Raw genomic sequence first — 115,343 nt, forward strand, 5'->3', positions numbered from 1 at the left:
GCCACTTGTTAATAGATGTTAATGATAATTTCATAAAGCACTATTAAACAGGTAAATATAATTTTCTGTCATTGGTATGCACGAAGAAATCTCAAGCTGAGATGTAAACTCACTCGCAACTATAACCAACCCAATACATCGTGCGCAATGCACCAACGTTTTTCTTTAATTTCGGCACCCTGACCTTCAACCCAATGTTTGAAAAGTTTATCAATGGTACCATCTTTCGATTTTAGCTCAATCCATGTATCCACATATTCTTTCCAGCTTGAATCGTTTTGAGGTATGGGATATGCGTTGGGAATTGTTACAATATTGGGCTGAGGCACCACTACCTGATAATACGGATAAATTAAAGTCCATGCAGCTCCAGCTTCAGCTGAAAATAATAGGGCATCCGCATCGGGGTGGTTGCCTTTAAAAAACTGACGTGGACTGGCAACGTTGAGTACCTCGCCATTAGGCATTGCCGTACTAAGTTTTGCTGTTAAATATGGATTGGCGCTCACTATTTTTAATGAGTCTTTCTTGTTTAAAGATTCACTGTTGCCAAATAACTTTCTGTTGTAATCGGGTACTATAAATGCTAAGGTTTGGTTGAGGTAAGTTATGCTAAAGTCGTTCGTCTCAAGCATATCAATGGTTTTTGAAACGCCCGACATAATAATATTGATGTTTCCTTTAGCCAAATGCAAGGGCATGTTTTCATAGCTAACTCTATAAAACTCGGGTTTAACCCCTAATTCTTCAGCCAATAAATGCGCCATTTCCACATCAAAACCAACCAACTCCCCTTCGTTGTTTCGATATGCATAGGGCAAATGATCCGATATGTATCCTACGCGTAGTACACCTCTTTCTCTAATATCGCGTAAGTTATTTCGTCTAAACTTAATAATGCTATCATTGGCGTAGTTGCCATCGGTAATAACCTTGGCCTTTTGGTGGGGAGTTCTGAATTCCATTTGAACGAATTCTTCGTACTGATTGGATTCTAACAAGGTTTCCTTTAAGTAATAACGAGCGCCAATAAATAACCCTACAGTTAATACAGAGCCAATGATTACTCCTTTAATCAATTTGCCAAAGTCTATTCCGGCTTTGCCAATGGTCCATTTTACAGTTATTATGGTTAGGGCTATTAAATGAATGGTACCTAACACCACACGTATTCTATCGGTATAAACACTGGATATCACAAATAATTGAAACATATCCTGCGGTAATTTAAATAGGTCGAGTAAAAAAGGAATACCGGTAACCGGAGCCACAAAACTACTAAGGGTAGTAGCAAATACAAAGGCAATGTTTTCAAATAATCCGAATGAACTTCCCATGTACCAGGCCACAAACGGAACAAATACAAAAACCACAAAGGTTCCAATGTTTGGGAAAGGATAGGACAGGGGTACTAATAACTCAATTTTAGATTCCTCGTCCTCTGTTAAGCCATGCTTACTCTCTTTAATCAATTGTTTAATATCATCAATTAACTGCGGAAGTACTATTATTATTTTACTTGTTGCAAAAATGGTAAGCATGGTGGTTTTTGTTACAGCAAACAAGCGCGAGGGTTTAATGCCGGTGGTTACATTAATAAGCATTGGTAGCCAGTAACCTCCTAGCAGTATTACTGCAAGGCTATACATAATAATGTAGGAGTGCAAACGCTGCATTTCTTCAACAGTCATTGTGCCGGCGTTGTATGCTCCAATGGCAAATACTCCAATAGGAGTAATTCTTACCACCATTTTATTAATCTCGTTAAGGGCATCACCCAATATATCAAGATTGTCTAATAACTTTTCCTTATTCTTAATGCCGGTAAGGCCTATACCTAAAAATATACTAAACAGAACAACCGCAGGCACCACATTATTGGCCATCGAACTAAAGGGGTTAGATGGAATGTACAGATCAATAAAGTTCAAGGGTTCTTCAATGGCAATTACCGCAGGGTTGAAAAAAGAGCCTGAAGTCCACTCGGGTAATATAAGCGGCAAGAATAGTAAGGTTACCACCCCAATGCCAAGAATTGAAGCCAAAACAATAACGCCTTTTAGTAGCATGTCTTTACCGTCAACTAACGACATTCGACCTAAGTTAGCAATGATGCCTACCATAATATAAGGTAAAACCGTCATCTGCATTAGGCCAATAAAACCATCGCCAATGTAATGTAAAGGTTCACAGAGTTCTCCAAAAAACAGACCTACTCCAATACCTAATAATAACCCTAATAATATCTTTGTTGATAACTTCATGTGCAAACAATTATAACTCATATGCAGGGTATTAAACCCTATATGAATTGAAAGGCAAAAAATAAGGAATTTTTTGCAATACTACAGCTTCAAAAAAGTACAATAAGTATTAAACTTCATTTATTTATTGGCTTCGCGGAGTGCTTTAGCATACAGAATGTTTGCAATTAAGGCACAAGCAAACATTGCGCTCCCGATAGGAATCAGATTTTCGGCCTTAAATAAGGAGATTACACTACCTATTATAAAGCTCAGTAAAAAACGGCTAATGCCGATGGTTGCATTGGCAGAGCTACTTACTTTGGGGTTGATGTTTAATATAACTGCTGTCCCATTTCCGAATACCAAACCCAAACTACCTATGAATAATACAATGCCTGAAAATACCCACCAAAGTTCTGGTTCTGCTTGCGATACGGATACTAGAATAATGATTCCTGCAATAAGCTCAAGCAATAAACCTGCTCGTAAAATATAGCGTGGGCGATAACGCTTCAGTAGAAAAGTATTTAAGAATGATAATAAAATATTGAGTAAAATATTGGCTCCAAATAAGTATGGAAATAGACTTCTGTCGATACCGAAATATTCAATGTAGATAAAAGATGAACTGGTAAGGAAAATGTATAAGCCCGACATTGAAAAACTTATGGCAAATAGCAGAATAACCGATAGTCTATCAGAGAAAAACTCTCGGTATTTATCTAATATCTGGTTTCGAGTAACTTTTTTTGTAATCAATTCTTTACTTCTCGATTCGGGTACAATAATAAAGAAGGCAGAAAATAACACTACCGCGAATATAAATAGGAAGTGAAATACGGCTTGCCACCCTTTAAAGTCGATTAATAAAGACCCGATAACCGGAGCAAATAACGGAGCAAGCATCATCATTAAACTAACAATGGTTACCATCTTAGCTACCTGTTTCCCTTCGTACCAGTCTCTAATAAAAACGTTGGCTGTAACTGTGGCAAATCCTCCTCCAAAGGCTTGGAATACGCGAAGTACAAGTATATATTCTATTTCTTTACAAAAGGATATGCCTAGTGCGGATAATCCATATAAGGCAATACCGAACAGTGCAATTCTGCGTCGGCCAAATGAATCGGATAAAGGGCCTCCGAAAAAATTACCGAGGGCGAACCCTAGAAAATATAAAGTTATGGTAAGTTCAACAACGCTAATGTGTACCCCAAAAACATCCGACATTATTGGCATAGCTGCCAAATAGGTGTCAATGGCTAAGGGTGAAAGGGTTGCTAAGGCTGCTAACATTACAGTTAACAAGGGTATGGCTTTGTGTTGAATATTTTTAATGGGCATAAAATAATTTTGATGCAAATATAGCCTATAACGGCTTGTCAACAACTAACGTTACCGAAAAATGTTAAATCAGCCCTTAAAGAATTGTTTGAATCAATCGACTTTGTATATTCACACTACAAACACTAATAGTTGGCACGGGTATGAATTGTAATCTCTTTAAATATATCATAGTACTAATAGTAATGCATATAGGTGTGGCATCATATGCACAAATTAAAAAGATAGGCTTGGCTGAGGTGGAAGTTTTTAATAGGCGTCAGTATAATGGAGCTACTCAAAACTGGAAGATTACCCAATCAGAATATAATTATATATATGCTGCTAATAACGATGGTTTACTTGAATTTGATGGGGAGACTTGGCGAAGATACATAAATACTGGTAACACTATTGTTAGAAGTACTTATGCAACTCAAAATCGAATTTACGTTGGGGCTATTAGCGAGTTGGGTTACTACTCATATAATGAGAACGAGAGCTTAGTATATCATTCATACAGTAACTTAGGGAACTTAAATACATTAGGCGATTATTGGACTATACTTGAGATTAACGATCAGATAATATTTCATTCACAACAGGGGCTCGCTATTATTAAAGATGATAAGTTGCTTAAAACTATTGCGGCCCCAAGTATATTAATATCCTGTTTTAAGGTGAACAATACCATACTTGTTCAAGATGAGGAAGAAGGTCTCATGGAGCTACGTGGTTTTGAATTATATCCCATACCAGGTGGGCATAGGTTTAAGGGGCAAGTAATAGGTTCCATGATGTCGCTCTCCAATAGTGAAGTGCTTATAGGTACCATGAAAGAAGGACTTTTTGTTTGGGATATGACTACAATAAAACCATGGGACAGTCCTACAAACAAGATGTTAGATAAAGCCAATGTATTTTGTGGTACGGTTCATTCCAATGAGCTTTTAGTTTTTGGAACCATACAGAGTGGAATTATAATTACCGATAAAAAAGGTAAGCTAGTAATGCATATTGATAAGGATAAGGGGCTTAAGAATAATACTGTTCTGGGCGTTTTTGTTGATATTGAAGGAAATATTTGGTGCGGACTTGATAATGGTATTGCCCGAATAGCTTTAAATGCACCTGTCACTTTTATTAGTTCGTATTTTGATTTAGGTACAGGATATACTTCTAGCAAAATTGGTGATGATTGGTATTTTGGTACCAACCAAGGCTTATTTACCATTAACAATAAGAGCCTGGTTAATCCGGAAAAAACACATTCTGATTTTAAAAAGATTGAGGGTACCGATGGCCAGGTGTGGTCAATATATAATAATGGCACAAATCCGCTTTGTGGCCATAACTTAGGTGTTTTCGAAATAGATGGGAATCGATCTAAACTAATTACCCCTTCATCCATCAGAGGGGTTTGGAATTTTAAACCCGTCCCTAATAATCCCAATCTATTAATGTGTGGTACATATAGCGGGTTAATTCTATTGAGATGGAATGGTACTAATTGGGTTTTTCATAAGAAACTAAATGATTTTGATGTTTCATCACGATTTATCGAATGGGATGCCTTAAGTAATTTATGGGTATCACATGGTTCAATTGGAGTATATAAAATAAGTTTCAATAGTGCTCTAGATGAGATTGACAAGGTTGAGTTATTTAGTACAGATTATTTTTCTGAGAATAGCAGCGTAGTCGTTTCTTCTGTGGCTGGGGAAACCATCTTATCATGTTCTGATAAGGTGTTTTATATCAATCAATACGGGAAAATTGCTGATTATACACAATTAAATAAATACTTCGCTTCAAAAGAATTTCCTTTAAGTTATCAACAAGATAAATATGGTAATATTTGGTACTTCTTCGAAAATCATACGGGTGTATTAAGACTTTTAGAAGATGGCAATTATATAAGGATAGAAAACCCTTTTACAAACCTTAAACAGAAATTAGTTTCAAGCTTTGAAAACGTATTTGTTGCCGATCAGGCAAATGCAGTTTTTGGAATTGAAGATGGCTTTGCCCATTACTCAACTCAGGATAACAACAACTTTAGGTTACCACTATACGTGCACATGCGCTATTTTAAAAGTGAAAATGATACCATGATGGTTGCACTAAACCAAAAGAAAGGGCAATCACAGCAAGCTATACCTCAAATTGATTTTGCTGATAATACTATTGAAATCGCTTATGCGAGCCCGTATTTCGATGATCAGGAGGTTTTGTATCAATCAAAATTGCACGGCGTTGATGCTCACAAAACGGAATGGACCCGCAATACAACACGTATATTTACGCAGTTGCACGAAGGGAAATATCAATTTGATGTTAAAGCAAAAAATAGTTACGGCACGGTATCAGAAACCCTTAGTTATAAGTTTGTTATTAAACCGCCTTGGCATAGAAGCAACACAGCCAAAATCATTTACCTTATATTGATATTATTAACGGCATCTCTGCTCGGATTTATTTTTAACAAAAGGGTAGAAGTAAGTAGAGCCCGCGAAAAACTGAAACAACAAGAGCGCTTTAAACGAAGAGAAGAGAATTTAAAGAATGAAGCTTTGCGCAACGAAAAGGAACTAATTAAAATGCGTAATGATAAATTACGAACCGATGTACTGCATAAGGAAAAAGAGTTAGCCAACTCAACAATGAACATTATTCATAAAAATGATTTTTTAGTATCTATAAAGGAGAGCTTGAAACAAATTAAGAAAGTAACAGATGTAAGCCAATTGCAACAAAAGGTAAATAAGTTGATTAAAAACATTGATAAGGATATTGATAGCGAAAGTTACTGGGAAATATTTGAAGTGCACCTTGAGCATATTCACGAAGACTTTCTGAAGCGTTTATTAGAACGCCATCCGGACCTTAATTCTAAAGAGAAAAAGCTGTGTGCCTATATTAGGATGGGGATGAGTTCAAAAGATATCGCATCGCTTATGAATATTTCTGCTCCAACAGTTGATAACAATAGATACAAATTGCGTCAGAAATTAAATATTGAGCAGGGTACAAACCTTAATAAGTATATTACAGATATGTAATTTAGTTCCTTAATTTAGGATAAGTTGAAATAATTCATTTCGGATAATATTACAACTAATCCTATTTTTGTTAACGAATGCAAATTTGTAATTGTGAGGTGAGTGAATATTAGACATTAATACATTGACGAATATTAAATAGCTTGATATTAGGTATTTAATAATTTTTAAATGAGAAAAAAGTGAGAAGTAATATGTAGTATAATGAGATTTAAGTGACTTGGTAAATTACCATTTATTAACAATTGAGAGCAATATTTGCATAAAATCAATTGTCACTTAAAATCCAATTATTATGAAACATGTCTTAGGGATTTTTCTCTTTTTATTGGCTATAACAAGTCAAGCACAAAATTTAACAGTAACAGGAACAGTTACTGGTGAATCAGATGGACTTCCCATACCAGGTGTAAGTGTACTTATCAAAGGTACAACTAATGGTACTATTACCAACATTGATGGTAAATATTCAATTCAAGCCGTAACAGGTGAAACGCTTCAGGTTTCTTTCATCGGAATGCAAACACAAGAAATAATCGTCAACTCATCTACAATAAATGTAACATTAGGTGCTGATGTAACAGATATAGATGAGGTTGTGGTTGTTGGTTATGGTGTACAGAAAAAGAGTGCCGTAACAGGTGCTATTTCTTCTCTTAAAGCTGAAGATATTCAAAAGATGCCAATTCAAAGGGCAGAGCAAGCTATTCAAGGGCAAGTTGCTGGTGTTCAGGTAGCAATGAGTTCAGGACAGCCAGGGTCTGCTTTATCAGTTAACATTCGTGGTGTTGGAACCACAGGTAATTCACAACCCTTATATATTGTTGATGGAAACCCAGTTGGAGATATCTCTTACTTGGCTTCAACAGATATAGGTAGCATGGAAGTACTTAAAGATGCTTCGGCATCAGCAATTTATGGTGCAAGGGGAGCTAATGGTGTTGTAATTATAACTACAAAAAAAGGTTCTGAAGGAACAGCTAAGCTTTCGTACGATGGTTATTACGGTGTTCAGAACGCATGGCGCCAAATGGATGTATTAAATGCACCAGAATATCAAATGATAATCAACGAGTCTCTATTAAACTCAGGTTATGATAGTTCTTCGCCAGATTGGATCAGTGATGATCAACTGGTAGGTATAGGTAACGGAACCGATTGGCAAAAGGAAATATTTAGAACAAACGCTCCAATCCAAAGTCATACGGTAAGTATGAGTGGAGGTACACAAAGTATCGTTTATTCTACAGCATTATCCTATTTTGCACAGGAAGGTATCGTATCAGAAAACAAATCGAGTTACGATAGAATTAACTTTAGAGCTAATGCAGACTACACTTCGTATGATGATAAGCTTAAAGTAGGTTCTTCATTCCTTTTCTCTCATTCAGAGTCGCAGGGGATTGATCCCAATAACGTATACAACTCACCTTTGGCTCGTGCTATAAATATTGATCCGCTTACGCAGGTTTATAACGAGGATGGTACATACATGAAACCACCTAGCAATATGCAAGAAATTGTAAACCCAGTTGCTGCTATGTCATACTTATATGATTCATATAGAACTGACAAGGTAGTGGGTAATGTGTATGCAGATTACAAGTTTCTACCAGACTTTAAGATACGTTCTTCTATGGGTATAGATATGGCTTACCAATGGCACGATAACTATCAACCTATTTATGAGCTTAGCGATATCACTAAAAATGAAAATACTCGCGTAAGTAAGGATATGAATAACTGGTTTACTTATAACTGGGAAACAACCATTAATTACAACAGGCAATTTGGAAATCATAGCGTTGACGCTCTAGTTGGTACTACATTGATGACTAGTTACTATGAAAATTTAACTGGTTCAGGTAGTAATTTATTAATATCAGGTCCTGATTATGCGTACATCGATAATGCAGAATCAACTCCGGAAAGTAGAAATTCGGGCGGTGGTTATGCTGAGAACTCATTAGCTTCATTCTTCGGACGTGTTAACTATGCGTATGGAGATAGATATATGGCTTCTTTAACAGTTCGTCAAGATGGATCATCACGTTTTGGATCAAATAACCGATTCGCTACATTCCCATCCGTTTCTGCGGGTTGGATTATCTCAGAAGAATCGTGGTTGAAAGATAAAATGGGACCAGTAAGTTTTCTTAAATTAAGAGCTAGTTGGGGACAGAATGGTAATGAGAACATTGGTAACTTTAGCTACTTATCTTCTATCACAAACAATAACAATTACAATTTTAATTCTGGTGTGTTGATTAATGGTTCGGCTCCTTCTAGTGTGGCTAACCCAGATCTAAAATGGGAGACCTCGGAACAAACTGATATAGGTTTAGACATGCGTCTTGGATCTAACCTCTCATTAACGTTTGATTATTACGACAAGCGCACTAAAGATTTATTAATTGCAGCACCAATACCTGGATATATTGGAAATGGAGCTCCGGTTGTTAATGGTGGTACTGTTCAGAACAGAGGGGTTGAGTTATTGCTTAGTTATCAAAACAGAGTAAACGATTTTACTTATGGAGCTAGTGTAAATTTCTCGCACAATAAGAACGAAATGTTAAGTATTAATAATGATGAAGGAATTATTTATGGCGACGTAAATGTAGGGCCTTCGGGAATGAAAAACTTAACTATTGCTAAAGTAGGTGAACCTATTGGATATTTTTGGGGATGGAAAACAGATGGTGTATTCCAAAATCAAGCTCAAATTGATGCTCATAATGTTGATGGTACACCAATTCAGCCAAATGCAGTTCCTGGTGACTTAATTTATGTGGACCAAAATGGAGATGGAATTCTTGATGATTCTGATCGCGTTAATTTAGGTAGTCCTCATCCTGACTTTACAGCAGGTATTAATATTAACTTAGGTTATAAAGGATTTGATTTTAGTATGTTTTGGTATGGAGTTGTAGGAAATCAAATTATTGATGCAACACGTCGTTACGATTTACCAAATGCGAATTATCAAACTTCTGTACTCGAAAGATGGACAGGTGAAGGGTCATCAAACTCAGAGCCTCGTGTTGCCTGGAGTGATAACAATGGAAATAGAAGTAATTTCTCTGATTACATGGTTCATGATGCAGATTATTTACGTCTAAAGAATCTACAAATCGGATATACTCTACCAAAGTCAGTTCTTGAGAAAATCAAAATCGAAAGAGTAAGAGTATATGTCTCGGGTGATAACTTATTAACTTTTACTAAGTACGGCGGATTTGAGCCTGAAATTGGTAATAGCGATAATGTTTTCTATACAGGTGTTGATCAAGGGGTTTATCCACAAGCTCGTGTAATGTCTGTAGGTGCTAATATTACTTTCTAAGGTTGATTAATATTAAAAGAATAAAAAGATGAAGAAAATAATTTATATACTTTTTGTAGCTGTTGGCTTTATGAGCTGCTCAGACTACTTGGATAAAAGCCCTGTTACGGAATCAACAGAAGAAAACTTTTACCGTACAGAGGAGGATATGTATATGGCACTTGTTGCTGCCTACGAACCATTACAACGAAACTGGGGAACCAGCAGTGTAAATTTCGTTTGCGATATTGCTTCTGATGATGCTTATGGTGGTGGCGGTAGTGCTACCGATGGTATTGATGCCAAGCGTGTAGACAGAGGACTTACTACTGCTTCAGAATCTATGTGGGGCGATATTTGGGATAATCATTATGCTGGTATTTACAGAACCAATATTTTCCTTGAAAAAGTAGAGGCCTCAGATATTACTGATGAAAACAAGAAAATTTATACCGGAGAAGTATCTTTCTTAAGAGCTTACTATTATTCAAATTTAGTTCGCCTTTACGAGAATATTCCATTGATACTTACTCTACTGCAACCAAATGAATATTCGCAAGAGCAAGCTGAGGTTTCTGATGTATATGCTCAAATTGCTGCAGACCTTAAAGTAGCTATCACAAACCTAGCGGATGTTAGCTATAGTAATGACGAAAAAGGAAGAGTAACAGAGTGGGCTGCAAGAGCGATGATGGCTAGAATGTATCTTTTCTATGATGGTGTATATGGCAACAATGATGGTACATCAACAATGCCTGGTGATGTATCTGGAGAACAAGCTTTAGCTTATTTAACTGAGGTTATTACTAAGAGTGGTGCCGACTTAGTTCCTAGTTTTGCAAATCTATGGGGACATGCTGATGTGGATGGAACATGGGATCAAAACTCGATAGAAGGTATTTTTGAAATACAACACTCTAACCAAGGTCAGGGATGGCAATGGTGGGGAGCTCCTTATGATATTGGTAACAAAATGGTTGTTTTTGTAGGACCACGTGGTGTGCCAGATGATTCTGAATATTTTTCTTCATGGAGTTTCACTCCGGGAGCCCAACAACTTTATGATGCTTATGATCCTAATGATATGCGCCGTGATTTAACATTAATTGATTGCGATGCTGAAATAGGAGAGGGTAATTATACTATTGGTGACCAGCACACTGGGTTTTTCAATAAAAAGTATGCTGGTTTAAAAACGCAAGTACCAGAAGTTGGACAGCCCGAATTGAATTTTCCACAAAACTACGTAAGCATCCGATATGCGGATATATTACTTATGGCAGCAGAGCTAGAAGTAAAAGTGGGTGCCAACGGAAAAGCAGCAGGTTATTACAATCAAGTGCGCGGACGTGCTTTTGGTAGTGCTTATTCTCCTGTAGGGTCAATTACTTTAGCAGAGATTATGGAAGAACGAAAATTGGAATTTGCTTATGAAGGAATCAGATATTGGGATTTATTACGTCAAGGTATGGATGTATTAACATCAGCTGTTAATAAAACCAACTTAGGAGGAATTTACGATTCTGGTGTTAATTCTGCAGCAAGAGGCTTCTGGCCTATTCCGCTTAACGAGATAGCTTTATCTAACTATGCACTTGAGCAAAACGAAGGTTATAAATAGTCTGGTTTAATCTTAAAATTTGAAGAAAAATGAAAAATATATTTTATTATATCCTATTATTAGCTTTGGTTGTAGCTTGCTCGCCTGAAGAGTATAGTGCTCCAGCTAATTTAGTTCCCGAAGATGTTGATTGGGGCTATGCAGAAACCGATGTTGTAAATGAATATATTCTATTCAATAATACTCCAGGTACTACTTCACTGTGGGATTTAGGAAATGGTGCTACAGCAGAAGGAGACAGTGCAGTAGCTAGGTATACATTTGCAGGAGAGTACAATGTTAAACTTACAGTGATTTCTCAAGGGGGAACAGTCATTGTTGAAGATATGATCTCAACGGATCAAGATAATCCAGCATTTTTATCGGGGTACCCGTATGATGAATTAACAGGAGGTGGCCAACAAGTTTGGGCAGTAGATGGATATTACAAAGGAGCTTTTGGCTTGGGTCCAACATTGGAAAATCCTACAGAATGGCATGCTGATAATGCTGGTGCAAGAGAAGGAAAAGGTTTATATGACGACCGTTTTACTTTTCAAGTTACTGAAGCAGGTTTAACAGTAACTCAAGAAACTAATGGCGATGTTTATGCTAATGGTGGTTGGGCTGCTGATCTAGGTCCTACAGATGGTCATCAAGAAGAAGATGGTGGAGATTTTATTATGCCACACGAAGGTGGAGATTTCGTAGTTAATTATTCAAGTGCCAAATTAAGTATCACAAATAATGGATTTTTAGGCTATTATGCAGGTGCTTCAGAATACGAAATTATTACATTAACTGATGAGCTACTAGAAGTTGCATTCTGGGATAGTAATGCTAATTTTTATTGGTATACTCGTTTTGTACCTGTTGATAAGTTAACTCCAGTTCCGGAGCCAATAGAGAAAGAGCTTAAAGCGCAGGATTTAATGGACGACTTTGAAGGAAATGGTAATATTTTATGGGGAACTGCAGATATTGAAGGTTTTGAAATTATTCCAAATTTTGCTCCTGTCCCTGTAAACGAATCAGCGAATATTTCTACTTACAAAAAAGGCGCTGGTGAATGGACGAATCTTTCAACTGAATTAGATTTCATAATGGATCTTTCAGAAAGAAATGTATTTACTATGAAAGTTTTCGTTCCTAATTTTAATGATTACGTAACGCAATGTAATCCAGGAACGGATTGGTTGACGGAGCATAACCTAAAGCCTCAGGTTGATGTGAAATTGCATGATACTAAAATGGAAGGTAATGCATGGCAAACTCAAGAAGTTAGAAGTCATGTTCTAACAGACGATCAATTAGGTAAATGGATTGAATTAACTTTTGACTTTAGCGATGTTAGTGATAGAGTTGATTTTGACAAAATTGTTATTCAGTTAGGTGCTGAAGGGCATTGCAATGAAGGCCTATTTTATATAGATGACTTTATGTTATTATAACATGCTTTATAACACCGAGAGCTTTTTAGCTCTCGGTATAATTATTGGAACTATGCTCATTTGTGGTTCCATTATTGAGTTAATAATCAATTAAATAATAGAAAGATGTACAAGGGCACTTTACTTAATTTAATGGCAATTTTTACATTCTGTACATTATCATCATGTTCAGAAAAAAATGAATCACCTTCTTATACTGCCGATTTCGATTGGGCAATTGATTCAGAAAATCCCAATCAGGTTAACTTCACCAATAAAAGCGAAGGTGAATACCTTTACTTTGAATGGGATTACGGAAACGGCGAAGAATCTGGAACACAAACTGACAAAACCTATCAAGGCACATCATTTTACCCAAATAAAGGTCAATATTCTGCCACCATAAAGGTATGGGGACCTACCAATACTAATGAAGATACCAAAACCTACACAGAAACTATCACCATTAGCGAGGATGATGAAGATTACATCTCACCAGAACCAGAAGAAGGACTAATTTGGTCTGATGAGTTTAATGGAACATCAGTTGACTTAGCTAATTGGGAATTCGAAACCGGAGCCGGTGGATGGGGAAACCAAGAACTGCAAAATTATACCGATGGCGATAATGCGCATATTTCAAACGGCAGATTAATAATAACTGCAAAAAAGGTTGATGATAATAAAACAGCCGGATCTTATACCTCATCCCGTATGGTAACTAAAGGTTTACAGGAGTTCACATATGGCCGAATGGAAATTAGAGCCAAGCTTCCTGAAGGCACTGGTATGTGGCCAGCTATTTGGATGTTAGGGGCTAATATAAGTGAAGTTTCTTGGCCTGCTTGTGGGGAGATTGATATTATGGAGTACGTTGGTTATCAGCCTAACATTGTACATTCTACAGTGCATACCCCTTCTGGTTACGCGGGTAATGGTAATGGCAATAAAATCACCCTAGATACTGCTGAAGAAGAATTTCATACCTACGGAGTTATATGGACTGAAGAATCACTTACTTTTTATGTAGATACTCAAGATAACGTGGTACATACCTACGCTCCAGCCGTGAAAAATTCTAATAATTGGCCCTTCAATAAACCGCACTTTTTCATTTTAAATGTTGCCGTTGGCGGCAGTTGGGGAGGTGTAAATGGCGTTGATAACTCTATTTTCCCACAAACTATGGAAGTCGATTACGTAAGGGTATACGAACTCTAACATCCCTAATCTATAACCAAATTGCACAAACTTTAAATTAAATAAGATGAGATTAATTGTTTCCTCCTTTCTGGTATTTATGATGGCCACTAGTTTACTGGCCTCCGATGCATTGCTTCAAAATAATTACCTGCGCAAGGGTTTAACCCTTAACGGTAAATGGAATTATATTGTTGATGTATATGAAACGGGTTACTATAACTATCGTTGGGAACCCCATGATGGTTCTACAAACCCCGGTTCTGGTGCATTCTTTTTAAATGAGAAGCCACAAAATAAGAGAGAAATTATTGAGTACGATTTTGATATGGCTCCTACGCTATTGGTACCTGGCGACTGGAACTCACAAAAGGAAAAGTTATTTTATTACGAAGGAACCTTGTGGTACAAAAAGTCGTTTGATATTGAAAACTTCGAAGCCAATAAAAGATATTACCTACACTTTGGTGCTGTTAACTATAGAGCAGATGTTTATGTAAACGGAAAAAAGTTAGGTATGCACAAAGGAGGTTTTACACCATTCAACTTCGAGATGACTCACCTAGTGAATGCCGAAGATAACTTTGTTGTGGTACGTGTGGATAACAAAAGAGCTGCCGATGAAGTACCAACCTTAAATACTGATTGGTGGAATTATGGCGGTATCACTCGCGATGTGACAGTTTACGAATTGGAACAAACTTTCATCGAAGATTATTCTCTTCAGTTAGATAAAGAAAACAATAAATTATTGAATGGATATATCCAGCTTAATGGCGATACGAAAGCCAATGCAAAAGTAACAGTAAATATTCCTGAGCTTAAGCTGAATAAAGAATTTACTACCGATGCCAACGGGCATGTGAAATTCTCTATCCCAACAAAAAAGTTAAACCTTTGGAGTTGCGATAACCCTAAACTATACGATGTAAGCTTTGCATCAGGCGATGATATCATAAGCGATAAAATTGGCTTTCGCCAGATCAGTACACGTGGTTCTGATATTCTTTTAAATGATGAAGTAGTCTTTTTAAAAGGGATCTGTATTCACGAGGAAAACGCCATGCGTGGTGGAAGAACTTATTCTATGGAGGATGCAGTAACGCATCTAAACTGGGCCAAAGAGTTGGGATGTAACTTTGTGCGCTTGGCACATTATCCGCATAATGAAAATATGGTACGCTTGGCCGATGAAATGGGGATGTTAGTTTGGGAAGAAAGCCCCGTGTATTGGACGATACAATGGGAAAACCCCGAAACTTATAAAAAAGCAGAGCAGCAATTAACCGAGGTGGTGTACCGCGATAAAAATAGAGCATCGGTTATTATATGGTCTATGGCAAATGAAACGCCACAATCAGAACCGCGATTAGAATTCTTATCGAATTTAGCCAAGAAAACACGTTCGCTAGATGACACTCGTTTGGTTAGTGCGGCTTTAGAAGTGCACAGCACTGTACCTGGAGGCAATACCATGGTTATTGACGATCAGTTTGCCGATGTGGTAGATATATTAAGCTTCAATCAATATTACGGTTGGTATTGGGGCGATATCGAGAATATCAAGAACCTTAAATGGGAGATTGATATCGATAAGCCTGTTGTGATTTCAGAATTTGGAGCAGGTGCTTTACAGGGTTATCATGGCGATAGCCTTACGGCTTGGAGCGAAGAATTTCAGGAGCTTTTATACGAAAAAACATTACCGGTATTAAACGCTATTCCTCAAATTAGCGGAATTACACCATGGATTATTTCTGATTTCCGCTCGCCGCGTCGCGTACTTATTCCTTATCAGGATGGATGGAACCGCAAGGGGTTAATATCTGAAACTGGTAATAAAAAGAAAGCGTTTTACACGCTACAAAACTTTTACAAGAACATCAACAAATAACATACATATGAACTTTAAATCGCTAATAAATGTAGGACTGATTGCAACCACTCTTTTAGGAGTTGGGTGTACATCGAGTGCAAATAATCGTGGGTACAGCAAAGATGCTGAGATTAACACTAAAGTAGAGATGCTACTTTCTAAAATGACCTTAGAGGAAAAGGTGGGTCAAATGAATCAGTACAATGGTTTTTACGATGCTACTGGTCCCGCACCTTCTGATGGTGATGCTAAAAATAAATACGAGCATCTGCGCAACGGATGGGTAGGTTCAATGCTTAATGTGCGTGGCGCTAAAGAAGTACGTGCCATGCAAAAAATGGCCGTTGAAGAATCGCGTTTGGGTATTCCTATGATTTTTGGTTTAGATGTAATTCATGGTCATAAAACATTGGCTCCTATTCCATTGGGCGAATCGGCTAGTTGGGATTTAGAGGCCATTAAAAAATCGGCTCAGGTAGCTGCCACTGAAGCTGCCGCTGAGGGTATCAACTGGACTTTTGCTCCTATGGTTGACATCTCGCGCGATGCCCGTTGGGGACGCGTTATGGAAGGTGCAGGTGAGGATACTTACCTAGGCTCTAAAATTGGAGTAGCACGTATTCAAGGTTTTCAGGGCGATGATTTATCAGCAAATAACACCATTGCAGCTTGTGCCAAACACTTTGCAGGATATGGTTTTGCTGAGGCGGGTAGAGATTACAACACTGTTGATGTGGGTACTTCTACCTTATACAATGTAATTTTTCCTCCATTTCAGGCTGCGCTTGATGCGGATGTAAAAACAGTAATGAACTCGTTTAATATTTTAAATGGTGTACCTGCCACAGGAAACAAGTGGTTACAGCGCGACCTTTTAAAAGGGAAATGGGGCTTTAATGGTTTTGTAATTTCCGATTGGGGAAGTTGTATGGAAATGATGGCGCATGGTTTTGCGGCTGATTTAAAAGAAGCTGCCGAATTAGCTGCCAATGCAGGATCGGATATGGATATGGAATCGTATGCTTACGTAAAACATCTATCCACTTTAGTGAAAGAAGGAAAAGTTAACGAAGCAGATATTGATGATGCGGTACGCAGAATATTAACTGTAAAATATGAGTTAGGCTTATTCGATGATCCTTATAAATATTGCGATGAGCAACGCGAACAAGAATTAATTTATCACGAAGATCATAAGGCTGCTGTTTTAGATATGGCACTTAAATCAGTTGTGTTGCTTAAAAACGACAAGCAAGTTTTACCGCTTGATAAATCACAAAAGAAGATTGCTGTAATTGGAGCTTTGGCCGATGATAAAACCAGTCCGCTTGGTAGCTGGCGTGTGGCTTCTGACGATAATACTGCAGTTTCTGTTTTAGAAGGTTTAAAAAATCACAATATAAAATATACTTACGCCAAAGGTGCTGATGTATCCGTAGGTGATGTAGGTTTTCAAATTCCGGTTACCATCAACAATACCGATAAAAGCGAGTTTGCCGAAGCCATTGCTTTAGCTCGTAAATCAGAGGTGGTTGTAATGGTATTGGGTGAGCATGGTTACCAAAGTGGAGAAGGACGTAGTCGTACCAACATTGGTTTACCAGGCGTTCAGCAAGAATTATTAGAGGAAGTTTATAAAGTAAATCAGAATATTGTTTTGGTATTAATGAATGGTCGTCCTTTGGCTTTACCATGGGCCGATGCACACATACCAGCAATACTTGAAACTTGGCAATTGGGTACAGAAAGTGGTAACGCAATTGCGAAAACTTTATTTGGCGATAACAATCCATCGGGTAAATTACCAATGACTTTCCCACGCAACGTAGCACAATGCCCTATCTATTATAACCACTATAATACAGGTCGTCCAACAGGAGGAAACGGAGTATTTTGGTCGCATTATATCGATGAGTCAAACGATCCATTGTATCCATTTGGTTTTGGATTAAGCTATACAAGCTTTGAGTATTCAAACCTAAAGGCGAAAGTTGATGGCGATGTGGTTAAAGTAAGCATCACGGTTAAAAATACAGGTAAAGTGGCCGGACAAGAAGTGGCTCAGTTATATATTCACGATAAAGCTGCGAGCGTAGCACGTCCGATTAAAGAATTAAAAGGATTTGAGAAGTTTGAGTTAGCGCCAAACGATTCAAAGCTTGTGGAATTTGAATTGACTTCGAAAGAATTAGGTTTTTATAATAACGAAGGCGAGTTTGTGGTTGAAGCAGGTGATTTCGACATCATGGTTGGAACTGATTCACAAAATGTTTCTATTACTTCAGTTACACTATAATATCAATCATTTTAATGTAGTATTGGTATAAGGTATAGCTGTTCATTCTAATATCAAAAAACTACCATTAAGGGTGTTCACTTGTTGAGCACCCTTTTTTGCTTTTTACTTATCCTGATAAGTGGAATTTTCAATGCTAATGCCGTCCCCACCAAGTTTGAAATCATCCGTACCAATTGTAGGCCATCCGTACTAATGGTGAACCCAATTGGACCCAAGGTGGAGTTGTCCGTACTAAGGGTTGAGGCATTTGAACCCAAGGTTGGACTATCCGTACCAAAGTGAAGTCGTTTGAACCTAAGGTGGAGTCGTCCGTACCATACTTTACCCGTCCGTACCAATAGTAAGCCGTCCGTACGCGGCTTACAGAAGGTTTTTATAGGAATAGGCGATGAGGTAAAACTAAAAAGAGGCTGCACCATTTAAGGTACAGCCTCTTGTAAATTATTTATAGTTTTGAGTACTAATTACTCAAAAATCTTATCCTCAATTCCTTTGTTTATGATAACCTCAGTAATATTTACATCTATCATTTGAGGTCCCATTGATTGAGTTAGTTTAGTTGGGTACTTGATCCCTTCAAACTCTTTATACTCACCAAATGTTGTTGTTGATGATCCCATTTCGCTTACACTAACTTCTTTAACTTTTAAGCCTGTTTTAGCATCAAAGTACATTGTAGTTGCATTTTCAATTGGGTTTGTAACAATTACCTTGTAGGCATCATTACCATCTACTTTATCAACACCAGTAATTTCTAAAGTATATCCTTGCTCATCATAGCTTAATTCAGGAAATAAAATAGCTTGATATTTCATGGTTTCAAGCATCTTACCTTCTAATACTTGCTCCTGACCTTGTGCAGTCATTTTACCAACAGATCCATTATAAACTTGCTTGCTTAATAGGTTCTCGCCCATTTTGGTTTCAACACAAATTTTATTAGGTGCTTTTTGGTAAGTATTCATGCTTAATTCCATTCCTTGAACTGCTAAGGTGGCGTGCACAGCAACATCATTAACTGTGGCTAGAATCTCTTCTCCACCAATACTCTTAATATGGTTAGCCACTACCTTTTCGGCAGTTAATCCTACAGGTACGCCTGAACGAACTACTTTATTTGCGTAATAATCATACTCAGTTACCTCAGCACCATTCGCTAATTTTTCCATTAACGGCTTGGTTACTGAAACATCGCCTACAGCTAAATAAACCGCGTTATCAGGCTTTAAATATTTGGCAGCCATTGCTTGAATATCATCAACCGTAATTGCCTCAAGACGCTCCATGTATGTTTCGTAGTAATCAGCAGGTAAGTTGTATTTATCGATATTTACTGCAAAGCTGGCAATGGTAGAGGCGCTTTCTAAAGCACGACCAAATGAACCGGCTGTAGAATTCTTCACCAATTGTAAAGTTTCTTCGCTTACTTGTTCATCAATCATACGATTCATTTCATAAGCAATCTCTACAAAAGCACTATCAGTAATGGTTCCTCTAACATTAGAACTTGCCTTGAAAGTACCTAAATGCTCATCACTACTAACTGAAGAATAGGCACCGTAAGTCCAGGCTTTATCTTCACGTAAGTTTTGAAATAAACGCGCGCTAAAACTTCCTCCTCCTAAAATAGAGTTCATAACACTTACCTTTAAAGCATCCGGAGTACCCGGTTTTAAATCGATAGGGTAGGATACTGAAATAGTGGATTGTGTTGATGCATCTTTATGGGCAATAGCATAAACGGACTTGTCGATTGATTTTGGCTCAACAAAAGCATGAGTAGGAACTTCTTTGGCTTCCCATTTAGCAAAGTTCTTTTTGGCAATTTTCTTAGCTTCTTTAACAGTAATATCACCTATAATAACTAGGTAGGCAACATTAGGACGGAAGTAAGTATCGTAATAATTTTTGCAATCCTCTATTGTGATGTTTTCAATAGTTTCTTCTGAAGTGCCCTCGCCATAAGCAGTCTCCTTGCCAAACATTAAAGCTTGCGACACATTTCTACTAATTGATTTAGGGTTGTCTTTATCACTTTTAATACCTGTTAAAGTTTGCTTCACCATTTTATCAAGCTCTTCCTCAGGAAAAGAAGGATTGTAAAGTATATCCGTCATTAAAGCCAATGTTTCTTCAGAGTGCTTCTTTAACGAGCTTGCATAAATTCCATTTCCACTAGTACTTATTGATGCACCAATGAAATCAATTTTCTCGTCAATCTGATCTTTACTTAAAGTTGTAGTACCTGTACCTAATAAATCACCAGCAAAGCCAATATATCCAGCCTTGTCGCCTTCGTATATCGGATCAATATCTATTGATAAAGAATAAGAAACAACAGGGAGTTTATGGTTTTCAACCACAATTACCTTCAGTCCGTTTTTTAACTCAAACTTGGTGTACTCGCCTAAGTTTAATTTAGTAGCTACTCCTGCTTTGGGAGCACTTGTTCTATCTATTTGTGCTTGAATTGAAATTACTGACAAAAGCGCCAATAATAATATGCTTAATTTTTTCATTATTTATCTTTTCTTTAGTTAAGGATATAATTAATTGACTTCTTTTGCAGAGTTTGGTAGATAGTAAAGTACCACTCTGTTCTCTTTGGTAAAATACTTTTTCGCTACTCGTTGTATATCCTCTCGGCTAACAGCCATATATTTATCTAACTTTTCGTTAACTAGGTTGGTATTGTTGTAATACACATAGTTACGAGCTAGGTTATTGGCAACTGTTTCCATTCTACTGTTGCTACGTACAATTTGGTTTTCAAACTGATTTCTTAGTTTTTGAAATTCTTGTTCCGAGATTAATTCATCTCTTGCTTCAGCAACAATGGCATCCATGGCATCTTCTAAGTCTTTATTCTCGATACCACTATTAGGTAATGCATAAATTAAAGCCAAACCAGGATCTTGTAATCCTAAGTTAAACGATGTCGCTTCTAATGCAATTTGTTGTTTGTCAACCAATGATTTGTATAAACGCGAGCTTTGTCCGCCCGATAATAATTGATTAAGCATGTCTATAGCATAATAATCATCTGTTCCGTCTCCAGGTATATGGTAAGCTTGTAATAATAGTGGTAATTGAACTGCTCCAAATACAGTATCTCTTACTTCAGCTGTTTGTGGCGCATCAAATTCAGTAGGACGATACATTTCTCTAGTGCCTCTCGGGATATCACCAAAATAATCGTTTACCATTTTAGTGGCCTCTTCTTTATTGATATCTCCAGCAATAACTAAACAAGCATTGTTAGGTACATAATAGGTTTTGTAAAAGTCAACGAAATCCTGATCCTTAGCATCCATTAATTTTACTACATCACCAATGGCAGTCCATCTATAAGGATGTTTATCGTATGCTAAATCCATTACATTCATTAATAAATCACCATATGGAGAATTATCGTAGCGTTGCTTTTTTTCCTCGGCAACAACACGTTTTTGAGTAGCAATACCTATTGAATCAACAACTGCGTGTAACAATCTTTCAGACTCAAGCCATAAACCTAACTCTAATTGGTTCGATGGTAATATTTCGTAATAATAAGTTCTATCTTGGTTGGTGTTGGCGTTTAGAGTACCACCTGCTTTTTCAACATACTTAGAATATTCTCCTCTTTCAATATTCTCGGTTCCTTCAAACATCAAGTGTTCGAAAAAGTGCGCAAATCCTGTTAATTCAGGGTCTTCGTTTTTTGAACCAACATCATACATGATTGAAACGGTTACAATAGGCGTAGAGTTATCTTGATGTAAAATAACATGTAATCCATTGTCTAAATCAAATTCTGTAAATTCAATTTTTTGGGCTTTCGATTGAATGCATACACCTAATATAAATAAGGTCAGTATGCTTAAGTACTTACTGTTTAACATTTAAATTGCTTTTGATTGTTGAATTATTAAGTAATAACGGCTTGAATTTATAGTGTGTTGATAGTGTTTTTATGACTGATTTATAATATACTGCAAATATAAGTAAAGTCAAATGTGAATATCCATGATAATTATTACTTAGACACGTAAAACTATAAAAGTGTTACATCGAGATTTCTTTTTTTTTGTAATTCTCTATTAGGGTTAAAATCGCACTTATATATATATTTATAAGGTATACTAAAGATTGGTTCAATAGAGTAGTTAAGGTGCAGTAGGTCAGTAATTATAGTTTGCTTCTGTTAGTTACTTTGCAACCAAGCAAAATAAAACGGTTAATTACTATATTAGGCTCCTAATTGGTAAACAAATAAAATTGTAAAATTATGAAACAGTTATTCCTTGTTTTGGTTCTGATGCTTTCAGCGAATGTAAGCTTTATTTTTGCTCAGGAAGAAGCGGTAGAAAAGCAAATTGATCAGATTATTGATCAATTAAGCCTTGAGGAGAAAGTAAAAATGTGCCATGCACAATCAAAGTTTAGTTCGCCCGGTGTTGAGAGATTAGGAATTCCTGAAATATGGATGTCGGATGGTCCGCATGGAGTAAGAGCAGAAATTGAATGGGATAGCTGGTCATATGCAGGATGGACGAATGATTCGTGTACTGCTTTTCCAGCATTAACGGCTTTGGCATCTACCTTTAATCCTACTTTGGCACATAAGTATGGCGTTGCAGTAGGCGAAGAAGCACGCTATCGTAAAAAGGATATTTTATTGGGGCCTGGGGTTAATATTTATCGTACGCCTTTAAATGGTCGTAACTTCGAGTATATGGGCGAAGATCCATACTTAGCTTCAATAATGTCGGTTCCTTATATCCAAGGTGTTCAAACCAATGGGGTTGCCGCCTGTGTTAAGCATTATGTGCTAAATAATCAAGAAATTTGGCGTTCTCATATCAATGTGCAATTAAGCGATAGAGCCTTACACGAAATTTATTTACCGGCTTTTAAAGCCGATGTTGAACAAGGTGATGTGTGGTCTGTAATGGGCGCATACAATAAATACAATGGTCAGCACACAAGTCATCATGAAGTATTAATAAACCAAATTTTAAAAGGAGATTGGGGATTTGATGGTGTTGTAGTAACCGATTGGGGTAGTGCTCATGATACCAAAGAAGCCGCTTTAAACGGATTGGATATTGAAATGGGTACAGGTACCGACGGACTTACCACCTCAAAAGAAAATGTTTACGATTACTACTATCTGGCAAAACCATTTTTAGAAATGATAAAAAATGGAGAGATAGATGAAAGTGTTGTTGATGATAAAGTACGTCGTATTTTAAGATTGATGTACCGTACCAATATGGATAAAACACGTCCGTTTGGTAAAAAAGCCAATGCAGAGCATTTTCAAGTAGCGCGTGAGGTGGCACAAGAAGGTATCATCCTGTTAAAGAATAGTAAATCATTCTTACCAATTAATCCAGAAACTAAGCAAACCATTGCAGTTATTGGAGAAAATGCCACTCGCATGATGACAGTAGGTGGAGGATCTTCTGAACTAAAAACAGTACATGAAATATCTCCTCTTCAAGGAATTGAGGAACGCTTTATCAATGCCAATGTGGTGCACGCCATGGGTTATGCTTCTGGTCCATCGCAATACGGAAGAGTAATACCGTCAGCCTTAAACACGGATTCGTTAAAAAAAGCAGCTATTGATATTGCTAAGGTTGCGGATATCGTTTTGTTCGTAGGAGGATTAAATAAAAGTCATGAGCAAGATTGTGAAAATGGCGATCGTAAAGGATTAAATCTGCCATTTGGCCAAGATGAATTACTAGCTGATATTATGGCTGTAAATAAAAATGTGGCTGTGGTTTTAGTAAGTGGTAATGCAGTAGCTATGCCTTGGCAATCAAAAGCCAAAGCCATTGTTCAGGCATGGTACTTAGGTAGCGAGGCTGGTTATGCTTTAGCTGATGTACTTTCGGGTGATGTTAATCCATCGGGTAAATTACCTTTTTCATTTCCGGTTAAGTTAGAGGATAATGGAGCGCATGCCTTCGACGAATTATCTTATCCTGGCGATGGTACAGATCAGGTGTATAAAGAAGATATTTTAGTAGGTTACCGTTGGCACGATACCAAAAATATTAAACCTCTATACGCCTTTGGTCATGGTTTATCTTATACGAGTTTTAAGATTAACAATGCGGCTGTAGCAAAAAACAACTATAAAAAAGGAGATAGCATTCAACTATCCGTAGATATTACGAATACGGGAAAAGTTGATGGTGCGGAGGTAATTCAGGTTTACGTGCACGATAAAGAATCATCAGTAATGCGACCAATAAAAGAGTTAAAGTCTTTTGAAAAGGTAAGCTTAAATGCAGGTCAATCTAAAAAAGTAGATTTTAGTATAGATGTAAACGCATTTGCCTTTTATGATGAAACACAAAGTGATTGGAATCTTGAAAGCGGTGCATATCAATTATTGATTGGTACAGCTTCTGATAAAATCATAAAAACTATAAATATTCAGGTTGAGTAACTTTTAAATATCTATCATAGATAAAAGTCAATTATCATAGGTAATTGGCTTTTGTTATATAAATGTCAACTTGTTTTTTATCAATTATATTAAAATAATTAGACTTGAGGCTGTAATTCTAAGTTTAGGGTTTATTTTTGTAGAAATTATTAATAATTAGCCTTCATATTTATGTTATCAGGTTTACTTTGTAAAAGTAATGTGCCGCAGTATATATGGCGAATTAATTAAGTTATTATCATGAAATTCAACGTTATTAGTATTGTTATAGTTGTCTTAGTTTTACTGGGAGTGAGCTGTACTGGGAGTGATGATATTTGCTTATCGGGCCAAATGTCTGCTACAACAGGATTTTATTCTAATCGTAGCTCAACCGAAACAACGGATAAAGATACAACTATAAATATGAGGGTTTTAGGTCTACATCCGCGAATTGATTCTAGTCATCAAGAAGTATCAACTAATGGTATCTTTTTGCCGCTTTCAATGGAATCTGACTCCACTATATTTGAGTTATTTAAGGATGGTATAGGAGAAACAGTTGTCTTTTACCATGAAAAAGAGTTGGCCTATGTTTCAGAAGAATGTGGTTTTATTTTTCACTTTACCATTAATAGTGTAAAGTATACCGATACAAAATATATTGCCAGAATTGAGATAGCAGACAAAGAGGTTAGTTACAATAAAGGAACAGAAAATGTTAAGATATATATTGATTAGTATTTTTTTTATAGCATCCTCTAATCTTCTTTTTGCGCAAGATTACACGGGTGATAGAACTCAGCAAACCACTGAGCGTATGATGCAAAATGAGGAGGAAGGAACTCCTCGTGAACCAAAAGAAAAAAAGATTTATCCGCATAAGCGAAGAGGTACTGCCATTAATATGGATATCTCAAGGTTTCTGATGCCAGCAATTGATCCGGGGACTTTGGGGGCAGAAATAGGAGTGAGAACCAACTTTAAAAAACGAATGTTTATTGTTGGCGAACTTGGATATGAGAACGTGAGTTTTGATAATAATTTAGCGGATATAAATGATCCAAATAAAGGATTTGAGGATAAACCATATTCATATAACTCTAGCGGTTTCTATGCTAGAGTAGGGTTTGATTATGATATTTTTATAGTGGATGAACCCGGAAACAACGACAACATACTATTTGGGTTGAGTTATGGTTATGCTTTTCAGAACCACGAAAGTCCTTCTGTAATTATCAGAGATGATTATTGGGGGCATTATGAAAGGTCCTTTTCAAAATATGGAGTGAGCACGCATTGGTTAGAATTTACCTTTGGTTTACGAACTCAAGTTGTGAATAACTTTTATATGAGTTGGTTTATTCGTGTAAAAGGAAAGGTTTACACTGATAACGAAGAATTACTAGTACCATACAGAGTACCTGGATACGGTAAAGGGTCTAATGCGGTTAATCTAGGATTCTCTTATAAATTAGAATATCTGATTCCGTGGGGCAATAAAGATAAAGGACATTTATAAGCTTTTAAAAATCTAAATTAAGATCCCGGATTATCTTATAATCTTTACCATAAATATCCTTGTAATACTTTAGTTGGTTATCACTTTCATCATACCAGCAAGTAAAATAAACTAGATTAAGCATCAATCTATTTTTAAGATGTACCTTTACAGGGAATCCTTTTTTGTAGTAATAACTATGTGGTACAGTCTGTCCATCAATATCAAATAAAAGCTCTTCTGCCATTTGTTTGGCATTTTGCACTCTTACACATCCATGGCTAAAAGCGCGAATATCTTTGCTAAATAGTCTTTTGCTTGGTGTATCGTGTAAATAAACCGAATAGTTATTGTGAAACATGAATTTAACAGCCCCTAAAGCATTGTTAGCATCTGTTCGTTGAAATATGGTGAATGGGAAGTTTGTGCTATTATACTGATTAAAGTCTACACTATCTGCCACAACTTCTTTACCTCCTTGCGAGATAAACATATTATGCTTTTGCAGATATAAGCTATCCTTTTTTAATCGAGGCAGCATGCTCTTGGATGCAATAGAGTACGGGACGGTCCAACACGGATTAAATACGATATAAGATAATCTGGATCTCAAAATAGGAGTCTGGTTATCGTATTTTCCAACCACAACACGTCTGGTCGAGAATAAACTGTCCGCCCTATAGATATCTAATTGCATTGAGGGGATGTTTACCACAACGCCATCATTTAATTGCTGAGCAGGTATCCACCTGAGCTTTTCCTGATTAGCCAATAATATTTCAATATGTTTTTGTTTATCCCAATTGAGGTAATAGTAGGTGTTTTTACCAATAATGCCATCTGCCGTTAAACCATGTTTTTTCTGAAATAAAACAACAGCATCGTGTAGTTCAGCATCAAAGGCCATAAGGTGCTTACTCGTATCTATATTTAATAAGCGTTGTTTTATGGGTAAAACATAACGGTTAGAATCTCCCTGACGGAGGGTAAATTTAGGATCAATAATTTGGATGGTTTCCCCTTCCGGTTGATTCAATAAATCCTTTAGTTCTGCGTATATGTGATGATACAATTTATGCTTGGGCGAAAAAAATAGATTCAGTTCCGTAGCCTTGTTATTAACAACTAAATCAACCCATGTTGAATCAGAATAACTCTCGGGTTTATTGAAATTCCAGGATTTATAATATGCTTCGGCATTTAGTTTTCCGTAGCGGATATCTCTTCCTAAACTTTGAACGGCTGTGGTTAAGCTATAATCGAAAGAAGCACGATTGGCTATAAAATTGCTATCGCTTAGTTCAAGTTTGTTCCAAATATTGTGTAAGGAATCTAATTGATACTTTTGCACATTAAGCCCATGATAACAAGCTTCTGAAATCCATTTTAAAGCATGCTCAACTGAGGAGTCGTTTTTCCATATGAGTTTATTGTTGCTAAAGTTATACAACTGAGTAAGGCTACTATCTTTGCTTAGCTGAAGCGTTGAATCAATAAAATGGTTGATTCCTTCTTTAGGAAAAGTGGGTGCTTTGATTTGTGGTGTCACCTGTACCATTTCCTTCTTTGATTTACAAGAAAGGACAATCAGTACTAGTGTTATATAGAATAGTGTTTTTTTCATTTAACTGTGATGAATCTATAATACTCAGATTATGTCATAAAGTTCTATGAAAAGACTATTTAATTGATGATTCAAGCAATTTATTTGATTGCAGAAATACAATTATGAAACTGTATTTCTGCAATGTTATTTTTATTTGCGTAGTACAAAGCTATCAAGAGTAGCCAATCCTCCTAACGAAGTTTCTTTATAAGTGTTTGGTAAGGCTTTCCCTGTTTTCATCATGGTTTCGGTAACCTCATCAAAACTAATGCGATGGCGGCCATCACTCATTAAGGCAAAGGCATTATGATTTAAGGCTCGAGCTGCTGCAAAAACATTGCGCTCAATACATGGTATCTGAACCAATCCTAAAATTGGGTCACAGGTTAAGCCCAAGTGGTGTTCTAATCCCATTTCTGCCGAATATTCAACCTGATAAATAGTTCCTCCGTGTAGTTGAGTTGATGCACCTGAAGCCATTGCACAAGCAACACCAACCTCTCCCTGACAACCCACTTCAGCACCTGAGATAGAGGCATTGGTTTTTACCACATTGCCTATTAGACCAGCAGTGGCTAGTGCGTGTAAAATATCTTCTTTACTGTATTTGTATATTTTTTTATGATGGTATAAAATTGCAGGTAAAACACCACATGCTCCGCAAGTTGGGGCTGTAACTACAATGCCACCTCCCGCATTTTCTTCAGAAACAGCTAATGCATAGGCGTATAACATAGCACGTTTTTTAATTGGGCCCGAATATGTCTTCGCCTTTAGCATATACTTTTTGGCCTTACGCTCTAGGTCAAGACCTCCGGGCAAAACACCACCTGTTTTAATGCCTTGTTTGATGGCATTTTTCATTACACTCCAAACTTCAGCTAAGAAATCCCAAATCTCAGGTCCCTCAGAATACTCTACGTATTCCCATAGCTCTTTCTTATTATCTTCGCACCATTGCAAAATATCATCCATGGTACTTAGTTCATAAACTTTTGGAGTTGATGTTTCATTCGAATCATCAATAATAGTCCCCCCGCCTACGCTATAGGCAACCCAATTTTCAAGTACATTCTGTTCATCATCATAGGCTATAATGCGCATAGCATTAGGATGCTTGGGTAAAAACTCTTCAGGTTTCCATATCAATTCCATGTTTTTATCCTTAAAAACACGCTCAATGGTTACACCTGTTAGGTGACCTTTACCTGTGGCTGCCAAACTACCATATAGGGTAATTTCATATTTAGCTGCATTGGGATGACGCTCTAGAAAAGCATTCGAGGCGTTGTGTGGCCCCATTGTGTGACTGCTTGATGGGCCCAAGCCAATTTTATATAATTCCTTTAAGGATTCCATTCTGTGTTCGTATTAATGCGGGGCAAAAATAAGAGCTTCCTTTTGCTTAGATTATGACTTTTATCGCTTTTACTCACGGTTTGAGTGACTTATGTGAGAATTGTGTTAGAATTTTGTAAGAGAATAATCCTTAACGATGCTAAAAATAAAAGTTGCAGGAGATGAAGATGTAGGGGGATGGTGTAAATCAATGTACTTGCCTAAAGATTTAGTCGAGTTATGTTTATGGTTGGCTCGTATTAAACACAAGTTAAACTTAGACCAAACTCAGATCAAACTCACGTTAACGTGAGTTTGATCTGAGTTTAATCTGTAATAGATATGGCTTAAATTCGAGCCAATACCAAAGCCTTTACCTAGAAAAGGTGCAAAGCGTATAAAAATGGACTAAGGTTTAGCCCATTTTAGCCAACTTTTTTGTGACTAGCTTTTTACTTGAGAAAAGGCATAAAACATTTCTGTCGCAATTTGTTGACATCTCTCATCGTAACGAGATTCTTCGGCTGGTGTATTGTCAGCTTCTTTAGGATCAACGTAAGTTACCGCAATTCTGTCGTCGGCGCCAAGTACCACTGGGCAAGATTCATCAGCATGTGAGCAAGTCATAACCGCAATGAAATTAGTACTTGGGTTCATTTTATCGTCGTATTTTTTGCTGAAAGCCTTAATAGGATTTGCAGTTTTAGCATAGCTGGCTAAATACAATGGGTTTGTATTTTCGTCAGTCTGCTCAATATGCATTCCAGCTTTACGCATTGCTTTAATAGCTCTTGGGTTAAATGCTGTTGCCTCTGTACCTCCTGAGTAACAATTCACATTTTCGATTCCATAATAAGCTGCTGCAGTTTGTGCCCATAATTGACTCATATGGCTTCGGCGTGAATTATGTGTGCAAATAAAAGTAAGGTTAGCAGCTTCAGGGTTTTCAGCTATTTTAGCAGCTAACTGCTTTAAAGTTTCTTTTCGCTCTTCGCTAATTTTATCAAAATCAGCTACAATAGTGTTGATATAACTTTCAATTTCAGGGTAAAAGGCCACTTTGTCAGATGAGCAACAAGTATCTTTTTCTTTTTTACAACAAGCGGTTTCTTCCTTTTTACAGCATTTGTCACTCGCTTTTTTATTACTTGATGAGTTGCATGAGGCTAATAAGCTGATGCATATAACTGCATATGCAATAACTAGAGTTTTCATATTATTTATGTTTTTCATTGAAGCAGCGAAAATAGAAAAGTATTTCAACACAGTATATTAATTAAAAGTTAAGCTTTATTAATTCGGTAAGATATTACCGAATTGTACATTGTGTTTTATGTATATCTTTGAGTGCTTGAAATAAAGAAACTTAAGATGAAGAACAATAAATCTACCTTTTTCTACGGAATTGTCATAGTGATTATGGGTACGCTCGGTATTTGGGCAAGTATACCAGGCCAAACCATGGGAGTGAGCACTTTTACCGATCCCGTTAAGGATGCACTTGGCTTAACTCGAAATCAGTTTAGTTGGGCCTATACAATAGGAACTATCTTGAGTTCATTTTTACTAGGGTATGCTGGTAAATGGTTCGATAAGTATGGTGCACGAAGGGTAGCTTTTGGTGCTGCCATGGGTTTGTCAGTAGCTTTATTTTTAAGTTCTAAATCGGCGGTAATAAGTAATAGCTTGCAAGGAAGCGAGGCCACTTGGATAGTGCCATTTGCGGTTATTTTATTTTGTTTCTTTTTACTCCGATTTACAGGCCAAGGAATTCTAACTATGGCTTCGCGTAACATGATTATGCTTTGGTTTGATCAGTATAGAGGAAGAGTTAATGCCATAAGTGCAGTGGCTGTTTCTTTGGGATTTTCTATTTCTCCCTTGTGGATTAATATGCTAATTGAACATGGAGGGTGGCAGCAAGCGTGGTCTAATATGAGTATATTGCTTTTTATTATGGCCATTTTAATTGCGATTTTCTACAGAGATTCACCGGAATCAATGGGTTTAAAACCCGATGGGAATTGGCTCAAGAAGAACAATACTAATGCAGCAAACAAGCTTACTGTTGATTTTACAAAAAGGGAAGCGCTTAAAACACGTGCATTTTGGGTGTATAGTTTAATGTTATCATTTAATGGGTATTTCATAACGGGTTTAACTTTTCATATTGTTTCTATTTTTAAAAGTGCAGGCTTAACAAAAGTTGAAGCACTCTCTATTTTCGTTCCCATATCAATACTTTCTGTTGTTACATCAATCATTTTTAATGCCCTGAGTGATGTAATTAAATTGAAGAAACTATTGTTTTTAATGATCATTGCCGGAATTGTTACCTCAGTTGGCGTTGGTATTTTAAATACCTCACTAGGATATTATATGTTAGTATTGGGAGCTGGATTAATGGGTGGTGTGTTCGCTGTACTTACTGCAGTTACTTGGCCACGTTTTTATGGACGTAAGCATTTAGGTGCTATTTCTGGCGTGTATATGCAAATGATTGTTTTTTCAAGTGCACTTGGGCCCTTATTATTTAGTTATTCATTTAAACTATTTAATACCTATTCAGTGATAGCATTATTAGGTTTGGTTGCTTTAGGTGTTCTGCTGTTTGCAGCGCGTAAAGCAGATAATCCACAATAGTTAAATGGCTTAATCATTAATTCTTATTTTTGTTCATCAACCTATAATCACTCAATTCTGATTTATGAAAGTACAGCTTAATAGAAATCAGGGCAAACTAATAGCTCAACTAATTGACAATTGGCACACGCATAATTTAATTGATGAAAAAACTAAAGGACAACTCAGTGATACGCTAGAGGTAAAATCGTTTAATTGGAAAAAGTTAGCTGGATATTCCTTTTTAATATCCATTATTTGCATAGTTATTTCAATTAGCTCCGTTTTTGCCGATAGTTTTCTACTTAAATTCATTGAGCAATTATTTAAAGCATCAGATTTAGCGTTTAGTATTTTTTTTGCGTTTGCTGCACTTGGCTTTTATGCTTGGGCATATAAGGTACGACTAAAAAATCCACATAAGATTTTTAGCAATGAGTTTGTAATTATGTTAGCGGTTTTATCAACTGCAACTGCAATTACATTTTTAGGAAATGCATTAGATAATGGTAGTGGTCATTTTTCAATTCTATTTTTACTAGGCACCATTATATACGGAATAATCGGAGTTAGTTTTCCTTCCAATCTTGTTTGGATTTTTTCTCTATTATCTCTAGGAGCTTGGTTTGGCACAGAAACAGGATACGTCTCAGAATGGGGCGCTTACTATTTGGGTATGAATTATCCTTTAAGGTTTGTGATTTTTGGTTTAGTCTTAGCATCGTTAAGTTATCTGTTCAACTATTCCAAATTGTTAAAGCCTTTAAAAAAAGACACTTATACAATCGGCTTATCTTACTTTTTTATATCCTTATGGATCTTATCCATCTTTTGAAATACGCCTGATATAGAAAGTTGGCATCAGATAAAACAAATTGAATTGTTATCGTGGGCTGTAATATTTGGTATTTCAAGTATTGCGGCCATTCTAATTGGTTTAAAAAATGGCGATGTTTTAACTCGGAGCTTCGGAATAACTTTTTTATTGATTAATTTATATACACGTTATTTTGAATATTTCTGGGATCTCACCCATAAATCAATCTTTTTCATCATACTTGCCTTATCTTTCTGGGTAATTGGTAGAAATGCTGAAAGAATATGGAATGTAAATCTAATTGATAAAATGATTAGAAATCAATCATAAGTTTATATCAGTATTATTTCATAGATTTATAAACCAAAGTGCGATCTAGTAATTCATGGAAGATAAAGACAATTCAGCAAAAATAATTCGTAGCATACGACCTTCAAGAGTCATTTGGCCCATCTTAATAGGTCTTTGTATTTCTGCTTACATGCTTTATCAAGAGTATGAACCAGGTAGTTTAAGCGCCATTAAGGTTACCAGTAGTACATTCCTATGGGTTTTTATCTCTATTTTATTGATGGTAGTTCGCGATTTTGGATATATCATTCGTATCCGACTTTTATCAGGAGGTCTTTTAAATTGGCGTAAATCATTTCAAATTATAATGCTTTGGGAGTTTACTTCCGCAATCACACCATCCGCCATTGGTGGGACTAGTGTTGCTATATTCTTTTTGAACAAAGCTGGGATTAAGTTGGGCAGGAGTACAGGTATTGTTATGGTGACTTCTTTTTTAGATGAGTTGTTTTTTGTGCTGGCTTTTCCAATGGTTATATTATTTATTGGGCGAAGTGATATTTTTGCCTTTGGCGCTTCGGAAGTCAGTAACATAGTATGGTACAAAAATCAGTTTCTACTATTCTCATTAACGGGCTATGGTTTAAAGGTACTCTATACTTTATTTATTGCTTACGGATTATTCTTAAATCCGCGAGGACTAAAGTCATTTTTGCTTTGGGTTTTTAAGCTTCCAATTATTCGTAAGTGGCGCCCTGAAGCCAATAATGTTGGCAATGAGTTAATTCTTACGTCTTCAGAGTTTAAAAAATGGCCATTAAAAGAATGGTTAAAAGCGTTTATCGCCACCTCAATAAGTTGGGTGTCGCGTTACTGGATTGTAAATACACTCATTATTGCTGTTTTCGGTATAAAGTACCTCGATTTATCCAACCATATTCTTGTATTTGGTAAGCAACTCATTATGTGGATAATGATGTTGGTTAGCCCTACGCCAGGAGGTAGCGGTTTTGCCGAGTATGTATTTAAAGAATTCTTACAGGGTTATATTCCTGACGGAACAGGAACTGCAATGGCTTTTCTATGGCGTATTATAAGTTATTACCCATATTTACTAATTGGAGCTATCATTGTTCCCCCATGGGTACGTAAATACCTACTTAAAGGGTAATTGTATTTGATTAATGGTAGGTTTATAATGATAAAATCTGTGTTCTTCTGCTCATTTCTGTCGTAACTTGCATCTGATTATGTAGTTAATTCAACTGCAATAGTAAAATGTGAGCTTGTGAAATATATAACCTACATAGTTGTCGTACTTTTGTTTACAATTTATTGTAAAAGAATTAGCAAAGAGCAATCGGTGTCTGATGAACCGGAGGAGTTATTGATCTATTGCGAAAATTCAATGGTACACCCCTTGTTGGAACTAAAAGATGAGTTTGAAGATATTTGGAACTGCAAAATAATTATTCATAATGACTGTTCTCAAAACCTGATTAGTTTAATTCAATATTCCCTTAAAGGTGATTTATATATTCCAGGCTCTCAGAATGGTTTTGCGGCTCTAAAAGAAAAGCATAATATTTTAATTACCGACTCTGTATTTATTGGCTATAATCCTATTGTTTTAATGGTGGAGAGGCATAATCCTAATCAATATAGTGGCAATTTAAAGTCTTTAATAGCTAATAATAAAGCTATAATTATCGCAAATCCTGAAACAAGCTCATTGGGTTACGAAACACAAAAAATTCTGAATAACGAGGACGTTTATAATAACCTTTTAGATAATGTAGTTTCCTTATCAGTTGATTCAAGAGGGCTTATTAAAAGTGTTTATGATAAACAAGCACAAGTGGCTATTAGCTGGAGAAGCGATATTTATAGCAATATTTATGCATCCGAACTAGATGTAATAGCAATACCTATGAGTGACGAATCGCCGCCGGAGGTATATGTAGGTCTTTTGTCATCCGTTAAGAATATTCATCTTGCAGAAGTTTTCCTCGATTATATTGCTGGAGAAAGGGCTACATTAATATTTAAAAAATACGGTGTCACCCAACAGAAGTCAATCGTTTTTTAATGCTTAATTAGTTTAATTTTATTATTATTGACCTAGCTAAAGCCTTATAAAAAACAAACTGTGATAGATCCATTTAAAGCTAAAAAAAATAAGAAAATTTTCGGGGAACCTATTATTTTAAAGCTATATATGCTTTTAGGTATCTTCTTGCTTACAATTATCACTATTATTGTTGTTGAGTCATATTTTGATAAAACATATATTGATACCTACAGAAACGTAATTCAGAACCAAAAGCAAAAAGAACAAATTGAACGTGTTTTAAATAAGAACATTTTGTTGTTAAATCTTCATTTTAAAGATTTCTCAAGTATAACTCACCCACAAAAGTTAACCAATACACAAAATTCCATCGATAAGCTTATTCAAGAGTGTTATAATATTATAGATGTGCTTGATGAAGGCGGAATACTAATAACAGAAATACCGGTTAATCTTCAAGAACAGGAGAATATTATCATCGTATTTAAACATGATGAGGATGAGTTTTTAGGCACCATATCTGAGATTAGAGAATTGTTGCCTAAACTTCGCGATATCAAACTTCTCTCAAATAAAATTGGAGCCCTCATAGAACCTAATCTTATTGAGCTTACAATGGAAATTGATGAGTACCATCAAACGGTTGAGTTCTATGTAAAGCAATCAGAAAGTTTGTTTCAACGTATTGGGGAAATAGAAAATAAGATATCCTACGATATTAGTAAAAATGTATTGGAACTAAGTAATACCTTTAATGAAATAGAGAAAAGGTATACAAAAATAAAGTACCTGAGTTTGTTTATATTTTCACTAGCAGCGATACTCTTAACCTACTTGCTTATTGTTCAAATTAAAAAAGTAATCATAAACAGAAAGAAAGCTGAAGAAAGTAATAATAAGTTACTGCAAGCAGTGGAACAAAGTCCTATAAGTATCATGATAACTGATACTAAAGGGAATGTTGAGTATGTGAATAAGGGTTTTGAAGAGATAACAGGATATCTTAAAGATGAAGTATATTCAGGTAAAATTGATTTTATTTCAAACGGTTCTGATGTAATGCCTCCTCATGTGTGGCAAACTATCCAAGAAGGAAATATTTGGGTTGGAGAGATTAATAATAAGCGTAAGGATGGGGCTTCGTATTGGGAGAAAGTATTGATTTCTCCAGTAATGAATCAACTCAATACAATCTCAAGTTTTATTGCCATAAAAGAAGATATTACTGAAAAAAGAAACCTTACGGAATCGCTAGAGGAATCGATAGATTCAATGAAAACAATTATCGATAATTTACCTGTAGGGATATTAATTGTTAATAAGGATAGGTCTATTATTCAAGCTAATGATACAGCTGCCTCAATAATGGGGTATAGTAATCAAGAGGAAGTTATTGAAGGTATGAAAGACTCCAACTATTCTGAAGTCTTTATTACCCAAAAAGAAGAACTGGTTTCTAATCCATCTACGCATGTAGTAATTTCGGTTTTAGAAGAAACCATTCATGTAAAAGAGAATAATGTTTCTAGATCAATTCTTAAGAATATTATTCCGATAAAGCTGAATAACGATGAGGTTTACCTTGAGGCATTTATGGATATAAGTGCACAAAAGGAGGTACAACAAAAAGAGGCAGAAGCCAACAAAGCAAAATCAGAATTCTTGGCTAATATGAGTCACGAAATTCGTACTCCAATGAATGGCATGATTGGAGCAACCGAATTACTTGCTGTTACGCCTCTTACTGGCGAACAAAGTAATATTATTAATATCATTAGTCGCTCGTGTGAGAATCTTCTGAATATTATTAATGATATCTTAGATTTCTCGAAAATAGAAGCTGGTAAAATGAATATCGAGCCATTTCCGTTTAATATTCGTTCTACAATTGACTATTTGATCGATCAAATTTCCTTTAAAACCAATGAAAAAGGTATTGAGTTAATTAGTTCTGTTGAGCAAACCATTCCAAATATTTTAATTGGTGATGAGAGCCGCATTATACAAGTCCTTATTAATTTATTAAGCAATTCAGTTAAATTTACTGCCGGAGGAGAAGTGGTTCTTAAGGTTGAAATGCAACAACAAATTGAATCAGAAGTGACCTTACACTTCTCAGTTGAAGATTCGGGTATTGGAATTCCAAAGGAGAAACTCGAAAAGATATTTGAATCGTTTACTCAAGCCGATGGCTCAACTACTCGTAAGTTCGGAGGAACAGGACTAGGAACAAGTATTTCAAAGATGCTTATTGAATTAATGGGTGGTCAGATTTGGGCAGAGAGTCCAAATCCTAATTTTGCTTTGAGTTCAGAAAATCCAGGATCTATATTTCACTTTACATTGCCATTCGCGATCGAAAAGAATCAGGCTGGCGAAGAGCAGTATCTCAATAGATTTAATAACATTAATGCCTTGGTTGTTGATAATCATAAAACCAATGTGTTGTTGTTGGTTAAAGCATTAAATAATTGGGGATTATCATCCGATATTTGTAGTGATGAAGAATCTGCTCTTGAAACCATAAAGACCAATAATTATGATTTGGTACTTATTGATGCGCATGTATTTAGTAACGATGGGGATGCATTTTTAAGTAGTCTGAATGCAAATTACCCTAAGTTAAAAATTATAATATTTAGTTCTGATAATAATTGGAAATCAAATTGGGAAGAGAAGAAGATAGATAAGCTTATCAAGAAACCATTGAAGCACACTATACTATTCAACTCAATTGATGATTTGTTTAGAAAGGAAGAAAGCACTGAACCGATTGAGAAAGTTTCATTTGAAGAGAGAGTAAAAGGTAAAAAAGTATTGTTAGTTGAGGATAACTTGATCAATCAAAAAATTGCTCAAAAGATGCTATCAAAGCTAGAATTGAGAATTTCAATTGCCAATAATGGTAAAGAGGGTGTAGATATGGTTTGCGATGGAGATAATGACTACGACCTTTTGCTCATGGATATTCAAATGCCAATAATGAATGGACTTGATGCCACAAAAGAGTTGCGTAAAAGAGGAGTGAAGACTCCAATAATTGCAATGACAGCCAACGCCATGAAAGGAGACCGGGAAATTTGTATTAATGCAGGAATGGATGATTACATAGGTAAACCTGTAAAAATGGATTTGCTTTCTAGCTTGCTCGACAAATGGTTATAAAACATACCAAGCAGTAGTTTTTACACTATATTATTTTCTATATTTGTCATCGATTTTAACGGGGTGCCTTAATAAAACGGGCTGAGATTATACCCATAGAACCTGCGCAGGTAATGCTGCGAAGGGATTATGACTTACTCAGATATTTTTTGCGGGTACCATATATTTTAAATAAAGTATTATGGTAATTTTTATTAACGATGAAAAGAATAATGTTTCTGATGGAGCATTACTTTCGGATGTTATCACTACGCTCAATCTCCAGACTAAAGGATTGGCTATTGCTGTAAATAACGCAATTGTGCAGCAACAAAATTGGCAATCAACTCCTCTTAAAGAGAACGATGAAGTTCTGATTATTTCTGCCACTAAAGGTGGATAATTCAATAGTCCTCCACTACAGACTTCTGACTAAGAACTAACCACTATTAAAGAAAATAACGTACCTACAAACAAAATAATGGATACTAAAGAAATTTTAAAGGTAACTACCGGTTCCTTTCCAAAATCAAAAAAGATATTTGTACCAGGAAAAATTCATAATATTCTTGTACCAATGCGTGAAATCCGTTTGTCATCTACTAAAGATGCAGATGGTAACAGAACGTCAAATACACCAATAACAGTATATGATACTACAGGTCCTTATACTGATCAAAATTATCAGATAGACCTTAACAAAGGCCTTCCGAAAATTAAGGAAGAGTGGATTTTAGGACGAGGAGATGTTGATGTATTGGAAGAAAAAACATCAGAATACGGTAAAGCTCGCCTTGAAGATAAAGAATTGGATAACATCCGCTTTGAGCACCATCGTACCAAGCCTTTTAGAGCAAAAGAAGGCAAAGTTGTTACGCAATATTACTACGCCAAGCAAGGGATTATTACCCCAGAAATGGAGTATGTGGCTATCCGTGAAAATCAAAAGTGTGAAGAGTATTACAAAGCCAATGGTATTGAGCCTCACACTGATTTTATTACACCTGAATTTGTACGTGATGAAATAGCTGCAGGTAGAGCAATTCTTCCGGGTAACATCAATCACCCCGAAGCAGAGCCAATGATTATTGGTAAGAACTTCTTGGTGAAAATTAACGCCAACATTGGTAACTCACCAACTACATCAAGCATTGGCGAGGAAGTTGAAAAGGCAGTTTGGGCTTTCCGTTGGGGTGCTGATACCATTATGGATTTGAGTACTGGACAAAATATTCACGAAACACGTGAGTGGATTATCCGTAATTCTCCCGTACCAATGGGAACTGTACCTTTATACCAAGCACTTGAAAAAGTAAATGGGGTTGCAGAAGATTTATCTTGGGAAATTTACAAGGATACTCTAATTGAGCAATGTGAGCAAGGAGTTGACTACTTTACCATCCATGCAGGGATATTGAAAGACCTAGTTGGTACTTCTCTTGAAAGAACAACAGGCATCGTTTCACGCGGTGGATCTATAATGGCTAAATGGTGTACTGCTCACGAAAAAGAGAACTTTACTTATACACATTTCGAAGAGATTTGTGAGATATTAAATAAATACGATGTGGCCGTTTCTTTAGGAGATGCCATGCGCCCTGGAAGTATACACGATGCCAATGATAGAGCACAATTCGGTGAACTTAAGGTATTAGGTGAATTAACCAAAGTAGCTTGGAAACATCATGTACAAGTAATTATTGAAGGACCGGGTCACGTGCCAATGCACCTGATTAAAAAGAATATGGAAGAGCAACAGCGTCTTTGTCACGATGCACCATTTTATACATTAGGGCCTTTAGTTACTGATATTGCTCCGGGTTACGATCATATTACTTCGGCCATTGGAGGAAGTATGATTGCTTGGTATGGTACATCAATGCTTTGTTACGTAACGCCAAAAGAGCACTTAGGCTTGCCCAATAAAGAAGATGTCCGCACAGGTGTTGTAACTTATAAATTAGCTGCTCATGCTGCCGATTTAGCCAAAGGATTTATTGGTTCTGAGATTCGTGATAATGCCATGAGTAAGGCGCGTTTCGAGTTCCGTTGGCACGATCAGTTTGCTTTGGCCTTAGATCCTGAGAAAGCGATCTGTGATCATGATGAAACCTTACCAGATGAGGAGCAAAAGCAATCGCATTATTGCTCAATGTGTGGTGAGCATTTCTGTTCGATGAAAGCAAATTACGAGGTGCGTGAAAAAATGAAAGCGAAAGCTGAAAGTAATTCATAAGCATTGAAAAAAAATAACATAACATATGTACTAAGTATTGCTGGACACGATCCATCGGCTGGAGCCGGATTAACAAGTGATATTAAAACTTTTGAACAGTGCGGAGTTTATGGATTGTCAGTGGTTTCGGCCATCACAATTCAGAATGATGCAAGCTTTAAGGCGGTCACTTGGGTGGATGTTGATCAGATTAAAGCACAGATAAATGTACTATTTGATGCTTACAATATTGAGTGTGTAAAAATTGGTTTGATAGAGAATATTGATGTTTTGAATGAAATAGTTAGACTGATCAAAAAACATAATAGGGATGCCAAAATTATTTGGGATCCCATATTAAAAAGTAGTTCAGGATTCCCCTTTCATCAAATACAAAAGCAAGATATTCAATCACTCTTAAATCAATTGTATTTAATCACACCCAATCAGCCCGAGTTTGATGCCATTGGCTTATTAAGTAATGACGAGTATGCTTGTAGCTACCTGTTAAAAGGCGGGCATCATCAAAACCCTGGGACTGATGTTTTGTATAGCGAAGGCTCTGAATTTGTTTTTAAAGGGGAGTCGTTCGTCGGGGCAAGTAAGCACGGTACAGGCTGTGTATTATCTGCGGCAATTGCTGCAAATGTTGCACTAGGTAATTCCTTAGAAATAGCCTGTAAGAAAGGGAAAAGTTATGTTGAAAAATTCATTTTAAGTACTGATATAAATATTGGTTGGCACAAGCATTAGGTTAGGCCTTATAAAAAATATTACGATGGATAAACTTACAATAGCAGACAAAACATTTACATCGCGCCTTTTTACAGGCTCGGGTAAATTTGCATCAAATCAAACCATGCAAGATACTATTACAGCTTCAGGGTCGGAGCTGGTAACAGTGGCTTTAAAGCGAGTAGATGTTAAAACTGGAGTAGATGATATGCTGCAGCATTTAAATATTCCGGGTGTGCATTTATTGCCAAATACCAGTGGTGTACGCAATGCTAAGGAAGCCGTTTTTGCAGCACAATTAGCACGCGAGGCTTTGGGAACCAACTGGCTTAAACTTGAGATTCATCCCGATCCAAAATATTTATTGCCTGATGGTGAAGAAACACTAAAGGCCTGTGCCGAGTTATCGAAACTTGGTTTTGTGGTGTTGCCTTATATTCATGCCGATCCGGTTTTATGTAAAAAACTTGAAGATGTAGGAGCGGCAGCCGTAATGCCATTAGGTTCGCCAATAGGGAGTAACCAAGGCATTAAAACAAGGGAGTTCATCCAAATAATTGTGGAACAAAGTAATGTGCCCGTAATTGTTGATGCGGGTATTGGTGTGCCTTCGCATGCTGCCGAAGCTATGGAGCTTGGCGCTGATGCGGTTTTAGTTAACACTGCTATTGCTGTTGCAGATGACCCAATTCAGATGGGACGTGCTTTTAAAATGGCCGTTGAAGCCGGACGAATGGCTCGCCTTTCAGGGCCAGGAGCAGTGCGTGTTAAGGCAGAGGCCAGCAGTCCGCTTACTAGCTTTTTAAATGAAATGTAAGCTTCAATATGAACAGCTATTTCATACAATATTGCGTCATCGCGATGAAAGAAGCGATCTCAAGGCGAGATGTAAAATAGGGCGCCTTGGTTTAGTGGCCTCTATTTATGAGGATTTTGTTTTAAGTAGAGTTATAGTAAGACCGGGAAGTTGAGAGCTTCGCTCGAAAATCACCCGGCCGCACTTGAACTCGAATTAAATAAGAAAGTCGCATAAATAGCAGCCTTGATGTTTTTTCCTTAGTTTTTGTCATCAAGAACAAAAAGTAAGTCGGGTTTGGGGAGAAACCCCAATAATTATTCAAAACCAAAAAGATGTCGTTTAAACAAGTACATCAACAATATAACTGGGACGAAGTACAAAACTCTATCCTACAAAAAACCTCAAGCGATGTGGAGCGAGCTTTACAAAGCGCAACGCCTACGCTGGAGGATTTTAAGGCGCTTATATCGCCTGCTGCCGAACCATATTTAGAACAGATGGCTCAAAAAAGTCATCAGCTCACGCTGAAGCGTTTTGGTAAAACCATGCAAATGTATATTCCGCTATACCTCTCAAACGAGTGTGCCAACGGATGTATTTACTGTGGATTTAACTGTAAAAATAAGATTAACCGGGTTACCCTTAGTAAAGAGGAGATTTTGCAAGAGGCCGCCATTATTAAAGAGATGGGCTTTGAGCATGTTCTTTTGGTAACAGGAGAACATCCGAAGGCCTGTGGTATTGATTATATTAGCGAGGTGGTTGATTTATTGCGCGATTCTTTTGCCAATATTTCGGTTGAAATTGCGCCTATGGATGTGCCCGATTACGAGAGGATGCAGCAAAAAGGCCTGAATACCGTTTATATTTATCAAGAGACCTATAATAAAACACGCTATCCTATTTATCATCCTAAAGGGAAAAAATCTGATTTTAATTATCGATTAGAAACACCTGATAGATTGGGAGAAGCAGAGATTCATAGAATTGGGGTAGGATGTTTGCTTGGACTAGAAGATTGGCGTACCGATACCTTTTTCACTGCGCTACATTTAAATTATCTAGAGCAAAAATATTGGAAAACTAAGTACAGCATTTCGTTTCCACGATTGCGCCCACATGCCGGAAGCTTTGAGCCCAATAGTATTGTTAACGATAAACAGTTGGTGCAACTCATTTGTGCCTATCGTATATTTAATCAGGAATTAGAGATTTCGTTAAGTACGCGCGAGAATCCGGTTTTCAGAAACAATATGGTTAAACTGGGCGTTACTAGCATGAGTGCTGGCAGTAAAACTGAGCCAGGAGGTTATGCCAATCCTGATAAAGAACTGAAACAATTTGAAGTATCAGATTCACGCTCATCAGCGGAGGTGTCTCAAATGATTATCGCTCAGGGTTACGAAGCTGTTTGGAAAGATTGGGATGCTTGTTTTACTGTTTAGTTCATCATTAACAATATACACCTGTCTGCCAACAGGCAGGATTTACCATTAACAATTACCGCCATGCTTACAGATCAACAAAAAGAACGCTATAACAGACAAATATTACTGCCTAATTTTGGCGAAGCTGCTCAAGAAAAGCTTTTAAAAGCAAAAGTATTGGTGGTAGGAGCCGGAGGATTAGGCTGTCCCGTTTTGCAATATATTGTGGGTGCAGGCATAGGAAATGTTGGTATTATTGATGCTGATGTGGTGAGCTTATCTAACCTGCAACGCCAAATTTTATATACTGAAGCCGAGATTGGACAATATAAAGCCGAATTGGCTGCGAAAAAAATGGCTGCGTTAAATAGCGATGTAAGCTTTGAGGTATATACCGAGTTTTTGAGCGAGGAAAATGCGAAAGCCATTATTGCTAAGTATGATATGGTGGTTGGTGCCACCGATAATTTTAAATCGCGTTACCTTATAGATAAGTATACCAAGGAACTCGGACTACCTTTTGTTCATGGCTCCATTGGTGAGTACGAAGGTCAGTATACCGTTTTTAATTACAAAGGTAGTATGGCCTACGCCGATTTGTTTCCAAACAGTAATGCCGATGGCGGAAAAGTACTAGGCGTAATGGGGGCTTTACCCGGTGTAATTGGCAGTTATATGGGCTGGGAAGTCATAAAAATTGCTTCTGAAGTAGGCGAGGTAGCAGCTAACAAATTGTTTATTTATAATGGCTTAAATAATAAGATACATCAGTTAAAGTATTGATGATGTTTCAGTAACTGAACTTACCTTTTATTGTAAGGTAGTGTTTGGGATGGTATTATATAGTTCTATATATGGGCCAAATTCTTGCCAGAAGTCATATATAGTACTGTTTATTGCCCTAATTTCAGGCAGAAGCCAATATATAGAATTATGTATGGGCTAAATTCTTGCCCCATGGCCTATACAGTACTATGTATAGGTCAAATTCTTGCCATAAGCGTTTTTATAGTTTTATGTAGCCTTCCCTTTTGCGCCGCTTACAAAATATAGTACTATGTAAGCCGCAAAATGAGATGGGTATTTTAAACTAGTTGTGTAATAACAACTCTTTTAATACGAAACATTAATCTATAACGATGGTGATTGTTATATTTTTCATCACACCATTAATAGAAAGAACTAAAGGATGGGGTGAGCTCTAAGCCTTTATGCCAAATACCTTTTATTTGTTGTGTTCCCATTTGAAATTAAAACACTTGTCTTGAAGTAAATATATTTATCTCGAAAATTACACCAATTTTATTAATCATTGTATTTGCTATTCCTACTGATTAATAATAAGTTTACTAGTAGCTAACGATATATTACATCATATTTTAAATTGATGAGTAATCCCTTATTGATCATTTATGTTAATGCTTAAACCCCTACATCATGAAAAAGATTCAATTAATTCTATCGCTATCTCTCCTTATTCAATTAGGCATTGCTCAAGATGCACATTATTGGACCGAGCAGTTTGGTACAAAATCTATGTTACTTAGTAACTCTGTAGTAGGAGTGGTTGAAGATTTAGGAGCAGTTTATTATAACCCGGCACGTTTAGCTCTTATTGATAATGCCGCTTTTGTAATTAGTGGTAAAGTATATGAACTGAATAAACTCAATGTTGCCAATGCAACCGGAGATAATGCAGGGGCATCGCAAAATAGTAGCGATTTTGGAGGAGCGCCAAGTTTGGTTGCCGGTACATTTTCTATCAAAGGATGGGATAACCATAATTTTGCATATGCTTTTTTAACGCGTAGGCGTATGAATATGAACTTAAATGGGATGTCTGATGCCTACGGAAGTTTAATTGACCCCTTGCCTGGCGATGAATATTTTAGTGGAGAGCTAGGTATTAGTAAACAGTTTACCGAAGAGTGGATAGGAGGAACTTGGTCTTATAGTAAAAATAAAAGGTATAGTGTTGGCGTAACAGGTTTTGTAACCATACGTAATCAGGAATCTAAGAGCACATCTCAACTTCAGGCCTACAATAATGAAGATGTTGCTACTTATTATAACCGTAAAAGCTACAGCTTTAGTAATTATGGATTGTTGTTTAAAATTGCAGGTGCAGCAAAGTATGAGAAACTTGATATAGGCATTACTTTTACAACGCCCACCATGGGCTTGTCAGGAAGTGGAAGTTTTAGATACGAGCAATACTTTTCAGCGATTCCTGGGAGTGATGAAATTTACGTTCGAAATCTTCAGAAAGGTGTTCAAAGTACTTTTAAAACCCCTATGTCTGTAGCTGTTGGTTTCGGTTATAAGTTATTTGGTGGTACACTTATGGCAAGTGCCGAATATTATACGAGCATAGACCAATATAATTTAATGCAAGGCACTGAGTTTATTGGACAAAGTAACAATTTGAGCTATACGCCTGTATTGTACGATCACTTAGAATCTGTTACTAATTTCGGGATAGGTTATAATTTTGTGTTCAGCGAACGCGTTAATGGCTATATAAGTTACTCAACCGATTATTCAGCATCCACCGAGGAAAATCAGAACCTGGATGATAATAGTATGTACCTTAAGGCTTCAACGTTTACTTCAGATATTAACCATTTTGGTGGTGGTATAGTACTTAATTTAAAGAAAGCAGATATAACCTTAGGGGCTACTTTAGCTACATCGAGCTACAAGATGGAGCGTCCAATCGACTTTCCGGATGGAAATGGTGGTTCAATAGTAGATCCTGATGAATATTCTAAAGTTAATTGGAATAGGTGGCGTTTTATTGTGGGTATTTCTGTTCCTTTTGTTAACGATATTGCCAAAAAATGGGAAAATAAATTAACCGGAGAGGATAAATAATTGGCTTATCCTTACGTATTTTCTTCTTCTGTAGCTTATGAGTTAAGGTTAATACTAACTAATGTTGTTTCTTTGCACGGAATTAATACGATAAGTGCGTGAGAAATGTTGAGTTGTTAGCCCCAGGTGGCGATAAAGATGCCATAAAAGCAGCAATACTTGCTGGTGCCGATGCTGTTTATTGTGGACTAGATAAGTTTAATGCCCGCAATAGAGCAGCCAATATTTCTATTGATGATTTACATGGTATCCTTAGAGTAGCGCATCAAAATAATTGTCAAGTCTTTATCACTCTTAATATATTATTGCTCGATGGGGAATTACCTTCATTGTTTATCCTATTAAACAAGCTATACCGCATGCCAATTGATGGATTAATTATTCAAGACATTGGTTTGGCTTATATCTTAAATAAATACTTCCCAAATTTTGATATTCATGCATCAACACAATTAACCACACATAACGAGGGACAAATCAGTTTTCTGAAAAACTTAAAAGTAAGTAGGGTTAATTTATCCCGTGAGTTAAGTTTACCCGAAATAAAAGAGATGTGCGAAAGTGCACACTCGCAGAACATTTTAACTGAAATATTTGTACATGGTTCTCAATGCATTTCTTTTTCGGGTGCATGTTATTTTAGTTCTGTTTATGGCGGAAACTCAGGTAACAGAGGAAAGTGTAGTCAGCCCTGTCGGAGTAAATACCAATTAAATAGTAATGCGCAATCTTATATATTTAATTTAAAAGACAATGCAGCTATTCATCATATAGATGCGTTGATAGATGCTGGTGCCGATTCGTTAAAAATTGAAGGCCGTATTAAAAAAGCCGATTATGTTTATACTGTTGTAGATACCTACAGGAAACGTATGGCACATAAAATAAGCTCACAAAATGGTGAGGAGAATTTGTACAAGGTTTTTAATAGAGATTTTACCACAGGCTTTTTATCAGGTAAAATGGGGGAGCAAATGTTTATTAGTAATCCGCGAGATTATTCAATTAAGCATTTACATAAAGGACTTCATGATGCTACTAAAAGTGAGGTAGAACAAGCCGAGCTTAGGTTTTACAATAATAAGGATGCGGCAAAAAATAAAATTGCAAAAGAGATTAGTAGTCTCTCTTTTGATAAATTACCCATTAGCATAAAACTACTAGGGAAGGTAGGGGAGTATTTGCAGTTTGTTTGTAAAACATCTAACGGTTTATTTCAGTTTAAGAGTGCGTCTTTATTATTGAAAGAGGGTAAGGAAGTTGTATCAGAACAGCTTCTTCGTGGGCGCTTAAAAGGTATTGAAGAAACAGAATACAAGCTTACTGAAATTGATGATACGGAGTTAGAGAATGGGGTATATATTCCTTTTAAAGAAATAAATGCCTTTAAAAAGTTTTTACTGAATAGGCTTACAAACAATGCGGCTACACTTCCTAACATAGAACTTCCTAAGCTTGAGAAGCATCAAGCTATAAAAGAAAATAAAACACTATCGGTTTTAATTAATGATATCAGCAATTTTGTTCCTATCCCGGGAGTAGTGTATTATTTCGATATGCCAAGTGCCATGAAAAGTGGGCTAAAGAATTTATGCGATGTATTTATAAAGTATGATCAACTAATCCCATATTTCCCATCCATTTTAATTGGAGAAGATTTTACGGCAGCCAAAGAATTCTTATCAGTGGTAAAACCCAATGTGCTTGTAACAAATAACTCAGGTGTTGCAAGTATAGCAATGGAGCAGCGTATTGATTGGATAGCCGGACCTTATTTTAACTTAAGTAATTCTTTTAGCTTAAAGGCACTTAGCGAAATGAATGGCTGTAAAGGCGCATTCTTATCTAATGAAATGAATCGACAGCAATTACGAAAAGTCCGTAAGCCTGATGGTTTTCAGCTATCATTCAGTATTTATCACCCCATATTGCTTATGACTAGCCGTCAGTGTTTAATACATGAGGCCAGTGCTTGCCGTTTAACCGAAATGAACGAACAGTGCTTACCAACGTGCAATAGAAAAGCAAGGGTAAAGAACGAGAAAAAGGAGCTTATTCTTATTATCAAATCTAAAGGGCATCATCATCGTGTTTTTTCTGATATACGTTATTTAAATTTTGATGTGCTCAAAGATTGTAATGATTTATTCGATAATTATATGATTGATCTAACTCAACTCGAACCTAATGAAAATATGCAGTCCATTATCGAAAGTTTTAAAGGCTTAGTTACTGATGGATTAATGGAGGATCAGTTGTTAGCTGCATATTCTAGAAATACTACAGACCATCAATATAGGGTTGGTTTGTAGGATTACAATAATATGAATTGATAAATTATATTTATATTATTGTTAAGTAATCTGTTGTTCGTTTTTTTTAGGGGGTATTTTATATTTAAGAAGCTATTATTTTGTGTAAGTAGTGTAATTAAGGGGGTGTAATTAAAATAGATGTTTTTTTAGTATTTTCAATTTGATTTAAATAGTTATATTTGACGAGCTATTTTTTTTATAATAAGCTTATATAGCCTTATGCTTGTAAACAGAAAACATAATCATACCGCAAGCTTTCATCACTCCAAGATGAAAAAAGGATTCGCATTGGATTTTATTATTGGTTATAAAAATATTCCAGTTCCAGAAGATTAATACTTTTAATATCGACTATTTTATATAGCAATCACTAGAGCAACTATTCGTCATTTATTAAGCATTCAATTAATTAATCACCATTTAATTGTTTTTGTATTGAAATAGTAGTTTTTTGTATTCTTGTATCTGTATTAATAATCCGAAGGGTGAAAAGTATAAATCATAAGCGCATATTTGAAGGTTCTACTTACGAGGATGTTTTCCATAAATATTATGGGGCTTTGGTGAGTTATGCCGTTCGGTTTGTGTCTGATGATCAGGCTTCAGAAGATTTGGTGCAAGATGTATTCTTAAGGTTATTAAATAAAATACGCAATAACGAAGAACTTAATGATGTAAGATCTTATTTGTATCGATCGGTAAAGAATCAATGTATTAATTATAATAAGCACATGTTGGTTCGTGATAAATACGAAGCTGATAATGCTGATGGTATAGATAATGAAGACAACTATATTGATGCAGCTATTAGAACAGAGGTTTACCGACAATTAAATGAAGCGCTAAAAAAGCTACCGCCTCAAACGCAAAAAATATTTCGTTTGGTGTTAGATGGTCTTACATCAAAAGAGATTGCAGAAGATCTTCAATTATCTGTTGAAACTGTTAAAACGCAGCGTAAAAGAGCAAAAATGATGCTAAAGCAGCATTTGGGTAATGTTACATATGTGCTTGCTATACTATTCAATTATATACCCTGATATTAATCACTAGTTCTATCTGATAACCGTCATTTTATTGGCTTTCTGACTTCAATGTGCTTCTTGATTGTAATTAAAAGTCATTTTTTTACGATAAAATGAAATTATTTGTACCCACTTTTTTATAAACGCATGTCTTAACTATAGAAGCGCCTAAAAACCTATTGTTGATTTATGAAAGAACAACTTAAAATAGCCGATATTATTACAAAGTGTATTCAGGAGAAAGAGCTGAGTGCAGATGAGATGCAGTATATAGGCAATTGGCGTAAGCAGTCTAACAATAATAATACGTACAAGGAATTGTTGAATGGAAATGGCTTGGAAGTATTTCAGCAAGAAATAAAAAAATACGATTCCAACGCTGCATTACAAAATGTATTGCGAAAGAGCAGTGCTTCTCCATTTAATAGAGTTCGTTTAAGTTTTCAAAAGATTGCCGCAGTAGTAATACCTGCCATCATTATTTTGGGTGCATCTCTTTTATTGTGGGATAGCACGCCCAAGCAAACAACAATTGTAAAATCAGAAGAAATTAAGCCAGTTTCTAATAAAGCAATATTACTTCTTGATAATGGTCAGTCGGTTCAATTAGATGATATAGAGCAGGGCGTTATCAGTGAATCAGATGGTACACTTATTAGCAACGATAAAGGTTTGATAAAATATGATCAATCTAATAAAATTGCTCAAAAAACGATTTATAATACGATTAAAGTACCTCGTGGCGGAGAGTATCAATTGGTTTTAGCTGATGGTACAAAGGTATGGTTAAATTCTGACTCAGAAATAAAATATCCGGTTCAGTTTGCAGGTAATACAAGAGAAGTATGGATTAGCGGAGAATTGTATTTTGATGTTCATCCTGATAAAAATAAACCATTTAAAATATCAGCCAATGGTGTTGGTATAGAAGTTTTAGGTACTGAGTTTAATGTAGAAGCTTATAAAGAGGACCAAGATATAATTACCACATTAATAGAGGGAAGCGTTAAGGTAACTACCGAATCCAACAACGGTTTAATTATGAAACCAAATGATCAGGTAGTCTTTAATAGAACAGATCAATCCATAGAAATTAATCAGGTAAATGCCAGAAATATGAGTTTATGGAAAGATGGTGTTTTCTATGCCGATGCTGAACCACTTTCTGAGATAATGGAACGTTTGGCACGTTGGTACAATGTAGATGTAAGTTATGATTCGCCAATGTTAAAAACAAAACGTTTTAGTATTGAGGTGAAAAGATATGAAGATATATCAAAGGTATTACACATTTTAGCTGCAACACAAAAGGTTGATTTTGATGTGGAAGGAAATAAAGTAATTGTAATGAAATAAAAATAAAGCAAAAGTTGCGCCAACAACTCTTGCCCATTTAATTAATTCAATAGTTCCCGAGCGGGGAACTATAATGTAAACCTTATACAAATTTATGTTATTATTTAAACAAAAAAACTTTTATAAAAGAAAGTTTCGATTGGCAACACCTGCTTTTGTAGTGCATTTGCTGCTATTGTTTATGTGCTCTGTCTCCGTAAGCGCTAGTGTTTACTCCGAAAATTATATGCTTAGTGTAAAAGGCAAGGATAAACTTTTAACCGAAGTATTTAAAGAAATTCGAAATACAAGTGAATTTACTTTTGTATACGATCACTCCGATGTAGTTGGTATTGTTATCGATGAGGTTTCTTTTGACGAAGTTAGTGTAGAAGATATATTAGACAACTGTTTGGTTAATACAGGTTTGGTATATGAAGTGATTGACAATGTAATTGTATTAAAAAGACTTGCAGTTAATACATCGCTTAACCAGCAAAGCAAAAAAAGAACCATTACCGGTATTGTAAAAGATGATAAAACTGGCGAATTAATGCCAGGAGTAGCAGTTGTTGAAAAAGGAACGTCTAATGGTACTGTTACAAGTTTTGATGGTGATTATTCTATTGAGGTTAGTACAGAAGACGCTATTTTGCAATTCTCTTTTATAGGTATGGATATCCAAGAAATACCTGCCACTTCAGCAATTATTAACTGTGACCTAAAAGAGGAATCAGTAATGATAGAAGAGTTGGTTGTTGTCGGTATGCATAAAGTAGATCGAAGGTTTTTTACGGGAGCTACAGATAAGGTTAGTGCTTCAAGTGCCCGCCTAGATGGTACACCAGATGCAAGTAGAATGCTAGAGGGTAGATCTGCAGGGGTATCGGTTCAAAACCAATCGGGTACTTTTGGTGCCGCTCCTAAAATTAGAGTTCGAGGCGCATCTTCTATATATGGTAACCAAAAACCTTTGTGGGTTGTTGATGGTGTTATTCTCGAAGATGTTGTAAACGTAGGTGCCGACGAACTCTCGTCTGGTGATCCAGCCACACTTATAAGTTCAGCCATTGCGGGTTTAAATGCCAACGATATTGAAAGTTTCCAAATTCTAAAGGATGGTTCGGCAACCTCTATTTATGGAGCGCGTGCCATGAATGGTGTTATTGTAATTACCACCAAAAGGGGTAGTGCAGGAATTACTACGATTAATTATTCGGGTGAATTTACAACACGCTTAACACCTACTTACTCTCAGTTCAATATTATGAACTCTCAGGATCAGATGGAAGTTTATCGTGAACTTGAAGCAAAGGGGTGGTTAGATCATGCTTCTATTTCGAGGGCCCAAAGTGGTGGGGTTTACAATAAAATGTATAACCAAATTAATACTTACGACCCTAATACTGGAAAATTTAAGGTAGAAAATACACCAGAGGGTCGCATGGGGTTTCTAAAAAAATACGAAATGGCCAATACCAATTGGTTTAACGAATTATTTAGTGCCACACCAATGCAAACGCATTCTGTTAGTATTTCTAGTGGTACTGAAAAGGCACGTACCTATGCATCTCTAAGTTATTTTGGAGATCCGGGTTGGACACCGGCTTCTGATGTACAGCGTTTTACTGGTAATATGAATGTGGCTTATGATTTAAATGAGAAACTTACTCTATCGTTTTTAACAACAAATTCTTATCGTAAGCAAACAGCTCCGGGTACTTTATCTCAATCAGTTGATGTGGTAGCAGGTCAGGTATCACGTGATTTTGATATCAACCCTTTTAGTTATGCTTTAAATACATCGCGAGCGATGACTTTGTATAATGCTGAGTCAGGCGAGCGAGAGTTTTTTAGAAGAAATTATACCGATTTCAATATTTTACACGAATTAGAAAACAACTACATGGAATATAATGTAGCTGATTTAAAGTTTCAAGGTGAAATAGATTATAAAATAAACCCAAAATTGCAAGCAAAGGCTTTGGGTTCTTTTCGTTATTCTACCACAAAGCGTGAGCATAAAATAAACGAAAAATCAAATCAAGCCAATGCATATAGAGCTAACGACGATCAATTTGTTAGCAGTAGCAATAAGTATTTATACAGAGATCCAGATGATCCCAATGGAGTTCCTATCGTTGTGCTTCCTGTAGGAGGTATCTACGATTTTGAAGAGTACTCTATGTCGGCATTTGATGTACGTGCCACATTAAATTATAATAACACATTAGCGGGTATACATAGTGTTAATTTATTTGGTGGTGGTGAAGTACGTGCATCAGATAGATCTAATTCTTGGTTTCGTGGATGGGGATATCAATTTGATCAAGGAGGAATTCCTTTTTTAGATCCAAATTTGTTTAAACAGCAAATTGAAGGGAATAACGATTATTATAGAAAAACTAATAATTATGATAGGAGTACCGCCTTTTTTGCCACTAGTACATATGCTTATCGCGGAAAGTACTCTTTAAACTTAACGGGTCGTTACGAGGGATCTAACCAAATGGGTAAGTCCCGATCTTCGCGTTGGTTACCTACATGGAATGTTGCCACAGCTTGGAATGTGCACGAAGAACGCTTTTTTAAGCACCTGCGTCCTTTAATGAGTCATTTAACTACTCGTCTTTCATATAGTTTAACTGCTGAACGTGGTCCTGCAAGTAATGCTGCAGCCTACTTTTTAAATCAAACCACATTCCGTCCAATTGTAACCGATAAAGAAAGTAGTATTACTTTGGTTGATCTTGAGAATAGCGAGCTAACTTGGGAAAAGAAGCATGAGTTTAATGTTGGTTTAGATGCGGGCTTTTTAAAGAATAGAATAAACTTATCAGGTGATTACTACATCCGAAATAACTTTGACTTAATCGGATTAATCAGAACTTCAGGTGTTGGCGGACAAGTTAACAAACTTGCTAATTATGCCAATATGGAATCAAGTGGTTACGAGATGTCTTTAACAACCACCAACATTAAAAAAGATAATTTCTCGTGGGTAACTAATTTCACTTATTCGTATGCACAAAACAAAATTACCAAGTTAGAAAATACACCTCGAATTATTGATTTAGTATCTGGTACAGGTACTGCTGTAGAGGGGTATCCCGTGCGCGCTATCTTTTCTATTCCTTTTGCAGGATTAAATGAAGATGGTTTGCCAACATTTAGAACACACGATGGAGGGACAACCGTAACTGATCATAATTTTCAAGAAACAAGTGCCATAGATCATTTAATTTATGAGGGACCTGTTGATCCAACAACCACAGGAGGTTTAGGGAATACCTTTAGCTATAAAAATTTTAAGTTAAATGTATTTGCAACATACTCGTTTGGTAACGTAATCCGCTTAGATCCATATTTCTCGTCTAGCTATTCTGATTTAGATGCTTCTCCAAAGGAGTTCAAGAACAGATGGATGGTAGCTGGAGACGAGCGTGTTACCAATATTCCAGTAATACCTTCTAGTCGTCAAGTGGCAGAAATTCCAAACTTAAATATGGCTTACAATGCCTATAATTATTCTGATGCACGTATTGCTGATGGTAGTTTTATTCGTATGAAAGAGATCTCTCTTACCTATGATATCTCTAAAGAAACCATTGAGAAGTTAGGTATTGGTTCTGCATCATTACGATTACAAGCCTTAAATCCATTTTTAATATATGCCGATTCAAAATTACAAGGTCAGGATCCTGAGTTTGTTAGGTCGGGTGGTGTGGCAATGCCAATACCTAAGCAATTTACATTAACCCTACGTGTTGGATTATAAAAATGTACGAAATGAAGAATACTCTAGTATATAAAATAAAAATGTTATTCTCAGTGGCTGTTATTGGCGCTGTGCTTGGTTCGTGTAACGACTTTTTAGATCAGTTACCTGATAACAGAACCGAGATAGATGACCCCGAAACAATTGCAAAGTTGTTGGTTACAGCCTACCCTGATATTTCAAATGTGTTAATGGCCGAATTGATGTCGGATAATGTTGCCGATCTAGGTCCAGCATATAGCTCTTTCAATAGATGGAATGAGGATTTATACAATTGGAATCCGGTTATTGAAGATGATCAAGATTCGCCAGCAGCCTTCTGGTCATCTTGTTATACAGCCATTGCTGTAGCCAATCATGCACTCGAAGCTATTGAGAAATTAGGAGGTACCGAAAATTTAGATCCACATAAAGGTGAAGCGCTTGTATGCAGAGCATATAGTCATTTTTTATTGGTAAATATATTTTCACAACATTATAATGTTAACACCTCTGATAGTGATTTAGGAGTGCCTTATGTTACCGAGCCAGAAACAAAGGTATTGGTCGATTATAAAAGAGAATCTGTAGCTAAAGTATATGAGTTAATTGAAAAGGATTTAACAGAAGGTTTATCCCTAATTTCAAATAACCTATATTTTGTGCCAAAGTTTCACTTCTCAATTCAAGCTGCCAATTGTTTTGCATCGCGCTTTTACTTGTATAAAGGAGATTGGAGTAAATGTATCGAACACTCAAATATTGCAATGGCCGATAATCCCAATGCTTATTTACGTGATTGGGTAGCTTACGATGAAATGTCGCCAAGTGAGTTTATGGAGAATTTTACACGTTCTTCAGATAAGGCTAATCTTTTGATGGTTGGTGCAGTTTCGTGGTGGTCAAGGATATATGCTTCCGATAGGTTTGCAGTTTCTGTTCCGAAACGCGACGATTACTATGGTTATTTTAGTGGTATCCATCCTTGGGGAGGCGGTCAAGATTTGTTATCAGGATCAGCAGTGAATACAGGAACCTATGCCATGAAAAATATTTACACCTATGGTACAGACTCATGGTTTACGCCCAAGTGGAGCGAGAAATTTAAATATTCTTACCCAGGAGCCAATACTGGTATTGGTTACATTATGCAACCCGTTTTTACAGGCGAAGAGATGTTATTAAATCGTGCTGAAGCATTAATAATGAGTGGAAGTATCGATGAAGGAATCGCAGATTTAAACCTATGGGTTGATACGCATTGTCCGTACCCAGGTTCAATACCAGAATATTTAGAGAAGTATTTTTCTTATAAACCTCATGCTGATTTAAATCCAGGTTTTGAGGTGCCCGAAGATAGGCGTATGTTAATTCAAGCCACTTTAGATATCCGTCGTCGTGAGTTCTTACACGATGGATTAAGATGGTTCGATATAAAACGCTATAATTTCGAAATTGAACATCAATTAATTGATGGAAGTTCTTTAGTACTGGCTCCCAATGATCCTAGAAGAGCAGTTCAAATACCACAAGATGCTCTTAATGGTGGTGTAGAGCCTAACCCGCGTGAGCCATTTGAGAAAGGTGATGATGATTATATCTCACTTTATAAATAATCAGAAACGTTATATTATGATAAAAGCAATTAAAGCATATTTTTATATTACGGCAATTATTTTTGCATGTAGTGCCTGTAATAAAGAAGAGCAGCTTTCAGAAAGTCGCTTAGATGATTCACCACAAGAATTAAGTGAGCTTGATCAGTGGTTACGTGATGTATTTTTGCCGTATAATCTCGAAGTTAAATATAAGTGGGAAGATTATGAGGGAGATTTTACAAAAAACTTAGTGCCCCCTGCAGAGGATAAAGTGAAGCCACTAATGGACGTAATGGATAAGGTATGGATCAAATGTTACGAGGAAGAAGGTGGAGAAGAATTTATTAAGTCATATATCCCAAAGTTATTATACCTGTTGGGTGGTGCTGGTGTAAACCCTGAAGGAACCGTTGTACAAGGTACAGCAGAAGCAGGTAGAAAAATTGTGTTGTACGAGGTAAATAAGTTTGATTATTCTGATGCATCGCGTATTAATCGTTTTTTCCATGTAATGCATCACGAGTTTGCTCATATTCTTCATCAAAAAATACTTTATGATGCAGCTACTTACGAAGAAATATCAAAAGGAAAATACCGTAGCGATTGGAGTAATGTGAGTAATTCAGATTTAGAGTCTTATTTAGGAGAAGGGTTTGTATCTCCGTACTCAATGTCATCTCGTGACGAGGACTTTGTTGAGGTAATTGCCTATATATTAACACGCACCAAAGAAGAGTGGGAAGCCTACATTACTCAGCCCGAGGCAAATATTGAGAAGCTAAGAGCCAAGGAAAGCATTGTGGTGAATTACTTTAAGAATGTGTGGAATATAGAAATATTTGAATTGCAAAGTTTAATTGCAGAGAAAATAGAATTGCTTACAGGTGTACCTACCACAGAGCAATCGAAATATGAATCGCCTTTTATTTATAATAGCAAAACAGCACAGTTCTGTAGTAGTTGTGAGTTGGTTCATAAATAATTAGTGTCATTTAAAAAGCTTGTAAAATGATTAATAAATATATAAAATTCACGGCCTATTTGCTTGCCCTATTGGGCTTGATAGTGTCTTGTGTACCCGAGGCAGAGGATGTATTTGAATTATCAGCTCTTCAGAGAGCTCAGGAACACCGCGATGCTTGTTATAATACATTAGTATCTGCTGAAAATGGCTGGGTTGTTCAATATTATCCAGAGTCGAAATACTATGGAGGATATACCTTTTTAATGAAATTCACCGATAAGGGAAGAGTGATTATGACCTCTGAGGAGGCTTTTCAAGAAGAAACTACCAACTCAACGTTCAGAGTACACTCTGGCCAATCAACGGTATTGTCGTTTGATACTTATGCAGCTATTCATTATCTGGCCGATGCAGAGGCATTGACACCTAAATATAAAGGACAAGATTTATCGGAAATAGAGTTGACAGAAAACCCATTTGTGAGTTATGGTAGTGGTTACCAGGGCGACTTTGAATTTGTATGCGATTCTATATCCGATGACTATGTTCAGTTTAAAAGTTTAAAAAGAAAAACCAGAGTAGAGTTTACTAAGCTGAAAAACAGTAGTGTTGAAGATTATATCAAAGCTCAGACCTTAACAAGCGAAATTCTTGAAGAAAAAGCCAGAGAAGGACTCTTTATATCATATCAAGGTACCGATATCGAATTAACTTACGATGTTTTTCATCGCTTTAATAAGTATGGTTTCGATGAAACAGGGGCTTATACAGCCTCAGCAATGCCTTTTGTAGTAACTACCAACTCTATAAAACTTTATACACCTGTGAAAATAGGAGGTATTGAAGTGTCTGAATTTTTCTGGAATGAGGATGAGGATTTATTTAAATCAGAAGAAGGGGTAAGTTTAGTACAAGGGAAAACTGCTAGAGCTGAGTTTACTAATCCGGCTGACTATAAAGCCTATTGGATTAATATGAAGTTAAGTAGCCAAGCTTTTTTAGAAGACATTAGTAACTTAGAAAAAGAGTTATATGTTGCCCTAGAAAACCCTAATTTGTTTGGAGGCGTAAAACGTATGCGTTTACTGATGAATGCTTACCCTACTGCTCAAGCTTATTTCGGTGGTTCGCACCGTATTGATGTGTTTACTGAAGTTGCCGATACAGAGAAATCAAACTTGTATTTAATAGGTACAACAGCTATGAGTATGACAGCAACATCATTTAACTATGGAGCCAACTTTGGCGATGGTTACGGAGGAACGGCAGGGTATGCACCCTTTCATAATTTAGTAAGCAATTGGTTGTATCATGTTTTATATAAACCCAATGTATACGAGGTAGAGGTTGAAGAAAGGTGGAGTTTGGGCGAACGCTATACCAATATTAAGCTCATCCGAAATGATAATCCTAATTATTATATCACACTTGAATTAGAATAAGAATAATTATAGCACGCAAGCGAGTTTAGCAAGGTTAAGCTCGCTTGCGTGTAAGTCTATTTATTTAAATCCATAACTTATGAATGCAAAAACTTTACGTTTATTGTTAATGATGCTGGTGTGTGGCATATTTACTGCGCACGCACAATATAGCGGAGGTAGCGGAACGGCTGAAGATCCGTTTAAAATCTCTACGCTAGCAGATCTCAAGGAACTTTCCTTGTCAAAAGCCGATTTGGCAGCACATTTTGTGTTAACTAATGATATTGACGCCACAGAAACCAATACTTGGGACGATGGTGCTGGGGTTATTGTTGGTTTCACGCCTATCGGAAGTGATATTAATAACTCCTTTAGAGGTGTTTTCGACGGGAAAGGTTATAGCATTGATAATTTATATATCAATAGACCAAATACTAGTAAAGTCGGTTTCTTTGGTTTCTTAGGAAGTAGTCATGTTTCACCTGAGGTGAAAAACTTAACCTTACAAGATGCCACAGTTACAGGTTCTGACGTTGTAGGTGGTTTAGCAGGACAAGCCTATGGTGAAATATACAACTGTCATGTTTCAGCAAATGTATTAGCTACCAAAACATCTTATGTGATAGTAGGAGGTTTAGCTGGTCGTTTAACAGGTACAGCTGTTCTGTGTTCTAGTGCAGGTACTGTTGAAGGATACGATTATGTTGGTGGCTTAGTTGGAGAACTAACAAATAATAATGATTATACCTATGGTATTTTCCGAAGTTATAGTACAGCTGATGTTACTGCTTTAAAATCATCAACATGTTATGCGGGTGGCCTTGTTGGTAAAGCTGCTGCATCCATAAGTAATAGTTACGCAACAGGTAATGTAACTGCTGCCAACTATGTTGGTGGATTAACAGGTTATATGTCAAATAATTCTAAAGTAATTGAATATTGTTTCTCAAGAGGAACTGTTACTTCAGGCGTTGGAACTTGTGGCGGTTTAGTTGGTTATTTAGCAAGCGGTTCTCTTAATAATTGTTATACATTAAGCGAGGTAGTTACCGAAGCAACTACTTATGTAGGTGCTTTAATTGGTCGTTATCCTTATACAAAAAATATTAGCGATAATTATTATAATAGCGATTTGGGTACTACAGATATTGGTGCAGAAGATGAGTGCAAAGGTATTTCTTTAGCCAATTTTTCAGTAGAGGCAACATTTGCGAACTGGGATTTTAGTGCCGATTGGGAAATGACGGTATTGTCTGATATTGCTCCTGAATCATTGCCTTATCCTAGAGGTTTATCTTACGATTATCTTGTGAGCTACGATCAAATTCTTGAAAAAGCAGGTACAGTTAGTGGCGATTATGGTTGGAGAAATAAAGGTGATGAAGTTACATTTATCGCTTCGGAAGCCATAACTCCATATGTTTTTGCAGGATGGTATTTAGAAGATGAAAAGGTATCAGATGAAAATGTATTTACCTTTAATGTATCGGGTGATGGCGTATATACAGCACGTTATATGGCTGAGTATAGTGGAGGTAGCGGAACAGAAGAGGCCCCATATATTATTTCTTCTTTAGATGATTTAGCGCTACTTTCTCAAACACCAGAATATTATGGTAGTTACTTTATACTATCAAATGATATTGATGCTTCTGATACAAAAAATTGGGTAGATGCAGCTAATAGTAATATCGCAGGATTTACCCCGATTGGTCAACCGTCAAAAGATGGTACTAACTTTACTGGTCATTTTGATGGGAAAGGTTATACCATTTCTAACCTATTTATCAACAGTATTACAGAGGATAATGTTGCTTTATTTGGTTTTGCAAACAAAGCCACTATTGTTAATCTTAATATGATTGGTTACAATATTATTGCTCGCGATAATGTAGGTGCCTTAATAGGTCAATCAGCAGGCTGTATTATTGATAACTGTAGTGTTAATGGTGAGGTGCAAGGTCAATCGAGAGTTGGTGGTATTGCAGGTTATCTAAGTAGTGGTAGCATTAGCAAAAGTAATTCAGCAGGGACTCTCAAATCATCAGGTGGTTTTAGCGGTGGTTTAGTTGGTATGAGCAGTTATTGTGTAGCTGAAGAATGCTTTTCTTCTGCCAATGTTTACGGTGACGAAACTGTTGGTGGTCTTATGGGAAAGTGTTTTGGTACAACTACATACTGTTATGCTACAGGTAATGTTGAAGGTAGAGAGTTTGTAGGTGGATTTGCGGGATCAATAAATTCAGAAGTTGGCTACTGTTTTGCAACAGGAGATGTATCTATTATTAGTAATATCCCGGATGGTTTAACTCACGGATATATTGGTGGCTTTACTGGTGATCTTGTGATAACTAGTACTTATAAGCCAGTTGTTTATATGTGTTATGCTACAGGAGCAGTAACAAACTCTTCTAAATTTGGAGGTTTCTACGGAGATTTCTTTAGTTCGAATTATAGTAACCCTCCAACCGCTTGTGTATACGATAAAGAAACATCTACGCAAGCTGATCAAGAACGTGAAGGAGTAACTGCTTTAACAACCGCTCAGTTTGCTGATATCAATAATTTCCCCGAAGGTTGGTCAGTAGAATGGGAAATTGCAACACTTGAAGAGTTTGATAGTAATCCACGCCCATATTTAAAGAAATTGGTGGGTTACGATTATCAAGTGCATTACGAAATTGAGAATGTTTTAGCCGGTTCTATTTCTGCAGATCAAGAAGAAGGTTGGTTTCACCATGGTGATGAAGTTACTTTAACCGCCACTACAGAACCTGGATATGAGTTTGATGGATGGTATATTGGCGAGGATAAAGTATCAGAAGAAGCGATTTTTACAGCTACCATATCTGAAACAGCTATTTACGTCGCTAAACATTCAAGACCAGAAGTAGGCTTTTCAGGAGGAAATGGATCAGCTTTAAATCCATATAAAATAGCAACACTCGAAGATCTAAATATTCTTGCCAATAGAATTGAAGACTTTAGGCAAAATAGTTTCATTTTAATTAATGATATAGACGCTTCTGCATCAGCAGCAATGCAAAATGGTTTAGGGTTTCGACCTATAGGAGCAAAAATAGGAAATCAGTCTGTTGCCTTTAATGGAAGTATTGATGGGGATGGGTATGCAATCTCTAATCTTACTATTAATAACCCTGATGAAACGAACTTAGGTTTTTTTAGAACATTTTCAGGAAGCGTGAGTAATTTGACATTTAAGGATTGTAATATTATTGGAGAAGCTTATGTTGGTATTATTGCCGGACAAAACTCTGGTACTATTACAAACTGTACTGTTATAGGTGGCTCTGTAACAGGAGAAACACATGTTGGAGGTGTTACAGGTGACTTGCCTTATAGTGGTAAAACCTACTTTAGCTCAGTTGATGGAACTGTTGTAATAGGTACAAATAAAGTTGGTGGATTTGCTGGAAATAATTCAGGTATTGTTTCATCATCTTCAGCTAAAGCCATAGTTACGGGTAGTGAAGAAGTGGGTGGTTTTATTGGTTATTTAAAAGGTTCCATTAAAAGATCTTCGGCTAGTTCAACCGTTAATGGTGCATACAAAGTAGGTGGTTTTATCGGAAGTACAACAAATGGGGCTACCATCGAAAAATCCTATGCCAATTCTAACGTTACCGTTAAAGACAATGGGGGAGAAAATCATGGTACAGTGGCCGGTGGTTTTGTTGGATATTTATATTATGGCACTATCAACGATTGTTATGCCGTAGGATCGTTAACAGCACTTGATAAAGCAGCAGGTTTCGCAGGTTTTGCAACAAACAGACTAACTGTTAATAATTGTTATTCAGCAGTTGCCATTAATGCACCAGGTATGTTTACTGCAGGGTTTATTGCTGAAATTAGTACAGCTGATGTTACAGTTACTGGTTCTTATTTCGATACTGATATATCAGGATATACCGAAGCTTACAGCAGTGATGCCTCTGGTATTGCAGAAATTACAGCATTAAGTTCTGAGGAAATGAGTTCACAGGCTAATTTTAATACCTTGGATTTTGAAACTATTTGGGAGGTATCAACAAACGAAGCGATTGATAATAATGCACGTCCTTATTTAAAATGGGAGTCATCTTCAAGTGAGGTAAGTATAAAAGTAGTGCCTGAAGGTGTGGCTAAAGCCTACGGCGCTGGTTGGTATAGTTTAGGCGATGAAGTAGAACTGTCGGTTGCTACAGAAACAGGTTGGAAAGTACAAGATTGGAGACTGTTAAATGTTGAACAAGGTACATCAAACACTCTTAAATATACCATTGGTAATGAAGAAGCTTATGTATTTACCGTTACCTTAGTTGAGGATTTCTCGGCAAAAGGAGAGGGAACTGCAGAAATGCCATATGAGATAACTAATTTATCAGAGTTAGAGCAATTAACGAAGCTATCATCTTTATGGGATAAGCATTTTGTATTAATGAATGATATTGATGCATCGGCAACAAAGGATTGGAATGTTGGTGATCACGATAGAGATATTCAGACTCCGGAAATCGCAATGGGTTATTCTCCTATTGGAGATACCGAAGATGTTGGAAATAGAGGTAGGATACCATTCTCAGGAACTTTTGATGGACAAGGATATACCATAAGTGGTTTATATGTTTATCGTCCTAATGATGCATATATTGGTTTATTTGGGTGTATCAAAGGTGCAACTATTAAGAATTTAACTTTGGAAGATGCCGATATTACTGGAAATGGTTATTCTTCTGCATTGGTTGGTTCATCTTATTTGAATAAGGAAAAAGATGAATTATTTATCTCAACGATAGATAACTGTAATGTAATTCAATCTAAAATATCAGGAGGCGGATATACTGCCGGAATAATTGGGTATGCGTATTATCTAAATATTTTAAATTCATCTGTACAAGATGTAGATCTAACAAGTGGGCCATATTCAGGCGGACTTGTTGGTGATCTTTTGTCAGATGCTACTGTTAAGAACTGTTATTCAACAGGATCTGTAACTGGTTATGGTGATAATGTTGGTGGATTAGTGGGACGTTGCTATTCTCGTAGTAGTGTAATGGATTCTTACTCTGAATGTACTGTGTTAGGAACACAATATGTTGGTGGTTTAGTAGGGTACCAAGGTGCTTTTGCACTAATAAAAGATTGTTATGCAACGGGAGCTACTGAATCAAGAAGTTTAAATGGCTGTGTTGGTGGTTTTGTTGGTGGTATTAACATAGCTACTATTTCAGACTGTATGGCCTCTGGTGATGTAACTTCGCTTGATCTATATGCTGGTGGATTTTTAGGCTATAGTGATGGTGCTAGTAATACTATAATAGAAAAATGCTATGCTACGGGTAATGTATATGGTCGTAGATTCCTTGGTGGATTTGCAGGTATATGTCAAGCTACAATTAGTTACTCTTATTCAACAGGTACGGTTGATGGATCGGTAGAAGAGGGTTATGAGCATTCTGAAATGGATGTTCAGTTTGGTGGTTTCACGGCTCGTAATGGCTACAATTGTAATATTACCAACTGTTTTACTTTATCTGATGTAACAGGTTATATTTTAGTTGGTGGTTTTGTAGGAGTTAATGCGGGTTACATTGGAAACTGTTACAGTGCTAATGTTATAACAGCCAAAGGACAAAATCCAGGTGCTTTTATTGCACATGTGATGGAAGATGAGAGAAGTAAAGTAGTAGGGAGTTATTATGATAAAACAATTGCTGGTATTTCGCCTGCCATAGGTAGTGGAAAAATAGAAGGAGTTGTTGGTATAGAAACAAAAGACTTTGCAGACATCACTTTAATGCCTGAGTTAGATTTTAGTTCTACTTGGAAAATAAAAGTTAATGAAGATTATGACGACAATAGTCGCCCATACCTGAAATGGGAAGATGGTGGATCAAAATTAGATATCGCTGAATCACATCTTTATGCCGGAGAATACGAAGGTAATGGATGGTACACTAATGGTGAATCAGTAAGCCTATTTGCACAAAACATCCAACCAGGATTTGCATTTAGCCATTGGGAATTGAATGATGTATTGGTATCAGAAGCCAATCCATATGAGTTCGATTTTAGTGGAGATGAAGATATGGTTTATACTGCGGTTTATAAGGAAGATAATATTCTTACAAATGGTGATGGTTCAGAATCTAATCCATACATCATTAGTACATTAAAAGAATTGGTTTGCCTTACAAATATCCCATCTATTTGGAATAAATATTTTGAGTTAGGTGCTGATATTGATGCAAGTGCTTCTACCGATTTAAATCAGAATACCGGATTGTCTCCTATTGGAGGAGATTACGAAAATAGATTTACAGGTCAATTCAACGGTAAAGGTTATACTATATCTGGTCTTTTTGTGAATAGAGCAAGTAGTCAAAATGCACAAGCCCTTTTTGCTCATGTTGGAGATGAACAAGGTGCCGTTACGGTTATTAAGAACATTAATTTGAATAATGTTTTAGTTGCAGGTGCTAATGGAGTAGGTGCTTTAGTTGGGGATATGACCAATACACAGGTAAGCAATTGTAGTGCAAACGGATTGGTACTTGGTACTAGCAATTATATTGGTGGATTAGTAGGACGTTCTAATGGTGATTCTCATATCTATTCAAGTTCTTATAAAGGAACCGTATTTACGGTATCTAGCATTACAGGTTCTTCAACTGGTGGATTAGTTGGATACAGTGGTAATACTTTGGTGGAGCGCTGTTATGCAATTACCGACTCTGTAAGTAGTACTGGTGAATCAGTAGGAGGACTAATTGGTTATAATCATGATGTGGCCTATGGTGCAGAAGAATCCGATGAGCAAAAGTATGGTATTAAGCAATGTTTTGCAGTAAGTAATCTAGTAGCTGCAACAGGCGATTATGTAGGGGGTCTTGTTGGGGCAAACAAAGGAGCTTACATTAAAGAAAGCTATGTGGTTGCAACAATGGAATCGAGAAATGATAAGGCATTTTATGTTGCGGGTCTTATAGGATCAAGTATTCGTGGAACAGTTATCGATACCTATTTTAATAAATCGAAACCAGGTGTAAAAATTAATTCATACGGTAAAGATTACTCTACTCAAGAGTTCGAAAATACAAGTTTATTTAATAATTGGAAGTTTGATGTTGAAGGCGGTTGGAAAATGGCTGTTGGATTAAACGGAGACTTAATGCCTTGTTTCTCTGATATGGATACTTACACGCTTACCTTTAAAGCAGGAGAATTTGGAAAAGTTGCACGCGAAGGTAGTAGCAATAAAGTTGACGAAATAACAGATGTTATTTTAAAAGGTTTCCATTCACGAAAAGTAACAGCTATTGCTGATATAGACCATGAATTTGTGAATTGGCAGGTAGAAGGTGCTGGTATTTGGGATATGGACAATGAAACCACTTATGTGCCTGGCGATAAAGGAACTGATATGGTTTTAGTTGCTAATTTCAATCCTTCAGAGGTAGGAGTTAATCAAGTAGATGGCCTAAGAGTTAGTGCTTATCCTAATCCTGTAAAAGATGTAGTTTACTTCAACGGAGTAAATATAGACTCAAGTATAAAATTTGTTGATGTAAGAGGAAATGTGGTGTTAATTGAAAACAATTTCAACGGACAATCAATAAATATATCACACTTAAACGCAGGTGTTTATGTAGCAATAATTCAGGCTGCAAACGGAACCCAAAAAGTTAAAGTGGTGAAGCAATAAATTAAAATAAATAACAGAGCAGTAAACCCTTGTGTTTACTGCTCTTAAATATCATTATTATGAGAAGATTAATACTCTTACCTTTATTTTTGGTCATGTTAATGGCTCAAGTTAGGGTGAATGCATGTGAGCCACATTCTTCTAATGTTTGCCAAATTGGGCAGGCCATTAGAAATGGCCATGTTTGCACAGACACTATACATAGTGCTTGTTCGTGGGGTGGATCGGGTAAGGTGAATAAAAAATTCACACCTTCTCCGTTTAGTCAATTAAAAAGTGGAGGTCAGAAAAAATCAGAATTCGAACTAATACTATTTAATTTTCCATCTACAGAATCTGAAGAAGCATTTAAGTATGCCGTTTCTATTTGGGAAAAGTCTCTTGCAACAGCTGCCCCGGTACGAATTTTTGCTTATTGGTCAAGAAACCTACCTACAGGCGCTCTAGCTGGATGTTCACCAGAAGGTTATGAAAGAAACTTTTACGGTCAAACGATGATTAATACCTTTTACCCAAGAGCGTTGCATAACAAACTAACTTATACCGATCATGAGGTATTGGATATGAGTATTGTAATTAATTCGAATCTCGAAAACTGGTATTATGGTACAGATGGTGAAACTCCGGTGGATAGTTACGATTTTGTAACGGTTATGCTTCACGAGTTGGCTCATGGTTTTGGTATGCAGGGTACGTGCAATGGGCGTGGTTTTTATAAAGAAAATCCCAAAGAGTATACCATTTTCGACCGTCACATAGAAGATTCAATTGGTAATAAAATTGATGATTTAAAGCTTTATCCTTCTTACTCAGAAGAGTTATTTGATGCCCTTAGAAACCAATTGTATTTTAATGGCGAACTAGCCACAAAAGCAAATGGTGATAAAAAGGTGCCTTTGTATACGCCCGATTATTTTATGCAAGGATCAAGTGTATACCACCTAGATACAATCTTCGATAATGATGATGCCAATAGCTTATTAACATTTCAATTAGATTTAGGTAGAGCAATTCATACTCCTGGGCCTATTTTACTTGGTGTTTTAAAAGATATAGGTTGGGATGTGGCCGATATTTCACATACGGTTAAAGATTTAGATAACGCACAAGTAGATAGTAAAGAAATTGAATTCAGTGTTGCTTCGGAATACGACGTGGAAGAGGTAAAACTCTTTTATAAAAAAAGTGGAGAAAAAGATTATATAGAGGCGCCAGTTAGCGCAAAGGATAATAATAAATACTCTGCTACGCTATCCAATCTTGAATACAACAATACCTATAATTACTACATAAACATTAGTGATAAAAAATTAAACGATGAACGTTCCTTTAATTTCCCAACCAATGCTTTAATTAAGCCTAGTGTGTTTGTGTTTGGCGAAGATTTAATAGCACCAGAAGTATCGGAAGTTACCAACAACATTAATGTTTGGTTGCCTTACCGTAAGTCTTTTAAGGTATCGGCAGAAGCAAGTGATAACTATGCCATTGAGCAAGTGCTTGTAAGATGGACTGTAGATGGTGTACAGCAGAATGATGTTGAAATGACATTAAATACTGAAACCGGTTTATATTCAGGTGATGTAATGTTACCAGAGGGCTTAACAAATGCATCAGTAGTAAGCTATAAAGTGGAAGCTACTGATATGGCCGCCAATCCGAATACCACTCTTTTTCCAGAGGGCGAAGCGGTATATAGCGTTAAAATTACCGAATTCAATTACGTGGATGAAGATTATGCCACGGATTTTGAGGATGAAAATATTGATTCCGATTTCCTATTAAATGGCATGAGGATTCTTAAACCATCTGATAAATTTAAGTCTAAAAGTTTAAACACACCACATCCTTACGATGTTTCAACAGCTTACTCAGCTACCTTCTGTAATAAAGTTTTGGTTAAAGATGGTGCTAAATTACGTTTCGACGAGATTGTAATGGTTGAAGGTGGCAAAGATGGTTATAAGTATCCATCACCTTATTTTTATGATTTTGCCTTAATACAAGGTTCTATTGATAATGGTGAAACATGGGAACCTCTTATTGATGGTTACGATGCAGGTGAACAGCAATCGTGGACTAAACTTTGGTCGAGTTTCCTTGAATCAGGAGAAAGTGTTCCTCCAAATTCATTAGCCTTTGCTGATTCAACTTACTATGTGAATAAGGAAATTGATTTAGTGAGGGATACCTACCTAGAGGAAGGTGACGAGGTGTTAATACGTTTTGTAATGGTTTCTGATATTATAATTTTTGGATGGGGTTGGAGTATTGATAATTTATCAATAAGCTACGAAGATCCAGAAGATGTCTCTGTGGCTACAAATCCGTTTAATACAATTCAAGTGATACCTAATCCTGCAAAAGATAATATAACCATTAACGCACCGGGTATTTACAACCTTGAAGTATACAATTTAACGGGTGCAAAAATAAAGAGTTTGCAAGTGACTGGTTTAAGCCCTATTTATATTGGCGACCTGTTAAAAGGCATGTATGTATTAAAAATAAAAGGCAACGGTAATTCCGTTAGCAAAAAGTTATTAAAGCAATAATTATAGTGTGTTAGTGCCTTTGAGAAATGACAATGCTTAAGGCCTATTAAGTAAGAGTCTGTTTGTAAAAACAAACAAGGCTCTTGCTTTAAATAATATGAAATCGAAAAAAAAACGAAACAATATGAAAAATGTAATAAATATTTTAGCCCTGTGCCTACTAATGATGACCATCGCTTGTGGTAAAGACGATGAAAAAGAGTCTACATCTGATCAAACAGCTCCTGAGTTAATCATTGAATCGCCTGTAGATAATACCGATCTACTTTCAGGTAATCAAGTATTCGTAAAGGCCCTTTGTAAAGACGATGTAGCACTTTCTAAGCTAACTGTTACCCTTTCTAAAAAAGCATCAGAGCAAGCCACTACAAAGAGTGTTAAAGAGCCTTGGACTGAAGATGATTTAGTAATTGACCTTAGCGGTACAGAACAGTCGGTTGATGAGTTATTCGGAGAAATTTCGAGCGATGCGCTTGCAGGCGTATATCAATTAAATTTTACTCTTGCTGATGAAGCAGGTAAAACAACCTCAGAAACCATCACACTGAATGTAAACATGAATCTTTAATGCGAAGTAATTAGCAGCTAATATTAGATTATTTCGGTAATCAATAACAACTAGTATTGTTATAATATAACAAGCCCTAGTGAAAAACTCTCAAAGCCATTCTTACAAAAGTAAGGGTGGCTTTTTAATTATAACTTAGTGACTTTCTTACTTAATTGGTCTCCTCTTTTTTCTAGCCCCTTTATTCGCGCCACACTATATATTCATCATAAGGGGCTTCCCCTGCGGGTCGTGCTTTTCGCTATATCTTTGCTTCGCCATAAGGGGCTCACAAAGGATGCCGCTACAATCACTAAGCCAGGCCAGCATAAACAATATGGATGGTAAACAACATAGCCCATCAATAACCTAAAAGCATGTAGGTTTACGCAAAGCCCCGCTGCAAAACTCCGAAGGCATGCAGATTTACACAAACCCCAGCTGCAAAAAATTGGAGGCATGCAGATTTACGCAAAGCCCCGCTGCAAAAAATCGAAGGCATGCAGTTTTACGCAAAGCTCCACTGTAAAAAATTGAAGGCATGTAGGTTTACGCAAGGCTTCGCTGCAAAAAAATGGAGGCTTACAGTTTTACGCAAGGCTCCGCTGCAAGAAACGGAGGCATGTAGGTTTATGCAAAGACTGCCTAAAATATCAATAACAAGGGTGTGTAATACAGGAGGTTATTATTCTGAAACAAGATTATATATACCTGAATAGTCTTTGAGACCATTAATTATAGTATCGGGGTTACGCATGTAATTAATTTTTATGAATAAATATTACACTACTGCTGCTGTAGGTTAACTTAGGTTGGTTGTCCAATAGTTGTGCAAAACAAAAAAGCCAGACTAATTAAAGTCTAGCTTTCTTTTAGATACAGTTTTAATCTGTACCCAGAGCCGGGGTCGAACCGGCACGGGTTGCCCCACTGGTGTTTGAGACCAGCGCGTCTACCAATTCCGCCATCTGGGCTTGCAAAGCATTGCTGCTTTTTTGCGTGTGCAAATATATATAAAAGATTATATTTCGCAAGTCACTTATCCCAATCTTTTTTCTCAGGTCTATTTTTTTTGTGTAACACAAATATAGGCTTCCTATTACCAAACCTTGTAAGTCACTTTGATAAGCAAATTTAAGCAGCCTACATGCGCATAAAAAAACTAGATCTCATAAATATTTAAGAGCTGAAATAAATTGTGATAGAATTATTAAATTCGCCTCTTAATAATTTAGAAATATGACATTGAATAAGATATTCTTACTACTTATATTTATTTTATTATATCTAATGCCAAACCTATCAGCTCAAAAAAAAGAATTTTGGTGGGGTGGAGGAGTGGCTTATCAAGTGCCTACAAACCTAATGGCGGATAAAGATTTTGGTTTTGCCACAGTAGCTAAAGGTGGAGCTGGTTTTTTTGGTACAGGTACTTATTTTTACAATCCGCAACTATCCTTAACAGGCGATGTGGGCTATAGTTTCTTCCCAAAAGATAAGGAGTTTTGGGATGTGAACAATTATGGCGATGTGAATATGACCTATCAAATGTTGAGTGCCACATTTCAGGGTAATTTTTATTTGAGCGAAGGAGAGGTGCGCCCATACTTTGGGGCCCTATTTGGATTTTATTACTTAATGAATAAAATGAGCTTTACATCTAATAACGAAATCAGTAATCAATCAAAATCTTACAAAAGTAATGAGCTTCAACCCGGAATGGGCTTAGAGTTTGGAACTCTAATTCAGATGGCTAAAAAAGAGAAATTATCCATCTCTCTCCGTTTCTCATATATCCCAAATATCGAATCGAAGTATTTACCCGATGAGCAAATAACCATTAACCCACACGGCAAACAAAACCATTGGGGCTTAGCGCTTAAATACTATTTTGCAGGTAAACGCTAAAGCCTATTTGATATCTTCAAGTTGGGCATCTATTTTTTCGGTAAGTGTTTTAAAAGCCTCTTTGTCGTTGATAAAGTCTAATTCATCAATATCGATAATGAGCACCTTACCATCCGTATATTCATTAATCCAGTCTTCGTATCTGTCGTTTAAGTGCTTTAGATAGTCCACTCTAATATTACTCTCGTAATCACGACCTCTACTTTTAATTTGATCAACTAGTTTTTGTACCGATGCTCTAATGTATATTAATAAATCAGGAGCCTGCACTAACGAATTCATTAGTTTAAATAAGGATGAATAGTTATCAAAATCTCGTTTGCCCATTAAGCCTAAATCAAATAGGTTGGGTGCAAAGATATAGCCATCTTCATAAATAGTTCTGTCTTGAATTACCGTTTTGCCAGAGGTGCGAATGCTATTCACTTTAGAAAAACGGTTATTTAAGAATTGAATTTGAAGGTGGAACGACCACTGCTTCATATCTTCATAAAAATCTGCTAAATAAGGGTTGTCATCTACCTCTTCGTAGTGCGCATCCCACCCATAATGGTCAGATAAAAATGAGGTTAATGTAGTTTTTCCGGCTCCAATATTTCCTGCAATGGCAATGTGCATTATAATTTAATTTAGATATACCCAATACAAATAGATAAACGATAATAGGATTCTTTTTTAATGGCGCTTAGCTATTTAGATTTTGTACTTTATTTATTATTTAATGTTTCGAGTTCTTCTATTATTTTTCTGTTGTTTGATAAGCGAGGCACCTTGTTTTGTCCGCCAAGTTTATCGTGCAACTTAAGCCAATCTATAAATAAATTACTTCTTCCTTTTTGTATTAAAGGAAAATCAAGTGTTATATCATTATATCTTTTGGCTTCATAATCTGAGTTCACATCCTGAAGTTTTTGATCTAAACTCTGTGAGAATAGCTCAAAGTTATCGGGCTCTTTTTCAAACTCAATAATCCACTGATGTTTACCTTTATCTTCAGTGCTCATGTACATTGGAGCAGCCGAGTAATCTTTAATAACGGCATTGCTTTGTTGGCAGGCATGCTGAATGGCAGTATCTGAATTCTCAATAATCAGTTCTTCGCCAAATGCATTGATAAAATGTTTGGTTCTGCCCGATATAATTATTTTGTGCGGGTATTTCGATGTAAATTGTACTGTATCTCCTATTCTATAACGCCATAACCCACCATTGGTAGTTATAATAATGGCATAGTTGGTATTCAACTCTACTTCATCAATGGTTAAGGCCAAGGGATTTTCCTTTTCCAATTCACTCATCGGAATAAATTCATAGAAGATACCATAATCAAGCATCAATAACATTGAACTTGAAGTAGGATCATCTTGTATGGCGAAAAATCCTTCGGATGCATTATAGGTTTCGAGATAATGCATTTTACTTGATGGAATAAGCTTTTTGTATTGCTCTCTATAAGGCGCAAAATTGATTCCTCCATGTATAAAAAGCTCTAGGTTGGGCCAAATATCAAGCAAATTGTCTTTGCCAGTTACCTCAAGCATATGCTTAATTAGCACTAAAAACCATGAGGGAACTCCGGTTAGTGAAGTCACATTTTCATTAATAGTGGTTTCGGTAATTTTCACTAATTTCTCCTCCCACTTATCCATTAATGCAATGGATTGTTCTGGTGTTCGTATTAAGTTTACCCAAAAAGGAAGGTTGCCAATTAATATGGCAGATAGGTCGCCATCAAACGAATCGTTTCTAAATTGGTTGAGTTGTTGGCTACCACCAAGTGTTAAACCTTTTCCTTTAAACATCTCGTTTTCGGGATAAAGTTGGTTGTAAATAGCCAATACATCTTTGCCTCCTTTATAATGACACTCTTCCAATGAGCTTTTAGAAACCGGTATGTATTTACTTTTAGATGAGGTTGTACCCGATGATTTCGCAAACCATTTGATATCCTCGCCCCATAAAATACTCTTTTCTCCTTTGCGAACCCTATTAATTTCAGGCTCTAAGCTTTCGTAGTTACGGATGGGTACTCTCCTCTGAAACTCGCTTATGGTCTTTATGGTATTAAAGTTAAATTCTTTACCTATGGCTGTATGTTCAGCTTTCTCTAGTAAATCGAATAATTGATTGCGTTGCACATCAGCAGGCCTACTTTTAAACTCATCAATTTGAGTGAGCCTTCTGTGGTTTACCAATGATATTATCGAATTGAGTATGGGCATAAATAAAAGTTTTGTGAGCTAAATATAGTTAATTTGCCTCTATCCAATGTCAAATTATGATGAATAATGCTTCTATTAGCTATGAGTATATTATTTTAGCAAAAAATACACTGAATGAATTATTTCGATATTATTGTTGGCGTAATATTAATTATTGCATTGGTAAAGGGGTTTAAGAACGGACTAGTGATTGAACTGGCTTCATTAGCTGCCCTTGTTTTGGGGGTAATTGGAGCTATAAAGTTTTCTGATATTACAGAAACATGGCTGCTCAATTACTTCAATAGTAACTATATTGGTTTAATATCTTTCTTAGTAACCTTTATTGCCATCGTAGTAGCTGTACATTTAGTTGCAAAAGCTGTTGATAAGTTAGTTAAAGCTGTTGCCTTAGGTACCATTAACCGGGTGTTGGGAGCCGTTTTCTCCTTGGTTAAAATTGGTTTTATAGTGAGTATTCTTCTTTCCGTATTCGTAAGTTTTGATCGTACATTCGATATCATCCCGAAAGAAACCCGAGAATCCTCAATTATTTATGAGCCCCTTTCTGAGTTTGCACCAAGCATTTTCCCATATCTTAATTTCGATAAAAGTGCGAAGGATAAACTGGAAGAAACGATAGGAACAGTTGTTTAAAAGCGACCATTTTTTCCCCAGAACCAGAAGAATTTGAATGCTACAAATAAATGCTCATATAGCGTTGGGATTAATCCATAGTACTGACTCATTATTTTAAAGCGTTCTTTTAAACCAGCTTTAATATTTTGCTTGGTAACACCACCATCTAAAAATAAGGACAGGGTTAATTGTGTATTTATGATTTGCGTAGCTCTTTTAAGTGCAATTAAGCACCATTCAAAGTCGGCAGAGAAGTGATATTTTAGATTATACAAATCAACAATGCTTCGTTTTACAATAAAGGATTGATGACTAACAAGCATGCCTTTTTTAAAGCTTTTCCAATTTAAGTTTTTGGGAGGTTGTAAACGTCGATTGCCAATTTTATTGCCGTTTTCATCAATCATGGTGGTATCACCATAATAGATGTCGGCATTTTGTGCTAAATTAAAAACCTTACTTAAGGTATCAGCTTCAGCTATTTCATCGCCAGCATTCATAAACCACAGGTAGTCTCCAGTAGCCAAATGAATACCCTTATTCATGGCATCATAAATACCAGTATCTTTTTCGCTGATCCATTTTGTAATGGAGTTGCTATGTGCCTTTATAACTTCGGTAGTATGATCAGTAGAAGCGCCATCAACAATAATATATTCGATGTTTTTATAGCTTTGAGCGGCAATGCTTTTAATGGTTTTATCAAGATCGTTAGCAGCATTATATACAACGGTTATAATACTTATTGTGGGCAATGTGTTCATTGGTATTATTTGTTATTAAGCACTTTGTTGTAAAGCTTATGGTACTGTTCAGCTACAACGGCATTTGCATAATTTTTTAAAACAAAATCACGCGCCTCGGTTTGTAATTCATCAATATTCTGATGTTCTAATACACTAATCATACCCTTGGCAAGAGCGTCACTATCTTTTACATTGGCTAAATAACCCGTTTTATTGTGCTGTATCAGCTCAGGTACGCCACCTACATTAAAAGCCACAACAGGTGTTCCGCATGCTAAAGATTCCATTACTGTATTGGGTAAATTATCTTGTAGCGAAGGCAAAACAAATGCGTCTGCAGCATTGTATAGCTTTATTAAGTCGGTTTTGCTTTTTATAAATTTAAGATTGTGCGTTTTATACGGAAACGAGTCTAATAGCTGTTTATCTGTTTTACCAAATACAACCAGTTCCATTTTGTCATTCCATTCGGTATGGTTTTGCTTAATGTAAGCTAAAGCCTCAAGAAGATATTTAATTCCCTTGCGCGGTTCGCTGCTATTGGCGGCCCCAAATAAGATTAGTTTTTTTCGGATAGGAAGTTTAAAGCGTTTTCTGCACTCTTTAAAATCAAGAGGTTTAAATAAATCGGTGTTAATCGGATTTGGTATAGATATAACAGGTTTACTTTTAAGAAGCGTACTATCCAAAGCCAAATTGCGTAACCAATTACTACAAGTAACCATATTTAAATTCGCATCTTCCCAAATTTTATGCTTGTGTTTTAAAATACGATAGGATAAATCCTTATCACTTGGTTTCTTTAAGAAAGGACAGTTCCCGCAGGATTCAACATACTCAAAACACGAGCCTGAGTAATGGCAACCGCCAGTAAAAGGCCACATATCGTGCATGGTCCAAACAATAGGTTTGCCCAATTTAAATATCCTATTTAGTCCTTTTAATGATAGAAAACCATGATTGATCCAATGCAGGTGTATAACATCTGCTTCTTGTACTAATGGATGATTTACTATATTCTCGCCTGAGGCAGCCGGAGAGAAGGTGTAGCGTACGCTTTTATCTTTTTCAAAAGGTAAAAAGGATACCCTTTCTGCTACAAATTTACCAAACGAGCGTTGTTTGCCCTTGAAAGAATTACTGAGACTATGCACACCTAATTCAGATTTGGCACTATCCTGCACCAATAAATTAACCTCTACACCATGTTTTTTTAGTGCCTCAAATAAGCGAAAGGCAGCTACTGCTGCACCACCTTGAGTTGCTGATTTATTGATGAGTAGAATCTTCATAGCTTATGTTTTTTAGAGACAGTAAAACATAAGTTACAAAATAATATACAATTTTGCTTACTTAAAATATATACTGCGCAAATACTCTGTTAGCGTTTGGTTCTAAGTTTATTATGGTCGCTGGTGTAATGTAAGCCTTTACTTTCTTTACGGGCCATAGCCATTCTGATGGTTAAGTATCCCACGTTTATTTCGTTACGCAGTTCACACAACTTACGTGTAACTGTTGAACTATCGAATAAACTTTCTGTTTCGCGGTAAATTAATTCCAGTCGGTCTAAGGCTCTTTTTAAGCGAAGATTAGAACGTACAATGCCCACATAGTTACTCATTATTTGCTCAACCTCTTTGTTGGTTTGCGTAATTAAAACCAACTCTTCAGCGTGCGAAGTACCTTCATCATTCCAATTAGGAATTTTAGTTTTAAACTCGGTCTTAGCTATCTTTTTAATGGCATGTTTGGCCGAGAAATCAGCGTAAACAATAGCTTCTAATAAAGAGTTTGATGCCAAACGGTTGGCACCATGTAAGCCTGTTGATGAACATTCGCCAGCGGCATATAGATTTTTAATGGAGCTACGTCCTTTTTTATCCACCTTGATTCCACCACATAAATAATGGGCAGCAGGAACAATCGGAATCCAATCTTTGGTAATATCAATGCCTAACTCTAAGCATTTATTATAAATAGTAGGGAAGTGAGCTTTCGTTTCTTCTGCATCCTTGTGGGTTACATCTAAAAATAAGTAATCTTCACCCGTATTTTTCATTTCGTTATCGATGGCACGCGCTACAATATCACGAGGAGCTAATGAACCACGCTCATCGTATTTTTTCATAAAAAGTTCTCCATCGCGGCGACGCAATAAACCTCCGTAACCACGCATGGCCTCAGTAATTAAAAACGAAGGACGCTCTTTGGGATTGTATAATGAGGTAGGGTGGAATTGTACAAATTCCATATTCTCAATAATGCCTTTGGCTCTATAGGCCATCGCAATTCCATCGCCAGTAGCAATAGTCGGGTTTGTTGTAGTTTGGTAAATATTACCAATACCGCCAGTGGCCATTAAAGTTACCTTAGCTAAAACGGTATCTACTTTTTCGGTTTCCTGATTTAAGAGGTAAGCACCGTAGCATTCAATATCATCGCGCCAGCGATAAGTAATTTCTCCAAGGTGGTGCTGTGTAATAATATCAACGGCAAAGTACTTGTCGTTAATTTCAATGTTAGGATGATTTTTAACTTGCTCAATAAGGGCACGTTGAATTTCAAAGCCCGTATTGTCTTGATGGTGCAGAATGCGATGCTCAGAGTGACCGCCTTCGCGATGTAAATCGTATCGCTGATCATTGGCTTTGTCAAAGTTGGTTCCCCAATCAATCAGTTGTTTAATCTGATCTGGCCCATTTTCAACTACCATTCTCACTACATCTTTCTTAGAAAGATGATCGCCAGCAATCATGGTATCTTCAATGTGTTTTTCAAAATCATCAGGTTCATACATCACTGATGCAATTCCGCCTTGAGCGTACGAAGTATTCGTTTCTCCTATTTTGGTTTTACTTACTACGAGCACTTTACCGTGATCTGCAACTTTTAATGCAAAACTTAAACCGGCAATCCCTGACCCAATAACCAAAAAGTCAACTTTTTTTCTCATCCTAATTGTGTAAACAAAGGTTTTCCTCGGTGCAAATATATAAATAAGATTAGAGCCAAACAGGCTAGAGCAGAACAAATAGCTATAGATCGTATCTGAATATTCGGAAAAACAGATTTTTAGCTTATTTTTGCACTCTGAAAAGCAAATCCAATGATTTTGGTAAGCTTTTGTTACATTTTGAATTAAAATTTTGGAGGTGAGTGCAAATGCAATTACCATCCTATATTTATATATTGGATATGGCTCAAGAAGATGTTTTTAAAAAGTTAGTGGCCCACTGTAAAGAGTATGGGTTTGTGTTTCAATCAAGTGAAATTTATGATGGACTAGGTGCCGTTTATGATTATGGTCAGCTTGGTGTTGAATTAAAAAACAACATTAAAAAGTACTGGTACGATGCCATGGTGAAGCTAAACGATAATGTAGTTGGTTTAGATTCTGCTATTTTTATGCACCCTACTACTTGGAAAGCTTCGGGCCATGTTGATGCTTTTAACGATCCTTTGATTGATAACAAAGACAGTAAGAAACGTTACCGTGCCGATGTTTTAATCGAAGATTTAATTCAAAAGTTTGAGGTTAAAATTGAGAAAGAAGTAGCGAAAGCGAAGAAGCGTTTTGGCGAATCTTTTGATGAAGCACAGTTTAAAGAAACCAATCCTCGTGTTTTAGCTAACCAAGAAAAAATTACCACTATTCATACGCGTTTTGCAAAAGCATTAAACGATAATGATTTAGAGGATTTAAAACAAATTATTGTTGATTACGAAGTAGCTTGTCCTATCTCTGGAACTAAAAACTGGACTGATGTGCGTCAGTTTAACTTGATGTTCTCTACAGAAATGGGTTCTACGGCCGATTCATCAAGCAAATTATATTTACGTCCAGAAACGGCTCAAGGTATTTTTGTAAACTTCCTGAATGTGCAAAAAACAGGTCGTATGAAAATTCCTTTCGGGATAGCGCAAATTGGTAAAGCATTCCGTAACGAAATTGTAGCACGTCAGTTTATTTTCCGTATGCGCGAGTTTGAGCAAATGGAAATGCAATTCTTTGTTCGTCCGGGAGAAGAGATGAAATGGTTCGAATACTGGAAAGAATTCCGTATGAAGTGGCATAAAGCTTTAGGAATGGGTGATGAGAGTTACCGTTACCACGATCACGAGAAATTAGCGCACTATGCTAATGCTGCAACAGATATTGAGTACCGTATGCCATTTGGATTTAAAGAGGTTGAGGGTATTCACTCACGTACCGATTTTGATTTAAGTTCGCACCAAGAGCACTCGGGTAAAAAACTACAGTATTTCGATCCTGAGTTGAATAAAAACTACGTTCCTTATGTGGTTGAGACTTCAATTGGTGTTGATCGTATGTTCTTAAGTATTATGGCTGGTGCCTACACCGAGGATGTTGTTGAAGATTCAAAAGGTAAAAAAGAAACGCGTGTAATGTTAAAATTACCACCAGCATTGGCTCCGGTAAAAATGGCTGTTCTTCCTTTAATTAAAAAAGGTGGTTTACCAGAAAAAGCACGTGAAATTGTTAATACTCTTAAGTTTGATTATAACTTACAGTACGATGAAAAAGATAGTATCGGAAAACGTTACCGTCGTCAGGACGCCATTGGTACGCCTTTCTGTATTACTGTTGATCACGAAACATTAGAGGATAACAAGGTAACCATCCGTTACCGCGATACTATGGAGCAAGAGCGTGTTGCCATTGCTGATTTAGAGAAAATTCTTGAAGAGAAAGTAAGCATGAAAAACTTATTTAGAACTATTGTTTAGCACCGAGAATCTAAGGTATATAAAAAGAGGATGATCAGTAATGAGCATCCTCTTTTGCATTGGTCTTTTATTATAGATTAAGTGTATTTTTTATTGTTCCTGCTTAGCAAAGGAAACAATAGACTTTTTAAAATTACTGAGCTCTTCATAATTGATTATAGTTTTAAATGTTTCGTCTGTACCATGACGAAAGAAAGATAGTTGGTGACCATTGTGAATTAGCTTTGCTAAAAATCTAAAATATGGATGTACAAGGCTGTTGTTTGACATGTCTTCAATTGTGTCAATTGCAAATAAGATTTCTTTTTTTTGTGTCATAACATTCGGGTTTATGAGTGATTGATAATATGTATGTGTGTATATTCTATTTGTTTTATTCAGGTTTAACTTTTTAAACGCCATTGAATTCAGGGATGTGATTCACCTGCCGATTTATTATAATTGGTATTAATAGTATTTACAGATATCTTTTAAACATCCACAGTGCTTTTCTTCTGATAAACTTTATTCTCCTTATAGAAAGAAATCACGCTGTTATAAGATAATAATATTGGAACTGTTTCAGAACCTAAGTATTCTATTGACTCTCCAATTATAGAAGCTTTAATTCCTAATAAATAGAGGATGCGTAATAGTTTTCTATCACACTCAGCAAAAGCAATACTATTTTTATGATTACAAATTGGCTCAACAGCCATAACCATCAACTGCTTTAGCAGAGAGGTATCTTTGAGTCCTTTTTTAATAGCAAATCTTCCGATGTGAAATATGTTTTTAGAATCCCAACTCACTTCATTGGCAATTTGTAAAGGGTCTATCCCAAATAGTTTTTGTATTGGGAGTATATCCCTATAGTTCCATTTAACTATTCGTATTGAACCTATTATAGAATTATTGCCATCTGTGGCATAATATATTTTTGAATTATCAAAGAAATGAGACTCTTCTTTAAAGATAGAGTTGATGTCTTTGTTTATTTCAAATATTGATGGACTATTTAAATGATGCTTAATGTTTTCATATACTATGAATTCAGATAAGTCGAATAATTGATACTTTTTTAGTAAGTCTAATTTTTGAACAGTTTCTCGCATGGGTTAGGATTAGAGTCGTTTATAAATAATTACTTACTACTAATATATTTGTTCCAATCTTATTTTGTATTACACTAAAGTGTGGTTGTGAGTTTATATTTTATGATACTCAATAATTAATAACGTTCTATGAATTAGGGCATATGTTTTGGTTGTATTAATCATAAAACATATCTTGTCGTAGTTTTATGAGCAAAATGTATTGTTTGTATTAGGCTTAAATAGCCCATTAGCTTAATACAGAGTAGTTATATAATTAGCAAAGGAAATGACAAATATTGATGATTTTTTTTCCTCAAGAAATAGTATTAACCATACTGAACAAGAATATTTAGATAATCAACCTACCTATTTAGAGGCTTTTAAGGCAATGGCTAGGACCACGTATAATAGTATATACGTAATTGATTATCAAAATAAAAAATTTGAATATGTATCAGACAATCCGTTATTCTTATGCGGGCACTCTGCCAATGAAGTGCAAGAGATGGGATATGCTTTTTACTTTAAGTATGTTGTAGAATCTGATTTGGATTTACTTTTAAGAATAAACAATATTGGCTTTGAGTATTATGAGAGTATTCCGATAGAGCAACGAAAAGAGTATATTATATCATATGATTTTCATATAAGAAATCAGAATGATCAAGTTATTTTAATAAATCAAAAGTTAACGCCGATTATGCTTGATAAAAATGGGCGTATGTGGAAAGCTTTATGTATTGTATCCTTATCTTCAGAAAGAAGCTCAGGAAATATCAGAATATTTAAGAATGGAGAAAATGTTTTTGCCGAGTATAACGAAGAAGGTAATTTTTGGATGAAGTCGGCAAAGGTAATATTAACCGACCGAGAAAAAGATATTCTGCATTACTCGGTCAGGGGATTAACCATTAATGGTATTGCTGAAAAGTTATTCCTTTCGCCAGATACGATAAAGTTTCACAGGCGAAAATTATTTGATAAACTTGATGTTTCAAATATCTCCGAGGCAATTTCGTATGTTGTTAGTAATAAGTTAATTTAACTGTGCATTAATGTTGATAAGTAAAACTCAGGAAATACCTTTACATCTTTATTTGTGGCAACATTAAATAATACGTGTGTACATATACCTCCAAGCATCCAACTAGCAATGGATAGTTGAGGAGGAGAAAGCTTTTCTTTCTCGTTCTTATACTTCCAAATAATTTCTTCTAACCACTCTTGTTTGTTGCCCCAATATTTAAGGTAACTTGAGGCGTACTCAACCACATCAATTTCGTTGAAGCGCTTATTGGGTTTGGCAATGCTTGATAGGGAACATCCTCCAGGATCGATGATGGTGATTAAACCTCCCCATCCTAAATTATAAGGATGAAGTACAGGAATTTGCAATTCTTGACAAATGGAATCAAATAATAGGGGAACATCAGAGGAAAAATCCAAAGCATTTATGGCAATCTTATGGCCTTCAATAATTCCACGCAGATTTTCCGTAGTTAAGTAGTAATCCAAAACGGTTATTTTTGCTGTTTTATTAATTGATTGCAACCTATTTTTTATGGTCTCAGCTTTACTTTCAGATAAGTCGTCTTCTGTATAGTTTTGTCTATTTAAATTGGTGAGCTCAATAGTATCACCATCTACAATTGTTATATTCTCAAAGCCTAACCTTAATGCACATTCGGCAATAACACTGCCAATACCACTTCCACCTAGTATTATAGGAATATCCTTAATCTTCTCTTGTTCTTCTGGGGTAATGTATAATCTATTCCTATCATATCTAGTTTCCATATTTTGTGTTTTTGAGCGCTGTAAAAATAGTGCTTCCTCTATCTAATTGCACTACCCGTTCTTGTGGTTTAGTATTATTTTGTTTGAAATGAATTAAGATATAATACTCTGAAAAAAGAGTGCTGTATAGTTAAATAATGTGGTGTTTCTATGATTTAATCCCACTAGTAAATTGAAATAATTAACGAGATTTGCGGCCCATAAAAATATCTTTAATGCATACATCTAAATCCGCGTTATCTTGTTTACTTTTCATGCTAACAGCTTTTTATTCTTTTGCTGAAGCAAATAAGAAAGACCGTTTGTATTTTGTACAGAATAATACAACTCAGGTTGTTGAAGGAAACCATACGCATATTTCATTACAGAAAGCACCATTCGAAATACAATTTTATAACCACCTATATCAGCCTGATATAGGCTTGCATCATTCAATGCGCATAACAGCGTTCTACAATGCAGAACAAATTCCGGAAATGAAAGAGGGAATGCCAATTGCCGATATTCCTTGTTTTAAGCCGGGTACAAGTATGGCGCTAAGTACTGATGGTTGTTATCATGGGGTAAGGTGTAATGCCGAAGCACATGCTTATTTGTTTTATACTGATGCCGAATATAATAGGCTTCGCTTAATAAAGAAAAAGAAGAAATTGAGCAAGTTTAGTTTTTCGGTTGATACCATAAGGGTTCATCATTTTGAAGAGGATGCCATTTCAGAAACTTCTATAGATGTTATTCATTTGGCTTGGGTAAAAGATTTGAATCAGAACGAAGTGTTAGATGAAGGCGAATTCGGTGTTGTTTCAATACATTTTTCCGATAAAAATAATGATCAACAAATACCTTATTGGAACCAACAAGATTCTGTTGGCAGGAGCCCACTTCATCGCTTAATGTTGCGAGATATGAAGAACCTTAAACGAGCTCGCTTAATTCACGAAGCTCTTTCGTTCTCCACTACTGATCCGAATCTTAAGGATTCGTATGGTAATACAGCACTGCATTATGCCATGGTTAATGGCAGTACGAATTCACACTATTTTGCACCCCACTATAATTATTCCGGATGTCCCGATGGTCTTTGTGTGCTTGTTTTATTAGATGATAAAAGGGTAAACCCTAATATAAAAAATTACTCTTTTCAGTACACACCACTGCAATCATTCTTGGCACTATCCGAATGTCGAGTTAATAGATTAACTCCTTTATCGCTCCTTTTTATGAAGGTGATGAATGAGAATGCTCAATTTAATAAAGAGAGTAGAGATGCCGTAGGAATGAGTGCCTACGATTATGTATTGAAAAGAAGTTTTATGAATAATGAAACCGGAGGCATAGTAGAATTGCTAAAACCAGAAACCAGTTTCAATGCAAATGTAGCTGACGAGATGGTGAATTTTCTTACGCAGATAGATTTCAACACTCCGCTTTCCGACAGTACTTTCTATTTAGAGAATACTCAAACTTTATTGGATTACGAGGTATATCCTAATACTTTTACAGGAGGTCAAACCATATTTCATTACCTGTGCGATGGACGATTTCGCCCCTATGGCTATAGTCACGAAGAAATCATTGCGAACTCCAAACTGCGGGCATTGGTGCTCACCAAGCTATTCAATAGTCCTAAATTAGAAATTAATTTGGCCGATTCTGAGGGAAATAATGCCTTGTTCTATGCCATTGACGATTGTAACCCTATTATTCTATCAGCGCTTTTGGCACATCCCGATATCGATATGTATCAAATCAATAAAAATGGAAATACGCCATTAATGAAGCTTCTGAAGAACGGAATTTCAAGTAGGCAAATGGAAAATTGGGAGGCATGTTTTAAAATGCTAAGTGCTCAGTTTAGTTCAACACATGTATGCGTTAGTAACTATAATGGAGAAACTTTATTGGATATAATGGATGACTTCATTCTAAAATACGATTATAAATCGATGAGCCCCGTTGTCGAAGTGGTTAAGGATTTTCGGAATAAGCTGATTACCTCCAATTAAAATTGGTAATTTTTTGATATTGAACTAGTACGTTTGTCGACTATTTGATTCAGCTTTTGTTGGATAAGAAAAAACTACAGATAAACTCAATAATAGATTAACTTTTCTTATAATTGCGCTCGCTGTTATATAGCCATTAGTATGATGTTATAAGTCTAGTAAAGCGGCCTAGAATAAGTACGTCAGTAATCTTCTACTGCACAGTAGATTTATCTTTCTTAGATTTGGAATACAACGATTATAAAATTACCATGAGTGTTGCTCAAATAGTGTCCCGACCAACTCAACATAGGAGCTTTTTCAAAAAGTATTGTATTGTGAATAAAGTTGCATTGCTTCTTTCAATATTTTTGTGCCTTTTTTTTAGTGCCAGCGCACAAATGTGTTTAAGCGATGTGGAGATTGATAAACTAAACAAGTTAAGTATTAGCGCCTACATACAAGCTCAAATAGACAAGGATATTAAAACCTTTACTGAGATTAAACCTTCGCTGCAAACAAATTCGAATACTGTTGGCTTCCAATATCATGAGCGTAAATACATTGTAAAAGATTCCTTGCATAAGGTATGGTCGCATTATGTAAATACTAATCCAGCAAAGGCATGGAATACAAGTAAGCTGAATTTTGGTTTTATGTATTGTAAAAATGCAGACCAAATGGTTTATCCCAATGGGCATGTTGATAAGGTTGAAGAGGGTCAGGTGATATACTTGAATTTGCTATTATTAAAGATTAAAAACCTTGCCACAGCATTTGAAATAATCACTTTGAATGAGTTGCAGAAGGTGATGGCATTTAGTTATGTGGATGATAATATTACGAGAGGTAAGCAGCAGCTTAATTTTGAGCAAACTGCTGATGGCCATACAAAAATTATTCATCGAAGTTATTTTAAGAGCAAATCAAAAATCAGAGATCGCTATTTCTATCCCTTTTTTCATACGCGATTAACCAATAGTTATCATAAAAACATGAAGAAGTTGTTCGTAAGGGGAAGTGCATGAACATTATCTTCTTAAAAGCTGTAACTTAAAGACTAAAGCTCTACCAAAACTGAATGATGGGATAATATCTTATGCTGAAATAACTTAATTCAAAATGATCTTGCAAAAGGAGTAGTTGTGCTAATTTAGTATTTCCATTCTTACTTATTAATGTTTAATATTGTAAGACCTATTTTATCTGAATATTATTATGGCTGTACATATTATCAATTCCTCAATAGATCAGTTTTATCAAATATTAGAAGAGACTTGTACTAAGGTTGATGAGTCTAACTATGTTGTAAATGCAGAGGTTGGTTCAGGCAGTTTTAAACGTTATCAAAAAACGCATTGGGATTTATACATTGGCCACTTTAAATTAAAACAAGATCTTAGTTTTCAGCGTTTCCCAGATACTAGTAAAATAGGTAATTATAGTATCTCTTTTCAGGCCTTTTCTAACGACTTAAATACGGATACTTGGTTGAAACCTGAAATTAAAAAAGCAAGTGAGGGTATTGTATTCTATTCAGCGCAATCTACATTAAATAGTATCTGGCTCAAGGATATTGAATGTAGCATGGTTTACATGTCGTTTAACGAGGATTGGATTACAGAGATTGAAAATACTTTGAGATTCCCCAAAGTAATTGGAATAATGCTAGCAGAAAGACCTAATCCCACATTCCACGTTCCATTAACTAGCGATATTAGATATTGCCTTCGTCAGATGCTTTACCTACCAAAAGATGTGCAAGGAGATTTTGAATTTCCATACCTCTACACTAAGAGTGCTGATTTATTTACACAGGCAGCAAGTGCAACTATGCTTCGTGCAAGCCAGCAATTAGAAAAGAATGCCATTCATCCGCAGGATCTGAACCTGCTAGAACAGGTAAAGATTCAGCTTATTAATATGTATCAAGAGCCTCCTACGTTGAGTGAGTTGGTTGATGCAACCGGGATGAGTAAAAGTAAACTGCAGCGATTATTTCAAAAAGCCTATGGTACTTCTGTTTACCAGTTTATAAAAAACGTAAGACTCGATAAAGCTATGGAACTTCTAATGCAAGGTAATTCAGTTAGCGAGGCAGGATATGATGTAGGTTATTCATCTATTCCCAATTTCTCTAGTGCCTTTAAGGAGCGTTTTAGTTTAAATCCAGGAGAAATCCAATCTAGGTAATTCTGTTTTATACCAGCTCATATCTGAATTTAAGGGCAATACATTAAGAGTTTTATTGCATGTTCTGAGTGTCCGATGTGATTTCTATATATAAGCGTAAGCTATTAGCGAATAGTTCGTTATTAGAATGTGTTTTTTCTTATGTTTGTATTTATGGGTCATGTCAGGCTTGGCCTCTTTACAAAAGGCTTTTGTTTTATTTGGGACTTTAGTAAGACTGGCTAGCTGAGAGCTTTGCTCTTAGATCCGCCAGCCGCACTTAAGTTTCAAATAAATAAGAAAGTTTTTTGTAAAGCAGCCTTGAATTTCTTTGCTTACGTTTCTTGCTTCAAGGCAAGAAATGAAGTTGGGTTTGGGCAAACAGCCCAATACGTAATAATATTTAGGATAACATTGATTGCATATGAATCTTTTCGATATGCAAATAACTTTTTTCGATAAGAAAGCACTACTAGTATGCTTCATCTTTGTAATGTTAATTAGTAATCAATAAAACAAGACATTATGAAGACGTTTAGTAAAATTTCAATGGCATTGGTATTATTAGCAGGTATCTCTTTTACCGCGTGCAATAAAGATGAAGAAGAAATTGTAATGGAAGAACCAATTCAGCCACTTCCACCAACAGCAGAACAACCTCTACCACCAATGGTAACACCACATCAATAATGTTTGGTTAAGAAGCTCCAATACTTAATTGGAGCTCGCCATTAACTTGTTGTTGAATAATTGTATGATGTTCTTCTAAACTACATACATAATTTCAATAATAGATAGAAAAGTATTGTAGTAAGTAGATCAATCATAAAATTATATAGATATGAAACGAATTATACTAAGCACATTATTAATGTGCATTGGATGGGTAGCTTTTGCCCAAAAACCAAATATTGTTGTTATTACAACAGATGATGTTGCTCCTATGGATATATCTGCATACCATAGAGGATTAGGGGCAGTTAGTACGCCAAATATTGACAGGATTGCTGAAGAAGGGATGATGTTAAGCGATTTTTACGCACATCCGAGCTGTACAGCAGGTAGATCTGCATTTATTACAGGTCAGTATCCTATTCGTACCGGGCTTACTTCTGTTGGTCAGCCTGGCTCGCATTTGGGTCTGCAAGCCGAAGATGTTACCCTTGCAACCTTACTAAAAGATAAAGGTTATGCTACGGGTCAGTTTGGAAAGAGCCATGTAGGCGATCGTAACGAACATTTACCAACCGTACATGGGTTTGATGAGTTCTTTGGTATTCTTTATCATCTTAATATGATGAACCAACCAGAGCAACCAGAATTCCCAAAAGATCCTAATTATATAGGGCGTCCACGAAACGTATTGTATACTAAAGCAACAGATGTAGATGATACTACTGTTGATCCCCGTTTTGGTAAAGTAGGCAAACAAACAATAGAAGATCGCGGAACCTTATTTGCTGATAGACAAGCTACTTTTGATGATGAGGTACTTGAAGTTTCTGAGAATTGGCTAGATAAAGTTGCTGACGAAAAAGATCCTTTCTTTTTATGGTTTTGTCCTACTCGTATGCATCAAGAAATATTTGTTAGTGACGATTGGGCTGGTAAAAGTGGCCATGGAAAATATTCTGACGGTTTAATGCACTTGGATCACGTAATTGGCGAGCTACTAGACAAATTAGATGAATTGGGTGTAGCAGATAATACAATAGTTTTATTTACCTCAGATAATGGTGTTAACCTTTCTCATTGGCCAAGTGCCGGGGCTGCTAGTTTCCGTGGTGAAAAGGGAACCACATGGGATGGTGGTCATAGAGTACCTATGTTAGTGCGTTGGCCAGGAAAAGTGCCTGCCGGAGAATATAGTGGCGAATTATTTACTGCTGAAGATTGGTTGCCAACTATAATGGCAGCAGTAGGAGAAGACGATATTAAAGAAGAGCTTAGAGAAGGTAAAAAAGTAAACGGAACTGAGTACAAAGTACATATTGATGGTTACAACCAGATGGATGTAATTACCGGTAAAGGGAAATCAAATCGTCGTGAGTTTTTCTTCTTTGGAGAGAATGATTTAAATGCCATTCGTGTTGATAATTGGAAAGTTCATTTAGCCTTAAAAGATGAGTGGGTAAAAGACAGAGAAATATTACCAGCTGGTATGATTGTAGACATAAAACTTGATCCTTATGAAAGATCACCAGAAACACCAGGTCACTTTTTATGGCAAAAAGAGAAAACATGGATTCTTCCTCAAATTGCAGGACCAATTATGGAATTCAATAAAAGTTTTCAAGAGTTTCCTGCGCGTCAGAAAGGAGCTGGCCTTGGAACCGCTGCTATCATGAATCAGATTAACAAAGCAATGGATTCGAATGCGAATATTGATACTGAAGGTGTTAAACGACCTACCAACTAGTGTGATTTGAGTTTTTTTGCTTCCGTTTTTTGTCTCAAATAAAAAATGAAGTCTTTTTTGAGATAACCAATTAATAGTCTCAAAAATCCGAATGTGATATTGTGATCAAATTTTAAAAAATATTGGTATGGCACTACTTTTCAAAATCAAGTTTAAAAAAGCTCTTATAATATTTGGCATGTGTTTAGCTTTTGTGGCAAATGCTCAGCAGCAAGGGGATACAATTGCTGTAAAGGAAATAGAAGCTAAGCAAAAAAACGTTTCTTTTATTCCTTTGCCAGTTATTTCATCCAATCCTACCAATGGGTTTATGTATGGTTTAGCGCCTGGAGCGACTTGGTTTATGGGCGACCCAACAACAACAAGTGTATCGTCGGGTCTAGGGTCTGTTATTTATACCACAAATAAGCAGTTAATATTAACAGCTAAAACCAATATATTCACAGAGAATGATAGTTGGAATTTTTTAGGAGATTGGCGTTACTTTATTACTTCGCAACCAAATTATGGTTTGGGTACAGGACCAAGTTCAAACCAAGTTGTTGACGCAGGTTTTGAATACGAGGATAATATGTGGAGTGCTCCCATTGATGGAGCTCAAATGTTAGAGTTTAACTATATACGTTTTCACGAAACAGCCATGAAACGCTATAAGGATACGCGTCTTTTCTTAGGAGTAGGTTATCATTTAGATATTCATTCTAATATTCAAGATAACCTACTCGATTTAGAGAGTGAAACGCCCGTATTAACAAGTCATTATTTATATAATACAGCGCATGGTTTTTCTACAACAGGCTATACTATGTCCGGAGTCTCCCTTAGTGCATCCTACGATAGTCGTGATAATACCACCAATCCTTACTCAGGACGATATGCATACATTAACTTCAGAATGAATCCAGAATGGTTGGGTAGTGATCAGGGGTCAACAATGTTATGGGCCGAATACCGCGATTACATAAATTTAGATAAAAATAGACCGCGCCATATGTTGGCATTCTGGACTTACGCATCATCCGTTACTTCAGGTAATGTTCCCTATTTAGATTTACCAGCATTGGGTTGGGATCAGTTCGGGAAATCAGGAAGGGCTTATACCAAGGGGCGCTTTATGGGCGAAGACCTATGGTATGCCGAGATGGAGTACCGCGTACCTTTGCAGAAAATTAAAGATACATTTGGGGCAGTTGCCTTTGTAAATGCTACTTCGGCCAGTAATAGAATGAACGATGTTCATTTATTTGATCATGTTGATATTGGTGCAGGAGTCGGTTTACGTATCATGATTAATAAAAAACGTAAAACAAACCTAACGCTTGATTACGCCTGGGGTAAATACGGAGCCCGAGGATTCTATTTAGGTATTAACGAAACATTCTAATATTATTTCATTTTTTGTAACTAATCAGTCGTAAGACAAAAGTATAAAGACATAAGACCTAATAAATTAAATAAAAGTGAATTTCTTACTATCCCTAGAAATCATCATGAATTACTTCATCTGCAAATAATGCTAAAATTAGAAATCTTTATACTTATGTCTTAATACTTTATACTAAAACTAAACCCTTTATCCTATTTCAATACCCCATGTAAGGAGGTGTTATTTTTAGAAATTAAAATAAGAGAAATTATGCGTTTTAAAAATATAATTTATTCAAGTGCTATATTGCTTGCATTACTAGCATCGTGTTCACCTAAAACTGAAAGCTGTAAAAGCAGTTCAGATCCTAAAAAAGCCATTATGAATACTGTAATTGCACAAAAAGATCCGATAATTAGTGTAGCGCCAAATCTTGAAATAGCAGCCATGGGCGATTATGCTGATGCCAAATCAATAGGTACCTTGGCATATGAGTGGGGTTATGCAATGGTGCGTATGGAACAAGCTATGCGCGAATATATCGATGTGCCTAACCCTAAGCCACAAACCAGTTATCGTGCACCATTAAACGAAATAGGTTGGGCCAGAAGGTTACCTACAGCAGACGATAAGGATATGCCTACAGCCAATAACGATACTTATTATATGAGTGCAGTTGTTGATTTAACGGAGCCTTACATATTAGAAACTCCAGATACAGATGGACGATATTATGTGGTAAATGTTTTTGATATGTACCACAATTTAACCGAGTATATTGGAAAAAGAAATACGGGTACAAAAGCTCAAAAAGTGGCTCTTGTGCCTCCGGGTTGGAAGGGTAAGTTACCTAAAGGCGTTACAAAAACAGTAACATCAAATACAAAGAAAGTATGGCTTTGGGGTAGAGTACACGTACTCGAAGGTGAGGATGTTGCAAAGGTACATGGTTTGCAAGATCAGTTTGTGTTAAAATCTTTAAGTGAATTTGCTGGTAAGCGTAATGTGGTTAAAACTACTACTTTACCTGCCATGCCTGAGTATCCTGTAACAGACTCTTTACGTTTTTATAAATACCTTGCTTTTGCAATGAGTCAAAACGAAATACTAGCGGATGATAAATCTTTAGTGGGACAATTAGAGCGCATTGGTATTAAAGATGGTAAATTTCATGAGTCGGAGCTTAACGAGCATCGTTTAAGAGGATTAAAAGAAGCTGCAGTTGATGGACCATTAGCTATTTTAGCTTCAATGTATTCGTCTTCGTTTGTTAATAATGGTTGGAATGTAGCATTAAAGCTAGATAATTACGGGTACGATTTCTCTTTCCGTTCATTAATTGCAGGTCCATATTTAGGTGGGCAGGGCGAAAAAGAAGCCATGTATCCAATCCGATTCACCGATAGTGATAACAAACCTGCATTGGGTGTAAATAATTATAAAATTCACTTTGATAAAGAACCTCCAGTAAATTCTTTCTGGTCCTTAACTCTTTACGATGCTACCAATAAATTATTTGTTGATAATGAGTTAAATCGTTATAAGTTTAGCTCTGAGTCTGAAGCACTAAAAAGAAATGAAGATGGATCGTTTGATATCATTCTTCAGAATAAAAAGCCAGAAAATACCGATAACTGGTTGCCTGCTCCAGAAGGAAATTTCTATCTGATTTTAAGAATGTATGAGCCTAAGCAAGAGGTTATTGATTTAAGCTATCAATTCCCTCAAATGGTTAGGATGAACTAAATCAGATTATTTATTAGGGTTGCTCATTAAATTATACATTATGGATATGAAAAATATAAGCTTAACGCTATTAGTCATTTTAATGGGGCTTAGTAGTTGTCAGCAGACAAGAGATACTAAAGAAAGTTCTACCAATAATAAATTCAATTCCATTGAGGAACAAGTAGCCTACCAACGTGCTTTTGAAGCCGTGGTTTGGGCTACTCCTGCAACGGCTATTTATCGCTTGCGCGAAGGATTTTTAGATGTACCTGGGGTAGACGATAATGTGGTTGTAGCCTATTCAAAGCCGGCATTATCTATTCATAAAGCCATCACAGCAAATACGGCAACACCATATATCACCGCTTATACTGATTTACGCAATGGTCCCGTTGTTTTAGAGGTTCCAGCCGTAAGTAAAAAGGCAAGTTTATACGGTCAAGTTGTTGATGCATGGCAATCAACAATTGCAGGTGTTGGCCCTTCGGGAGCCGACAAAGGAAAAGGAGGGAAGTATCTGTTAATACCGCCCAATTACAATGGTCCTATTCCAGCATCGGGTTATATTCCCGTGCAATCTACTACCTATCGTTTGGCGCTTGTTTTTCGTTCAATACGAGGGAAAAATGCTACCGATGAAGATGCTTATGCCTACACGCAAAGTATGAAAATGTATTATTTGGGAGATAAAACCACAGAAACAAAATTTGTTGATGGAATACCTCATAAATTAAATACGCTTCCGCGATATGATTATAGAGCCTTGGAAGATATTCATGCGATTTTTAGTGTGGAGCCAGTTCTTGAAAGGGATAAAGTGATGATGGGGATGTTGGCCTCTATTGGTATTGAAAAAGGAAAACCTTTTAATCCAACTCCGCGCATGAAAGAGATCTTTGATATGGCTGCTAAGGATGCTTATGCTTATATGCACAATTTAGTAGATCAACATCATACAGATGGATTGTATTGGGAAGATAGAAACTGGAGTTTTGTGATGCGATCAGATAATGCTGATGGTTTTGAATTTGTATCAGAAGATCAAATTCAATTAGATAAACGTGCTGCTGCATGGAGTTTCTTTACTCTTTATCCTAAAAAATTAGGAGAACGTCCCGCTACTGTATATTTAGCGCCAACTGCCGATGATGCGGGTAATGCTTTAGAGGCAGGTAACTTGTATAAAATAACTATTCCTAAGGATATACCAGCCAAGCAGTTTTGGTCTGTAACAGTATATGATGATGTTACTTGGGCATTTATCGATAATGAAATGGAACGTTCTGGTCTGGGTTTATTTAATACCCCGGATATGCAAATGAATGAGGATGGCAGTGTTGATGTATATTTTGGTCCGGAAGCGCCTAAAGGCATAGAGTCTAATTGGGTTCCAACAGAAGGAAAGAAACCATACGTTTGGTTACGTTTATATGGGCCCGATGAGGCATTTTGGGATAAGTCTTTTGTTATGCCAGATGTACAATTGGTAAAATAAACATCTTTTGTTGTATAGTGTCGTTGTTAGCCAACTGGCTAATAACATTGTGTTATGTATGTGAGAAAGGGGTTATGGACATAGTCCATAACCCCTTTCGAATATTTTAAGAAGCCTGTGCTATTTGGCTAATAATCGCTTTAAAGTTGCCATTCCTTTAGCTTTGATATCTTTAGCGGATTTCAAGTTAAAATATAATGAACTTTCTGTCTTCCATACAGTTTTACCCTCTTTGTTAATGTAGCCCCATCCATTTGAAAATTCGACTTCAGCTAATCCATTAATAAATGGATAAGCATATTTAAATTGAGGATTAATGGAGTATTCACCTTTTGTATTTATGAATCCCCAGTAGCCATCCTCTAAAACAGGCGCTAATCCTTCGTTAAACCACATTGCGTATTCATATCGTCCATCAACAGCTTGGTTACCTTCTTTATTGATGAATATCCATTTGTTACCTTGTTTTACAGGAGCAAGTTCATTTACAAACTGCCATGCATCACTATAACTAGGTTCTATTATTACATTGCCTTCTGAATCCATAAAACCATAATCACTACCATTTTTAGTAAAGTAGGTCAAGCCATCGTTAAAAGACCCTGCCTCCTCGTAAATAGCAGGGATGGCAATAGCACCTTCTTTATTAATAAATCCAATTTTATAATCCTCTGTCTCAACATGCGATAATCCCCCATGAAATGAATTAGGATATCTAAAATCTGAATTTAGGGTAAATTTGACATTAAATGTATTTCCTTTATATTCTATACATTTATAACTATCCTCATTACTTTCTCTTACAAATGCTAAATTGTCATAGAATTCACTAGCGTAAGAATAGGTATCTCCTATATTTACCCCTTGTTTGTCAATGTATTGTACCTTACCGTTGCTGTACGTGAGTGCAAGTCCATTTTTAGAAAATTCATATGCTTCTCTGTATTTATAATCAATAACAGGTTCTAGATTATGGTTAATATAGCCATACACTTCTGTTGTGCTTGTTTCTTCAGTATAATATGGCACTAGAATATAATAATTATCATAGAGGTCAGAATCATTTAGGTTGTCACCATTCTTATTGTAGTGCTTAATGTTATCATTATTTCTATAATAACCATAGTACTCAGTTTCTTTACTATTGTTATAATCCCAAAATGTACTAACAACATCGTTATACTCTGTTTTTTCGGTAATCTCGCGTGTTTTAGAAACGGCAGCCATGTCATAGCTAAAATGTTGTGCGAATTCGAATTCTAGAGTTTTTACGTTACCGTCCTTGTCTATATAGCCTCCTTTGTTAGCTTCATGAATTGGCCAGTATTTGTTACTTCGGCCACCTGTTAATAAGCTCGATCCTGATTCTCCAGGTTTGGGGTCATCTTTTTTACAGGATACTGTACATAATGCAAGGGCTATAAATGCAAGGCCAGCTAGTTTTAAAGTTTTCATATTCATATGTTATAATTAAATGTTTAGGAGTTAAATAGTTTAAACAAGCTTCTTACCCTATTTTATTAATAGAGCAACAGGGCTTTATTGTGGAATTATAAATTGGATGTGTGTTTGCTTTTTATTTAGGTCGCAATATTATAATAAAATGTAATGGTGTGCAATGTTAATCATAATATATTTTTAGTCATTCGTAAAATATCTATTCTGCTGACATTAGATTTATATATTATTAACATAACTATAAAGGGATGGTAATTAGGTACATTTATTCGGTATAGATAATACATTTAGCATATTTTTGATTCCTATATGCAAGCAATTTTCCTTTAAAGCTATTGTAGCTAAATTTTTATAGGTATCGCGCAAATATTCCTTACCTATGGAAAGAAAATTCCATAGGTAAGGAAAAAAAACTGCATAGGTATGGAATTTTACCTCCTTGTATGTGTCTGATTATCAATAATAATTAAAGGTGAAGAAATCACCTTTTTTAAGGTGTTATCCGGGTTGATAAATAGAATGTTGTTTAAGCTAAACATACAGTGATGTTCGTTATGCAAAATCCTACTTTAGTTATTTGGCTCCACCAATATTGGTCATGTATGTACTCAACTTTTCTTCGTGCGCCAATCCTATTTTTTTTCGGATGCGATAGCGCGATGTATGCACACTTTGTAATGAGATGTTGAGTATCTGTGCCATTTCGTTACTGTCAAAATTAAGTTTTATCAATGCGCAATGTTTCTGTTCTGTAAAAGTAAGTTCAGGATGCTTTTTCTGCAGTTCTTCGTAAAAGCGATCATTAATTTCTTTGAATCTTACATCAAAATCGTTCCATAAATTCTTTTTCTGATTCAGATGTTTGTGCTGTAATTCCTTATACTTTAATGGCAAATCTTGCTTTATAATATTCAATAGCTCATTCACTGCTTGCTCTTTCTCTAGCATTTGCAAGGCATTGCTGGTTAAATCTTTATTTTTAAGTTCGAGTATGGCATTACTTTTTTCCTTTTCCAATTCTTGCTTAACCGTTATGTTTTTAATTTTGCTTTGGTGGCGGTAACGCAGATAAACCACAAAACCACTAAGTATCAAAAGTAGAGAAATCAGTTGCCACTGAAGTCGAGAAGAGTTTTTCGATTTAATAATTAAGTTCTGGGCATTAATCTGATTTTCTCTTTTATTAATGGTCTCTTTATATCTGTTTTTAACTTCAAAAAGGTTTTGGTTGCGTTTGTTGGTTAAATTAAACAAGCTGTCAGCTGCATGGGTTGAGGCTAATAAATTACTATAGGCTTTATTCATTAAGCCTTTTTGTTTATAGATTTCTGATATTTTAAGATATAGCTCAGGTTTAATTTCTACATATGCACCATAACTTTCCATTATATCTAAACTCTTGTGGTAATAAAATAAAGCACTGTCTACCTCTTCTTTTGCAACCTTCAAATCTCCCAGAAAAGAGTATATCACTGTTTTGTACTTTTCTTCGTTTTTACCTAAATATTGAAGCGATTTATATAAATGTGTTTTAGATCGGTGGTAACGCCCAAACTGTAAATAAATATATCCTTTATTGGCATCAACATACGGCAAGTGTTTGTCCTTTGGCTTGTTGTAGCTGCATGAATCGAGGTAACTAAACGCAACATCATATTGCTTTTTATCCATATAAAGTGTGGCGATGCTAAAATAGGTAGAGATAATTTGCGAAGTGAAATGATCATTTTCAATTTCTTTGGCTAAGCGCAAGGCATATTCAAAGTGTTGCAGTGCTTTAACTTCTTTATTAAAAATGTTGTATAAAATACCAAGGTTTCGGTTTATGGTGATGATATAACTCTTAGGGGTGTTTGAACTAACATTTAATTGGGCTTCCCATAAGTTATCAAAGGCCGTTTCGTAGTTTCCCCTAAATCTGTCAATATCGCTTAGGCCAATTAGGCATTTGATGGTATTTATTGAATCGTACTTGCTTTTTGCAGTTGTTAATAACTGGCTCAATTCTCGATACGATTGATTGGGTGTGCTGTTAATATTACTTATGGAAGCCTTCAGTTCTGTTTCTAATTTCACTTTGGATGAATCAATATTAGATTGTGCATCTGAGTAGTGGCTAAATAGAGTGATAAATAATACTAATAACAGTGGTGTTTTGGTTAAATATTTGGTTTGTAGTATTTTATTTAATTTGATGCTTGCTGTATCAATCATTTTATAGGCTTTAAGAGTAGCGTTAGACTAGCTTTATCTATGAGCTGACTAGTTATTGTTCAGTGATAAAATGTTAAATCGGGATGTCAATATAATACTTTTGAGGGAAACATTTCATGATTAAATATTTCATTTGCTTATCGTAGCCATGGGGTTTAATTATGAGCAAAAACTATTCGCAGATGTACAATCAAAAATCTATTGTTTATGCCTTCGTACTATTTGTATTTGGCTCATTACAATTATTAAAAGCACAAGAGCTTGATTTGTCCTATATGGATCCTAACTTACCCATTGAAGAACGGGTTGAGTTACTCGTTAGTCAAATGACTTTAGAAGAAAAAATTAGTCAGATGGTAAATTCGAGTCCCGAAATACCACGCCTGAATGTAAAGAGCTACGATTGGTGGAACGAGGCTTTACACGGAATTGCACGTAATGGAAAAGCTACCATATATCCACAAGCCATTGGCTTAGGAGCAACTTTTGATCCTGAGTTGGCAAATCGTGTAGCATCGGCAATCTCTACTGAAGCACGTGCCAAGTATATTATTAATCAAGAAATGGGAAACCATAGCAAATATGCGGGTTTAACTTTTTGGACGCCCAATGTAAATATCTTTCGCGATCCGCGTTGGGGAAGAGGGCAAGAGACCTATGGCGAAGATCCATTTTTAATGGCTCAAATGGGCGTTGCTTTCGTGAAGGGATTGCAAGGAGATGATCCTAAGTTTCTGAAATCAGCAGGCTGTGCCAAGCACTTCGCTGTTCACTCGGGTCCCGAAGCAGACCGTCATCATTTTAATGCCGAACCCAATAAGCAAGATTTATACGAAACTTATTTGCCTGCCTTCGAAGCGCTTGTAAAAGAGGCCAAAGTTGAAGGTGTTATGTCGGCGTACAATGCAGTTTATGGCGTTCCGGCCAGTGCAAGCAAACTGTTATTAAGTGATATTTTGCGCGATCAGTGGGGTTTTAATGGATACGTAACTTCCGATTGTGGTGCCATTAGTGGTGTTTGGAATAAACTAAAATACGTAAAAACGCCTGCCGAAGCTGCGGCTGTTTCTGTTAAAGCGGGTACCAATTTAAATTGTGGAGGAACTTATAAAAGCCTCAGCAAAGCAGTAGAACAAGGTTTGATTACCGAAGAAGAAATAACTGAGTCTGTTTCTCAATTATTTCGCACGCGTTATAAATTAGGTTTGATGGATAAGGATTTAGACCACCCTTATTTTAAGGTTGGGAAAGAGCACATTCATAGTGAAGCCAATGTTGCCTTAGCGCGTGAGGTTGCCCAAAAATCTATTGTACTTTTAAAGAATAGTAATAATACATTGCCTTTATCAAAGGATATTAAGATTCCTTATGTAACAGGTCCTTTTGCCAATTCTGCCGATATGTTAATTGGTAGTTATTATGGAGTAAGTCCTAACCTAGTAACAGTTCTTGAAGGGGTTGCCGATGCTGTTTCTTTAAGTAGTTCATTAAATTATCGTTCGGGAGCATTGCCATTCCAAAAAAATATTAACCCCAAAAACTGGGCCCCTAATGTGGCTGCCGAGTCGGATGTTACCATTTGTGTGGTTGGTTTAACTGCCGATTTTGAAGGAGAAGAGGTGGATGCCATTGCTTCTGGAAATATTGGTGATAAGGTAGATTTAAGATTACCACAAAATCAGATTGATTATGTGCAGCAAATTGCCAAAGTGAAAAAAGGCCCTTTGGTGTTATTAATTGCAAGTGGTAGCCCGGTTTCCCTTGAGGGAATTGAGGAGCATTGCGATGCGATAATGCAGATTTGGTATCCAGGTGAGCAAGGAGGAAATGCTGTGGCAGATGTTTTATTTGGAGATGTATCGCCAAGTGGACACTTACCAATTACATTCCCTAAGAATGTTGCCCAACTTCCGAGCTATGATGATTATTCAATGAAAGGCCGCACTTATAAATACATGACTGAAGAGCCAATGTTTCCATTTGGATTTGGATTAACTTACTCAGAAACGGTTTTGAATGATTTAAAAGTAAGTACAGCTAAGATAAAGAAGAACGATGTGCTGAATATAAGTATTGATGTGGCCAATACAGGCGATTACGATATTGATGAGGTTGTGCAATTGTATGTGAGTCCGGTTGAAGTAACAGGAAATATACCGCATACAAGCTTAAAGGCTTTTAAACGTATTTCTCTAAAGAAGGGCGCAACACAAAACGTAAGTTTCGAAATAGAATCAGACGATTTGAAAGTGGTAAATACCGATGGTGAAAAAGTTTGGCGTAAAGGTGCCTATAAAGTAATTGTTGGTAATGCTTCTCCTGGAGCATTAAGCGAAAGATTGGGTGCTGCTAAGCAATTAGAAGAAACTATAGTACTTAAATAACGGTTCAAAATTTTTGCACAAAAAAAGGGATGTAACCGTTGTTGCATCCCTTTTTCTTAACCTAAACCCTAATCTATGAAAAAAAACTTCTTATGTCTGTTTAAAGCGGATTTCTTAAAAATTGGAACGCTTTAGAAGCGTTCCAATCTTATAACCTAAACCCTAACCTAATCTATGAAAAACTCTCTTGCTCTTCGATATGGAATATTGCAAAGTGTGTGCCATAAAATTAAGTACAAGTCGTTTTAACTCCAATTAACATTTGATCTAATTTTCTAGGGTTATTTCAGTATTTATTTCTTGATAAATTTAAATAAGTACGCTTCTCCGTTATAAGTAAATCTCAGGATATAAATGCCATTTTGTAAAGAGCTCAGATCAATGCTATTTCCAAAATGCTGAGCAACCTTATTTCCAGTTAAATTGTAAACTTCAAGTTGAGTTACTTCAGATAATCCTTTTATGTTAATCCTATGTGTAGCAGGATTTGGATAAATTTCAAAGTTAGTATGTTCTATGGTATGTGCCGACGCAGATATTGCTCCATTTTTTAGTTCGCTTGGCATAATCTTCATCCAATTAAAATTAAAGCCAGATTTTGTTACGGCTATTGCTAATTCTAAATTACCAGCATTTAATGTAACATCATGAGAAACGCTTGTCCAGCTTTGCCAATTACCCGTTTTAGGAACGGAGATTGTTCCATAAACCGTTCCTCCACCAAATTCTTCAAGCTGAAACTCAGCTCCGCCGTTCTCACTAGCCACTCTATATTCAATGGTATAGATACCTGTGCTTGGTATGTTAACATGGTATCCCATCCAGTCACCATTATCAATCCATCCAACATTTAGTCCACCTCCAATATCACTGGTGTTTTCTGTTTGAATACCTGACATCTCAAAATAATCTTCGGCTTCAATTAATATTGCGCTTTGATCAGTTGGTTTTTCAACAACAGTTATTATGCAATTGGCATATATATCTTCAACACTGGCTTTAATAGTGTATGTTCCGATTTCCTCTCCCACGAATAAGCCATCAGAACTGATGTTGCCATTCGCAAGTTCCCATATTTCTGAAACTGCAATTTCATTGCCGTTTTGATCATATCCTTTTGCTTCCAACTGAATGCTTTCTCCAAGGTAGATTGTGCTTTCTAATGGTTCTATTGTTAGGCTATCTAGATAAGAGGGCTGGTCTTTTGAGATGTTAAGCTTATCAAAATTTAATGCGCCATTAAAAACCAAGCGAATAACTTGGGTACCGGCATTAAGATTTATTGTTTTGCTTTTAGTTTCCCACGCATCCCAGGCTCCAGTATTCGGAACATCCATTGTTGTTATGGTGTTTTCGTTTATTTGCAATTGAATTTCTCCAGTTTCTTCAGGACTAGCAACAGTATATTCTATCTTATAGGTGTTGGTACTTTGTACATCTATGGTGTATTCAAGCCATTCGCCATTTTCTATCCAACCAATTGCATAGGACCCGTTATATCCTTCCGTTATGTCAACATTCTCATCCCTATAGTTAATTCCATGGTTGTGGTCTGATAACTCATAATAAGCAGAACATCCAATATCAAAGTTTTCGCCTTCGATTATACCTGGAATTTGCGCAGGACTGCCTAAGTATGGGCTTTGGTTTCCAGAGCATATTGTTTTGGCAGTTGTTGTAACATCAGAACTTGTGCAGTCTGAGTTAAATGAAACTATAGTAAACGTATAGTTGGTGGACTCGCTTAAATTTGAGAAAGTGTATGTTGTTAAATCTTGCTCAAGCTCCACATTTTCTCCGTTAGAGCAAGTAATAATATAACCATCTTCATCACTTGCATCTATCCATGTTAGGCTAATAGAAGTAGCAGATATGTCACTTGCTGTGAATGTGCTAGGTACATCAATTGTACAAGGAGGAGTGCTAGGTTTCACCGCATCGTAAAAAGATTGATCCCAAATTAAGCCATGTGATCCATTTGCAATATTATTATTGCAAAAATCAATCATGTTGTTATAAAGATCGGCAGGTCCTTCCGAATTAGAATTAATTGCATTTTTTAGTTCTTCATATGCATTGTTGGGTTCAATGGTCCAAAGGCACTTATCGTGAGACATTTTTTTAAATGACCATGGGAAGTAATCTACATTATTGTTTACACACCAATCGGTCATGTTTCTGAGGTTGTGCATATCGCTTTCTCCATATTCACCTAAAATTAATGGTACGTTTAGGCTATTGCACAAGCTTAATCGGCTATCTAATTGAGATACATCTGTGGAATAATGGTGTGTTTGATATACCATATTGTCATCCCATCTTGTTGAAATACCTGATGTACTTTGTACTTGTGTATTATTCCAATCTAATTTAGCCATATCGGAACCCCACCAGCTACCTTCAGCAACAATAATGTGGTTGTTATCAACTTCCCGAATTGCATTTCTCATGCTAACCATTGAGGCTAATAGCTCAAATTCTCGACCAGGTTGAGGAACAGGTTCATTTATTAAATCGTAACCCCATATGATAGGTTCATCGCTATAGTAACTTGCTATGTGTTTCCATACCATGCTTGCGATTTGCACATTATCATCGTCCCAAAACTTTACAGTTTCTCTTGGTTGACTAGCATTAGAGTTAATATTATCAGCGTGGTCGCCAGGATTCTGATAGCCGGGCGCTGCATGCATATCTAATAAAATATAAATATTATATTTTTTGCAGTATTGAATGAGGTGATCAAAGTATTGAAAGCCATCATTTTTTACAGCTGTTCCATCCCAGAATAAATTATAATGAAAAGGAACTCTTACAGAGTTAAACCCAAGGGAAGATAAATCTGCAATGGCTTGTTCAGTTACATAATTCATGCGCCATTGATGCTCAAACTCTTTGGCCTTATCCATATCGTTACCAAATGCGGTTGATAAGCTATTTAAAAACTGTGTGTGGGTTCTATAATTGAAATCACCCATCATTAAGTACCCTTCCCATAGTAGCCAGTTGCCGAGGTTCATTCCGTTAAAGTAGATATCATTTTCATTGGCGTCAACAATCTTAGTACCGTTGGTATGAATATACTGAGCCTTTATGTTAGCATTTAGGCATAAGAGTAACAATGACAACAATAGAATGTGGCCTTTTTTAAGTAGTGTTTTTTTGTTTTTTTTCATAGTGATTTTATTTTAATTAATAATGCCAGTCAATTAGTAACTGGTAGTAGATAGTATTGTAGAATAAGGGACTAGTTACTCATAGTTATCAGTAGGTTAACGATTGTTAACAAATCTATTGATACAGTTAGCTGAATAAAAACTTAGGGAACAATAAAGTGGATGATGGTTTGCTTTTCAGGGAGTTAAAGGGTTGTTAAAGAAGTCTTAAGGAGATTGTGTTGTTTTAAATAAAGTGGATTGAATGTTTAAATAGTATCTATATTTCTTCAATTATTTTACTGCCTAAGATTAAAATTTAAAATATTTAGTTTTATTTGTTTTAGAATCATCTCTAGTTAAGAACTGCTTGTCGTTTTATCATTCTTAAAATGGCCTTTAATGTTATTAAGTTGTTATGAAAAATATCTATACACTAATTGTATTTCTGTTTACGCCATTTATCCTTAATGCATCAGAGTTAGATTCGCTTATGAATGTGTTGAAAACAGACATCAATAAGAGACCAGCCTATGACGCACAAAAGGAAAATCGTTTAGAAAATTTTACTAAGCTTATTAAAGAAAGAAACTTACAAGGCGAAGAGTTATTTTATATAAATAATCAATTGATTAAAGAATATGAAGCATACTCTTATGATTCAACACAGCATTATATCAAGCAAAACCTTCAATTGGCTGAATCGATTAACAGTTCTAAATTAATTGACTATTCGCGTTTGCGTTTGACTAATATTTTGGCAAGTTCTGGGCGATATTACGAGGCCATAGAAATGCTTAATAAAGTAAATGCAGCTAATTTTGAGGATGAGCAATTAATAGACTATTATCAAGATAACATTAAGATATTCACGGATCTTAGTGTATATAGCCCACTAAATGATAACTATCAAAAGTATGCTGCAATTGCCCAAAACTATACAGACTCACTTATTCCTTTATTAGGTAGTGATTCAGAAGAATTGCTGTCGATTAAAGAAAAGGAATACCGCGATAAAAGGGAGTTAGAAAAGTGTATGCAAATTAATGATATTCGTTTATCGAAGGCTAAAATGGGCAGTAGGAGATACTCCTTAATAACCTTTGAGCGTTCTTTAATCTATCAGTTGCAAAATAATACTGCGCAAAGAAAAAAGTATTTAATACTTTCTGCCATATCAGATATCAGATCGGCCATTAAAGACAATGCATCGCTTACCGAGTTAGCCTTGATTTTACACAAAGAGGGGGAAGTTGAATTGGCTTATAACTTTATAAAAGTAGCATACGATGATGCATCCTTTTATAATTCGAGGCTGCGTTTTACCCTTATTTCTAATATTCTACCTGTAATTAATCAGGCCTACTATATTAGGGGAGAAGAACAACGAGCCAAAATGCAAAATTTCTTAATCATCATTAGTTTCCTGTCGCTACTTTTTATACTCTCGCTATTTATAGGTTATCTTCAGTTGCGTACGCTTCGTAAGGCGCAGGCAAAGCAACATGAATCTAATCTTTATCAAAAGCAATTAAATAAAGATTTACAGCAAATTAATATACAGTTACAAGAAGTGAATGATGATTTAAAGGAAGCAAACCTTGTTAAGGAATATTATATAGCAAACTTTCTTACCATTTGCTCTAACTATATTGATAAGCTCGATAGCTACAACAAAAATGTATACAAGCAAATTACAAATCAAAAGGTTCAAGCCTTATTAGCTTCTTCAAAATCTAATAAATTACTAGCTGCAGAGGTAAAAGAGTTTTACCATAATTTCGACAGTACATTTTTACATATATTTCCGCACTTTGTTGAAGCGATTAATGCCTTGCTCAATGATGAAGATCAAATTATACTAAAGAATAAAGAAGCCTTAACAACTGAATTAAGGGTTTTTGCTCTAATTCGATTAGGGATTAAGGATAGCTCTCGTATAGCAAAGTTACTTCGCTACTCTGTAAATACCATTTACAACTACAGGGCAAAGCTCAAAAATATGGCTAAAGGCGATCGAGATTCATTTGAAGAAATGGTAATGAAAATTGATGCAACCCATGTGTCAATGGATTAAAAATTAACAATTCTGTTAATATCTGTTAACTAATTAACTCATTTATAGTCCACTTTTTTAGAATAGGCTTATTTTTGTAATCGCCTGTATATTAGTGGTTATTAGTATTTGGGTGTTTGTATTTATCCACTTTTTGAGTCCCTAGCTTCGCAATTCCTCTTTTTTTCAATTCTCTTTACATTCCAAAGATTGATAGGTTAAATCATCTATGTATGCATTGTATATGCATCTGGAATTAAAAGAAAATGAAATGAAAAAACTACTACTAGGTCTGATGATGTTATTATGCATCGTAACTGCAAATGCACAATATAGTGTTACGCTAAAAGTGATCGATAATCAAGCAGGAGCTTTAACCAATAATGTGGATGATAATAACGAAACGAATGTGTTTTGTTGGGCTGGAAATGATGATGGTACTTTATATGATGGAGATTGGTGGTACCCAATGTATACCGGAGAGTTAGGTAGAGATAACGGATCATTATTAAAAGAAGATGGAGTATGGACTTGGCAATGTACATTTCATAATGTTGCTCCAGCTGATTACAGTTGGAACCCACATATGAAAACAATTGGTTGGCAAGCCATTAATACACTTTATTATTATGCTGATGATGCCAACCTTTCTTTCACAGTAGCCAGCGATGGCTCTATTAGTGGTAATACAACACTATCTCTTCCTTTAACTTCTACTCAGGTAAGTGCAAATAATTCAGAGCAGTATAAGGTTTACGCAAATAGCAAGCGAATTATGGTTGCTGGCATAACAGATATGACACAAGTATTGGTGTATAACATGGCAGGAGCATTAGTTAATAAGGTAACAACAGCAGATACAAAATATGCAGTGGAAGTAGATGAGCCAGGTTTGTATTTGGTGATAATAGATGGATCTACATTTAAGGTGAGTGTTAATTAGTCTATAGTATTAAATATCTAAATATTTATTTTTTATGAGTAAAATTCTTAGAAGGGGATATTATAAACTCCTCTTATGTACAGTGTTGGGGTTGATTGTGTCCAGTAGCGTAGCTGCTCAGCAATCCAAATTGAGTGGTGCAGTATCCGATACAAATGGAAATCCTATTCCAGGCGTATCAATTCAAGTGAAGGGATCAATGCTTGGGACAATTACGGATATGGATGGAAAATATGCGCTTAGCGTAGAGGGAAATACACAGAGCGTTATTGTGTATAGTTTTATAGGTATGCAAAGTCAAGAAGTGGTATGGACTAATCAAACTACTATTGATGTTGTGTTGCTTGATGAGGTTCACGGACTAAATGAAGTTTTGGTTGTAGGTTATGGAACGCAAGAGAAGAAGGATATTACCGGAGCTGTTGCTTTGGTAGGAGCCGAAGAATTAGAGTCGCGACCAAATACACAATTAGGGTCCTTAATTCAAGGTAGAGCTGCAGGTGTTCGTGTAGCTTCAAGTTCTGGTAAACCATCGCAAGGTTTAAGTATTAGAGTGCGTGGTACAAACTCTGTTACGGCAGGTAGTGAGCCACTATATGTAATAGATGGTATACCTACCAGTGATACGCGATCTATCAATCCGGCTGATGTGGAAACCATTACGGTGCTGAAGGATGCCTCTTCAGCCGCTATTTACGGATCGCAAGGTGCCAATGGAGTTGTTTTAATTACAACAAAAAAAGGAACTACAGGTAAACCAACAGTAACTTTTGATGCATATACCGGATTCTCTGAAGTATGGAATACTCTACATGTATTAAATGGTGAGCAGTATAGAGATTTAATGACCGAGATGGGACAGTCAACGGATTGGAACAAATACAATAAGAACACCGATTGGCAAAACGAGATTTTTCAGCGAGGCGCATCTCAAAATTATCAGTTATCTATGTCTGGTAAAAGTGACCAAACGTCTTATTACGTTTCTGGAGGATGGGTTCAGCAAAAGGGTGCCGTTAGAAGCTCGGAGATGGATCGTGCTAACTTTAAAATTAATTTAGATCAAGAGGTAAATGATTGGTTGTCTGTTGGAACTCGAATTGCTTATACAAAGTATCGCGATGTTGATGTAAACGATAACAATGCAGTGAACCAAGGTGGTGTTTTAACAGGAGCCTTAAATACACCGTCGGTAATTGGTATTTATAACGAAGATGGTACTTTTACGAGTAATCCATTTCAAAACTGGGAAAATCCTGTGGCAAGTACCGATGGATCTGAGCGCGAATATAACAGCGAGCGTTTCTTAGGTAATATGTATGTTAAAATACAGTTTCTTAAAGATTTTAACTTCAAAAGTAATTTTGGAGTAGACAATAGTAATGGTGTTTACGATTACTTTTTAGATCCTTACCGCACCAGTTATGGTCGTGCTAAAACCGGAATTGGAACTAATAATACGGATAGATCAAGCTATTGGATGACTGAGAATATCCTTAGTTTTAACAAAAAAATCGGAAATCATAATATTGAAGCTTTAGCAGGTAATGTTATTCAGAAATACCTTTGGGAGAATGCATACATTACTACAGAGAATTTTTCTAGTGATGGCATTACAACCACAAATGGAGGTTCAATCATATCGAGTGCAGGAAATACCAAAGCAGAAAAATCAAACGTTTCTTATTTGAGTCGATTAAATTATGGCTTTGCAGATAAATACCTTATCACAGCCAACTTTAGAGCGGATGCATCTAGTGTTTTTGGTGAGGATAACAGATGGGGTTACTTCCCTTCATTCTCAACAGGATGGCGTATATCTCAGGAATCATTTATGCAAGATATTTCATTTTTAAATGATTTAAAGATAAGAGCTGGTTGGGGTATTGTAGGTAACGATCAAATTAGAAATTATGCCCACTACGGAACTGTAGGTTCTAACAATTACCCAATTGGAGGTAGTTTAATGCCCGGAACTTATCCTCAAACAATGGATAACAAATCCTTAAAATGGGAAGAATCAGAGCAAACAAATATTGGATTAGATATAAATGTATTTAACGGAAGAATTCAATTTGTGGCAGATGCTTATTTGCGTAAAACTCGCGATTTATTATTGGATGCCCCACTTCCTACAAGTACGGGTTATACTTCTGCTCTTCAGAATATCGGAAACCTTGAAAATAAAGGTCTTGAGTTTAGCTTGAATACAACCAATATAGATAAAGAAATAAAGTGGACATCAGGCTTTAATATCTCGTTTAACCGAAATGAAGTTACAAACTTGGTAGTAAAAAGCTTACCAATGGGTAATGTTGCAGGAAGAGGAGAAGCCATCTTGTTAGAAGAAGGACAGCCCTTAGGTACTTTGTATGGTTATGTATGGGGAGGTGTAGATCCTGAAACAGGAAATGCCTATTACTTAGATAGTAATGGTGAGAGTACTTTTAACCCAACAGCCGATGATCGTACTGTGATAGGAAATGCGAATCCTGATTTCTTTTATGGTTTTAGTAATACTTTAAGTTATAAAGGAATTGGCTTAAATATTTTCTTTGAAGGTGCACATGGTAATGATATGCTTAATGCTACGCGAATTGATTCGGAGGGTATGATTGATCCTAAAAATCAGCTTGCAACTGTTAACAATAGATGGAGAGAGCCAGGTGATGTTACAGATATTCCAAGAGCAAGTTGGGCAAATACTGATAATTCGCGCATCTCAACCCGCTTTATTGAAGATGCTTCTTACCTAAGATTAAAAACGGTTAGTTTAAGTTACGATTTGCCACAGAGTTTACTATCAAAAATAAACCTTAGTAATGTGCGAATTTATGCAACCGGTGAAAACTTACTCACTTTTACAAACTACAGTGGTTTCGATCCTGAGGTAAATGCTTTTGGAGGTTCTAATACCATGCAAGGAATTGATTATGGTACTTATCCGCAAACGCGAAATTATATTTTTGGTTTGAATGTTACATTTTAATCTTCATTACTACGAGAATATTTAGTAGCAATTTTAATACACTTATTATTCTCCCATTAATACAAGCAATATGAAATTACATAAATATATATTAGCATTAGTTATTGGCGTTTCGGCCTCGTCGTGTAACGACTTTCTGGATCTTAAGCCAATCTCGGAAGAAACAACTGCTAATGCCTACAATAAATTAAGTCAAATAGAGGCAGCTCTAACTGGTACTTACGAATCATTTCAATCTGATGCGTATGTATGGAATAATGTACAGTTTCAAGATGTTCGCTCAGATAATCACTATGCAGGTGGCGATAACCCATTTTTTTATGAGGTAGATTATTTAGATATATCTGCAACAAACGAAAAAGTCTATCAAAGTTGGTCTAATATTTATAACGCCGTATTAAAGGCGAATATAGTATTGGAACGTATTCACGATGTTACAGATCCTTTGTTAACCGAAGAAAGAAAAAATGAAATTATTGGAGAAGCGTTATTCTTACGTGCATTTCATTATTACAATCTGGTAAATCTATACGGAGGTGTACCTTTAGTACTTCAGGTAACTAACTCTACAGATGCTTCAAAAGTGAATATCCCGCGTTCAACGGCAACAGAGGTATTTGCACAAGTTATTACAGATTTAGAGGAATCAAGTCAACTTTTACCAGATACCTATGGATCAGATGCCAATGTAAATAAAGCACGTGCTACAGCTGGTGCAGCATGGGCATTGTTAGCAAAGGCGTATGCACAAAAGCCGAACCCGGATTATGCCAAGGTGCTTGAATGTATTGAAGAGCTTGATAAAAGTGCTGCAAATTATAGACTGATAGATTATACTCACCTGTTTGATGGTGCACATTTTAATAACGATGAGTCGATACTTGAAGCACAATGGATTGCAGGTTCTGATGGTAACTGGGGCCCACAAATGTTATTGCCACCTTCAATAAGTGGGGATGATTGGAGAAAGTTTGTAACACCTTCTCAAGATTTAATAGCCGCCTTTGATTCAGAAGGTGACGATATCCGAAAAAATGCTTCTGTGTTAATGGAGAACGTTTCATGGATTGATGAATATTATGGTATAGATCAGCCAAGTGATGACAATCCTCTACCCAATAATGTGGCTTTTGCTTACAAATGGAAAAATGCATCGGGATGGTCAAGTGCCGACAGACAGTATTTTTTACGCTATGGCGATATCGTATTGCTTAAGGCAGAAGCTTTAAACGAAACAGGGCAATTGGGATTAGCTGCCGATGAAGTAGATCGTATTAGAACGCGTGTTAACCTACCTAAGTTAACGCCAGAGCAAAAAAGTTCAAAGGAAGTTTTAAAGATGCGCATTTTAAAAGAGCGCAGATTGGAGTTGGCGCAAGAGGCGCAGCGTTGGGATGATTTAGTGCGTTATGATGTAGTGGTTCAAACAATGAACGATTTGGTAGAGATTGATTTAAGAAATAATACGCCAATAGATTATAACATGACAGAATCAAAGATTCTATTACCAATTCCGCAGCAAGAGCTTGATAGAAATCCTGAACTAGTTCAAAATCCTTAAAACAATAATGATGAAAAATATAATATTGGTATTATTAGTATCCCTAATGGTTTGGGGATGTGAAGAAGAGAGTAATCTCGATCCAAGTGGGAATTGGGAATTGAGTGAACCTGCGGTAAAAACCTTTAATGAGGGTAATACACTGGTTTTAGACGAATCAAAACCACAAGAGATAATCACCTTTAACTGGGAAGCTGCTGTTTCTTCCGAAAGATATGGTGTATACTACACCGTACTGATTGATTCTTTAGATGCTGAAGATAGTAGTGCTCCAATTCTAAAAATAGATGCTTTAGAAGGAGGAAAAGCCCTGTCGGCAACAACAACTTATATGGAGTTAAATGATGCTTTATATATGACGGGTTTTAAAGCTGGTGAAGATTTGGAATTAACATGGACGGTTGTAGCCAATTGTTTAAGTAAACAAACACAAGCTGGCGAATCGTTAAAAGTAAATAGATACGATGACGATAAACTGTTTTTAGCCGGAGCTGCAACAGAGGTGGGTAACGATGCTTCAAATGCAATTTTAATGTACCGTAAAGTTAATGGAGCAAACGAAAAACTGCATTTATTTGAGTCTTACACTTTATTAAAAGCCAATGAGCCTTTCATGGTTTATAATGGTAGGAGTGAGAATGCGGTGCAATATGGTCTTTCTGACGATGGTAAACTAGTTAAGGGTGGAAGTCCTATTGTTGCCGATACCGAATCGGTTTATAGAGTTGTTGTTGATTTTGATCAAATGACAATTGAATTAAATCCTATTGAAAGATTAGGGATTATTGGTGCTCCTCTTGAGAATGGTTGGGATTCTGACGAAATGTTAGCCTATAAAGGTATGGGTGTTTGGCAATCTGACATTAGCTTTGTTAGTACCGGTAGTTTTATTTTCAGAACAAATGATAACTGGAGTTATAACCTGAAAAAGGTAGTCGGTTCAACAAACACTATCATGTCAGAAAGCTTTGCCGGCGACCAGGGTATTGATGTAGAAGACTTCTCTATGGATGAACCGGGTTATTATACACTTACCGTAAACTTGGTTGGCGAGGGTTATACCTTAGATGTACAAAAAGCGCCAGAGTCGCGTATGTATTTAATTGTAAACGGAAGTAGTCACGAGTTAACTATGGTAGGCGATGGAATATTTACTACAACTGAATATTTGGCGCTACAACCAACTGATGCATTAATAATTAATACAGAATCTGATGGTTCAGGAATGAGCTATAGCACAAGTGATGCCATTGAAAGTGGTAGTGGCGATAAAGTTGAGGGTACTGTTGCTCTATCGAATATGGATGCAACCTTTTCAACAAGTTTCGATCAGGCCTTTGGTTTTACAGTAGATGTGAATGCTGGCGAATTAACTTGGCACCACTATAATATTAAATTATTCCATTGGGATGATGATGCCGAAGGTGGCTGGGATGATAAGGTAGAAGTACTAATGACTTATTCTCATCCTTATACATTTACCGCTACAACAGATTTACAAGCTGATTTTGAATCTAAGTTCTTTTCTCCTTGGGATGTTCAGTTTGGCGCTGACGATCCTAATGCCTTAGCGGGATCTATGACTAACGGAGGAGGTTCAAACTTCACTAATATAAGTGCCAGCGGAAGCTATGATGTTACAATTGTTGTGGCTGGTGATTATGCAACAGGAACATACGAGTTTAAAGCCAGATAACTACAGTTGAAACTAGTGTCTGTTACTTTAGCAGACATTAGTTTCATTATTTAATTAATGACGATGATGAAATCAAAAAATACAATTTCAATTACATTTCTGTTTTTACTAGTTTTCAGTATGATGGGAGCTCGTTGTAAAAAGGATACGGAAGAAACTCCAAAACCTCCAGTTACCCCTGAGGTAATTGATGTTACAGCTTATCTTTCATATAATGATGGTAGCTCTAAGTTTCAGAAACAAGATTGGACTTTCTCTGAAATCTCAGAAAATGGGAAGTCTACGATTGTAGTTGATGCTGAAACACAGTTTCAGGAGATAGATGGCTTTGGATATACCCTAACCGGAGGTAGCGCCATGCTCTTAAAAGGTATGAGCGATGTGAAACGTAGTGTTTTATTAAACGAATTATTTGGTACGCAGGATAATCAGATAGGCGTAAGTTATTTGCGTATTAGTATTGGGGCTTCTGATTTAGATTCTTATACTTTTTCGTATAACGATTTACCCCCAGGCGAAACCGATGTAGATATGACTCAGTTTTCCTTGGCTCCTGATCAAGATTTCTTGATTCCAGTCTTGAAAGAAATATTAGCGATAAATCCCTCTATTAAAATATTAGGATCGCCTTGGTCTCCTCCTGTATGGATGAAGACGAATAATGCCACAAAAGGCGGAGAGTTAAAAGAAGAGTTTTATCAAGCATACGCCAACTATTTTGTAAAGTATGTGCAAGAGATGGCTCAAAACGGGATAATTATCGATGCCATTACAATTCAAAACGAACCATTGCATCCGGGTAATAATCCAAGTTTATATATGCCTGCACTTGCGCAAGCAAACTTTATTAAAACAGCACTTGGGCCAACTTTTGAGGCCAATGGTATAAAAACTAAAATTATTCTTTACGATCATAATGCTGATAAAACAGAATATCCGATTTCAATACTCGACGATCCAGAGGCGAAGAAGTATGTTAATGGTTCAGGGTTTCACTTATATGGAGGCGATATAAATAATTTGAGCAAGGTGCATAATGCACATCCAGACAGAAGTTTGTATTTTACAGAGCAGTGGATAGGAGCGCCGGGTAACTTTGGCGAAGATTTGGTTTGGCATACCAATAATCTAATTATAGGTGCTACTCGCAATTGGTGTCGTAATGTATTGGAGTGGAATTTAGCATCAGATCCTAATTTAGGGCCTCACACAGAGGGTGGGTGTACAGAATGCCTAGGTGCTTTAACTATTGATAATGATGATATAACCAGAAATCCAGCTTATTATATTATAGCTCATGCTTCAAAATTTGTACGTCCGGGATCTGTGAGATTAGATTCCAATGTACCATCAAACCTTAACAATGTGGCTTTTTCAACACCCGATGGAAAAACTGTAGTGGTGGTGATTAATAACGCAGATTCTGAACAGGAATTTAACATGCAGGTGGATGGTAAATTAATAACTAGCAAATTGGCTTCAAAAGCTGTAGCTACCTATGTGTATACCCCTGAAGCGAAGTAGGCACGCAGATTAACTAACGCAAAACAAGTAGGATTATCTCCTCTATTTAGGGAGGTAATCCTAAAAAATAAAGAGACTATATGAACTTTAAAAATTTAATAGCAATAGGGCTTATAGCTGTGGCATGTTCACCACAAAAGACATGTGAAAAAGAAGTGTCAGCAAATATTGAGTGGGCCTACAAATCTAGTATTGAGGTTTACGAAACTTCGGCTAATACTGATCATAGGTTATCAGCAACACCATCAACTAGTTTTGGTAAGGCAATTCAGCCTTTAGAAACAGAATTGGCAGTTTTTGTTAATCCATCTAAGCAGTTTCAAACCTTTATAGGTATTGGTGGAGCAATAACTGATGCGGTTACCGAAGTCTTTGATCAGTTATCAGCTCCAAAGCAAAAAGAATTAATGGATGCTTACTACGGTCCAAATGGTATTGATTATACCTTATTGCGTACCACAATTCATAGTTCAGATTTTGGCAGCGAAAGCTATACTTATATTGAGGAGGGCGATAAAGACTTAAAAACCTTTTCGATTGATAGAGACAAAAAGCTTCGCATTCCAATGATTAAGGAAGCCATGCGATTGGCAAGCGACTCTTTACTATTTTATGTGAGTCCTTGGAGTCCGCCTGCTTTTATGAAAGGACGAGAGAACATGCTTAGAGGTGGTTCATTATTACCAGAATTTTATCAGTCGTGGGCATCGTATTACGCCAAGTTTATTAAAGCTTATGAAGCAGAAGGAATGCCAATTTGGGGACTTACTATTCAGAATGAACCAATGGCCGTTCAAACTTGGGAGTCGTGTGTGTATACTGCTGAAGAGGAAAGAGATTTCTTGAAAAATTACCTAGGGCCAACCCTAGAGAATGAAGGATTAGGCGATAAAAACATTGTGGTTTGGGATCATAACAGAGACTTAATTACGCAACGTGCCAATACTATTTTTGGTGATCCTGAGGCGGCTAAATATGCATGGGGAATTGGTTTTCATTGGTACGAGCGATGGGCCGGTGGCGAGTCGATGTGGGATAATCTTAAAAATGTAAAAGAATCCTATCCTGATAAAGAATTGTTATTTACTGAAGGTTGCATTGAGTCATTCGACGTAACAGAATATCAACGTTGGTCCAATGGTGAGCGATATGGAAAATCAATGATTAACGATTTTAATGCAGGAACAGTAGGGTGGACCGATTGGAATATTTTGTTAGATCATACCGGTGGACCTAATCACGTAGGCAATTTCTGTTTTGCACCAATCCATGCCGATACGCGAACAGATGAATTAATTTATACACCATCGTATTATTATATCGGACATTTTTCAAAGTTCATTCGTCCGGGAGCTAAAAGGGTGAGCACAAGTTGCAGCAGAAGTTATTTTCACAGCACTTCATTCTTAAATACCGATGGAAGCATGGTAACTGTTGTAATGAACGATACGGATGAAGCCATCAATTATAAATTAATTGTTGATGAGGTTGAAACGAATTTAGAGATTGCAGCCCACGGAATTCAGACGCTTGTTTATTAAAGCGTCTAGAGTTATACCTATTTCTTAATAAGTGCACATTTTTATAACAGTTATGCCCAGCTTGAATTCATATTAAATCTTG

Annotated in this window: 70 protein-coding genes and 1 tRNA gene; 52 read left to right on the top strand and 19 right to left on the bottom strand. The window is 36.2% G+C overall.

The annotated features are described in order from the left end of the window. Window positions 1-119: 119 nt before the first annotated feature. Entirely contained in the window at window positions 120-2,264 is a 2,145-nt protein-coding gene (locus QMO11_RS11700; protein ID WP_075602660.1) for a cation:dicarboxylate symporter family transporter, read from the bottom strand. Between the two features lie 120 nt (window positions 2,265-2,384). Then, window positions 2,385-3,590, bottom strand: a complete 1,206-nt coding sequence (locus tag QMO11_RS11705; RefSeq protein ID WP_075602661.1) for a multidrug effflux MFS transporter — start codon at window positions 3,588-3,590, stop codon at window positions 2,385-2,387. A 143-nt stretch (window positions 3,591-3,733) separates the two neighbouring features. Between QMO11_RS11705 and QMO11_RS11710 the strand changes: the two genes are divergently transcribed. The 7 genes from QMO11_RS11710 to bglX all read left to right on the top strand — a co-directional run bounded on the left by QMO11_RS11710 (window position 3,734) and on the right by bglX (window position 18,358). Next, window positions 3,734-6,631, top strand: a complete 2,898-nt coding sequence (locus tag QMO11_RS11710; protein ID WP_282037462.1) for a helix-turn-helix and ligand-binding sensor domain-containing protein — start codon at window positions 3,734-3,736, stop codon at window positions 6,629-6,631. 295 nt (window positions 6,632-6,926) lie between these two features. Next, entirely contained in the window at window positions 6,927-9,977 is a 3,051-nt protein-coding gene (locus QMO11_RS11715) for a SusC/RagA family TonB-linked outer membrane protein (RefSeq protein ID WP_282037463.1), read from the top strand. Window positions 9,978-10,005: 28 nt separating this feature from the next. Next, window positions 10,006-11,577: a RagB/SusD family nutrient uptake outer membrane protein gene (locus QMO11_RS11720; protein ID WP_282037464.1), complete on the top strand. Its 1,572-nt coding sequence runs from the start codon at window positions 10,006-10,008 to the stop codon at window positions 11,575-11,577. Between the two features lie 29 nt (window positions 11,578-11,606). Next, window positions 11,607-13,007: a PKD domain-containing protein gene (locus tag QMO11_RS11725; protein WP_282037465.1), complete on the top strand. Its 1,401-nt coding sequence runs from the start codon at window positions 11,607-11,609 to the stop codon at window positions 13,005-13,007. A 132-nt stretch (window positions 13,008-13,139) separates the two neighbouring features. Further along, entirely contained in the window at window positions 13,140-14,207 is a 1,068-nt protein-coding gene (locus QMO11_RS11730; RefSeq protein ID WP_282037466.1) for a glycoside hydrolase family 16 protein, read from the top strand. Window positions 14,208-14,253: 46 nt separating this feature from the next. Further along, a complete protein-coding gene (locus tag QMO11_RS11735) occupies window positions 14,254-16,080 on the top strand; it encodes a glycoside hydrolase family 2 protein (protein ID WP_282037467.1) in 1,827 nt (608 codons plus the stop codon). Window positions 16,081-16,087: 7 nt separating this feature from the next. Further along, a complete protein-coding gene (gene bglX / locus QMO11_RS11740) occupies window positions 16,088-18,358 on the top strand; it encodes a beta-glucosidase BglX (protein WP_282037468.1) in 2,271 nt (756 codons plus the stop codon). Between the two features lie 467 nt (window positions 18,359-18,825). Here the strand turns inward: bglX and QMO11_RS11745 are convergent, their stop codons facing one another. Both QMO11_RS11745 and QMO11_RS11750 read right to left on the bottom strand, forming a co-directional pair. Further along, complete coding sequence (locus tag QMO11_RS11745; RefSeq protein WP_282037469.1) at window positions 18,826-20,880, bottom strand: insulinase family protein; 2,055 nt, start codon at window positions 20,878-20,880, stop codon at window positions 18,826-18,828. A 30-nt stretch (window positions 20,881-20,910) separates the two neighbouring features. Continuing rightward, the gene (locus QMO11_RS11750; RefSeq protein WP_282037470.1) at window positions 20,911-22,245 is read right to left on the bottom strand and encodes a M16 family metallopeptidase; all 1,335 of its coding nucleotides are present in this window, start codon (window positions 22,243-22,245) and stop codon (window positions 20,911-20,913) included. Window positions 22,246-22,631: 386 nt separating this feature from the next. On the opposite strand from QMO11_RS11750, the gene QMO11_RS11755 reads away from it, so the two are divergent. From QMO11_RS11755 to QMO11_RS11765, 3 genes are all read left to right on the top strand, one after another. Beyond that, window positions 22,632-24,809, top strand: a complete 2,178-nt coding sequence (locus QMO11_RS11755) for a glycoside hydrolase family 3 C-terminal domain-containing protein (RefSeq protein ID WP_282037471.1) — start codon at window positions 22,632-22,634, stop codon at window positions 24,807-24,809. Between the two features lie 240 nt (window positions 24,810-25,049). Continuing rightward, entirely contained in the window at window positions 25,050-25,529 is a 480-nt protein-coding gene (locus QMO11_RS11760) for a DUF6452 family protein (RefSeq protein WP_282037472.1), read from the top strand. Further along, the gene (locus tag QMO11_RS11765; RefSeq protein ID WP_282037473.1) at window positions 25,507-26,310 is read left to right on the top strand and encodes a DUF6048 family protein; all 804 of its coding nucleotides are present in this window, start codon (window positions 25,507-25,509) and stop codon (window positions 26,308-26,310) included. Before QMO11_RS11760 ends, QMO11_RS11765 begins: the two co-directional genes overlap by 23 nt. Before the next feature lie 4 nt (window positions 26,311-26,314). Here the strand turns inward: QMO11_RS11765 and QMO11_RS11770 are convergent, their stop codons facing one another. From QMO11_RS11770 to QMO11_RS11780, 3 genes are all read right to left on the bottom strand, one after another. Next, a complete protein-coding gene (locus QMO11_RS11770; protein WP_282037474.1) occupies window positions 26,315-27,913 on the bottom strand; it encodes a L,D-transpeptidase family protein in 1,599 nt (532 codons plus the stop codon). A 132-nt stretch (window positions 27,914-28,045) separates the two neighbouring features. Then, a complete protein-coding gene (locus tag QMO11_RS11775) occupies window positions 28,046-29,254 on the bottom strand; it encodes an L-serine ammonia-lyase (protein WP_282037475.1) in 1,209 nt (402 codons plus the stop codon). Between the two features lie 423 nt (window positions 29,255-29,677). Continuing rightward, entirely contained in the window at window positions 29,678-30,448 is a 771-nt protein-coding gene (locus QMO11_RS11780) for an arsenate-mycothiol transferase ArsC (protein ID WP_282037476.1), read from the bottom strand. A gap of 156 nt (window positions 30,449-30,604) precedes the next feature. On the opposite strand from QMO11_RS11780, the gene QMO11_RS11785 reads away from it, so the two are divergent. The 22 genes from QMO11_RS11785 (at window position 30,605) to QMO11_RS11890 (ending at window position 69,477) form a co-directional block, all read left to right on the top strand. Then, window positions 30,605-31,876: an MFS transporter gene (locus QMO11_RS11785; protein ID WP_282037477.1), complete on the top strand. Its 1,272-nt coding sequence runs from the start codon at window positions 30,605-30,607 to the stop codon at window positions 31,874-31,876. A gap of 64 nt (window positions 31,877-31,940) precedes the next feature. Next, window positions 31,941-32,690 (top strand): hypothetical protein, encoded by a 750-nt coding sequence (locus QMO11_RS11790; RefSeq protein WP_282037478.1) that lies wholly within the window; start codon window positions 31,941-31,943, stop codon window positions 32,688-32,690. Between the two features lie 367 nt (window positions 32,691-33,057). Further along, a complete protein-coding gene (locus tag QMO11_RS11795) occupies window positions 33,058-34,134 on the top strand; it encodes a lysylphosphatidylglycerol synthase transmembrane domain-containing protein (RefSeq protein ID WP_282037479.1) in 1,077 nt (358 codons plus the stop codon). A 117-nt stretch (window positions 34,135-34,251) separates the two neighbouring features. Beyond that, window positions 34,252-35,052, top strand: coding sequence for a molybdate ABC transporter substrate-binding protein (gene modA, locus QMO11_RS11800; RefSeq protein ID WP_282037480.1), 801 nt, complete (start codon window positions 34,252-34,254; stop codon window positions 35,050-35,052). Between the two features lie 60 nt (window positions 35,053-35,112). Next, a complete protein-coding gene (locus QMO11_RS11805; RefSeq protein WP_282037481.1) occupies window positions 35,113-38,199 on the top strand; it encodes a PAS domain-containing hybrid sensor histidine kinase/response regulator in 3,087 nt (1,028 codons plus the stop codon). A 181-nt stretch (window positions 38,200-38,380) separates the two neighbouring features. Next, window positions 38,381-38,581 carry a sulfur carrier protein ThiS gene (gene thiS / locus QMO11_RS11810; RefSeq protein ID WP_282037482.1) on the top strand — a complete coding sequence of 67 codons (201 nt, stop codon included), beginning with the start codon at window positions 38,381-38,383 and terminating at the stop codon, window positions 38,579-38,581. A 78-nt stretch (window positions 38,582-38,659) separates the two neighbouring features. Beyond that, complete coding sequence (thiC, locus tag QMO11_RS11815) at window positions 38,660-40,414, top strand: phosphomethylpyrimidine synthase ThiC (protein ID WP_075602681.1); 1,755 nt, start codon at window positions 38,660-38,662, stop codon at window positions 40,412-40,414. A gap of 3 nt (window positions 40,415-40,417) precedes the next feature. Continuing rightward, entirely contained in the window at window positions 40,418-41,146 is a 729-nt protein-coding gene (locus QMO11_RS11820; RefSeq protein ID WP_282037483.1) for a hydroxymethylpyrimidine/phosphomethylpyrimidine kinase, read from the top strand. A gap of 25 nt (window positions 41,147-41,171) precedes the next feature. After that, entirely contained in the window at window positions 41,172-41,945 is a 774-nt protein-coding gene (thiG, locus tag QMO11_RS11825) for a thiazole synthase (protein WP_282037484.1), read from the top strand. A gap of 314 nt (window positions 41,946-42,259) precedes the next feature. After that, entirely contained in the window at window positions 42,260-43,372 is a 1,113-nt protein-coding gene (thiH, locus tag QMO11_RS11830) for a 2-iminoacetate synthase ThiH (protein WP_282037485.1), read from the top strand. Window positions 43,373-43,435: 63 nt separating this feature from the next. Then, the gene (locus QMO11_RS11835) at window positions 43,436-44,137 is read left to right on the top strand and encodes a HesA/MoeB/ThiF family protein (protein WP_282037486.1); all 702 of its coding nucleotides are present in this window, start codon (window positions 43,436-43,438) and stop codon (window positions 44,135-44,137) included. A 654-nt stretch (window positions 44,138-44,791) separates the two neighbouring features. After that, window positions 44,792-46,228: an immunoglobulin domain-containing protein gene (locus QMO11_RS11840; protein ID WP_282037487.1), complete on the top strand. Its 1,437-nt coding sequence runs from the start codon at window positions 44,792-44,794 to the stop codon at window positions 46,226-46,228. Between the two features lie 98 nt (window positions 46,229-46,326). Next, entirely contained in the window at window positions 46,327-48,540 is a 2,214-nt protein-coding gene (locus QMO11_RS11845) for a peptidase U32 family protein (protein WP_282037488.1), read from the top strand. A 488-nt stretch (window positions 48,541-49,028) separates the two neighbouring features. After that, window positions 49,029-49,583 carry an RNA polymerase sigma factor gene (locus QMO11_RS11850; protein ID WP_075602687.1) on the top strand — a complete coding sequence of 185 codons (555 nt, stop codon included), beginning with the start codon at window positions 49,029-49,031 and terminating at the stop codon, window positions 49,581-49,583. 174 nt (window positions 49,584-49,757) lie between these two features. Continuing rightward, window positions 49,758-50,924 (top strand): FecR family protein, encoded by a 1,167-nt coding sequence (locus QMO11_RS11855; protein ID WP_282037489.1) that lies wholly within the window; start codon window positions 49,758-49,760, stop codon window positions 50,922-50,924. 226 nt (window positions 50,925-51,150) lie between these two features. Beyond that, window positions 51,151-54,681, top strand: coding sequence for a SusC/RagA family TonB-linked outer membrane protein (locus tag QMO11_RS11860; RefSeq protein WP_282037490.1), 3,531 nt, complete (start codon window positions 51,151-51,153; stop codon window positions 54,679-54,681). An 11-nt stretch (window positions 54,682-54,692) separates the two neighbouring features. Continuing rightward, a complete protein-coding gene (locus QMO11_RS11865) occupies window positions 54,693-56,276 on the top strand; it encodes a RagB/SusD family nutrient uptake outer membrane protein (RefSeq protein ID WP_282037491.1) in 1,584 nt (527 codons plus the stop codon). Window positions 56,277-56,292: 16 nt separating this feature from the next. Further along, window positions 56,293-57,240, top strand: coding sequence for a zinc-binding metallopeptidase (locus QMO11_RS11870; protein ID WP_282037492.1), 948 nt, complete (start codon window positions 56,293-56,295; stop codon window positions 57,238-57,240). Between the two features lie 26 nt (window positions 57,241-57,266). Next, on the top strand, window positions 57,267-58,664 hold the full coding sequence (locus QMO11_RS11875; RefSeq protein WP_282037493.1) for a DUF4302 domain-containing protein: 1,398 nt from the start codon (window positions 57,267-57,269) through the stop codon (window positions 58,662-58,664). Between the two features lie 79 nt (window positions 58,665-58,743). Then, window positions 58,744-66,354, top strand: a complete 7,611-nt coding sequence (locus QMO11_RS11880) for a GLUG motif-containing protein (protein ID WP_282037494.1) — start codon at window positions 58,744-58,746, stop codon at window positions 66,352-66,354. A gap of 59 nt (window positions 66,355-66,413) precedes the next feature. Continuing rightward, complete coding sequence (locus QMO11_RS11885; RefSeq protein ID WP_282037495.1) at window positions 66,414-68,909, top strand: T9SS type A sorting domain-containing protein; 2,496 nt, start codon at window positions 66,414-66,416, stop codon at window positions 68,907-68,909. 124 nt (window positions 68,910-69,033) lie between these two features. Next, entirely contained in the window at window positions 69,034-69,477 is a 444-nt protein-coding gene (locus QMO11_RS11890) for a DUF4625 domain-containing protein (RefSeq protein WP_282037496.1), read from the top strand. 871 nt (window positions 69,478-70,348) lie between these two features. On the opposite strand, the gene QMO11_RS11895 is transcribed toward QMO11_RS11890, so the two are convergent. After that, window positions 70,349-70,430, bottom strand: a tRNA-Leu gene (locus QMO11_RS11895). 265 nt (window positions 70,431-70,695) lie between these two features. Here QMO11_RS11895 and QMO11_RS11900 point away from each other — a divergent pair. Continuing rightward, the gene (locus QMO11_RS11900; RefSeq protein ID WP_075602695.1) at window positions 70,696-71,364 is read left to right on the top strand and encodes a hypothetical protein; all 669 of its coding nucleotides are present in this window, start codon (window positions 70,696-70,698) and stop codon (window positions 71,362-71,364) included. A 3-nt stretch (window positions 71,365-71,367) separates the two neighbouring features. On the opposite strand, the gene QMO11_RS11905 is transcribed toward QMO11_RS11900, so the two are convergent. Together QMO11_RS11905 and QMO11_RS11910 are read right to left on the bottom strand one after the other, a co-directional pair. After that, a complete protein-coding gene (locus QMO11_RS11905) occupies window positions 71,368-71,982 on the bottom strand; it encodes a deoxynucleoside kinase (protein ID WP_075602696.1) in 615 nt (204 codons plus the stop codon). 89 nt (window positions 71,983-72,071) lie between these two features. Then, on the bottom strand, window positions 72,072-73,586 hold the full coding sequence (locus QMO11_RS11910; RefSeq protein ID WP_282037497.1) for a GH3 auxin-responsive promoter family protein: 1,515 nt from the start codon (window positions 73,584-73,586) through the stop codon (window positions 72,072-72,074). A 114-nt stretch (window positions 73,587-73,700) separates the two neighbouring features. Between QMO11_RS11910 and QMO11_RS11915 the strand changes: the two genes are divergently transcribed. Beyond that, window positions 73,701-74,222, top strand: coding sequence for a CvpA family protein (locus QMO11_RS11915; RefSeq protein ID WP_075602698.1), 522 nt, complete (start codon window positions 73,701-73,703; stop codon window positions 74,220-74,222). Here the strand turns inward: QMO11_RS11915 and QMO11_RS11920 are convergent. The 3 genes from QMO11_RS11920 to nadB all read right to left on the bottom strand — a co-directional run bounded on the left by QMO11_RS11920 (window position 74,219) and on the right by nadB (window position 77,906). After that, window positions 74,219-74,968: a glycosyltransferase family 2 protein gene (locus tag QMO11_RS11920; RefSeq protein WP_282037498.1), complete on the bottom strand. Its 750-nt coding sequence runs from the start codon at window positions 74,966-74,968 to the stop codon at window positions 74,219-74,221. The genes QMO11_RS11915 and QMO11_RS11920 overlap by 4 nt on opposite strands. Window positions 74,969-74,973: 5 nt before the next feature. After that, a complete protein-coding gene (locus tag QMO11_RS11925; protein ID WP_282037499.1) occupies window positions 74,974-76,242 on the bottom strand; it encodes a glycosyltransferase family 4 protein in 1,269 nt (422 codons plus the stop codon). 89 nt (window positions 76,243-76,331) lie between these two features. After that, window positions 76,332-77,906, bottom strand: coding sequence for an L-aspartate oxidase (gene nadB, locus QMO11_RS11930; protein WP_075602747.1), 1,575 nt, complete (start codon window positions 77,904-77,906; stop codon window positions 76,332-76,334). 242 nt (window positions 77,907-78,148) lie between these two features. Here nadB and QMO11_RS11935 point away from each other — a divergent pair, with 242 nt between their 5' ends. Continuing rightward, window positions 78,149-79,702 carry a glycine--tRNA ligase gene (locus QMO11_RS11935; protein ID WP_282037500.1) on the top strand — a complete coding sequence of 518 codons (1,554 nt, stop codon included), beginning with the start codon at window positions 78,149-78,151 and terminating at the stop codon, window positions 79,700-79,702. Between the two features lie 90 nt (window positions 79,703-79,792). On the opposite strand, the gene QMO11_RS11940 is transcribed toward QMO11_RS11935, so the two are convergent. After that, a complete protein-coding gene (locus QMO11_RS11940) occupies window positions 79,793-80,020 on the bottom strand; it encodes a hypothetical protein (protein ID WP_075602701.1) in 228 nt (75 codons plus the stop codon). Between the two features lie 152 nt (window positions 80,021-80,172). Further along, window positions 80,173-80,796, bottom strand: a complete 624-nt coding sequence (locus tag QMO11_RS11945) for a hypothetical protein (protein WP_282037501.1) — start codon at window positions 80,794-80,796, stop codon at window positions 80,173-80,175. Between the two features lie 268 nt (window positions 80,797-81,064). On the opposite strand from QMO11_RS11945, the gene QMO11_RS11950 reads away from it, so the two are divergent. Further along, the gene (locus QMO11_RS11950; RefSeq protein WP_282037502.1) at window positions 81,065-81,823 is read left to right on the top strand and encodes a response regulator transcription factor; all 759 of its coding nucleotides are present in this window, start codon (window positions 81,065-81,067) and stop codon (window positions 81,821-81,823) included. On the opposite strand, the gene QMO11_RS11955 is transcribed toward QMO11_RS11950, so the two are convergent. Continuing rightward, complete coding sequence (locus QMO11_RS11955; RefSeq protein ID WP_282037503.1) at window positions 81,820-82,575, bottom strand: ThiF family adenylyltransferase; 756 nt, start codon at window positions 82,573-82,575, stop codon at window positions 81,820-81,822. The genes QMO11_RS11950 and QMO11_RS11955 overlap by 4 nt on opposite strands. Before the next feature lie 215 nt (window positions 82,576-82,790). On the opposite strand from QMO11_RS11955, the gene QMO11_RS11960 reads away from it, so the two are divergent. The 8 genes from QMO11_RS11960 (at window position 82,791) to QMO11_RS11995 (ending at window position 93,740) form a co-directional block, all read left to right on the top strand. Next, on the top strand, window positions 82,791-84,581 hold the full coding sequence (locus QMO11_RS11960) for an ankyrin repeat domain-containing protein (protein WP_282037504.1): 1,791 nt from the start codon (window positions 82,791-82,793) through the stop codon (window positions 84,579-84,581). A gap of 317 nt (window positions 84,582-84,898) precedes the next feature. Further along, window positions 84,899-85,588: a hypothetical protein gene (locus tag QMO11_RS11965; RefSeq protein ID WP_282037505.1), complete on the top strand. Its 690-nt coding sequence runs from the start codon at window positions 84,899-84,901 to the stop codon at window positions 85,586-85,588. A gap of 190 nt (window positions 85,589-85,778) precedes the next feature. Beyond that, a complete protein-coding gene (locus tag QMO11_RS11970) occupies window positions 85,779-86,753 on the top strand; it encodes a helix-turn-helix domain-containing protein (protein WP_282037506.1) in 975 nt (324 codons plus the stop codon). A 504-nt stretch (window positions 86,754-87,257) separates the two neighbouring features. Beyond that, window positions 87,258-87,422, top strand: a complete 165-nt coding sequence (locus tag QMO11_RS11975) for a hypothetical protein (protein WP_282037507.1) — start codon at window positions 87,258-87,260, stop codon at window positions 87,420-87,422. Window positions 87,423-87,573: 151 nt separating this feature from the next. Continuing rightward, entirely contained in the window at window positions 87,574-89,151 is a 1,578-nt protein-coding gene (locus QMO11_RS11980; protein ID WP_282037508.1) for an arylsulfatase, read from the top strand. A 127-nt stretch (window positions 89,152-89,278) separates the two neighbouring features. Further along, window positions 89,279-90,535, top strand: coding sequence for a BamA/TamA family outer membrane protein (locus QMO11_RS11985; RefSeq protein WP_282037509.1), 1,257 nt, complete (start codon window positions 89,279-89,281; stop codon window positions 90,533-90,535). A 363-nt stretch (window positions 90,536-90,898) separates the two neighbouring features. After that, window positions 90,899-92,263 carry a DUF1254 domain-containing protein gene (locus tag QMO11_RS11990; protein ID WP_282037510.1) on the top strand — a complete coding sequence of 455 codons (1,365 nt, stop codon included), beginning with the start codon at window positions 90,899-90,901 and terminating at the stop codon, window positions 92,261-92,263. A gap of 40 nt (window positions 92,264-92,303) precedes the next feature. Then, on the top strand, window positions 92,304-93,740 hold the full coding sequence (locus tag QMO11_RS11995) for a DUF1254 domain-containing protein (protein ID WP_282037511.1): 1,437 nt from the start codon (window positions 92,304-92,306) through the stop codon (window positions 93,738-93,740). A gap of 120 nt (window positions 93,741-93,860) precedes the next feature. Here QMO11_RS11995 and QMO11_RS12000 read toward each other — a convergent pair whose 3' ends face one another. Together QMO11_RS12000 and QMO11_RS12005 are read right to left on the bottom strand one after the other, a co-directional pair. Then, complete coding sequence (locus QMO11_RS12000; RefSeq protein ID WP_282037512.1) at window positions 93,861-95,195, bottom strand: WG repeat-containing protein; 1,335 nt, start codon at window positions 95,193-95,195, stop codon at window positions 93,861-93,863. Between the two features lie 576 nt (window positions 95,196-95,771). Beyond that, a complete protein-coding gene (locus QMO11_RS12005; protein WP_282037513.1) occupies window positions 95,772-97,412 on the bottom strand; it encodes a tetratricopeptide repeat protein in 1,641 nt (546 codons plus the stop codon). Between the two features lie 182 nt (window positions 97,413-97,594). Here QMO11_RS12005 and QMO11_RS12010 point away from each other — a divergent pair, with 182 nt between their 5' ends. Next, entirely contained in the window at window positions 97,595-99,796 is a 2,202-nt protein-coding gene (locus tag QMO11_RS12010; protein WP_282037514.1) for a glycoside hydrolase family 3 C-terminal domain-containing protein, read from the top strand. A gap of 293 nt (window positions 99,797-100,089) precedes the next feature. Here QMO11_RS12010 and QMO11_RS12015 read toward each other — a convergent pair whose 3' ends face one another. Next, complete coding sequence (locus QMO11_RS12015; protein ID WP_282037515.1) at window positions 100,090-102,972, bottom strand: carbohydrate-binding protein; 2,883 nt, start codon at window positions 102,970-102,972, stop codon at window positions 100,090-100,092. 397 nt (window positions 102,973-103,369) lie between these two features. On the opposite strand from QMO11_RS12015, the gene QMO11_RS12020 reads away from it, so the two are divergent. The 7 genes from QMO11_RS12020 (at window position 103,370) to QMO11_RS12050 (ending at window position 115,261) form a co-directional block, all read left to right on the top strand. Then, entirely contained in the window at window positions 103,370-105,028 is a 1,659-nt protein-coding gene (locus QMO11_RS12020; protein ID WP_282037516.1) for a DUF6377 domain-containing protein, read from the top strand. Between the two features lie 250 nt (window positions 105,029-105,278). Then, complete coding sequence (locus tag QMO11_RS12025; RefSeq protein ID WP_282037517.1) at window positions 105,279-105,950, top strand: hypothetical protein; 672 nt, start codon at window positions 105,279-105,281, stop codon at window positions 105,948-105,950. Window positions 105,951-105,984: 34 nt separating this feature from the next. Next, on the top strand, window positions 105,985-108,939 hold the full coding sequence (locus QMO11_RS12030; RefSeq protein WP_282037518.1) for a SusC/RagA family TonB-linked outer membrane protein: 2,955 nt from the start codon (window positions 105,985-105,987) through the stop codon (window positions 108,937-108,939). A 70-nt stretch (window positions 108,940-109,009) separates the two neighbouring features. Next, the gene (locus QMO11_RS12035) at window positions 109,010-110,500 is read left to right on the top strand and encodes a RagB/SusD family nutrient uptake outer membrane protein (RefSeq protein ID WP_282037519.1); all 1,491 of its coding nucleotides are present in this window, start codon (window positions 109,010-109,012) and stop codon (window positions 110,498-110,500) included. Between the two features lie 10 nt (window positions 110,501-110,510). Further along, entirely contained in the window at window positions 110,511-112,196 is a 1,686-nt protein-coding gene (locus tag QMO11_RS12040) for a SusE domain-containing protein (protein ID WP_282037520.1), read from the top strand. Window positions 112,197-112,259: 63 nt separating this feature from the next. Continuing rightward, window positions 112,260-113,720, top strand: coding sequence for a glycoside hydrolase family 30 protein (locus tag QMO11_RS12045; RefSeq protein ID WP_282037521.1), 1,461 nt, complete (start codon window positions 112,260-112,262; stop codon window positions 113,718-113,720). A gap of 80 nt (window positions 113,721-113,800) precedes the next feature. Continuing rightward, window positions 113,801-115,261, top strand: coding sequence for a glycoside hydrolase family 30 protein (locus QMO11_RS12050; RefSeq protein ID WP_282037522.1), 1,461 nt, complete (start codon window positions 113,801-113,803; stop codon window positions 115,259-115,261). Window positions 115,262-115,343 lie beyond the last annotated feature (82 nt).

It is taken from the genome of Saccharicrinis aurantiacus, from assembly GCF_947489045.1.
Taxonomy (GTDB): Bacteria; Bacteroidota; Bacteroidia; order Bacteroidales; family Marinilabiliaceae; genus Saccharicrinis; species Saccharicrinis aurantiacus.

Bases quoted from the DNA above. Each gene is read 5' to 3' on its own strand.
- QMO11_RS11700 (WP_075602660.1), bottom strand. From the start codon at position 2,264: ATGAAGTTATCAACAAAGATATTATTAGGGTTATTATTAGGTATTGGA.
- QMO11_RS11705 (WP_075602661.1), bottom strand. From the start codon at position 3,590: ATGCCCATTAAAAATATTCAACACAAAGCCATACCCTTGTTAACTGTA.
- QMO11_RS11710 (WP_282037462.1), top strand. From the start codon at position 3,734: ATGAATTGTAATCTCTTTAAATATATCATAGTACTAATAGTAATGCAT.
- QMO11_RS11715 (WP_282037463.1), top strand. From the start codon at position 6,927: ATGAAACATGTCTTAGGGATTTTTCTCTTTTTATTGGCTATAACAAGT.
- QMO11_RS11720 (WP_282037464.1), top strand. From the start codon at position 10,006: ATGAAGAAAATAATTTATATACTTTTTGTAGCTGTTGGCTTTATGAGC.
- QMO11_RS11725 (WP_282037465.1), top strand. From the start codon at position 11,607: ATGAAAAATATATTTTATTATATCCTATTATTAGCTTTGGTTGTAGCT.
- QMO11_RS11730 (WP_282037466.1), top strand. From the start codon at position 13,140: ATGGCAATTTTTACATTCTGTACATTATCATCATGTTCAGAAAAAAAT.
- QMO11_RS11735 (WP_282037467.1), top strand. From the start codon at position 14,254: ATGAGATTAATTGTTTCCTCCTTTCTGGTATTTATGATGGCCACTAGT.
- bglX (WP_282037468.1), top strand. From the start codon at position 16,088: ATGAACTTTAAATCGCTAATAAATGTAGGACTGATTGCAACCACTCTT.
- QMO11_RS11745 (WP_282037469.1), bottom strand. From the start codon at position 20,880: ATGAAAAAATTAAGCATATTATTATTGGCGCTTTTGTCAGTAATTTCA.
- QMO11_RS11750 (WP_282037470.1), bottom strand. From the start codon at position 22,245: ATGTTAAACAGTAAGTACTTAAGCATACTGACCTTATTTATATTAGGT.
- QMO11_RS11755 (WP_282037471.1), top strand. From the start codon at position 22,632: ATGAAACAGTTATTCCTTGTTTTGGTTCTGATGCTTTCAGCGAATGTA.
- QMO11_RS11760 (WP_282037472.1), top strand. From the start codon at position 25,050: ATGAAATTCAACGTTATTAGTATTGTTATAGTTGTCTTAGTTTTACTG.
- QMO11_RS11765 (WP_282037473.1), top strand. From the start codon at position 25,507: ATGTTAAGATATATATTGATTAGTATTTTTTTTATAGCATCCTCTAAT.
- QMO11_RS11770 (WP_282037474.1), bottom strand. From the start codon at position 27,913: ATGAAAAAAACACTATTCTATATAACACTAGTACTGATTGTCCTTTCT.
- QMO11_RS11775 (WP_282037475.1), bottom strand. From the start codon at position 29,254: ATGGAATCCTTAAAGGAATTATATAAAATTGGCTTGGGCCCATCAAGC.
- QMO11_RS11780 (WP_282037476.1), bottom strand. From the start codon at position 30,448: ATGAAAACTCTAGTTATTGCATATGCAGTTATATGCATCAGCTTATTA.
- QMO11_RS11785 (WP_282037477.1), top strand. From the start codon at position 30,605: ATGAAGAACAATAAATCTACCTTTTTCTACGGAATTGTCATAGTGATT.
- QMO11_RS11790 (WP_282037478.1), top strand. From the start codon at position 31,941: ATGAAAGTACAGCTTAATAGAAATCAGGGCAAACTAATAGCTCAACTA.
- QMO11_RS11795 (WP_282037479.1), top strand. From the start codon at position 33,058: ATGGAAGATAAAGACAATTCAGCAAAAATAATTCGTAGCATACGACCT.
- thiS (WP_282037482.1), top strand. From the start codon at position 38,381: ATGGTAATTTTTATTAACGATGAAAAGAATAATGTTTCTGATGGAGCA.
- thiC (WP_075602681.1), top strand. From the start codon at position 38,660: ATGGATACTAAAGAAATTTTAAAGGTAACTACCGGTTCCTTTCCAAAA.
- thiG (WP_282037484.1), top strand. From the start codon at position 41,172: ATGGATAAACTTACAATAGCAGACAAAACATTTACATCGCGCCTTTTT.
- thiH (WP_282037485.1), top strand. From the start codon at position 42,260: ATGTCGTTTAAACAAGTACATCAACAATATAACTGGGACGAAGTACAA.
- QMO11_RS11835 (WP_282037486.1), top strand. From the start codon at position 43,436: ATGCTTACAGATCAACAAAAAGAACGCTATAACAGACAAATATTACTG.
- QMO11_RS11840 (WP_282037487.1), top strand. From the start codon at position 44,792: ATGAAAAAGATTCAATTAATTCTATCGCTATCTCTCCTTATTCAATTA.
- QMO11_RS11855 (WP_282037489.1), top strand. From the start codon at position 49,758: ATGAAAGAACAACTTAAAATAGCCGATATTATTACAAAGTGTATTCAG.
- QMO11_RS11860 (WP_282037490.1), top strand. From the start codon at position 51,151: ATGCTTAGTGTAAAAGGCAAGGATAAACTTTTAACCGAAGTATTTAAA.
- QMO11_RS11865 (WP_282037491.1), top strand. From the start codon at position 54,693: ATGAAGAATACTCTAGTATATAAAATAAAAATGTTATTCTCAGTGGCT.
- QMO11_RS11870 (WP_282037492.1), top strand. From the start codon at position 56,293: ATGATAAAAGCAATTAAAGCATATTTTTATATTACGGCAATTATTTTT.
- QMO11_RS11875 (WP_282037493.1), top strand. From the start codon at position 57,267: ATGATTAATAAATATATAAAATTCACGGCCTATTTGCTTGCCCTATTG.
- QMO11_RS11880 (WP_282037494.1), top strand. From the start codon at position 58,744: ATGAATGCAAAAACTTTACGTTTATTGTTAATGATGCTGGTGTGTGGC.
- QMO11_RS11885 (WP_282037495.1), top strand. From the start codon at position 66,414: ATGAGAAGATTAATACTCTTACCTTTATTTTTGGTCATGTTAATGGCT.
- QMO11_RS11890 (WP_282037496.1), top strand. From the start codon at position 69,034: ATGAAAAATGTAATAAATATTTTAGCCCTGTGCCTACTAATGATGACC.
- QMO11_RS11900 (WP_075602695.1), top strand. From the start codon at position 70,696: ATGACATTGAATAAGATATTCTTACTACTTATATTTATTTTATTATAT.
- QMO11_RS11905 (WP_075602696.1), bottom strand. From the start codon at position 71,982: ATGCACATTGCCATTGCAGGAAATATTGGAGCCGGAAAAACTACATTA.
- QMO11_RS11910 (WP_282037497.1), bottom strand. From the start codon at position 73,586: ATGCCCATACTCAATTCGATAATATCATTGGTAAACCACAGAAGGCTC.
- QMO11_RS11915 (WP_075602698.1), top strand. From the start codon at position 73,701: ATGAATTATTTCGATATTATTGTTGGCGTAATATTAATTATTGCATTG.
- QMO11_RS11920 (WP_282037498.1), bottom strand. From the start codon at position 74,968: ATGAACACATTGCCCACAATAAGTATTATAACCGTTGTATATAATGCT.
- QMO11_RS11925 (WP_282037499.1), bottom strand. From the start codon at position 76,242: ATGAAGATTCTACTCATCAATAAATCAGCAACTCAAGGTGGTGCAGCA.
- nadB (WP_075602747.1), bottom strand. From the start codon at position 77,906: ATGAGAAAAAAAGTTGACTTTTTGGTTATTGGGTCAGGGATTGCCGGT.
- QMO11_RS11935 (WP_282037500.1), top strand. From the start codon at position 78,149: ATGGCTCAAGAAGATGTTTTTAAAAAGTTAGTGGCCCACTGTAAAGAG.
- QMO11_RS11940 (WP_075602701.1), bottom strand. From the start codon at position 80,020: ATGACACAAAAAAAAGAAATCTTATTTGCAATTGACACAATTGAAGAC.
- QMO11_RS11945 (WP_282037501.1), bottom strand. From the start codon at position 80,796: ATGCGAGAAACTGTTCAAAAATTAGACTTACTAAAAAAGTATCAATTA.
- QMO11_RS11950 (WP_282037502.1), top strand. From the start codon at position 81,065: ATGACAAATATTGATGATTTTTTTTCCTCAAGAAATAGTATTAACCAT.
- QMO11_RS11955 (WP_282037503.1), bottom strand. From the start codon at position 82,575: ATGGAAACTAGATATGATAGGAATAGATTATACATTACCCCAGAAGAA.
- QMO11_RS11960 (WP_282037504.1), top strand. From the start codon at position 82,791: ATGCATACATCTAAATCCGCGTTATCTTGTTTACTTTTCATGCTAACA.
- QMO11_RS11970 (WP_282037506.1), top strand. From the start codon at position 85,779: ATGGCTGTACATATTATCAATTCCTCAATAGATCAGTTTTATCAAATA.
- QMO11_RS11975 (WP_282037507.1), top strand. From the start codon at position 87,258: ATGAAGACGTTTAGTAAAATTTCAATGGCATTGGTATTATTAGCAGGT.
- QMO11_RS11980 (WP_282037508.1), top strand. From the start codon at position 87,574: ATGAAACGAATTATACTAAGCACATTATTAATGTGCATTGGATGGGTA.
- QMO11_RS11985 (WP_282037509.1), top strand. From the start codon at position 89,279: ATGGCACTACTTTTCAAAATCAAGTTTAAAAAAGCTCTTATAATATTT.
- QMO11_RS11990 (WP_282037510.1), top strand. From the start codon at position 90,899: ATGAATACTGTAATTGCACAAAAAGATCCGATAATTAGTGTAGCGCCA.
- QMO11_RS11995 (WP_282037511.1), top strand. From the start codon at position 92,304: ATGGATATGAAAAATATAAGCTTAACGCTATTAGTCATTTTAATGGGG.
- QMO11_RS12000 (WP_282037512.1), bottom strand. From the start codon at position 95,195: ATGAAAACTTTAAAACTAGCTGGCCTTGCATTTATAGCCCTTGCATTA.
- QMO11_RS12005 (WP_282037513.1), bottom strand. From the start codon at position 97,412: ATGATTGATACAGCAAGCATCAAATTAAATAAAATACTACAAACCAAA.
- QMO11_RS12010 (WP_282037514.1), top strand. From the start codon at position 97,595: ATGTACAATCAAAAATCTATTGTTTATGCCTTCGTACTATTTGTATTT.
- QMO11_RS12015 (WP_282037515.1), bottom strand. From the start codon at position 102,972: ATGAAAAAAAACAAAAAAACACTACTTAAAAAAGGCCACATTCTATTG.
- QMO11_RS12020 (WP_282037516.1), top strand. From the start codon at position 103,370: ATGAAAAATATCTATACACTAATTGTATTTCTGTTTACGCCATTTATC.
- QMO11_RS12025 (WP_282037517.1), top strand. From the start codon at position 105,279: ATGAAAAAACTACTACTAGGTCTGATGATGTTATTATGCATCGTAACT.
- QMO11_RS12030 (WP_282037518.1), top strand. From the start codon at position 105,985: ATGAGTAAAATTCTTAGAAGGGGATATTATAAACTCCTCTTATGTACA.
- QMO11_RS12035 (WP_282037519.1), top strand. From the start codon at position 109,010: ATGAAATTACATAAATATATATTAGCATTAGTTATTGGCGTTTCGGCC.
- QMO11_RS12040 (WP_282037520.1), top strand. From the start codon at position 110,511: ATGAAAAATATAATATTGGTATTATTAGTATCCCTAATGGTTTGGGGA.
- QMO11_RS12045 (WP_282037521.1), top strand. From the start codon at position 112,260: ATGATGAAATCAAAAAATACAATTTCAATTACATTTCTGTTTTTACTA.
- QMO11_RS12050 (WP_282037522.1), top strand. From the start codon at position 113,801: ATGAACTTTAAAAATTTAATAGCAATAGGGCTTATAGCTGTGGCATGT.